The organism is Caulobacter sp. FV2ye17ST (assembly GCF_058680955.1).
Genome location: NZ_CM178727.1, coordinates 3022415 through 3136971, shown reverse-complemented (window position 1 = coordinate 3136971; position 114557 = coordinate 3022415). Strand labels below are relative to the sequence as shown.

Here is a 114557-nt window from a genome sequence, read left to right as displayed (position 1 = left end):
CCAACGAACTGGCTCAACAGGGGGTGTTGGGCGGATGGGGCGCCTTCGTCAGCCCAAGCCGTTGCTAGCGGTGAGCGCCCCATAGTGGCCTTCCGAGGGCCAGCGGACGTCTGGGACGCCATCGCTAGTGCCAAAGGCCCCGATTGGGCCATGAGCTACCTCGCGCCGTGCGCCTGGTCCTCCTCGTCTCGAGCCTTAATCCCTCGAACCAGTTTTGCCGCCGGCAAGCTCCGCGACGAACTTGGCGGTCTGCTGGGCCAATTGTCGGTAACGATCGTAGAATCCCCGACCACGATAGGAGCTGCTCATGTGCGCTGAAGACCGCGATGTCGTTCAGCGGCTGGCCTGGGCTGGGATCACCCTGAGCGCTTCCCTCGACGTCCCTGGCGGCAGCGAAACCGTCCCGCTCGATGTTGAGCAAGCGGTCGCCTATATGGCCGACCCCAAGGTCTTCTCCGCTCGCTATTTCGGGATCAGCGTGGATGACTATGAGATGTGGGTGGCCTCGGGAGGACTTGCGCATTGCGTAGCGCCCACAAAGGCTGGCGAGCGCTGCCGAAATCTTGTGAGGGGGGCAAAGCAACTGTCCGCCAGGCAGTGGGGAGAGCATCAAGCGGGACTTTGTGCGCTGCATGAGCGGGGACAATTTGTGCCGAACGTCCCTACTTTAAATACGAGAAAGTAATCGGTCGAAAATTCCGCCCAATCATAAAATTATTGATTTCTTTAGTTTCTATAGAGGCCTTTGCAGCCTTTGCAGCCTTTGCAGCCTTTGCAGCCTTTGCAGCCTTTGCAGCTCTATTGAAACGCTGCCAATGTGAGCTTAGTGGTCTAGGCGCTTGCTACGTTTGCGTCTGATGCCAGCGCCAGGCGCTGCCGAGAATGGCGTCGAGATCGCGCGACGGCGCCCAGCCCAGTTCGGCGCGGGCCTTGGCGTTGTCGCCGACCAGGATGGGCGCGTCGCCGGGGCGGCGGGCCGCCATCTGCACGGGCAGGGGCTTGCCGGTGGCGCGCTCGACGCCGGCGATCAGCTCCCTGACCGTCGTGCCGTGGCCGGTGCCGAGGTTGTAGCTGGTGCTCTGCGCCCCATCGAGCAGGCGGTTCAGGGCCGCGACATGAGCATCGGCCAGGTCCAGCACGTGGACATAGTCGCGCACGGCGGTGCCATCGCGGGTGTCATAGTCGTCGCCGAAGATCGTGAAGTGCGACCGCTGGCCCAGGGCCACCTGGATGGCCAGGGGAATGGCGTGGGTCTCGGGCTCGTGCCACTCGCCGATCCGGCCTTCGGGATCGGCGCCGGCGGCGTTGAAATAGCGCAGCACCGTGGAGCGGAAGCCGACATAGCGGCCATAGTCGGCTAGGGCCTGCTCGACCATCAGCTTGCTGCGGCCATAGGGATTGAGCGGGTTCTGCGGATGGGTCTCGTCCATCGGCAGCGTCACCGGATCGCCGAAGGTGGCGCAGGTCGAGGAGAAGACCATGGTCTCGACACCGGCCCGGCGGGCGGCCTCGATCAGGTTGATGGTTCCGGCCACGTTGTTGTCGAAGAAGGCGCCGGGATCCTTGACCGACTCGCCGACCTCGATACGGGCCGCGAAATGCAGGACGGCGACGGGCCTGTGGGCGGCGAATACCGCGTCGAGCCGGGCGGCGTCGCGAATGTCGCCGATTTCCAGCGGACCCCACTGGACGTGTTCGCGGTGGCCGTTGGACAGGTCGTCGAACACCACTGGGGTGAATCCCGCCGCCGCCAGGGTCAGGCAGGTGTGTGAGCCGACATAACCAGCGCCGCCGGCCACAATAACGTTGTTCACTTGTTAAAAGTTCCTATGGGAATAATCCGAGGCGTCAGCTTGGCTAGTTGCCAGAGTGCATCAGAATTATTTGAATTTAACTTGCTTTCAAGAGGCCTTGCTCTGTCGAGTAAATCTAACAACAATTTTCAATTGTTGTTTTGAGGGGTGTTTTCCCGAGTCGATACCATTGTTTTGTTCAAGAGGGTAATCGAATGTGAACGAAGGGTGAGCTTCGCTCTATTATGATTTCCTCGTCAGAAACTCTGCATCTTTTTGACGCCCACTCCTAAAAAAAGCATCATCTCGTTTCATAAATCTTGCTTCTATCTCTCATATTTGAGAGGCGTTCTAATGACGACATGATCGCCATCGAGATAGCAAGCGCATGTCAGTATTACTATTTGTGGGGATATCATGAGCGCACCAAACGCCGTCGTTGAGGTCAAGACCGCGAACGGAAAGCCCGTTCGCATCGGTAACGGCGAAAAGCTGTCGATCATCGCCGGCCCCTGCCAGATGGAAAGCCGCCAGCACGCGCTGGAGACCGCCCATGCCCTGCGCGAGATGGCTGACCGCCTGGGCGTCGGCCTGATCTACAAGACCTCCTACGACAAGGCCAACCGCACCTCGGCCAACGCCCAGCGCGGCATCGGCCTGCAGGACAGCCTGGCGATCTTCCAGGAGATCCGCGAGGTCACCGGCCTGCCGACCCTGACCGATGTCCACGAGATCAGCCACTGCGCCCCGGTCGCCGAGGCCGTCGACGTGATCCAGATCCCGGCTTTCCTGTGCCGCCAGACCGACCTTCTGGTCGCCGCCGCCAATACGGGTCGCGCCATCAACATCAAGAAGGGCCAGTTCCTGGCCCCGTGGGACATGAAGAACGTCATCGCCAAGGTGACGGGCGCCGGCAATCCCAACGTCATGGCCTGCGAGCGCGGCGTGTCGTTCGGCTACAACACCCTGGTCAGCGACATGCGCAGTCTGCCGATCATGAAGGAGATCGGCTGCCCGGTGGTCTTCGACGCCACCCACAGCGTGCAGCAACCGGGCGGCCTGGGCGGCTCCTCGGGCGGCCAGCGCGAGTTCGTGCCGGTGCTGGCCCGCGCCGCTGTCGCGATCGGCGTAGCCTGCGTGTTCATGGAAACTCACCCCGACCCCGACAACGCCCCGTCCGACGGTCCTAACATGGTGCCGATGAGCCAGTTCGAGGCCCTGATCGCCAACCTGCTGGAATATGACGCCCTGACCAAGGCTGGAGCGTAACCAGTCCATGCCTAGCGACACGTTGGTTGTAATTCCGGCTCGACTTGCCGCCAGCAGGCTCTCAGGCAAGCCGCTGGCGACTATCGGTGATGCGCCGATGATTGTTCATGCGTGGCGTCAAGCTGTAGCGGCGAACTTGGGGCCCGTTATAGTTGCTGCGGGCGATCAGGAAATTGTTGATGCTGTTGAGTCGTTCGGTGGGGCCGCGATTCTAACCGACCCTGCTTTGCCTTCGGGAACGGACAGGGTTTGGAGCGCGGTTCAAGCCTTTGATCCGAATGGTCGATTTTCGATGGTTGTTAACGTCCAGGGCGACATGCCCTTTGTTGATCCGGGCGTCGTCGGCATTTGCGGGAAGCTTCTTCTACGTCCTGACTGCGACATATCCACGGCGGCTGCTAGGGATGATAGCGCCGGTGCCGGGGAAAATGCCAATACAGTGAAGGTCATACTCTCCAGCGCGGATGAAGACGGTTCTTTTGAAGCGATCTATTTCACCCGCAGCAATATCTATGAAGGCACCCCCATACTCAAACATGTGGGAATATATGGATTTAAGCGCTCTATTTTGGAGCGTTTTTGTGAACTGGAGCCGAGTCCTCTTGAGAGGCGCGATTCGCTTGAGCAGCTGAGGGCAATTTCGGCAGGTATGCGTATCCGGGCAGCTGAGGTCGAGGGGGTGCCGATCTCGGTTGACACGGCTGAAGATCTTGAATTGGCGCGGCGTGAATATGATCGCCTGCAAACAGGGAATCGATAAGTTGGATTACGTAGTAGATAGCTTCAACAATCTTGAGGTTGGGCGTCGAGTGCTCACTTTGGAGTCCGATGCTCTTGCGGCCCAAGCTGGCTTTCTAGATGAGAACTTTTCGCGGGCCGTCAATCTTCTGCACTCCCTAAAGGGACGGATTGTCTGCAGTGGCATTGGCAAGTCTGGTCATGTTGCGCGGAAACTAGCCTCAACGTTTGCTTCGACCGGGGCTCCTGCGTTTTTCGTGCATCCAGCGGAGGCCAGTCATGGCGATCTTGGAATGATCGGCGGGGACGACGCTCTACTGCTTCTGTCTAAGTCAGGAGAGGCGAAGGAACTATCAGACCTACTCATTTATGCGAAGCGTTTTGGAATTCCGATTATCGCACTTACCGCTGCGCTGGAAAGCGCCTTGGGAAGCGCGGCCGACATCCCGATCCTGCTGGCGAATGTGCCTGAAGCGACAGCATGCGTGAGTGCGCCGACCACATCCACCAGTCTGCAAATCGCAATCGGTGACGCCCTCGCTGTGGCGCTGCTGGAAAGGAAGGGTTTCACTTCGACTCAATTTCGCAATTTCCATCCTGGTGGAAAGCTAGGCGCGATGTTGCTTACGGTCGGCGACATTATGCACCGCGGAGATCAGGTGCCACTTGTGGGACATGACTGCCCAATGGGAGATGCCCTGTTAGTTATGACGAGCAAAGCCTTCGGTATTTTGGGCGTAACCTCTGACGAAGGCGCTCTGTTGGGTGTGATCTCGGATGGAGATCTCAGGAGGCATATGGATGGCCTGCTGGACAAGACGGCCTCACAAGTGATGACGGCCGGTGGCCGTGTAGTAGAGCAATCTTGCATGGCGTCAGAGGCGCTACGCCTCATGACTGATGTCGGCCCGGCAGTGACGACACTCTTCATAACGAATGGCAATGTACCCATCGGCGTAATTCAGATGCATGACATTATACGGCGTGGCGTGGTGTAGTAATATTCACCGTCCGGTTCCGGGCTTCCATCCTCCCTTACACTTCCGCTCCCACTCCGGGAGTTTGTTGGTCTTTAGGGTTTTCTGCTCTTCGACAGAGAATATGTATAGTAGCCGTTGTGACGTGTCTTTGGAAGTGTAGTATTCTCCGCATGCTTTGACTATGCCTTCAGCATCGCTAATTTTTTCATTGAAAAAGGTAGATTCTTCTCCGAAATGTCTGTGAGCAAGCTCCACTAGTGCAATTTCCCCGTAATTTACGCCGACTTCTTCATTGGAAGTTTTTTGCGGCATTTCCGGATTGCTGCAGCCAATAATGAACGAGATAACGGGGAGGGTCGCTAACAGAGTTGTTTTCATAGGATCATGCCTTAGTACGGTTGTTTCAATAAATTGGTACAATTTTGAGCCAGTTAAACGTATCAAAACTGAATCTTCTATTGAGAAGGTTTTTGGGTCCAATGATTTTTCAAAATGAAGGGATTATTGAAGGGGAGTGCAAGCGGCACCAATTGTGGTTGATCGATTGTCGTGAATCCAAGTCTAAATCTTATCCACAGTTGGACTAGAATTGGGCATGGAAGTAAAGCTTAAACTTATTGTCATCCACTTGGCTGGGCGCGATTTAGATGCTGCGTATTCTTCTTGTAACAGAGCCTTCAGGTGGAGGCTCGGGCCGACACGTTCTGGATTTAGGGCGCGGCCTTAGTCGGGTTGGGCATGATGTAACTGTGGTCTGGTCACCGGTGCGGGCGGAGCCCCGATGGGTCGAGGCGTTGGTTGCAACAAATGAACTCAAGAATGTTCCAATCGCAATGCACCGGTCTATCGGCGGCCATGATTTCGAAAGCTGGCGCTCGCTTAGCCGGTTCGTTGAAGAAACGGGCCCCTATGACGTGTTGCATGGCCATAGTTCAAAGGCCGGCGCTCTCGTGCGGTTACTCCCCTGCCGCATTCCCGGCGCGCGGGTATACACACCTCATGCTTTTCGTACGATGGACCCAAATATATCCAAGTTGGCGAGCATCGCCTTTGGGGGCGTCGAGCGCCTGCTGAGCTTGCTTGGCAGTAACTTGATCACAGTCAGCAGCGCGGAATGGAGCCATGCCCGGACGTTGGGTATCGACATCCACAAGCTAACAACTGTGATCAATGGCGTCGATACCGTTGATGCGCCTCCACGCAACCATACTCGCAGCCAACTTGGATTGTCGCTCGATGAGGTCGCAGTGGGCTTCATCGGTAGATTTTCGGCGCAAAAGGATCCGATACGGTTTGTTCATGCAATTCTGGACGCTCGCCGAACCAACCCAAAAATCATTGGCGTGATGATCGGTGACGGCGAGCTCGGCGACGCGGTTCGGGCATTGGCCGCAGGCGACGGCTTTCGCTTCACAGGTTGGACAGATGCACGCCAGTTGATGCCTGCGTTGGACTTGTTGGCTATGACCAGTCGCTACGAAGCCATGCCTTACGTGTTGCTCGAGGCCCTTTCCGCGGGCCTGCCAATCATCACCACTGACGTCGGGGGGGCGGCAGAAGTGGTTGAGCCTGGACGCAATGGGGTTATCCTCCAGTGCGACGCATCATCGGCAGTTATCGGCGCGCAGATAGTAAGGATGTCTCTCGATGCAAAGGGTCTTGAGGCTGCAAGCGCGAGATCGCACGAACTCGCAACAAGGTTCACCGTGTCTGAAATGGTGAGAGGCACGAACGCGGTCTATGGCGACGGCGCTTCTTCCAAGTTCGGATGATCATGACGCGAGTGCGCGACAATCAGCTTGGCGCTGAATTCAGGCCACTAGGACGTATCTTAACCTTTGGCAGGCCAGAACGGTTATTGGCTGCGGTAGATCAGGATGTCATCGCCCAAGCTCGCCCACTAAGAATTTCGAACATATTCCGGTTGAAACCCGAAGACGTCATTTTGTCGCCGCTGCCCTGGTCGCCGCTCCTTGACTGGATTCAGTCGAGGCCCAGTGGAAAGAGGCCCTACATCGTGCGCGTTGCGGATGGGTTTATTACGCAGATAAACTCCCGCAAACGTATTAATCGGCATGATGGTGGTCTGTACGCCAACGTCAATGGCGATTGCTTTGTGATTTTGCAGAATGAGAAAGACATGACTTATGTCATGGCTAGAAATTATCCTTTTCATGCGGCCCGCAAAATCGATCTCGTTGAGCGGCAAATCGCTGTTTCAGATTTGCGTAGCGCATTATTTGTTTTCGGCAACGACCCGCGCCTTGATGTTCCGGAAGCTGCAATTATTGAGGCGCTTGAAGCCGCCATCCAATTCTGTTCCGCGCATGGGATTTCAATCTTGGGCGCTTCGGTGCCCGAGACGCGCTTTCGCAGGCAGCTTCAGCGCCGCTTCCCAAATGTCCAGTTCGTGCGTTTAGCGCGCGATATTGCCGCGGACACTCTCGGAGCTCTCATCATCACCTCGCCATCCACTGTTGCGCTCGACTACCTTCTTAGAGGCGAAGCAGTGTTGATGCTTTCGTGCTATCCTGACCCTGTCGCTCGATCGTACTTCGCAATGGCCCAATCGCTCGAAGAGGCCGGCCGGTCTGGGGCTCTGATGGTCTGGTCTCCGCGTCAATATGAGGAGCGTCGCGTCGACATGAACGCTCTAGCTGCTCTAATTCTTGCGTTTCCAAAGCGCCGCGTGCCAGCGAGGCTTGCTTTGCGCGCTCCGGGTTTTTCTGCAGTGAGGGATTTTGTGCTATTGTTGAGGCCGCACTGACGAAACGACATAAAATGCTGCTCCACATCGAAGCAAACTATCCGCAAGCTGCGGTTATCGCGAAAATTCGGAGGTGTGAGCGTTTCGCGCCCACAATCTACGCCGTTTAGGGGTGCATTAACTCGGCATCGTTACAGCTTAACGATTATAGTTCATGAGCGCGGATTTCTTATTTTTTACGGCCTCAATGTCCCGGTACGAATAGATGATAATAAGAAATACAAATAAAAAACTATATATATATCCGCTTGAATTGTATCTATTGCTTGGATCAGCGTATTTACTTTTTGGAATTCATTACGGTTTGACAAATCATAATTATGTCAGCCCAATTGCAATATATTCATTCATTGGAGTTTTCGTCTCTTGGCTATTCTTGAATGAGACAACGAAAATTCCATGCGAAATTAGAATGACGCAATCCCTGGAATTCTCGCTTTTGCTTGCTGCAACACTGGCTGTATTGTCAATATTTGCATTCTATGTCGTCGCTGGCCCTTCATATATATTTACTGATAAAATACATCGATACAACATCCAATCGCAGTATCAGTTCCTTAGAATTTCATTTTGGGCCGGGACATCTTTATATATCATTATGTTGATGGAAGCTGAGAGGCGCTTCTTGCGCTGGAAGTTGTCTCTTCTGCTATTCATTTGTGCAATTTGTATACTGGAGGGTGATCGGCAAATGCTGACCATGCTCGTGGTTGGCTTTATATTTTATGCATGGGCTCGCTGGAGAAGGCAAATTGTACCTTCTGGTATTGCCGGCTTCGCAGTGATCATCTTTGGATTTATCTTTATTGCATTCCTCTTCAAGCCGTTATTTTTCTTTGTTGCCTATGGACGCCTGTACGAAGGTGGATGGTTTCATATCGGAGAGTTGGTGAACTGGATGCGATGGGAATACTACGCAGTGACGAACGGCGTAGACCTTAGCTCGGTTCAGCGTAACGATTTATTCTATGCGTTGGAGTCTTTTTACTCTCCAATGTCGAGCACGAATTCTTCTAGTCGCATTTGGTTCGACGAGGTTCTCGGCAACAGGGCTGGCATAGGCATGACTTATGGCTATTCGGGCACCCTGTGGCTTAGTCGATGGTTTCATGGGCCGTTCATGATAGTGCCTTGGGTAGCTATGGCTCTACTGATCAATCGATTTAGCCACGCCAGAAGCAATTTCATCAAAATAATGCTCACGCTTCCATTGGTCTTCATTATGTTTCGATTGTTCCGATCTGAATGGGTTCTGGTTTTAAAGACGTACATATGGCTATTTCTATATCCGTCACTATTCTTGTATTTTGTAGCCTCGGTATTCAATGCATCTATGCCAGGGTTTAAGAGGGCGGCTGTTGTTAAGCGGACGGTGACGTACTCGTCTGGTGAAGACCGCGCCGGAATCTAACGTGCTGACTCATGATGTTGTATTCGGCCGGGACTGTCAGGAATTTTTGTCTGGGGCGGGCGTAGTGGGAACCAAGGCGAAGTCCCTTGGTCCGGCGCAGACAACGTTACTCTCCGTGACCTGCTCCTGAAAAACTGGACCGGTTTGAGCTAGAATTTTCTCGTTTTGCGGCAAGGGCCACGGAGCGAGGAGCGACCATGAAGAGGTCGAAGTTCAGTGAGGCGCAGGTGGCGTTCATCCTGCGTCAGGCCGACGAGGGCGCCACGGTTGGTGAGGTCTGCCGCAAGGCAGGGATTTCCGAGGCGACGTTCTACGTCTGGCGCAAGAAGTACGCTGGGCTGATGCCGTCGGAGATGAAACGGCTGCGTCAGCTTGAGGACGAGAACGCCCGCCTCAAGCGGATCGTGGCGGACCTGTCGCTCGACAAGGAGATGCTGCAGGACGTCATCAAGCGAAAGCTTTAGGACCTGCCCGGCGCCGCCAGCTCGTGGATTATCTGCGAGCGGCCTGGCAGGTCAGCATTCGGCGCGCCTGCGGGGCGCTCCAGGCGGAACGATCCAGCATCACTACAAGGGCAAGCGGACAGATCCTGTCGCCCTGAAGAAGCGGATCAAGGAGATTGCAGAGACGCGGGTGCGCTACGGCTACCGGCGGATCACGGTGCTGCTCAAACGCGAGGGATGGCCGGTCAATGGCAAGAAAATATATCGCCTCTACAAGGAGTTGGGCCTGCAGCTGCGCAACAAGATGCCCAAACGCAAGGTCAGAGCCAAGCTGCGCGAGGCCCGTCAGCCGGCCTCTCGGCCTAACGATGTCTGGGCCATGGACTTTCTGCACGATCAGCTGTTCGACGGGCGCAAGATCCGCATTCTGGCGGCTATCGACACCTTCAGCCCGTTCTCGCCGGTCCTGGATCCCCGCTTCGCCTACAAGGCTGCGGACGTTGTCGAGACACTCGATCGCGCCGGCAAGGTGGTGGGCTATCCCAAGACCATACGGGTCGACAATGGCCCGGAATTTGTCTCCCGCGACCTGGATCTCTGGGCCTATCAGCGCGGCGTCACCCTGGACTTCAGCCGTCCCGGCAAGCCGACGGACAACGCCTTCGCGGAGTCCTTCAACGGCAAGGTCCGGGCCGAATGCCTGAACACCGCCTGGTTCATGTCCCTCGACGACGCCCGCTCAAAATGCGAGGCTTGGCGTAGGGACTATAATGAGCATCGTCCCCACAGCGCGATCGGCGACAAGTGCCCGATCGAGTTGATGAACGGCGCCGGGCCATATGGCCCGCCCGGCGCCTGACCGGCGAGAAATCCCGGCCCGACCTGGTCCAAGGTTGGGGGCAAGGTCAACCCATGCCGAGACTCTGGTCCGCACTGGATGAAAGACCAGAGGCAGGTCAGCCGGGTCGCAGTTCGACGACGGTGGCAGGATCCTAGCTCGCGGCCGCAGCCGTGCCTGCGGCCTGATCAACGAAAATCGCCGAGGCAGGCAGCCTCATCCTGAGCGGCCAACGCTTCGCGCCGCCACTTATAGAGCAGGCTGAGATTGCCCCCGCCATCGCGTTAAGGATTTACGCGCTAAGGCGACGCCGCACAGAGCGCACTCGGCAGCGCTATTCCTGAGGTAGGCCCGATCAAGTTTGTTTTTCTGCTATTGGAAATACAAACACCAGAATGGTCGGGTCTATGCCAAGATTTGCCCGCGACCATAAGGCTACGATGACGTTCCATGCGATAATCGATACAGCGCTTGCAATCGCCGCGCCAATTAATCCCGAATACGCCGCGAAGGCGGCGACGAGTCCAAGTCCTATTATTTGAACTGAAGAGTAAATTAGAACAAATTGCCGTTCGTTGCCCGTCATGAGCAACAGGAATCCTGTCGGCCCGCATAATGCGTTTGCTAGTGTCCCGAGCGAAAGAATGATTAGAACATAGGCGTAGGGCGAAAATTCCGGGCGAAAGATCGAAAGGATCTGCCCCGATAGCGCCGCCATCGCGATTGCTCCAAGTGACACCGGAACAAATAGTATCAAATTGATCAGCTTGCAGATGCGTTGAATCTCTTTGGGATCGCTCTTCGCCCAGGCATGGGCGATCATCGGTCCTCCAATGATCTCTGCTGCTACAAGCGGCAAGGACAGAAGCGCTGCTGTCCTCTGCGCAGCGAACAGAACACCTGCGTCCGTCGGGCTGAGAAGGCCGCCAACCACGACGACGCCCAACTGCGGTACCAGCGCACCGGAAAGGGCGGCGGCCCAAAGCCAGCGTGCTTCGGCTAGTCGGGCAATCGGAGCTGGACGATGCTTATGAGCTTCTGAAAACCCCTCGCTAGGGGCGCGCCGTAGGCCAAGGAAGAACTGGGCGCCCACGAGGGCGAGAAGTATGGCAGCCGTAATTGCAAATGCGACCCCAGCACCAAGCGAATGGCCTCGCAGTACCGGGACGGCTATTCCTGCCAGCACGAGAAGCCGCCAAAGGACATCCCGGGGGAGAAGGGCAAGAAGCACTGAGCCCCATCCGCGGAGTACGTTGCTCTGGTACTCAGCGATGGCAAGTGGTGTAGCGAGCCCGAGCGCTGCAAGTGGCACCCAGGCGGCTGGGCCGGCCAATCCGGAGAGGGCTGCGCCTGCCGCCAGGGCAATGCAGGCCAAGCTGGCGGCCATCAAAAGGATAGCGATGTATCCGTCGCGCACTAGCGCGATCGCCTCGTCGGGTCGGTCGCTGTGCTCTAGTGCGGGGAGTTGGCGCAGCGCCAGTGTGTGGAACCCTCCGACGACTAGAAACGCCAGAAATGTCGCCAGTGTGAACAGGGTCGCGTAACGGCCATACTCAAGCGGTCCAAGCCATCGAGCCAAGAGCACGAACATAGCAAAGGTCACGCCCGCAGTCGTAACCTTGATGATTAGCGCAGGGCCTCCCTTGCCCGTCAATTTACGAAGGGTGGCATCGTTGGCAAGGCTATACGCTATTCGCGCGACAAAATTTCGCCCTCTATTCAACATGACTCACCCAGAAACGTCATAGCTACAGCATTTTGTTCAGTAAATTATTTAGAAAATACCAATCATCGCAAATAGAATTGCAACTTCGGCATTTTCTGTAAACAATTATATTCATTTCACGGTCTATACGGTAGGTGCAAAATTGATGAGTTGTTTTTTAGAAATTTATAGATCTGACATTTTCAATGCTTGTGCTGCCTTGAGCGCTTATCCAGCCGCTCATTTCAACGTGCGATGCGCCTATATGAAGCTGTGGTTGGTCGCTTCAGCCCATCGTTCTAGGCCCTTATGTAAAGCGGTTTGGGATAGGAGGCCCCGACGTTCGGCCCAAGTGGGGTAGACATTTGTAGAACGCAATAGCTTGTTAACCCGGTCGGGGTGGATGCCAAGGCCGAAGCCTTTGAATGTGGCCAGCGTCTTAGCTGCGCTCATTACCAGCCCTTGAGGTACATCATAGAGCTTGGCTTTAGGGAAATATTGATCGCGCAGATTGGTGACGATTGTCTCAAGTGTCGGGCACTCAGGATATGCTCCATTCAGGAGCTCATAGGAACTGTCAGTGTTGCCTGCAAGTAGTGCAAGGTCTAGCAAGTCCTCGACATATATGCAGGATTTTATGGTGTCGCGGCGTCCGGGGAAGACGAAGAAGCCCTTCTTCAGCAGGGCTGCCATGCGCGCGAAGTTGCCGCCTTCGCCGGCGCCGAACACGACGGCGGGCCGGACCACGGTAAGCTTGCGACCTTCTCCGTTAGCGCGCCATGTTTCGTGTATCTTCTCCGCCATCAGCTTTGACTTGCCATAGGCCGAAACGGGGGCGGGGAGACTCGCTTCGGTCTTGCGCTCTTCAGAGGGGCCATAGACCGAGATTGAGCTGGTGAAGGTGATGTGGTTGACGCCGTCGCGCTCCGCCAACTTAGTGACCTCCAGAGCACCGTTGACGTTGGTGTCATAATATTCGTGATCGGGATGGCCGGGCGTCGTGTGCACGGCGGCGAGGTTGAAGATGCGGTCGATCTTAGGAAGGTCTAGCGCGGCCATGTCCCGCACGTCGCCCTTGACATATTTGACGCCGCTGATCACGACGCGAGGGGGCTTCAGGTCAAGGCAGACAAGCTCGGCACCGGCGTCCGCGAGGCGTCTCGCCAGATGGGTTCCGATGAACCCTGATGCGCCCGTGATGAGAATTCGTTGCCCAACCAGCGCGGTCGCTGCCGAGGCCTGATCGGCCGTCGAAGTCTTTGTCATGCTATCCCCGTTTCGAAAGTCGCCCACCATCGCTCCACGGCAGGCAGATAGTGCTTTTAGCTATCGCTCGGCGAGCCCAAAGCCGAGGGTCTAGCAAGGTTTTTGCCTGGTGCCCGCGCCATTGACCTTTCCGGCCGAGAAGGGGCGCTCGGGAATAGTCCGATGTTATGCGGGTGCTAGGTTCTTTGCACAGCCACCTCAAGGTTCACATGGCCAATGACCCGATCGCAGGCGTGGCGCTTTCCGCTTTGCCTATTCCTCGTACAGCGATTCCTCGACAGGCTTATCGCAAGCGTACGCATCAATACCGCGCACGTTATGATGACAAGCTTCTCGGCTTAGTTTGAATATGGCCATCGCAATCGCCGGTTAACAAACAACCCCTCCGAGGCGGCAAAGGTTGTCGTAATGCTGCGTTGCATAGGTGGGTCACAGGTCGAGATCCCATCTAGGGCACAACAACGGGCGCCGCTGTACGCCACCGCTGATAGCGAAGATCTCAAACGCCCGACCAGTTCTTGTGCGAGGCCCTGACCAAGGACCCGTCAACCTTAAAGATCAACCGCGCGAGCTCATTCCTGGACATCTGCCGAGCCGGTCGAGGCGGCTCTGTGCCGCTTTAGCCGTCACCGACATCCAGCCCCCACCCCTCGAACGCCTTAAGATCCTGCGGTCGGTTCACACGCGACATCAGCTGATCGAGCAGGGGGCGCCAGCGCGGATCCGACTGTGCTGCATCGACCAGCAGGCTCCCCAGGATGACCTTGCGCCGGGTGTCCAGTTTCCGCTCGCGCCCGTCACGCCGATTGGTGGTGAGGACGGCTCGAGCCTTTTTCTGAGCGGCCACACGCTCATGCCTTTCCAGTTTTTCGGCTTCGGTCTTGGCCATCCGGGACTCCTGATCTGACGATGAGGCAGCAGCCTATCGAGCGCGGGGATAACTGTTCCTGAAGCTAGATCGTTAACGGGCAACACCAAAATCTATTTTGAGTGCGCGCTTATACGTTGCTGACGCAACGTGGCTCGTGAGGTAAGGTTCAGAGGTGGCCCTCTATCACTTCAGCGTCAAGATCATCAGCCGTTCCACCGGTCGCAGCGCCGTGGCGGCGGCCGCCTATCGCGCGGCGTCGGCCCTGTACGATCTGCGCCTCGGCCGAACCCATAACTTCAGCAACAAGACCGGCGTAGTGCATTCCGAAATCTTGGCTCCGACCAGATCGCCGGCGCGCTGGAGTGACCGCGAGGCCCTTTGGAATGAGGTCGAAAAGTGCGAGGCGCGTGACGACGCGCAGCTGTCGCGGGAGGTGGAGTTTGCTCTCCCGCGCGAGCTTGATCAGGCGCAGGGCGTGGCCCTGGCAAGAGCATTCGTGCAGCGCGAGTTCGTCGATCGGGGCATGGTCGCCGATCTGAACGTGCACTGGGACTTTGACGAGCTAGGTCGGGCCAAACCCCATGCCCATGTCATGCTGAGCCTGCGGGAAGCTGGGGTCGAGGGGTTTGGGCTGAAGGTCCGCGAATGGAACGCCCGGGGGCTGCTGGAGACCTGGCGCGAGAGCTGGGCCAACCACGTCAATGAGCGCCTGGCTGAGCTCGATATTGATGCGCGCGTCGATCACCGGAGCCTGGAGGCGCAGGGGCTGGATCTTGAGCCCCAGGATAAGATCGGCGCCGCGGGCGCGCGCCGGGAAGCGCGAGGGGAGGCGGCCGACCAAGCGCGCGACCATCGCGAAATTGCCCGGCGCAATGGCGAGCGGCTGATCGCCGATCCGGATCTGGCGCTGGAGGCGATCACCCAGCAGCAGAGCACCTTCACCGAGCGGGATCTGCAGCGGCTTGCCCATCGTCAAAGTGATGACCGCGCTCAGTTCGAGAAGGTGGTGCGGGCGGTGAAGGCCGCGCCCAACCTGATCGCGCTGGGCAAGGATGGGGCAGGGCGCGAACGCTACACCAGCCGCGCGATGGTGGAGATCGAGCGCCGCCTTGAGCAGGACGCGGCGGGTCTGGCCGAGCTCAAGCGCTACCGGGTCTCGGCTCTGGCGTCCCTCAAGGCGCGTGAAGTCGCAGGCGTGACGATGAGTCAGACCCAGGAGGCGGCGTTTGCCCATGTCCTCGGGCCTGAGGCTTTGGCCCTGGTGGTGGGTTATGCCGGAGCGGGCAAGAGCACCATGCTGGGCGCGGCGCGGCGGGCCTGGACCGAGCAGGGCTACCGGGTGCGGGGCGCGGCCCTGTCGGGTATGTCGGCCGAGGGGCTGCAGAGCGGTTCGGGCATTGCCTCGCGGACGATCGCCAGTCTCGAACATGCCTGGGCGCAGGGCCGCGAGCGGCTGGTGTCTGGCGATGTGCTGGTCATTGATGAGGCGGGTCTGATCGGCTCGCGCCAGATGCAGCGAGTGTTGGCCGAGGCCAGCAAGGCCGGGGCCAAGGTCGTGCTGGTGGGTGACGCCGAGCAGCTGCAGGCCATCGAGGCCGGGGCGGCGTTCCGGGCCCTAACCGAGCGCCATGGCGCGGCGGAGATCACCCAGATCCAGCGTCAGCGGGAGGTCTGGCAGCAGGAGGCGACCAAGGCGCTGGCGACAGGACGCACGGTGGAGGCGCTTGAGGCTTATGAGGCGGCCGGGATGGTGCAGGGGCATGCGACGCGCGAAGCGGCGGGCCAGTCTCTGGTGGAGGGTTGGGCCCGGGAGCGGCTAGAGCCGTCCGCGCCCAGTCAGATCATGTTGGCCCACACCCGAGCCGATGTGGCGTGGCTCAATGAGTTGGCGCGGGAGGTGCTGACCAAGGCGGGCGCTCTGGGCGCGGGCGAGACCGTGGTCACCGATCGTGGTCTGCGGACATTCGCCCAGGGCGACCGGGTGATGTTCCTGCGCAATGAGCGCTCGCTGGGAGTGAAGAACGGCTCTCTGGCGACCCTGGTCTCGATCGCCAGCGACAGGGTGCTCGTGCGTCTGGACGAAGGGGGGCGTCGTCTGGAGGTCGACCTGAAGGCCTACAACCATCTCGACCACGGCTATGCGGTGACCCTGCACAAGAGCCAGGGCATGACCGTTGATCGGGCGCACTTGCTGGCGACCGACGGCCTGGATCGTCATGCCGCCTATGTGGGGCTGAGCCGGCATCGCCAGGCGGTGACGATGCACTATGGCGCCGACGACTTCCGCAGCCGCGATGAGCTGGTGCGAACGCTGGGCCGCGATCGCTCCAAGGACACCACGCTGGACTATGCCGCGGCGTTCGCCGAGCGGCGCTGGCTGCCGGCCGAGCCGATCCGCATCGTCAAGGAGGTCGTCTCATCCATTTGGGAGCTCTGGCAACGCGCGGGGCAGTTGCGCGAAGCGATCGACCAGGGGCGGGTGGTTGACCAGCGCCCGCCGCTCCCCCAAGCGCCAGATCGAGCTGCCCGTACTGATGACGTCACCGACGAAGCGCGTCGTGAAGTCCAGGAAAGGCGCGCTGCGATCGGGGCCGAGCTGCAGCTGAAGAAGCGGACCGACGACTTTGTCGTCGAGTGGTCACGCCTCAGCAAAGAGCATGCGGTGCTCTCGGAGAAAATCGACGAGCGGCCGATGATGGCTGTCGAGGTGGTGATCAATAAATTGATCAAGGATCTGGAGAGCGATCCATCCTTGCTGGCTGCTTTGGCCGCGCGTCGCCCCGAGCTTGGCTTGCGTGAGGCCGGAGGGTCGCCACGCGTGCTGGGCATGGAGCTGAAGCGGGTAATCGAGAACCAGCGGGACAACGGCCTCAGCATGTGACCGAGGCGCCGCAGGGAAAGGAGAAGGTGAGGGAGGGGGAGAGCGCAATCGCGCTTTTGAAAGGACCCCCCGATGGAAGTTTTCCCTACACTCTGGCCCGCTCCCGACGCCGACTGGCGCCTGTCCGGTGAGCTGATCGCCATCATCCAGCAGACGGTCACCGAGCCCCTGCCGGGCGATATCTCGAAGCTGCAGCGCCACAACCTCGTCCAGAAGCGGGTGGCGCACCTGGGAACCCGTCTGGGCTACGACGCCAGGATCGAGGTTGGCGCGGGTTACATCGCTCGCAACGGCGAGGGCCTGTTCGACGTCGTCTGGAGCCACCCGCAGGACCAGCGCAGCATCGCCATGGAGATTGACAGTTCATGGCGGCAAAGGTCGCTGGTGAAGCTGGGCCGCGCCCCGGCGGGCCACAGGCGGCTCTGGATCTACTATGGTAGCCGGGCGATGCCGGAGGCTCCGTCAGAGCCTGGTCTGCGCAGGATCAACATCCTGCAGATCGCCCCTGAGCTGCTGGGGGTTCGGCATCAGAAGCGGCGTGTCAAAGTCGAAGCCTCGTACTGGCCGGGGTCTCTGTATCCCGCGCAGGCGGTTCAAAGGTCGCGGTCTGGCTGGGCGGCGGCCGCGCTGTGAGGGAGAAGCGAGAGATGACCGACAAGCATTCCGACCTAACAGCGACGGAGGGCCAGAGGGCCCCAGGCGATATGATCGACACCACCTTTGATCGCCTCAGCGCACAGCTTGAGGCCTCCTATGACCGTGTTGGCGCACAATTTGAACGCGCGATGCGGCGCTTGATCTGGAGCTCTGCGTTGCTAACAGCCTTGGGTATGCTGATCTTTGTACTGGTGAATGTGCCCTGAGCGCATGTAGCCATTCATATTATCACGCAGCGACAGCCGTGGACTCCATCCTTGCGCTCTAGGTGGGGCTGACACTCCGTCTGAATTCGCATCACCCGTTCAACCTCTGCGGATGAACAACGTCTTCCAGCGGACGCTTGACCTAGATGTTCATGCGTGAGACATCTCACGCATGAACATCTCCCGTCAGATGGCCGAAGCAGGCATCACATGGAAAATCCACTCGTTCAGCGCCGCTGAAGCTGAGGCGATCACCGGTGTGAGTCAGATTGTTCAGCGGGACTGGCGTCGCCGAAAGATCATCGGCGGCGAGGCGGTCAATGGAAGGGTGCGATACGCGCCGATCGAACTGGCGGCGATCATTCTATTGAAGGCATTTAGCGATGCCGGTCTTCCATTGTCGATGGATGCGAAAACATGGTTCTTCGCGGTCCAATCAATAGATGCTTTCGCAGCGGAAGGTGGCGGGGCGGTAATATCTAGAAATGTTAATAGTGTTATGGAGGATTATATATATTCTATTTTCCGCTTCGAGCAGAGGGCTAGTTTTATGATTTTCTATAGGCCTGGGTTTGATGGGGAAGAATGTTCCGTTTTATTCAATGATATGGATAAATTTGAAATGAATGACATATATTTGCATGGTGGATTTTCGACGTCATTTTCTATTATTGGTTTGGCTTCCCTCGGGATGCGAATAGCGAATTCTCGATACAAATTATATTCAGCATCTCAAAAGTTTTAGATTAATTATAGAATTTGATGAGCAAAATTGAAATGGAATGGTTGAAAATCTGATGGCCTCTGATCTTAGATTCATGACATTTTCCGAGGTTTGCATAGCTCTTCAGCTTAGCGAAAAGACAGTCATGAATTTGATTAGGTCAGGTCAATTGTCAGCGTTCAAAGCTGGCCATCAATGGCGCATTCGTTCTGATGATTTCGAAAAATTCGGGAGGTATGATTGTCCCTCTACAAACGCGGCGATGTCTGGCACTACAGCTTCACGCTCAAGGGTGAGCGCTATCGCGGCTCGACCCATTGCCGACTCAAAGGTGATGCGAAGCTCGTTGAAGGGCGCGTGCGACGGCAGGCTGAGCTGGGAGGTGCACAGAGCCAGGAAGAAGACTGGACTCTAGGCGCCGTCTCGGACCTGTTCTTTGCCGCGCGCGGCGCCGACAAGAAATCAGCTGATGACATCGCCGCGAGGCTAGCGACGACGGTGCGCCTTATCGGTCGCAAGACGCTTGTCAGCGAGATCGGGCCGAAGGTCATTCAGGCGGCCATTCAAGCTCGCAGGATGGAGACGTCCAGGCGCGGCGGGCCACTCTCTAATTCGACGGTCAATCGCGATCTGATCGATCAGACGCTTCGACCGATGCTGCGGTTCGCCGCCCACAATCTGGAAATCCCGATCCGGCCGATCGTATGGCGCGAACTGCGGCTTCCCGAACCCAAGGGAAGAACGCGTACGTTTACGACGCAGGAGCTGGCGTCGTGGCGTGCGAACCTGCCGGTCTGGCATCGCCCGGTCTTCGATTTCTTCGTGCGCTATGGCGTTCGCCTGGGCGAGGCATTCTTCCGATGCGACGCCGTCAATCTGGAACGGGGCGAGGTGGTTCTTCGCGCCCGCAAGGCCGGCGACGACCATGTGTTGCCGCTCTTGCCCGAGGATGTCTCCGACTTGGCAGCGAGGATCGGTCGGGCTCGTGCGGCCGACGTCGGCACGCCGTGGCTTCGCGAGATGAAGGACGGAAGCCTGCGACCGATCACCTACGGCGGCTTTGCCTGGGCCTCGCGCAAGGCGCTCGACAGGGCGGGCATTGCAGACGCCCGACCGGCTCATGACCTGCGCCACCACGCCGCCACGGAGATCACCCGACGCGGCGGTTTGAAGGCCGCGCAGGACCTTTTGGGGCACGCTACGATCGTCTCGACAATGCGCTACGCCCACCCCGATCGGGATGACCTACTTGCCGCTCTCGGTCACAAAATTGGCCACAGTTCCGAATTTTCGAGAAAAAAGATCAAGGAAAACAAATGACTATTGTTCTTCTCCAACGGATTTTAAGTCCGGCGCGTCTACCATTCCGCCATGTCCCCGGGTAGCGGGGCGGCCTGACGCGGCTGGGGTTTCCCCGTCGAGAGCGCAGGGCGCTGCTGTTGTTGAAAAAAACGGGCCCTGAAGGCGGTTCGGGTTGAGTGCGGGCGTGCTAGCCTTGCCTTGACCAGGATCAAAGCCTGCCAGTCGTCATTCCGAATAGTGGCTGACGCGTCCTCTACCCGGAGACTGCCGTGCGCCGCTTGTTGATCGTGAGTTTCCTCCTTATCGCTGGCTGCGCAGGCCCCGGTTCGCCCAAGCCAACGCCAGCCTCGGCCGCAGCGATCCCGGTCACGGCCGCGGACCCGGTGGCGCGCGGAAAGCAGCTGGTCGAGATGCGATGCGCGGCCTGTCACGCCGTTGGCCCTTCGGGCGAGAGCAGCCTTTCGCCGGCCCCGCCGTTTCGAACCCTCAGCCAGCGCTATCCGGTCGCCAATCTGCAGGAAGCCTTCGCCGAGGGGATTTCAACCGGTCATCCCAAGATGCCGCAGATCGTTCTGGAGGCCGGACAGGTGCAGGATCTGATCGCTTACCTAGAAAGCATCCAGACGCCGCGAGGCGGCCGCTGATCCACGCTCGACGCCCCGCGATCTCATGCTAGCGTCGCCGCTCTGAATCAGGGACGGGGACGGAACATGCGGGTTGGGATCAAGGGTCTGGCGTTTGTCGCGGCGTTGTGTGCGGCGGGCTCGGCCCAGGCGGCGCAGATCGAGGCGGTCAGCGCGGCGCGGCTGCTGGACGTGGCCTCGGGCAAGTATGTCGACAATCCGATGGTCATCGTCACCGACGGCCGCATCACGGCCGTCGGCAAAAAGGGCGAGGTCACGGTGCCCGCCGGCGCCAAGACGATCGATCTGCCCGGCGCGACGCTGCTGCCGGGCCTGATCGACATGCACGTCCACATCGACAGCCTGGCCGAGGTGGGCGGCTATAACAGCCTGCAATACAGCGACGCCTTCTGGAGCGTGGTCCAGACCGCCAACGCCAAGGCCACCATCGAGGCCGGGTTCACCACCATCCGCAATCTTGGGGCCGACCGCTTCAACGATGTCGGCCTGCGCGAGGCCATCGAGGCGGGCTATGTGCCTGGCCCGCGCATCGTCACCGCCGGCTATTCGATCGGCGCGACGGGCGGACACTGCGACTCCACCTACTTCCCGGCCTCGATGGCCCAGAAGGGGCCCTATGTGGCCGACGGTCCCGAGGAGGGCCGCAAGAAGGTGCGCGAGGTGCGCAAGTACGGGGCCCAGGTGATCAAGATCTGCGCGACCGGGGGGGTCTTCTCGCGCAACACCGAGCCGGGCCAGCAGCAGCTGTCCCTGGCCGAGATGACCGCGATCGTCGAAGAGGCCCACATGTGGGGCCTGAAGGTCGCCGCCCACGCTCACGGCGCGGCGGGCATCAAGGACGCCATCCGCGCGGGCGTCGACACCATCGAGCATGTCAGCCTGGTGGATGACGAGGGCATCAAGCTGGCCGTCCAGAAGGGCGCCTGGTTCTCGATGGACATCTACAACACCGACTACACCCAGGCCGAAGGCAAGAAGAACGGCGTGCTGGAAGACAACCTGCGCAAGGACCGCGAGATCGGCGACGTGCAGCGGGAGAACTTCCGCAAGGCGATCAAGGCTGGCGTGAAGATGGTGCTGGGCACCGACGCCGGCATCTATCCGCACGGGCAGAACGCCAAGCAGTTCGCCGTTATGGTGCGCTATGGCGCCACCCCGCTGCAGGCCATCCAGGCCGCGACGGTCAATGCCGCCCAGGCGCTGGGCCAGGAGAAGGACGTGGGCCAGGTGGCGGTGGGTCGCTATGGCGACATGATCGCCGTCAGCGGCGATCCTCTGGCCGATGTGACCACTCTGGAAAAGCCGGTCTTCGTGATGAAGGGCGGGGCGGTGGTGCGCCAGCCCTGAGACACCTCTGGGAAAACGGCGTCAGGATCGCTAGTTACGGGCCAACGCTCCGCCATGGAGCCGCCAGCCCGGGATGCCTGACGCCGTGATCGCCTTCGAGGCCGCTTCCAAGACCTATGCCCCCAAGGCAAATGCAAAGGGTGGCGGCCACGCCGCCCTGAGCGAGGTGTCCCTGTCGGTTCAGGCCGGCGAGGTGTTCGGCGTGATCGGGGCTTCGGGTGCCGGCAAGTCCACCCTGATCCGGCTGATCAACGGCCTGGAAAAGCCGACCGGCGGCCGCGTCGTGGTGGATGGCGACGATGTCGCCGCTCTGGGCGTCGAGGGCCTGCGCGCCCTGCGTCGCCGGGTGGGGATGATCTTTCAGCACTTCAACCTGCTGTCGTCCAAGTCCGTGGCCGACAATGTCGCCTTCCCGCTGAAGCTGGCCGGGCGTCCCGCCGCCGAGGTCAAGGCGCGCACCGCCGAGCTGCTGGCGCGGGTCGGCCTTTCCGATCACGCCGCCAAGTATCCGGCCCAGCTGTCGGGCGGCCAGAAGCAGCGGGTCGGCATCGCCCGGGCCCTGGCGACCGGCCCCAAGATCCTGCTGTGTGACGAGGCCACCAGCGCGCTGGATCCCGAGACCACCGAGCAGATCCTCGACCTGGTCTCCAACCTCAATCGCGAGCTGGGCCTGACCATCGTGCTGATCACCCACGAGATGGATGTGGTCCGCCGCGTCTGCGACCGTGTGGCGGTGCTGGAGGCCGGCCGTGTGGTCGAGACTGGCCCGGTCGAGGACGTCTTCCTGCATCCCGCCAGCGCCACGACCCGCCGCTTCGTGCGCGAGGCGGACGGCGAGCCCGCCGCCGACGCGGCTCTGACCGGTCGCGTGGTGCGTCTGACCTTCAAGGGCGAGGCTACCTACAAGCCGGTGCTGGGCGAAGTGGCCCGCGCCACGGGCGTCGACTATTCAATCCTGGGCGGCCGCATCCATCGCCTGCGCGAGACCCCCTATGGCCAGCTGACCCTGGCCCTGACCGGCGGCGACGTCGGCGCGGCGATCGCCCGGTTCCAGGCCGAGGGCGTGCGCGTGGATGAGCTTTCCGGGGAGACCGCGCGATGAGCGTCTCGAACATAGACTGGAACGAGATCGGCCAGGCGACCCTCGACACCCTGACCATGCTGGGCGGCTCGATGGTCCTGACCGTCATCCTGGGGCTGCCGCTGGGCGTAATCCTGTTCCTGACTGGCAAGGGCCAGATGCTGGAGAACCGCGTGGCCAACGGCCTGCTGTCGCTGATGGTCAATATCCTGCGCTCAGTGCCGTTCGTGATCCTGCTGATCGTGATGATCCCGCTGACCGTGGCCCTGGTCGGCACCTCGCTGGGCGTGCAGGGCGCGATCCCGCCGCTGGTGGCTGGCGCCGCGCCCTTCTTCGCGCGGCTGGTCGAGACGGCTCTGCGCGAGGTCGACAAGGGCGTGATCGAGGCCAGCTTCGCCATGGGCGCCCAGCGTCGGCAGGTGGTGCTGGGGGCTCTGCTGCCCGAGGCCATGCCGGGGATCATCGCCGCCGCGACGGTGACGGCCATCGCCCTGGTGTCCTACACCGCCATGGCCGGCGTGGTCGGGGCAGGGGGCTTGGGCGACCTGGCGATCCGCTTCGGCTATCAGCGTTTCCAGACCGATGTGATGGTGGTCACCGTGGTGCTGCTGCTGATCCTGGTTCAGGCGCTGCAGATGGTCGGCGACACGGTGGTGCGCCGGGTTTCACACCGCTAGAAGACGGCCATGACCGACAACGACATCCCCATCCTGTCCGAGCCGCCCCCAGAGCACTGGGACGAGGCCTTCGCGAAGGCCCTGATCGGCAAGACCCTGCTGGTCGGCCTGACCTTTCTCGACGACGAGGGCGAGGTCACCGAAAGACAGCAGTTCTTCGGCGTGGTCATCGAGGCCGACGACCATGATGGCATCCTGCTCGACCTGCTGGGCGAACACGACGGCGACACCTATGCCCTGCCGCCCCAGACATCCAATATCCTGGCCGCTGAACCGGGTGTGATGAGTCTTGAAGGCGATACGCCAGACTTCGTGGTCAACTGGGCGATCCACGGATCACCCGATGAGCCGGCCAACGACGAAGGCTAGGCCTGATCAAAGGGAAACGGCAGCCGGCCGGCCTTGAACAGGATCTCGGGGTTCTCGTCATAGTCGCCCAGCTCGACATCGGCCGAGGCGGCGAAGGCCACCACGCCCTCGCGCAGCGGCGCCAGGCGCTCGGCCTTGCGGCGGGCCTCGGCGGCGTCCTTGCAGCCGATCTGCTGCTCGGCTTTCAGCCCCTTGCCGCGCCCGGCGATGTAGGCTTGCACGATGTAGACGGTTTCCTTGGCCATCCCCCCTCAGGCGACCTGTTCGGGGCGTGGGTCAAGCGCGCTTAGGCGGAGACCCCTAAGCGGTGACCGGGCCGTCATAGGCCGCGCGCGCCTGGCGGATCGCCGGATGATGCGCCTCGGCCCAGCCGATCAGGGCCGCCAGTGGCTCCAGCAGGCTCTCGCCCATGTCCGACAAACGGTACTCGACGCTGGGCGGCTGGGTCGGGAACACCTGGCGGGTGATCAGGCCGTCGCGCTGCAGATCGCGCAGGGTCTGGGTCAGCATCCTCTGGCTGATATCGGGCACGGCGCGCCTGATCGCGTTGAAGCGTTGCGGACCGTCCGCCAGGACGATGATCAGAAGGGTGCTCCACTTGTCGCCCAGGTGGTCGATGACGTCGCGGATCGGGCAGGCGCCGGCCGGGATGGCCTGGCCTTGCCACTGCTTCAGGCGTTCGATCAGCTGTTGAGCGCTCATCAGGCGGTTCCCTTTTGCATACCTGGTCCCGCAAAACTGCCTCCTTCACGGGACTGAGGCGCTTTCATATGTAGTGCAGGTCTCATTTCGAGACCAGGATTTTCAAGATGAGCTTTTCCTCCCCCAAGCTTCTCGTGACCGGCGCCGGCGGCCAACTGGGCCGTCGCGTGGTCGAACTGCTGCTGCAGGCCGGCGCCGATGTGGTGGCCGCGTCGCGCGATCCGTCCAAGCTGGCCGATCTGGTCGAGCGGGGCGCCGAGGCGCGCCGGGCCGACTTTGATGACGCCGCCTCGCTGGCCTCGGCCTTCGCCGGCGTCGACCGACTGCTGCTGATCAGCACCGACGCGCTGGGTCAGCCGGGCCAGCGCATCGGCCAGCACCGCGCTGCCGTGGCCGCCGCCGTGGCGGCCGGCGTCAAGCACATCGTCTACACCTCGGCCCCGGCTCCGACCCCCAAGGCGGGCGGCGGCGTCATGGACGACCATTTCTGGACCGAGCAGGCGATCATCGCCTCGGGTCTCGACTGGACCCTGCTACGCCACAACCTCTATGCCGAGGTGATCCTGATGGGCGCGGCGCAGGCCGTGGCCAGCGGACAGCTGTTCACCGCCACGGGCGGCCTTGGTCGCTCCTACGTCACCCGCGAAGACTGCGCCCGCACCGACGCCGCGGCCCTGCTGCACGCGAAGGGGCGCCAGATCCTGGACGTGACCGGGCCTGAAGCCATCACTCAGGACCAGCTTGCCGCGCTCCTGTCCGAAGTCTCCGGGCGTCCCGTCGCCCATATCGGCCTTGCCGCCGAGCAACTGCGCGGTGGTTTGACCGGCGCGGGTCTGCCCGACTTTGTGGCCGACATGCTGATCGACTTCGATGTCGCCGCCGCTCAGGGCTATCATGCGGTGCTCACGCCGACCGTCGAGGCGCTGACCGGGCGCAAGCCTGGGACGGTGCGCGACTTCCTGCTGGCCAACAAGGCAGCGCTGGGCTGACGGGAGCGTCAGGTGGGGGAGGGGCAAGACTCTCCCACCCCGATCAGGAAATCTGATTTCATAAGGCGGTCGAAACGGGGCAAAACCCAACTCGATTTATCGTCTTGTGGAGCCGTTCATGGTCGCCCGTCGTGCTTTTGTCGCCCTCAGCCTCGCCGCTTCCGTGCTGAGCCTTGGGGCTCTCGCCGCCTGCGGCCAGAAGCCCGCCGCTTCCTCAAGCGCTTCCGACACCCTGACCGTCGCCGCCACGGCCATCCCGCACGCCGAGGTGCTCGAGTTCATCAAGCCCAAGCTCGCCGAGCAGGGCCTGAAGATCGACATCAAGGTCTTCAACGACTACGTCCAGCCCAACACCCAGGTGGCCGAGAAGCGGATCGACGTCAGCTATTTCGAGACGCTGCCGTACCTGGAGACCTTCAACAAGGACAAGGGCACCAACCTGATCGCCATCAAGGGCGTGCATATCGAGCCGATCGGCGCCTATTCGGCCAGGTACAAGTCGATCGCCGAGCTGCCGCAGGGCGCCACCGTGGCCATTCCCAATGACGCCAGCACCGAGGGCCGCGCTTTGCTGCTGCTGTCGCGCAACAACGTCATCACCCTCAAGGACCCGGCCAATCCCCTGTCGAGCCTGAAGGACATCGCCGCCAACCCCAAGGGCCTGAAATTCAAGGAACTGGAAGGCGCGACCCTGCCGCGCGTGCTCAACCAGGTGGATCTGGCGATCATCAACACCAACTACGCCCTCGACGCCAAGCTGAACCCGTCCAAGGACGCCCTGCTGATCGAGGACAGCAAAAGCCCCTATGTGAACTATCTGGTCGGCCGTCCCGACAACAAGGACGATCCCCGTGTGGCCAAGCTGGCGGCGGCGCTGACCACGCCGGAAGTCGCTGCGTTCATGGCCCAGAAGTATGCGGGCGCGGTGGTTCCGGCGTTCTAGGGCTCTAGGCGCAGCTGAAATTTCACCTTACCTATCAGAGATCAACCTCTGACGGAGTCACGCCGTGTCACCCCTTCCAGTCCAGGACGCCCGGTCGCGGATGCTGGTGCTCGACGTCTGTTCGTCGTCGGGCCTGGAGGACTGGTCGCCGGATCTGCAGAAGGCCAAGGTCTATGAGCGGATCCTGCTGGACCTGATCCTGGGCGAACTGGCCCCCGGCGCGCGGCTGGACGAGCAGTCGCTGGCGGCGCGGTACGAGGCGGGCCTGGCCGGGGTTCGCGACGCCCTGGGCCGTCTCGCCCTGGAAGGTCTGGTCATTCGCCGCGCCCGCTCGGGCACTCTGGTCGCGCCGCTGGATCTGGTGGAACTGCGCCAGGGCTACGAGGCCCGCGCCCTGATCGAACCGCACTGCGCGGGCTTGGCTGCCCGGCACGCCAGCAAGGCCGAGGCCCAGGCGATCTTCGACGCCTTCGAAGGCGGCGAAGAGGCAGCGCGCAACCGCGACTTGCCGTTGCTGGTGGCCATGGATCAGCGCTTCCATGCCGCTGTGGCCCGCGCCAGCCAGAACCTGTCCCTGGCCCGCATCCTGATTCCCCTGCAGCACAAGGCTGCCCGGTTCTGGGTGTTCTCGTTCAACGGCGCGACCGAGGACGAGCTGTTGGCCGACATCGAACAGCACCGCGACGTCGCCCGGGTGATCGCCAGCAGGGATGTCGAGGGCGCGCGGGCGGCGATGATGCGCGTGCTGAACGTCACGCCCGAGGCGGTGCAACGCCCGTCGGTCGAGGCCTGATCCGCCGCATTGATCCAGAACAAGCCTGGGGTCGAATAGTGAGACTTTAGCGCAACACTACCATCATAATATCAACTGAAATGTCAGAAGGCATTTTGACCAACGTTGCGTCAGTCACCAGATGGTGAGTGTCGCCGCCTGGTTCATCCTCCCGCCGGGCGAGGTTGGGGTTTTCTGTCATGTCGCTTCGACGCCTGCTGCTCTCGGTTTCCGCCTTCACGATGCTGGTCGCCACCGGGGCCTACGCGGAAACCCAGGTCGCCGACCAGGTCGACGCCGTTCTGGTCCTGGCCCGCGACAAGGCCGGCCTGCTGGAAAGGCAGCCGTCCGATACGGTGTTCGGCATCGACAAGCCCCTGATCGAGACGCCCCGCTCCGCCAGCCTTGTCAGCGACCTGACCCTGGAGCGCTTCGGCATCGAAACCCTGGACGGCGTCAGCGCCGTTTCACCCGGAACCCATACCGCCAGCTTCTATGGCGTGCCCGGCGCGCTCAACATCCGCGGCACACTGGCCGAGAACTATTTCCGCGGCTTCAAGCGGGTCGAGAACCGCGGCACCTATTCCACGCCGATCGGCGGCGCGGCGCGGATCGAGGTGCTGCGCGGTCCGCCCACCCCGGTCTATGGCGCCGGCAAGGTGGGCGGGCTGGTCAACTTCATCCCCAAGTCGGCGCGCGACGAGGGGCGTTTCCTGGCCGAGCCCGAGGGAGAGGTCACCGCCACTTTCGGCAGCTACAACAAGAAGCTCGTCACCGGCCAGTTCGGCGCGCCGGTCAACCTGGGCGCGGCGCAGGGCGGGGTCTATGTCTACGGTGAGGTCGAGGACAGCCACAGCTACTACCGGGGCATCTATCCGCGCCGGCAGCTGATCGAGCTGTCGGCCGATTTCGACCTGGGCAACGGCTGGACCACGGCCTTTGGCGGTATGGGCTTCCACTCGGACGGCGACGTGCAGACGCCCGGCTGGAACCGCCTGACCCAGGACCTGATCGACCATCGCACCTACATCACCGGCCGCGACACCAGCCTGGTCGACGCCGATGGCAATGGCCGTCTCACGCCCAACGAGGTCGGCTTCTATCCCTATGCCAGCGCGCTCTATATTCCGTACTACGGCTTCCCGAGCAGCGACCCGGCGCACACCCTGGACACCGGCGTCGGCGCGACCAAGCTGAGCCGCCGCACGGTCTATATCAGCCCGGCCGACTTCTCGAAGACCACCACCGGCACGCTCTATTTCGACCTCGCCAAGGACCTGGGCGGCGACAGGACCCTGAAGCTGCAGCTGTTCCACGATCGCCAGGACAATGAGCGCTTCGTCTCCTACGGCTACCCGTCGGCCATCGACGCCAAGGTCAGCGAAGCCCGCGTCACCCTGGCCCTGCCGACGACGGTTGGTTCGGTCAGCGCGCGCACCCTGGTCGGCGCCTCGCACCGTCGGTTCGAAGGGCGGCGTCGGGAGAGCTTTAACAGCGGTCTGATCGCGCTCGATCGCCGCGACATCGCCTTTGGCGCTACGGCGACGGACACCATCGACAGCCCGTTCACCGATGAGCCGGGCGGCGTCGGCCTGCGCTGGGAGAACGACAACCGGTCGGACTGGAACCAGTCGGGCCTGTTCTTCACCTCTGATATCGAGGCCGGGCGCTGGAACCTGATCGTCGGGGGTCGCTACGACCACTACGAGGTCGAGAGCCAGGACACCGGGTTCCTGAGCTACACGATCGCCGGCAGCCAGGCCGATGACCGCAACAAGGCCACCTGGAACGCCAGCCTGACCTACAAGGTCCCTTTCGGCCTGATGCCATACATCAGCTACGCCAAGGCCTCGGCCCTGGAGATGAGCCAGGCGGGCGACATCGCCCCCTCGCTGGTGGCAGACGGCTCCTGGCTATCGAACTCGGATCTGGCCGAGACCGGCGTGAAGTTCCAGCTGCTTGACGGGACGCTGGTCGGCTCGCTGGCCGCTTATCGCCAGAACCGCACCCAGCTGACCAACAGCTCGCCGCCGACCGTGCAGGGCACGCGCGCCAAGGGTGTCGAGCTCGAGGTTCGCTGGCTGGCCAGTGAGCAGCTCAGCTTCACCTTCACCGGCAATAGTCAGCGCACCACGATCAAGGGACCGGACGCCTCGTTCCAGTACATCCCGGCCTATACGGCGGGTGTGGCGGGCGCGAACGCCTATGGCGGCTCCTATGTGGTCTGGAGCTTCGCAGGTCTTCCAGGGCGTGGCGGCGACTATGCTTACACCCTGATCCCCAAGTCGGTGGTGAGCCTGTACGGCGCCTATACCAGCAAGGGGTATGACTGGGGCCAGGTCGGGGCGACCCTGGGGGTCAGCCATGTGAGTCGAACCGCGGGAACGGTGCAGAACGCCGTCCACTATCCGGCCTATTCGGTGGTCAACGGTTCGGCCTATGTGACGCGCGGGCCTTATACGGCCCAGCTCAATGTCGATAATCTGTTCGACACATTCTATTTCACCCCTGACGCCGACACCTATGCCAATCTGGGCGCGCTGCCCGGCAAGGGCCGCGAATGGCGCGTGACCCTCAAGCGGACGCTCTGATCTTGGCCCCAACGAACATCCGTCGCCTCTCGCTGCTGGCAGGCTTCAGCCTGCTTCTGTTCCTGATCACCGCCTCGACCTACGGGTCGCTGGGCGTGGTTCTGCCGGCGATGATCGGTGAGCTGGGCTGGAGTTTCGAAAAGGCGTTCCTGGGCTTTTCGGTGCTGGGCCTGTTCACGGGGGCCTCGTCCTGGTTGCCGGCGATCCTGATCCGCAGGATCGGCGTGCGCGGAACCCTGCTGCTGGGCTCGGCGGTGCTGGGCGCGGGCCTGCTGGGCTTTGCGGGGTCCGAGAGCATTGCCCGCTACTATGTCGGCGCGGCCCTGTGCGGCATCGGTTTCCAGATGGCGGCCCTGATCCCCGGCACGCATGTGCTGTCGGCGCTTTATCGCAAGCGCGCCCTGCCGTTCGGGATCTATTTCACCTTCGGCTCGCTGGGCGGCGTGGCTGGTCCGTGGATGGCCCTGGCGATCATGGGCGGCACTGACAATGACTGGCGGATCTACTGGCTGGTTCAGGCGGTGCTCGCCTGCGTGGTGGGCGCGGTCTGCGCGGCCATGGTCGGCGGCTCGAAGTGGCTGGCGGAGGCCGCGCATGACGTCGATGTCGAGGTCGAACAGGAAGCCCGCGAGGCGCCCGCCGACGCCCGGGTCTACCGGACCGCGCACGAATGGCCTGTGAAGGCGGCGCTGCGTACGCCGCAGTTCTACGTGCTGGTCGCGGCCTATTTCACGCACCTGCTGACCGGTGTCACGGTGGCCAGCGTGTCGGTCAGCCACATCGGCGAGATCGGGGTCGCCGCCGGCATGGCCGCGGCGGCGGCGGCGGCCATCGGCGCCAAGATGCTGAGCCTGGAATCGCTGATGCAGACCGTGGCCCGGCTGGGCGGCGGTTTCATCGGCGACCGGGTCGATCCCAAGTGGCTGCTGGTCGGCGCGCAGGCGATGCTGGTGGCCGGTTTGATGGCGCTGGCCTCGGCGACGACCTTGCCGCTGATGCTGCTCTATGCCGTCGGCACCGGTGTCGGCTTTGGCCTGACCGTGCTGGCCGTGACGGTGCTGCTGCTCAACTACTACGGCAGGCGCAGCAATCTGGAACTGTTTTCCCTGACCTGCCTTGTCGGCGCGGTCTCGGCGGCGGGACCGTTCATCGCCGGCGCCATGCGCGACCGGCTGGGCGGTTTCGCGCCGACGTTCCAGCTGTTCGCGGCCGTGATCGCCGTGGTCTTCGTGGCCGCGCTGTTCATGCGCCCGCCCGTTCCGCCGGCCGACATGGTCGACGTCGCGGACTGAACAGGCGAGGGATGAAGATCGGCGGTTTTCGCCCGCCGACCTCGTGCTACGAAAAGGCATGAGCGCGTCTTCTCCCCATCACAAGGATTTCGGCGTCTTCCTGCCGGTGGCCAATGGCGGCTGGATCGTCTCCGGGACGACGCCGCGCATCGACGGCCTGTATCCACAGAACCGGGCCGCCGCCGTGCTGGCCGACGAGATCGGCCTCGATTTCATCATGTCGATGGCCAAGTTTCGGGGCTTTGGCGGCGCGACCGACCACTGGGGCACGGTTCTGGAATCGGTGACCCTGATGGCGGGCCTGGCCGAAGCCACCAAGCGCGTGAAGATCTGGGCGACCCTGCATCCCATGCTGCAGAACCCCGCCGTGGCGGCCAAGATGATCGCCACCCTCGACCACATCAGCGGCGGCCGCGCGGGCCTCAATATCGTGGCCGGCGCCTATCGCGAGGAATTCGCCCAGATGAGCGCCTGGGACGAGGCGCTGGACCATGATGACCGCTATGCCCTGGCCGAGGAATGGACCCACGTGGTCAAGCGGCTGTGGAGCGAGGATCGGGTCGATCACCACGGGCGGTTCTTCGATCTGACCGACTGCCAGTCCGACCCCAAGCCGCTTTCGCGCCCCAGGCCCGACCTGATCTGCGCGGGGAGTTCGGCGCGGGGTTTCGCCTTCGCGGTGGCCGAGGCCGACGCCTGCTTCATTGGTGGGGCCACCACCGATGACCGCCGCGCCGCCAGCCGGCGGGCCAGGTCGATGGCGCAAGGCTTGGGCAAGTCGATCCGAACCTATGCGATGTGCACGGTGGTCCATGCGGAAACCGATGCGGCGGCGCAGACCCTGGCTCAGACCTATGCCGACGGGGTTGATCTGGACGCCGTGCGAACCATGTTGCGAAGCTGGGGCGCGCCCGCCGACAAGCTGGACGCGGCGGCCCGGCAGCAGGGGGCGTTCATGACCGAAACCGTGATCGGCTCCCCGGCGACCTGTGGCGACAGGATCGCGGCCTTCGTTGAAGACTGCGAGCTGGACGGCCTGATGCTGATCTTCCCCGACTATGTCGCGGGTCTGACCATGTTCGGCGCCGAGATCCTGCCGGGTCTGAGGCGGCGCTTCGCGTGACCCCCGTCCAGCTGAAGCCAGACTGGATTGCGGCGGGCCGGACAGCCCTGCTGATCGTCGACATGCAGGTCGACTTCGCGGCGCCGGAGGGCGTGATCGGCCGCATGGGCGTCGATCTTTCGACCGTGGGGCCGGCTCTGGCCTCCGCCGAACGGCTGGCCGAAGCGGCGAGAGCGGCGGCCGTTCCGGTGATCTTCGTGGGCCTGTCCACCACGCCCGCCACCGACTCGCCGATATGGCGCGAGCGCATGGCGCGACGGGGCGGTGATCCCGATGTCGAAAGCGACCTGTGCCGCGCCGGTCAGGCCGGCTCTGACTTCTATGGTCCCAAGCCCGTCGCGGGCGAACTGGTGATCGAGAAGACCCGCTACAGCGCCTTCGCCGGCACCGGCCTTGGCGACAGGCTGCGGGCGCGGGGAATAGACACCCTGATCCTGTGCGGGCTGACCACCGAGTGCTGCGTGGACTGCACGGCCAGAGACGCCTTTCATCAAGACTTCCACGTCTTCGTGCCCGCCGACGCCTGCGCCGCCTATGAGGCGGACGTGCATGAGGCGGCGCTCAAGGTCATGGGTCTGAACTTCGCCATCCTGACCGACGTCGAGGCTGTCGTCGGCGCATGGGGTAGGGGGCTGGGCCTCCGGCCATAGGGCGGGCGGTTGTTCCAGACACAGAAAAGCCGCCCCGGGTGACCGGGGCGGCTCCGTTCTGCGTCAAGGACGCGGGACGTTTTTCTTAGAACGCGGCCTTCAGGCTCACGGCGACGCGCGAGTCGTAGATGGCGCCGTAGCCATGCTCGTCGGTGTCGTGATAGCGCAGGTCGACGCCGAGGTTGCTGGTGATGGCGTAGGTCGCACCGATGTTCCAGGTGTTGTAGTCGCCAGCGAACTTGATGTCCTGGTGACCGATGGCGGCGCTCACCGAGATCTTCTCGGCAACCGGGATCGCACCGTTCAGCTCGTAATAGAACGCGCGGCCGGTATCACCCGGGAATTCCGGCGAGTAGAACGCCGACACGCCCAGGGTCGCGGGACCGAAGCTGCGCGAGGCGGCGGCCTTCAGTTCGACGTAGCTGAACGAACCGGGGATGCCCTTGTCCTTGGTGTAGCCGTAGTAGACGATGCCCAGGTCCAGGTTGGTGTCGCCCACGACAGGCTTCACGCCGGCATAGATGTCGATTTCAGCCGACGGGTCTTCGGCGCCGAAGTCGACGTTCGAGGCCCAAACGCCCGCATAGCCAATGCCATAGGTGGCGTCGACGCCGCCGAAGATTTGCGGATCTTCCTGGGTTTGGCTCACGCCGCGGAAGACGTAGTCGCTGGCGACGCCAACGTTGTAGGACAGCTTCAGCGAGTCTTGCGCCATGGCGGCGCCGCTGAGAGCAACGGTAGCTGCGGCCGAAGCCAGCGCGATCTTCATGATGTTCATTGTGGTCTATCCCCTTCTCTGTGTCGCCTCCCGGAGGCTGGCCCCGAGTTCGACGGCGCCTGCAAGCGCACTGTGTCGACGACCGATTAGTCGCTGACTGTCATGTAGTTGCAATCTGAGTGGGCAAAGCGCCAGCACGAACGGCGTTATTCGATTAAAGTTTGAACTGAGTGTGACGAATTTGCTTCAGAATGAACGACCAAAGCCACAGTGCAGGGTTAACGCTTGATTGACCTTTACCCGTGTCTTCCGCGCATCGCTGATCTCTAGCGCATAGACAGACTCGCGCCGCCCAGGTGCAGGCCGGCGTCCACCAGCAGCGTCTCACCCGTCACGTGGCGCGACGCGGGAGAGGCCAGGAAGACAGCCGCTCCGGCCACGTCCTCGGCCGTCGAAGCCACCTTCAGCGGGGTCGCGGCCGCTGCGCCCGCCCGCAGGCGATCCACCCTGTCGGCATCCATCGCCTTGCCAAACCAGGGCGTATCGATGAACCCGGGGCAGATGGCGTTGACGCGGATGTTGGGCGCCAGGGCCCTGGCCAGAGACAGGGTCATGGTGGTCATCGCGCCTTTCGAGGCGGCGTAGGGCACAGATGAGCCGTTGCCGACCACGCCCGCGATCGACGAGGTGTTGACCACGGCGCCCGGCTGCGGCGCCGCCTCCAGCAGGGAGCGGGCGGCGCGAACCATCTGGAAGGCGCCAACGACATTGACGCTGTAGAGCCGCAGGAAGTCCTCGGCGTCGACCGCGTCGAGATCGGCGTGGTTGGGCGCGAACTTGGTCATGCCGGCGTTATTGAACAGCGCATCGATTCGCCCGGTCGCGGCGGCGGCTTCGACGATCTTGCGGCAGTCGGCATCCTGGGAGACGTCGCCCTGGGCCAGAACCGCCCGAGCCCCTTCGGCCTGGATGAGGCGGGCGGTTTCCTCGGCGTCCTGGGCGTTGCTGGCGAAGTTGACGACGATCAGGCCGGCGCCGCGTCGGGCGGTTTCCACCGCGATGGCTCGGCCAAGGCCCGTCGAGGCGCCGGTGACCACAACCGTGAAGCCCTCGAAATCCCGTCCCATCATAGTGTTCCTCCCGCGTTCGAACATGTGTTTGGACTTTTGTAGCGGCGGGACACCCGCTTGTCTCGGGCGCTGGACGGGCCTAAATCCCGGCGATGACAGACCTCAACGTCACCCAGCTCGGCCAGATGGTCGATGCGCCCGCCAGCCCCGAAGCGGCCGTTCTCGAGCGCGTGCCCAATCCGCAGTCCGACGTGCTCTACCTGGCGCGGTTCGTGGCCCCGGAATTCACCTCGCTGTGCCCCGTCACCGGTCAGCCCGACTTCGCGCATCTGGTCATCGACTATGCGCCGGGTGACTGGCTGATCGAGAGCAAGTCGCTGAAGCTCTATCTGACCAGCTTCCGCAACCATGGCTCGTTCCACGAGGACTGCACGGTCAAGGTGGCCCGCAAGATCGTCGAGATCGCCCAGCCGCGCTGGCTGCGCATCGGTGGCTACTGGTATCCGCGCGGCGGCATTCCCATCGATGTGTTCTGGCAGACCGGCCCCGCGCCGGAAGGCCTGTGGGTTCCCGATCAGGGCGTTGCGCCCTATCGCGGTCGAGGCTGATCTTAGACTTTCGAGAGACGACGACGGTTCGCGCGGACCTTCTTGCGAAGATGGCTGAGCGAGCGGGCGGCCACTGCCGGGCCGGTCGTTCCCAGCTGACCCGTCATGGCCAGCATCGGCAGGGTCATGGCCGCCGTCATCTTCTCGCTGATCATGAGATCGATCTCGGTCTGGGCGGCCGCGCCGCCGGCCGCGATCTTCAGTGTGCGCAGGCCGATCACGGTTGAGGCTTCCAGGCCCATGGCCCATGCGTCCCAGGCCATGCCGGCCCAGGGATCCTTGCGTCGCGCCATCGTCGTCTCCGTCCTCGGTGTTTCAGCACAACGCGCGGGAAGGGCCTTTGGCGCTAGCCCGGCGTCCATTCGCTGGTGATCGCCGCCACATCCGGCCGAACCCGCTCCTGGGGCTGTTCGCTTGAGGTGCCCAGATACAGAAAGCCGGCGACCTGCTCGCCGTCCGCAACGCCCAGGATTTTCAGCGCGCGAGGATCGTAGGAATACCAGTCGGTGATCCAGTTGGCGCCCCAGCCCATGGCCGGTGCGGCCAGCAGCATCTGCATGCACACCGCCGAGGCGCTCTGGCGCTGCTCCCATTCCGGGATTTCACCGCGGATGTAGCGCGAGATCACCGCCACGCAGACCGGCGGCCGGGTCAGCTTGCGCAGCGCGGCATTGGCCTTCACCGGATTGGCCTGGTCTCCGGCCAGAGCGGTGATCTTCTCGGCGAAGATGTCCTTTGCGGCGCCGCGCAGGATCACGAACCGCCAGGGCGATAGCTTGCCATGGTCGGGCACGCGGGCCGCCAGCCGCAGCAGGTCAGCCAGTTCGGCGTCGTCAGGGCCAGGCGCGGTCAGGGTCATGGCCGAGGCCGACCGGCGTCGCGCCAGAAAAGCCAGCACCTCTGGCGAGGCCTCGATCGGCAGGATTTCGCCAAACGCCGGCGCGGGGGGAACGGAACCGGTCAAGACGATCTCCACGAAGCATTGTAGGAGCAGACACCTATGGCCGCGAACCGGCCGCCACAAGTCGCGAGCCTTCGATGTCCGACAAACCTTCGTGGTTGAAGCCGCACGGAAAGCCCTGGGGCGTCAGCAGCAGCAAGCTGGTCTATGACAATCCCTGGATCACCCTGACCGAATACCAGGCCATCGCCCCGACGGGCCGGCCGGCGCTCTATGGCAAGATCGGGTTCAAGAACCAGGCGATCGGCGTGGTGCCCCTGCACGAGGACGGCACCGTGACCCTGGTCGGCCAGAACCGCTTTTCGCTGGCCAATTACAGCTGGGAGCTGCCAGAGGGCGGCGCGCCACTGGACGAGGATCCTTTGGATGGCGCCAAGCGTGAACTGGCCGAGGAGGTTGGGCTGCAGGCCGCCGACTGGCGTCCGATCCTGAGGATGGAACTGTCCAACTCGGTCACCGACGAGATCTGCCACGGCTTTCTGGCCATGGAACTGACGCCCGCGCCGACCGCGCCGGACGAGACCGAAGACTTGGCCGTGGCGCGCGTGCCCTTCGCCGAGGCGCTGGACGCGGCGGTTGCCGGGCACATGCCGGACTCGTTGACGGTGGCGCTCCTGCTTCGGGTGCACCATATGGCGGTCAGGGGAGAGCTTCCGAGCGATCTGGCCCGTCTCGTGCTACAATAGGCGTGACCGGGCGAAGGCAGGGCCTTTCCCAACAGGACTAGTGCGTCTTCAAAAAGGATGCTCTAGTACCAGCAGGCAGAGGGAGAGCCCGGTGGCCAAGCATCTGGAAGTCGTTACCGACCAGTCGTCCGTCCCCGTCTGGGCGGCGCTGCGCAACCAGGCCGAACATGCCGCCAAGGCCGAGCCGGCTCTGGCCTCGCTGCTCAACGCCGTGATCCTCAGCCACGACAATCTGGCCGACGCCCTGACGTTCCAGCTGGCGCGCAAGCTGGGCGACCAGGAAATGCGGGCCATGACGGCGCGGGAATTCGCCGCCGAAGCCTTCAATTCCGACCCCGCCCTGGTCGCCGCCGCCGAGGCCGATCTGATGGCCGTGTTCGAGCGCGACCCTGCCTGCAAGGGCTACGTCCAGCCGTTCCTGTTCTTCAAGGGCTTCCTGGCCCTGCAGACCCACCGCGTATCGCACTGGCTGTGGAGCGAGGGCCGCGAGACCCTGGCCTTCTATCTGCAGAGCCGGGCCAGCGAGGTGTTCCAGGTCGACATCAATCCGGCCGCCCGCATCGGGCAGGGCGTGTTCATCGACCATGGCACCGGCATCGTCATTGGCGAGACCGCAGTGGTCGGCGACGACGTCTCGATGCTGCATGGCGTCACCCTGGGCGGCACCGGCGCCGAACGCGGCGACCGTCATCCGAAGATCGGTCGGGGCGTGCTGCTGGGCGCGGGCGCCAAGGTGCTCGGCAACATCACCGTCGGTGACTACGCCAAGGTGGCGTCCGGCTCCGTGGTGCTCAAGCCCGTGCCGCCGCACTGCACCGCGGCCGGCGTTCCGGCCCGCATCGTCAACTGCCCGACCTGCGACGAGCCGGCCCGGTCGATGGACCAGACCCTGTCCGAGGCCGTGTACGACTACGTGATCTGAGTGCGGTCCAGCATCCTGAAAGGCCTGATCCTCGCGGTCGCGCTGGCCGTCGGCGTCGCCGCGCCGGCCCTGGCGGAGAAGCCGCGCCAGTATGGCTATACGGTGGTCAACACCTATCCGCACGATACGGCCGCCTTCACCCAGGGCCTCTTCTGGCGCGACGGCTTTCTCTATGAGAGCACGGGCCTGCAGGGCCGCTCGTCGATCCGCAAGGTGACGCTCGAGACCGGCCTGCCCGAGCAGGAGCGTCTGGTCGATTCCCGCTATTTCGGGGAAGGCGTCATCGACTGGAAGGACCGGCTGATCGAGCTGACCTGGAAAAACCAGATCGGCCTGATCTACGACATCGCCACCTTCGAGCTGGTCGGCGAGTTCTCCTATCCCGGCGAGGGCTGGGCCCTGACCCGCGACGAAACGCGGATCATCATGAGCGACGGCACATCGGCGCTGCGGTTTCTCGACCCCGAGACGCTGACGGAAACCGGTCGCATCCAGGTCACTGACGACGGCAAGCCTGTGGATAACCTCAACGAGCTGGAGTGGGTGAAGGGCGAGGTGTTGGCCAATATCTGGCAGACTGACCGTATCGCCCGCATCGATCCCAAGACCGGCCATGTCACGGGCTGGATCGATCTGTCGGGACTATTGAGCGCCGCCGATCAGGCCGGCGGTCGGGTCGATGTGCTGAACGGCATTGCCTATGAAGCGGCGACCGATCGCCTGTTCGTGACCGGAAAGTTCTGGCCCAAGCTGTTCGAGATCAAGCTGACGCCGCAGCCCTGAGCCCTTGCGGTCGGCGAGAGGGTCGATCTGGCCGGCTGATGGCGGGCGGCGGCGCCATAGACCACGGCGCTCCAGATCACGACCAGAACCAGGACTTGCGCGGGGGTGATGCGGTCGGGAGCGGGCATGGACGCCTTATGACCCCGTTGAATCCGCCGCGATAACGACTTATCCGTCAGCCTTCTGTGAGGTTTCATCACATGGCTCGTCGCGCCCTGCCTTCGCTGAACGCCCTGCGCGCCTTCGAGGCCTTCGCGCGGCATGGCCGCATGACCCTTGCCGCCGACGAGCTGTGTGTCACCCACGGGGCGATCAGCCGGCAGATCCGGCAGCTTGAGGAACAGTTGGGCGTCGCCCTGACCGAAGGGCCGCGCTCGCGTCTGCGGATGACGCCCGAGGGCCTGAAGCTGGCCCAGGCCCTGTCGCCGGCCTTTGACCAGATCGAGGCGGCCGTGCCGCGTCCGCCGCAGGTGGGGCCGCGACCTCTGGTCGTCTCGTGCCTGCCGACCTTCGCGATGAAGTGGCTGATCCCGCGTCTGCCGCGCTTCCAGGCGGCGCACCCCGACATTCCTGTTCGGGTGATGGAATCCAACGGACCGTTCGATTTCCGCGCTGACGGGGTGGATCTGGCCATCCGCATGCGGGTCGATGGTGACACCCGCTCTTCCGACGGGGACGTCACGCCTTTCATGCCGCACTTCCATGGTCCGGTGATGTCGCCCGAGCTGGCGGCGGCGGGCGAGGCGACGCTTGAGCGCATCGGCCGCCTGCCGCGCCTGCATACCCGCACCTTCATGGAAAGCTGGAACGACTGGGCGCGCAAGCTGGCCGGAGGACCTGAGGGCCTCCCGGCGCCGATCAGCCATCAGGAGTTTGACCACTATTTCTACATGATCGAGGCCGCCGCCGCCGGGCTGGGCGTGGCGGTCGGCCCATGGGCCTTCGTGCAGCGCGATCTGGCCAGCGGCCGGCTGGTCGCGCCGCTCGGTTTCGTTACTGGTCAAGCCTCGGTCGTTGCGCTGACGCCCCTCGAGGGCGCCAGTCAGGGCGCGATCCGTTTCCGCGACTGGCTGGTCGAGGAGGGAAGAACGACGCCAATGCCGCCTGGTCTGGCCGAAGCGGCTTGCGACTCCGCCGCAGGGCGCTAGTTTCGGCCCGACACGCGCCACGGCGCCCAACAAAGAAAACAGGAGCCTCCCGTGGACGCTGCATCCATCGACAAGATCGAAAAGCACCTGAAGCGCACCTTCGGCAACCCGCACATCGCGGTGAAGGCCCGCCCGAAGCAGAAGGACTCCGCCGAGGTCGAAGTGGCCGGCGAGTTCATCGGCGTGGTCTTCCAGGACGAGGACGAGGACGGCTCGTTCATGTTCGAAATGGCGATCCTGGCCGAAGACCTGGACTAGAACACCTGACCGGGCGGTCGCTGATCAGGCGGCCGCCCGGCCTTTGTCGATCTCTGGAGCCCCGCGTGAGCGATCATGTTCTGGACCGGCCGGTCTGGTCAGCCTTCGGCGGCCGGCAGTCTGACGTGGCGATCCGCAGGGGTGGGGCCTTGCGCACGCATCCGGATTTCGGCCTGTTCGCCGGATCGGCAGACAACTCTTCCTCGGCGCTTGCGGATCTTGGCGCGCTTGTCGCTGACTATGGCGATGTGGGACTGATCGAGCCGTTCGACCCGCCGCCCGCGCCGGGAACACGGGTCGTCTCCCGGGCCGTCTGCCTGCAGATGACGGCCGAGACGGTTGCGCCGGCCTGGGATGCGGATTTCGAAATCCTGGATCTGGGCGACCCCGACGCGGCCGAGATGCTGGCGCTGGCCACGCTCACCAAGCCGGGGCCCTTCTTCAGTCGCACCCATCAGCTGGGATCCTTCGTCGGGGTGCGGGTCGATGGCAGGCTGGCCGCCATGGCCGGAGAGCGAATGCGCCCCGAGGGCCATACCGAAGCCAGCGGGGTCTGCGTGCATCCCGATCATCGGGGCAAGGGCTATGCGGCCCGGCTTTTGCGCGAAGTCACGGCCAGGATCCTGGCGCGCGGCGACAAGGCCTTTCTGCACAGCTATGCCGACAACGCCGCCGCCATCGGCCTTTACGAGTCGCTGGGCTATCGCGGCCGGCGCGAAGTGGTGTTCACGATCCTGACGGCGGATCAGTAGGCCAGGCGTCCCTTCATCTCACCGAACGGGATCATCACGTGTTCGGCGTAGGCGGGGCGTAAGCGAAGGCGGCCATACCAGTCCTCGACATGGGGCAGGCTGGGCCGGTCTATATCCAGTTCAAAATAGCGATAGAGATGCGTTCCGGCGGCGATGTCGGCGAGACCCATCCTGTCGCCGCCGAGGTAGGCCTGGTCGGCCAGTATGCTGTCGATCAGAAGAAAGTGGCGCGCGCAGGCGGCGACGGCGACCTCGACGGCCGCCATGTCACGTTGAGCTTCCGGCGTCCGGTACCAGCCCCAGAAGACGCCCGTCAGAAAGTCGCGTTGCAGCGTGGTCTGGGACCAGTCCATCCAGCCGTCGGTGCGCGCGCGTTCGGCGGGATCGCCGGGCCACCAGTCTGAGCCCCCGTGGCGGGCGGCAAGGTAGCGCAAGATGGCGTGCGACTCCCAAACCACCACGCCGTCGTCTTCAATGACGGGCACTCGTCCATGCGGGTTCATGGCCAGGAAGGCGGGATCATCAAGGCCGCCGAAGTCTCCGCCGGCCGGGACATGCTGATGGTCGAGGTCAAGCTCGCCCACCAGCCACATCACCTTCTGCACGTTGAACGACGAGCGCCGACCCCAGATGCGCATGCCGGGGTAGCCTCCTACGCCGTGGCCGTCTTCGCCGCCGCCTTGCGGGCCCAGCTGTACAGCGTGAACACCACGATCGCGGCGGCGATCAGCGCCAGGATCATGCCGGTGTGCTCGGGCGGTGCGAAGGGCACGGCCAGGGGCGTGGGCTTGTTTGTCCCAACGATCAGGCCCGCCAGGGCGACGTTGAACAGGCTTTCGCCGACGATGAAGCCGGAGGCCACCAGGATGCCCAGGCGCTTGGCGGGTTCGGCCGTGCGGTCCTTGCGGACGATACGCTCATAGAGCCAGCCGATCACCGCCCCGACCACCACCGGGGCGGTGACGGCGCTGGGCAGATAGATGGCCAGGCCCACGCCCAGCGGCGGCAGGCTGAGGCGCTGGTTGCTGAAGCGGCGCACCAGGATATCGACCAGCACCAGACCAAGCCCGATGGCCGCGCCGATGCCCAGCAGGTTCCAGGGCAGCACGCCCCCCATAACCCCCTTGGCCAGGGTCGAGATCAGGGTGGCCTGGGGCGCGCCGAGGTTCTCGGCTCCGGGCACGGTGCTGAGATTGGGCGCCCCGGTGAAGCCGTTCGAGCGGTTCAGGAGTTCCAGCATCACTGGGATGACGATGGAGCCGGCCAGCACGCCGATCACCAGAGCGACCTGCTGCTTCCACGGCGTGGCGTCGACCAGCTGACCGGTCTTCAGGTCCTGCAGGTTGTCGTTGGCGACCACGGCCACGGCCAGGACGATGGCGGTGACGAACAGGGCGAAGGCCACCAGGGCGGTGGTGATCTCCTGTCCGCCGGCCACCCGGCCGATGGCTCCGACCATCAGCGAGGCGCCCAGCACCGTCAGGATGGCTATGCCCGAGACCGGGCTGTTGGACGAGCCGATCAGGCCGGCCATGTAGCCGCAGACGGCGGCGGCCAGCAGGCCGGCGAAGACCAGATAGGCCACGGCGGCGGCGATCAGCGGCGCGGCGACGCTGGTCAGCGGTCCGCCGCTGAGGAAGTGCGCCATCAGCCAGCCGGCTGGGACCAGCACGATGGTGGCGACAATGCCGACGATGAGGATGGGGATGTCCTGCTCGACGCGCGGGATGACCGCGCCGTCGATGCGGCGGGCCTTGCCGGCCTCAAGAGCCGAGACCAGGCCCTGCCAGATCGGTACGATCAGCTTGCCCAGGGTCCAGATCGCGGCCGCGCCAATGACGCCGGCCCCCAGGAATCGGACCTTGGTGCTCCAGACCGTCAGGGCATGGTCGGCGGCGCTGGCGCCGGGCATCGGGAAGACATGGGTCATGATCGGCACCAGCACGGCCCAGGCGATGGCCAGGCCGGCGAACATGGCGATACCGACGGTGATGCCCATCAGGTGGCCCGCGCCCATCAGGGCCAGCGAGCTTGAGGCGCCCAGGCCGGTCGCGCCGGCTCCGGCCTTGAAGTAGCCCGCCACTTCACCCGCGAAGATCTTGGCGGCGGCCAGGGCGGCGAACAGGGCCGAGGCGATGGTGCCGGCGGCGACGGCGAACAGGCCGGCCTTGCCCTCGGCCTGGCCTTCGCGCGAGCCGGTGCCGACCTTCAGCACCTCGGCGGCGGCGACGCCCTCGGGATAGGGAAGGTTGGAATTGGTCACCAGGGCCCGGCGCAGGGGGATGGTGTACATCACGCCCAGTATGCCGCCGACCGCGCAGGCGCCGAAGGTAGTGAAGAACGGTACGTGCGCCCACCAGCCGATCATCAGCAGGCCGGGCAGGACGAAGATCACCGAAGCCAGGGTGCCCGCCGCCGAGGCGATGGTCTGGACGATGTTGTTTTCCTGGATGGTCGCGGTCTTGAAGGCCCGCAGCAGCGCCATCGAGATCACCGCCGCCGGGATCGAGGTCGCGAAGGTCAGGCCCACCTTGAGGCCCAGATAGACCTGGGCGGCCGTGAAGACCAGGGTGATGACGATCCCGAGCAGGACGCCCCTGAGCGTGAACTCCGAACGCGGAGCGGTGGCGGCGGCGTCTGCCATGAGGCGGTCCTGAAACAGTTAAGGCGGCCGGACCTTGCACGTCCGACCGCCCCAAACTCAAGCCTTCGATTGAGTTGCTGTTATAAAATTACAGGACGCTCAGCATCTCCGCGACCAGCGGGTGGCGAACGATGTCGCGGTCAGCCAGGCGGACCACGCCGATGTTCTCCAGCGCTTCGAACTTGGCGGCGACGTCGGCCAGACCGGAAATGCCAGGCAGCAGGTCTGACTGGTTGGGGTCGCCGGTGACGACCATCGTGGAGTTCCAGCCCAGGCGCGTCAGCAGCATCTTCAGCTGCATGTAGGTGCAGTTCTGGGCCTCGTCGATGACCACGAAGGCGTTGTTCAGGGTGCGACCCCGCATGAAGCCCACGGGTGCGATCTCGATGGCGCCCTCGGCCATCAGCGCGCGCATGCGCCGGGTCGAAAGGCGATCGGTGAGGGCGTCGTAGAGCGGGCGCAGATAGGGGGCCAGCTTGTCCTCCATATCACCGGGCAGATAGCCGATCGACTCCCCGGCCTCGACGGCGGGACGCGACAGGACGATACGGGCCACCGAGCCCGCCTCGAGCGCTTCGACGGCCTTGGCGATGGCGATGTAGGTCTTGCCGGTGCCTGCGGGCCCCAGCGCCATGACCAGGTTCTTCTTGTCGATGGATTCCATCAACTCGGCCTGGCCTGGCGATTTTGGTTTTATGGTCTTGAGGTAACTCTGATCTCGCTCCGGCCCTTTTGCGGCGCCGTCAGGCCCGAGGGGCGACCAGCTATTGCCACGCTCCCGAATATCGACCGGCAGGCGACGCACCTTGGCGTCGTCACCATAGTGGCCGGTTTCGGTAGCGCCTTCGCGCGCCATACGCTTCAGGGCTCGCTTGGTCATGAAAGCCTCCATTCAGGCATAAAAAAAAGGACGAGGCCGTGTGGCGTCGTCCTTGGCGGTAGGGAGGAGATGAACGAAGACGCGTGCGCAACGGGCGGCTCGGTGCTGGACCGAGAAGGCGGTGGTTCCGAGGAACGCCTGTACGCCAAAAGCGACACCCTGATCTCCGTCGTCGGGAGCCGGGGCCGAACATCGACCCCGGTGGGAATCGATGGGATTTCTCCCCTCGAATCGCCCGACTAGGATGATGCTAACGTGGTTTCTCAGATGTTAATCAAGCAACGATTTCAAGAAAACGGGGTGTACGGATGACTGTCTATTCCTTGGGCGCCGTCAGCCCGACCGTTCCCGCGAGCGGCGAATACTGGATCGCGCCGACCGCATCGGTCATGGGCAATGTCATTCTCAAGAAAAACGCCAGTATCTGGTGGGGCGCCATTGTTCGCGGTGACAACGATCCCATCGAGATCGGCGAAAACAGCAACGTCCAGGATGGTTCAGTACTTCATACCGACCATGGGGCGCCGCTCACCATAGGGGCCAATGTGACCATCGGTCACATGGTTATGTTGCATGGCTGCACCATCGGCGACGGCTCCCTGATCGGGATCGGGGCGATCGTGCTCAATGGCGCGAAGATTGGCCGCAACTGCCTGATCGGCGCCGGCGCCCTGATCACCGAGGGCAAGGAGATCCCGGACAATTCGATGGTGATGGGCGCGCCCGGCAAGGTGGTGCGCGAGATCGGCGAGCAACATGCCCTGATCCTGCAAGGCTCGGCCCTGCACTATGTCGAGAACTGGAAGCGCTACGGCCGCGATCTCGCGGTGATGTAGATCCCGGCTGCGGGAGCGCCGCTTCCTATCGGGGGGAAGCAGAAGCGGCGCTCCCGATCCCGCGCGGACTGATCACGCGCGGGGCTGGCGTTCGACGCTGGCGCTCAGATCGCCGGCGGCCGAAGCCGGGAGGCGAACCTGGTGGGGGAACCAGATCCGCATTCACCTAAAGCGTCAGCGTGAATTTGGTTGCATCTCGCCCCACGCTCGCCTTTAGCGGAAAAGCGCCTGGCGATCCGCGCCGGCGGTTGGTCAGGGCGGGCCTGACCCGGTTCGTTCCGTGGTCAGCTGAACCTGACGGCAGAATGCCTGTACGGAAGACCGGCAGGCGCAGCGGCTTGCGTCCCCGAGGCAAGCTGTTGCAAAGCTCTCAGGACCCGACACCGAACGCGCCTTCCGGGAGGGTCGCTTGAAATCCAAGAAGCCGACCATTGACGATGTGGCCCGCGTTTCGGGCGTGGCGCGCGTCACGGTTTCACGCGTCCTCAACGGCGGTCCCAATGTCCGCGACGAAGTGCGCGACAGGGTGATGCGGGCGGTCGAAAGCCTGGACTACAAGGTCAATCCCCAGGCGCGCAGCCTGGCGGGCGGCGCCAGCCGGCTGCTGGCCTTCGTGTTCGCGTCCGACCCCGAAAACGAGCCCAACTCCTACTACGAGTCCGCCCTGGAACTGGGCGCCCTGCGCGCGTGTCTGGCCCTGGGCTACCAGGTGCTGATCCAGAACGTGCCCCAGAATACCCCTGACCGTCAGAAGCGGGTGATGGACCTGATCACCACCCAGCGCTGCGAGGGCTTGATCCTTTCTCCGCCCTACAGCGATGACGTCGAGCTGATCGACGCGGCGCTGGCCCAGGGTTGTCGCGTCGTGGCGGTGTCGCCGGGCGGGATGGGGCGGGGCAGGGCCGACGGCGTCGGCATCGACGACGAGGCCGGTGGCTACGACATGGCCCGCGAGCTTTTGCGGTTGGGTCATCGCCGGTTCGGCTTTATCGCCGGCCTGGAGGGGCACCTCTCTGCGGATCAGCGGCTGGAAGGCTTCAAGCGCGCTCTGGCCGAGCAGGGGCTTGGCGATGAGGCCTATGTCACGGTCCGCGGCGACTTCACGTTCCGCTCAGGCACCCGTCTGGCGCCGGAACTGCTGGATCACGCTCTGAGGCCGACAGTCCTGGTCTGCGCCAATGACGACATGGCGGCCGGCGTGCTGTCGGCCGCTCACGCGAGAGGCTTGAGCATTCCGGGTGACCTGTCGATCACCGGCTTTGATGACGCGCCGGTCGCCGGCATCGTCTGGCCGCCGCTGACGACAGTGAATCAACCGGTGAAGGATCTGGGACAGCGCGCCGTGGAGCTTCTTGTCGCCCGCCTGACCGGGGCCAATCTGGCCTCCGAGCCTGTCTTCCATCTTCTCGACCACATGGTCGTTTCGCGACAGACCACAGCGCCGCTTTAGGGCCGCCGAGCATCCTTTCCGTTTCAAACTTGACAACGTTGTCGCCGGATTGCTTATTGGAAGCGCTTCCAATTGGCTCAAGTCGGGCGATTGGCGCGAAAACGACAAGAAGCGCCGCCAAACGGGCGCAGTTCAGGGGAGAGCCATGCGAAACCGCATCACGCGCCGGGCGCGTCCGTCGATCAGCCGATTCTACGCCACCGCTTCCGCCGCCGCGATCACCGTGGCTCTGGCGGCTTCGGGGGTGAATGCCCAGGAGGCCCCGACCAGTTCCGACACGGACACCGTCGAGGCCGTGGTCGTCACCGGCATCAAGGCCGGCATCCAGAACTCGATCAACATCAAGAAGAACGAGACCTCGATCGTCGAGGCGATCTCGGCCGAGGACATCGGCAAGCTGCCTGATGTGTCGATCGGCGAGTCGATCGCCCGCCTGCCGGGCCTGGCGGCCCAGCGCGTCAATGGCCGCGCCCAGGTGATCTCGATCCGGGGCCTGGCGCCCGACTTCACCACCACCCTGCTGAACGGCCGCCAGCAGGCCAGCTCCGGCGACAACCGCGCCGTCGAGTTCGACCAGTACCCGTCGGAACTGCTGTCCAGCGTCGTGATCTACAAGACGCCCGACGCGCAGGTCTCCGGCATGGGCCTTTCGGGCACCGCCGATCTGCGCACGGTGCGTCCGCTGGCCTATGGCCGTCGCGCCCTGGTCCTGAACCTGCGCGGCGAACAGACCGCCGGGAAGAAGCTGAACGACGACGTCGACAATCGCGGCGGCCGTTTCAGCGCCAGCTATATCAACCAGTTCGCCGACGACACGATCGGCGTGGCCCTGGGCTATGCCCATCTGGACTCGCCGTCGCAGGTCCGGCACTACAAGGCTTACGGCTATGAGGCTTTCGGCTTCGCCGTAACGCCCGACAGCGCCGACAGCGCCCTGATGCTGAACGGCCAGGAGATCTTCGTCACCTCGCGCCTGAACAAGCGCGACGCCGTCATCGGCATCTTCGAGTATCAGCCGAACGACCGCATCCACTCGACCCTCGACCTGTACTACTCGACCTTCAAACAGAACGAGACGACGCGCGGCGCGCAGTGGTTCTCGAACGGCTGGGCCGACAACGCCACCTTCACCAACGTCAAGACCAAGCAACTGGGCGGCTCGACCTTCGCCGAGAGCGGCACGCTCAACGGCGGCGTCCCGATCCTGCGCAACGACTTCAACAAGCGCCAGGACCAGCTGTTCTCGGCCGGCCTGAACAACGAGTTCCAGCTGAGTGAGCGCACCCGGCTGCTGGCGGATCTGTCCTATTCGTCCAACAAGCGCAAAGAACAGATCATGGAAACCTACGCCGGCTATGGCCGTGGCGTGGGCGGAGTGACCCCCGGCACCCCGGATGTCGGACGCACCTTCGACACCATCGGCTTCCAGGTCGCCGACAAGGGCTTCTCGCAATATGACGAGGGCCTGAACTATGCCGACGCCACCAAGGTCACCCTCGGCGACCGCGCCCCTTGGGGCGGCTGGGGTCATGATGGGGCGATCCGCTATCCGCACGTGAAGGAAGACGTGTCGGCCCTGGATCTGCGGCTCGAGCACGAGATGGACGGCTTCATCACGGGCGTCGATGTCGGCCTGAACTACACCAAGCGCGAAAAGACCAAGTCCGTCCTGGATAACGACCTGTTCCTCAAGAACGGCCGGCAGCAGGTCTATGTGGACGCCGGCGATCTGGTCGATCCCACCCAACTGGGTTTCGCCGGCTTTGGCGGCGTGCTCAGCGTCAAGATCGGCGACGTCTGGAAGAAGTACTACAACTCCGCGCCCATCCTCGACGCCAACTACTTCGACAAGAACTGGGCGATCACCGAAGAGGTCACGACCGCCTTCGCCAAGGCCAACTTCCAGGTCGGCGACCTGCGCGGCAACCTGGGTGTCCAGGTGGTCAAGCAGTCGCAGGAGTCGAGCGGCGTCGTGATCAACGGCCTTGAGCCAGGCCAACCGATCGTCCCGACCAAGATCAAGGCCGGAGCCGACTACACCGACGTCCTGCCCAGCCTGAACATGATCTACGACCTAGGCGGCGGGCACCGCATTCGCTTCGCGCTGTCCAAGACCATGGCCCGTCCGCGCATGGACGACCTGCGCGCCAACGTGACGCCGGGCTTCAACTCGCTGGTCTGCAGCGGCCAGCCCTGCGCGCCCGGCACGACCGTCAATCCCTGGTCGGCCAGCGGCGGCAATCCGAACCTCAAGCCCTGGATGGCCAAGGCCGCCGACCTTGCCTACGAGTGGTATGTCAGTCCGGCGACCTATGTGTCCGTGGCGGGCTTCTACAAGAAGCTCGACACCTACATCTATCAGCAGAGCGGCACGTTCGACTTCACGGGCATTCCGTTGCCGTCGACCGCCTCGGCGATCCCGCCGGGCATCGTCATCAGCAATATCGGCCAGATCACCCTGCCGGCCAACGGCAAGGGCGGCGAGGTCAAGGGGCTGGAGTTCAGCGGCGCGGTCGATCTGGGCGAGATCATTGATCCGCTCAAGGGCTTCGGCATGCAGGGCAGCCTGTCGCTGACGGAGTCGAACCTGAATCCGACCACCAGCACCGATCCCAAGCAGAAGGTGCGCATCCCGGGTCTGTCGGGCACGGTCTATAACGTCACCGGCTACTACGAGCGGGGCGGCTTCCAGGCCCGGATCAGCCAGCGCTACCGCTCCGCCTTCAAGGGCGAGGTGGTGCAGCTGTTCGCCACGCGGGGCTTCACCGAGATCCTGGCCGACAAGCAGGTCGACGCCCAGATCGGCTACACCTTCCAGAAGGGCCGGCTGGAGAACCTGGGCTTCCTGCTGCAGGTCAATAACCTGACGGACTCGCCGTATCGCACGCGTCTGGGCCTCGACGGCGGCGGCACGACCACCAGCGGCGGCGCTACCCTGCCCGAGACCTACGAAAAGTACGGTCGCCAGATCCTGTTCGGCGTCAACTATCGGTTCTAGTCCTGAGTTCGCGCGGACGGCTTTCGAGCTTGGTTCGCGCGTGGGCTGGAACCGGTGAAGGTCGGAGCCGACTCCCCGCGGCTCCGACCTTCAACCTCATGGGAGGCGGACGATGCAACCGCTGAAGAAGATCCTGATCGCTGGCGGCGGCTCGGCCGGCTGGATGACGGCCGCGCTCTGCGCCAAGCTCTTTCAGGGACTCTACGAGATCGTCCTGATCGAATCCAAGGAGATCGGAACGGTCGGCGTGGGGGAGGCGACGATCCCCGCCATCAAGAAGTTCAACGAGCTTCTGGGGCTGGATGAGGACGAGTTCCTGCGCGGTACGCAGGGCACGTTCAAGCTGGGCATCCAGTTCAGGGATTGGTGGCGCAAGGGCGAAAGCTATATCCATGGCTTCGGCGTCATCGGCCAGGATCTGGGATGGCTGCGTTGCCACCAGTATTGGCTGCGCATGCGGGAACTGGGCCGCGAGGGCGAGTTCTCGAACCTGTCGATCAATACGGCCGCCGCGCTGCAGGACCGGTTCATGCGCGCCCGCGCCGACATGGGCGGCTCGCCGATGGGCCATATCGCCCACGCTTTCCATTTCGACGCCGGTCTCTATGCCCGCTACCTCAGCGGCTTCGCCCAGGCGCGCGGCGTGCAGCGGCGCGAGGGCCGGATCGTCGATGTGACGCTGCGGCCCGAGGACGGCTTTGTTCAGTCGGTGACGATGAACGATGGTGAGGTCATCGCCGCCGACTTCTTCGTCGACTGTTCGGGCTTCCGGGGTCTGATCATCGAGCACGCCCTGAAGACCGGCTATGAGGAATGGAAGCACTGGCTGCCGTGCGACCGCGCGATCGCCGTGCCGTGCGATCGCTCCGAGGATTTCACGCCCTACACGCGCTCGACCGCCCGGGCGGCCGGCTGGCAATGGCGGATCCCGCTGCAGCACCGCACCGGCAACGGCCACGTCTATTCCAGCCAGTATCTCGACGATGACGAGGCCGAGCGCGTCCTGCTGGACAATCTCGACGGCGCCCAGCGCGCCGACCCGCTGCGCATCCGGTTCGTCACCGGCAAGCGTCGCAGGATCTGGAACAGGAACTGCGTCGCCATCGGTCTGGCCAGCGGCTTCCTGGAACCGCTGGAGTCAACCAGCCTGCATCTGATCCAGTCCGCGGTCATCCGCATGGTCCGGCTGCTGCCGGACGCTGGCTTTGATCAGGCCGGGATCGACGAGTTCAATCGCCAGAGCGACTTCGAATACGAGCGCATCCGCGACTTCATCATCCTGCATTACAAGGCCACACAGCGCGACGACACGCCGTTCTGGCGCTACTGCCGCGACATGGACGTCCCCGCCACGCTGCGGCGGAAGATGGACCTGTTCCTCGCCAATGGCCGGGTCTTTCGCGAGGACGATGAGCTCTTCACCGAGGAGAGCTGGATCCAGGTGTTCCTGGGCCAGGGCGTCATCCCGCGCGGCCATGACCCGCTGGTCGACGTCCATTCCGACGACGAGATCGCCCGCTACCTGGCCAATATCGAGACCGTCATCGGCAAGTGCGTGAACCTCATGCCCGGCCACGCCGAGTTCGTCGCCCGGACCTGCCCGGCGCCGCCGCTGGTCCAGCCCAAAGTCCTAGCCCTCTAGATCGCTTGTCCCGGAGCATCGCCATGACGACTGCAGCCCAGCCCCTGTCCGCCCTGCGGATCCTGTGCCGGACCACCGCCGCCGTGGCCTTGCTGGCCCTGACGCCGGTCGCCGGGGCCATGGCTCAGGTCATGCCAACCCAGGATAGCGCCCCGCTGGCGCCGCGCGCCAACGATCCGGCCTGGACCCGCGCCGACGCCCTGGTCAAGCAGATGACCCTGGACGAGAAGATCACATACCTTCACGGCTTGTTCCCGCCGATGACCAAGACGGTCGCGGCCGACATGATCCCTTCCGCCGGCTATGTGCCCGGCGTGCCGCGCCTGAACATTCCGACCCTACGTCAGAGCGACGCCAGCCTGGGCGTCGCCAACCAGGTCGAGCAGCGCAAGGGCGATGTGGCCACGGCCCTGCCGTCGGGCCTGGCGCTGGCGTCCACCTTCGAGCCGGACCTGGCCTATCAGGGCGGCGCCATGATCGGCGCCGAGGCCCGCGCCAAGACCTTCAACGTGCTGCTGGCCGGTGGCGTGAACCTGACCCGCGATCCGTGGGCCGGGCGCAATTTCGAATATCTGGGCGAAGATCCCCTGCTGGCCGGCGAGATGGCCGGTGAGCAGATCAGGGGCGTGCAGAGCAACAACATCGTCTCGACGATCAAGCACTTCGCCCTCAACGCCCAGGAGACCGGTCGCCATGTGATGGATGCCCAGATCGACGAGGCCGACCTGCGCGAGAGCGACCTGCTGGCCTTCCAGATCGCCATCGAGAAGAGCCATCCCGCCTCGGTGATGTGCGCCTACAACAAGGTCAATGGCGACTGGGCCTGCCAGAACGATCATCTGCTGAACAAGGTGCTCAAGCGCGACTGGAACTATCCCGGCTGGGTGATGTCGGACTGGGGCGCGGTGCACAGCACGACCAAGGCGGCGCTGGCCGGGCTCGACCAGCAGTCTGGCCAGGAGCTGGACACCCAGATCTTCTTCGGCGACGACCTGAAGGCCGCCGTGGCCAGGGGCGAGGTCAGTCAGGCCCGCGTCGACGACATGGTCCGCCGCATCCTGCACGGGGTGATCTCCTCGGGCCTGATGGACAATCCTATCCAGACCACGGCCCAGCCGATCGACTACGCCGTCAATGCGCAGGTCGCCCAGGCGGTGGCCGAGCGGGGCTCGGTGCTGCTGAAGAATGACGGCGATTTGCTGCCCCTGGCCAAAACAGCCAGGAAGATCGTGCTGATCGGCGCGCATGCCGATGTCGGTGTGATCTCGGGCGGCGGCTCGTCGCAGGTGCGGTCGGTGGGTGGCGCGCCGGTCGAGATCCCGCTGAACGGCGGGGAGGCGGCTTCGTTCGTCAGGGTGACCTGGCACGCCTCGTCGCCGCTGGAGGCGATCAGGGCCGCCGCGCCGAACGCCCAGGTGATCTATGTCGACGGCAAGGACCCCGCCGTCGCCGCGGCCGCCGCCAAGGACGCCGATGTCGCGATCGTCTTTGCCTGGCACTGGCAGACCGAGGCCCAGGACGCGCCCTCGATCGCCCTGCCGGAGAACCAGAACGCCCTGATCGAGGCCGTGGCAGCCGCTAACAAGAACGCCGTGGTGGTGCTCGAGACCGGCGGCCCCGTGCTGATGCCGTGGCTGGACCGCGTCGGCGCGGTGCTGCAGGCCTGGTATCCGGGCCAGCGCGGCGGCCAGGCCATCGCCCGCCTGCTGTTTGGCGAGGTCAATCCGTCGGGCCGACTGTCGATGACCTTCCCCAGGACCGCCGAGCAGGCGCCCCGCGCCAGCGCGCCGGGCTTCGCCGAACAGGCCGCCATCGACGACGCCCGCCGCGCCGGACAGACTGCTGGTCCGATCAAGGGCTTTCCGGTCAAATATGTCGAAGGCGCCGCCGTCGGCTATCGCTGGTACGCCCAGCAGAAGCTGCAGCCGCTCTATCCGTTCGGCTATGGCCTGTCCTACACCCGCTTCGACTACGCCAACCTCAAGGTCGAGGATGGCGACGGGCTGAAGGTCAGCTTCGATGTGACCAATACCGGCAAGGTCGCGGGCGCCGATACGCCCCAACTGTACGTGACGGCCGGCGCCCGTCGTCCGATGCTGCGCCTGGCCGGTTTCCGCAAGGTGGATCTGGCCCCGGGCGAGACCCGGCGCGTCACGCTGGAGGTCGAGCCTCGTATCCTCGCCGACTATGACGCCGCCAAGCCCGGCTGGAAGATCGCCGCCGGAACCTATCCGCTGTATGTCGGCCGCCATGCGGGGGACACGGTCTTGAGCGGCAAGGCCCAGCTGAAGTCCTGGTCGAGGAAGCCCTGATGCGTAGCGCCGCCATCGCCGGCCTGTTCTCGGCGCTCGCCCTGACGATCAGCGGCTGCGCCGGTCTGCCCACGGGCCAGGCCTCCCAGGCGCGCATGTGGGTGACGGCAGGCGACCGCTCCCAGCTGCTGGCCGAGCAGGCGCCCCTTGCCCGTTCGGACGAGAGCCAGATCACGGGCCTTCCGCTCGTCACCATCGACGCCGCTGAACGCCATCAGTCCATGGTCGGCTTCGGCGCGGCGATCACCGACGCCTCGGCCTGGCTGATCCAGACCAAGCTGACACCCGATCAGCGCGACCGGCTGATGGCGGAGCTGTTCGGCCGCGACGCGGGTGGCCTGGGCTTCAGCTTCACCCGTGTGACGATCGGGGCGTCCGACTTTTCGCTCGATCACTACAGTCTGGCCGACGCGCCCGGCGGCGCGCCGGATCCGGAGCTGAAGTCCTTTTCGATCGCGCGGCCCGCCCAGCATGTTTTCCCGACCGTGCGGCAGGCCCTGGCGATCAATCGCGATCTGAAGGTCATGGCCTCGCCCTGGAGCGCGCCGGCCTGGATGAAGACCACCAATTCGCTGGTGAAGGGGCAGCTGAAGCCCGAGGCCTATCCCGTCTATGCCGAATTCTTCGCCCGCTATGTGAAGGCCGCCGGCAAGGCGGGCGTGCCCACCGACTATCTCAGTATCCAGAATGAGCCGGATTTCGAGCCGGAGAACTATCCGGGCATGCGCTGGTCGGCGCTCGATCGCGCTCGCTTCTTCGGCGAGAACCTGGGCCCGGTCTTCCGGCGCGAGGGCATCGAAACCCGCGTCCTCGACTGGGACCACAACTGGGATCATCCCGAGCAGCCCCTGACCGTCCTGGCGGACGCCCGGGCCCGGGCCTTCGTTTCAGGCGTCGCCTGGCACTGCTACGGCGGTGACGTCTCGGCCCAGGCGCAGGTTGCTGCGGCCCATCCCGACAAGGACGTGTTCTTCACCGAATGCTCCGGCGGGCAGTGGTCGCCGAAGTTCGACGAGAGCTTCAGCTGGATGATGAGCAAGCTGATCATCGGCTCGACGCGGGGCGGCGCGCGCGGGGTGCTGATGTGGAACCTGGCGCTGGATGAAACCTATGGCCCGCACGCCGGCGGCTGCGGAGACTGTCGCGGCGTGGTGACCATCGACAGCCGCACCGGCGCTGTCGAGCGGAACCAGGAATACTACGCCTTCGGTCACGCCAGCCGCTTTGTGCAGCCCGGCGCGGTTCGCATCGGATCGCCCTCCAGGGTCGGCGATCTGGAGACCGTGGCGTTTCTCAACCGGGACGGCGGGCGCGTGCTGATCGTACTCAACAGCGGGCAGACTGCATCCGTCTTCGCCGTCGCTGATGATGAGCGCCGCTTCAGGGCGACGATCCCGGCGCAGTCCGCGGCGACGCTGGTCTGGTGACCCCGAAGGCCTGAGGAGGTCTCTCGGGCATTTGCCGTAGCGAGCGTTCGTCCGGCCCGTCTTTACGCCGCGCTTATGCGCCAGGCCTCTTCCCGCATGGCGAGCTTACGCGCCGCCGTGGTCTTCAAGCCGCCTATCCGAATGGAGGCGGCGAATGGCTGACCTGATTTTTCTGGCGCTGGGGGCGGGGCTGTTTGCGGCCTTCGCCGGCTTCGCCATGGCGTTGAGGCGCGTCTGACCATGCTGGTGAGCGTGCTGTGGGGAGCCGGGGCGATCGTCGTCGCGGCCTATATGGTCGCGGCCCTGCTGCGACCCGACAAGTTCTGACGGATCACATTTCATGAACTGGCAAGGATGGGCGGAAATCGCCCTGACGCTGGGCCTGGCGGTCGCGATCGCCTGGCCTCTGGGCGTCTACATGTCTCGGGTCTGGAACGGCGAACGCACCTGGCTGGATCCAGTGCTCAAGCCCGTTGAGTCCCTGTTCTATTCGGCTGGCGGCATTGACCCGAGGAAGAGCCAAACCTGGCACGCTTACGCCCTGGCTCTGCTGGCCTTCAACGCCGTGGGCTTTGCGATGGTCTATGCGGTGCTGCGCCTGCAGGGCGTGCTGCCGCTGAACCCGCAGGGCTTTGCCGGCGTTTCGCCGCACCTGGCCTTCAACACCGCCGCCAGTTTCGTGACCAATACCAACTGGCAGAGCTATGGCGGCGAGACCACGATGTCGACGCTCAGCCAGATGCTGGTGCTGACCGTGCAGAACTTCGTCTCGGCCGCTACCGGCGCCACCATCGCCGCCGCCCTGGCCCGCGCGTTCGTCGCCAATCGCGGCGAGGGCGTCGGGAATTTCTGGGCCGACCTGGTGCGCACCACGCTCTATGTGCTGCTGCCGCTGTGCATCGTGCTGTCGATCGTGCTGGTCGCCCTGGGCCTGCCCCAGACGCTGGCCGCCAGCGTCGATGCAACCACGCTGGAAGGCGCGCCGCAGAAGATCGCGCTATTCGCTACCGCCAGCCAGGAAGCCATCAAGCAACTGGGCATCAACGGCGGGGGCGTCTTCAACGTCAATTCCGCCCACCCGTTCGAGAACCCCACCCCGCTGACCAACCTGATCACGGCGGTGTCGATCAACGTGCTGGGCTGGGCCGCCTTCTTCGCCTTTGGCCGCAGCGTCATGGCCCGTAAGGACATCCGCGCCCTGGTGGTCTCGGCCCTGATCCTGCTCAGCGCGGGCGCGGCGGCGATCTACGCCATCGAGACCCAGCCGGCTCCAGCCCTGGTCGCGGCCCATGTCGACGCCTCGGTCAATATGGAAGGCAAGGAGGTTCGCTTCGGCGCGCCCTCGACGGCCGCCTGGGCGGCCATGACCACCGGCGCGTCAAATGGCTCGGTCAACGGGATGCATTCCAGCCTGATGCCGCTGGGCGGCGCGGTGGCGATGTTCCTGATGCAGCTGGGCGAGATCCTGCCGGGCGGTATCGGTTCGGGGATCGCCATCATGGTCGTCATGGCCCTGCTGGCGGTATTCGTCGCCGGCCTGATGGTGGGCCGTACGCCCGAATATCTGGGCAAGAAGGTCGAGGCGCGTGAGATCCAGCTGGCCATGCTGGCGGTGCTGGTGATCCCGCTGTCGATGCTGGGTTTCTCGGCCATCGCCGCTGTCCTGCCTGAGGCCCTGAAAGGATTGATGCACTCAGGGCCGCACGGCCTGTCGGAGATCCTCTACGGCTACACCTCGGCCACGGCCAATAACGGCTCGGCCTTTGGCGGGCTGACGGCCAATGCGCCGTGGTGGAACACCACCCTGGGGATTTCGATGATGCTGGGCCGTTTCGCCCCCATCGTCGCGGTGCTGGCCATTGCCGGCGCCCTGGCGGCCAAGCCCAAGCTGGCGCCTTCGGCGGGCACTCTGCCTACCCATGGCGGTCTGTTCATCGGCCTGCTGATCGGGGTGATCCTGATCCTGGGCGGCCTGCAATTCTTCCCTGCATTGGCGCTGGGTCCGATCGTCGAGCACTTCCAGGCGCTCGCCGCGGTCGCCAGCGTCCACTGACACAGCTGATCGCAAAGGCGATTTGACATGACCACCCTAGAACCCACCCTCGGGGATGGTCGCCGGAAGGCGAACACCCTGGCCGGCGGCCTGTCCTCCGCCGTGCTGCTGCGGGCGACCAAGGACGCCTTCGTCAAGCTGGACCCACGCCAGCTGACCAGCAATCCGGTGATCTTCACCACCTGGATCGTGGCCCTGCTGTCGACGGTCTCGGCCGTCGCGGCGGTGGTCAGCCATCAGCCGGCCGGCTTCGCGATCCAGATCGCCATCTGGCTGTGGGCCACGGTGCTGTTCGCCAACCTGGCCGAAAGCGTCGCCGAAGGGCGCGGCAAGGCGGCGGCTGACAGCCTGCGGGCCACCCGCGTCACCACCAAGGCCAAGCTGATCATCGACGAAAAGACCGGGACCATCGTTCCCACCCCCGCCCACAAGCTGGGCGTCGGCGAGATCATCCTGGTCGAGGCGGGCGATGTGATCCCCACCGATGGCGAGATCATCGAGGGTGTCGCCAGCGTCAACGAGGCCGCCATCACCGGCGAAAGCGCCCCGGTGATCCGCGAAAGCGGTGGCGACCGCTCGGCCGTCACCGGCGGCACCACGGTGGTCTCCGACTGGATCAAGGTGCGGGTCACGGCCGAGGCGGGCAACACCTTCCTCGACCGCATGATCGCCATGGTCGAGGGCGCGGACCGTCGCAAGACCCCCAACGAGATCGCCCTGGCCGTGCTGCTGGCGGGCCTGACCCTGATCTTCCTGATCGCGGTGGTCACCCTGCTGGGCCTGGGCAAGTTCTCGGGCGTGGCGATCGATCCTTTGGTGCTGGGCGCGCTGTTCATCACGCTGATCCCGACCACCATCGGCGGACTGCTTTCGGCCGTGGGCATCGCCGGCATGGACCGTCTGCTGAAGGTCAATGTGCTGGCCACCTCGGGCCGGGCGGTGGAAGCCGCTGGCGACGTCGACACCCTGCTGCTGGACAAGACCGGCACCATCACCTTCGGCAACCGCATGGCCACCGAAGTGATCGCCGCCCCCGGGGTCCGTCCGGAGGCCGCGCTGCGCGCCGCCGTTAGCGCCTCCCTGGCCGACGAGACCCCGGAAGGCCGGTCGATCGTCGAACTGGGTCGGCATCAGGGGATCGTCGTCGAGGTTCCGCCCGGTGCGACCTCGATCGCCTTCAGTGCCTCGACCCGCCAGTCGGGTCTGGATGCCGGATCGATGTCCTGGCGCAAGGGTGCGGTGGATGCCGTCTATCGCAGCCTGGCCCTCGACCCAAACATGATCCCGACCGAGGTCAACGCCGCCGTGGACCGTATCGCCCGCTCGGGCGGCACGCCCCTGGCGGTCAGCGAGAACGGCGTCCTGGTCGGCGTCATCCACCTCAAGGACGTGGTCAAGCCGGGCGTGAAGGAGCGCTTCGCGGACCTGCGCCGCATGGGCCTGCGCACGGTGATGATCACCGGCGACAACCCGGTGACAGCCGCCGCCATCGCCTCGGAAGCCGGGGTCGATGACTTCCTGGCCGAGGCCACGCCCGAGGACAAGTTGCGGCTGATCCGCGAGGAACAGGGCAGGGGACGTCTGGTCGCCATGTGCGGCGACGGCGCCAATGACGCTCCGGCGCTCGCTCAGGCCGATGTCGGGGTGGCCATGCAGACCGGAGCCCAGGCCGCCCGCGAGGCCGGCAACATGGTCGATCTCGACAGCGACCCGACCAAGGTCATCGAGATCGTCGAGGTCGGCAAACAGATGCTGATCACCCGCGGCGCCCTGACCACCTTCTCGATCGCCAACGACGTGGCCAAGTATTTCGCCATCATCCCGGCGATGTTCGTGGTCGCCCTGCCGGCCCTGGGCGCGATGAACATCATGCGTCTGCACAGCCCGGAAAGCGCGATCCTGTCGGCGGTGATCTTCAACGCCCTGGTCATCGTGGCCCTGATCCCCCTGGCCCTGCGCGGCGTGAAGTATCGCGCCGTCGGCGCCGGCAAGCTGCTGTCGCGCAACCTGCTGATCTACGGCCTGGGCGGCCTGGTCGCTCCGTTCGTCGGCATCAAGTTGATCGACATGATCGTATCCAGCCTCGGCTTGGCTTAAGCTGACATCTCCGGAGATTCACACCTCATGCTCTCCAATCTTCGTCCGGCTCTCGTCTCGATGGGCCTGTTCACCGCCCTGCTGGGCCTGGCCTATCCGCTGGCGGTGACCGGCGTCGCCCAGGCGGCGTTCCCCTACCAGGCTAATGGCAGCCTGGTGCGTGACGGCCAGGGCAAGGTCGTCGGCTCGGCCTTGCTCGGCCAGGCCTTCATCGCGCCCAAGTACCTGCATCCCCGCCCGTCAGCGGCCGGGACCGGCTATGACGCCTCGGCCTCCAGCGGCTCCAACATGGGGCCGATGAACGAGGCCCTGGCCCAGCGGGTCAAGGCCGACGCCGACGCCCTGCGGGCCGAACGCCCCGGCGCCGTCATCCCCGCCGACGCCGTGACCACCTCCGGCTCGGGCCTGGATCCCGACATCTCGCCGGCCTACGCCCATCTGCAGGCCGCCCGCATCGCCAGGGCGCGCGGCGTTGCGACAGGAGAGGTCGAGGCTGTGATCGACGCTCACGTTCAGGGGCGCCTGCTGGGCTTCATCGGCCAGCCGCGCGTCAATGTGCTGGCGGTCAACCGGGCGCTCGACGCCCGCACGCCGGGCTAGACGCTTGGCGGCCGACGAACCGAAAAGGCCCGATCCAGAGGCGCTCCTGGCCGCCGCCAACAAGGCGAGCCGGGGGCGCCTCAAGGTGTTTCTGGGCATGGCGCCGGGCGTGGGCAAGACCTACGAGATGCTGCGCGCCGCGCGGCGTCGCAAGGCCGAGGGCAAGGACGTCGTCGTCGGTCTGGTCGAGACCCACGGCCGCCGCGAGACCGAGAGCCTTCTGCGGGACATGGAGGTCATGCCCCGCAAACCCATCGATCACCGCGAGCGGGTGGTCATGGAGTTCGATCTCGACGCCGCCCTGGCCCGCAAACCCCAGCTTCTGCTGGTCGATGAGTACGCGCACTCCAACGCGCCCGGCTCACGCCATCCCAAGCGCTGGCAGGACGTAGAGGAACTGCTGGCCGCCGGCATCGATGTCTGGACCACCCTGAACGTTCAGCACCTGGAAAGCCTGGTCGATGTGGTGCTTCGCATCACCGGGGTGCGCCAGCGTGAGACCGTGCCCGACAGCGCCCTGTCGCGGGCCGACGACATCGAGGTCGTCGACATCACCCCCGATGAACTGCGCGAGCGGATGGCGGCGGGCAAGGTCTATGTGCCCGAGACCGCGCGGCTGGCGTCGGAGAACTTCTTCAAGGTCGAGAACCTTACGGCCCTGCGTGAACTGGCGCTGCGGCGGGCCGCCCAGACCGTGGACGACCAGCTGGTCGCCACCATGCGCGAAAAGGGCGTCGAGGGGCCGTGGGCGGCGGGCGAGCGGATTCTGGTCCTGGTCGGCGGCGACGCCATGGCCGGCGGACTGGTGCGGACCGGCCGGCGTCTGTCGGACATGATGATGGATGCACCCTGGACGGTCGCCCATGTCGACCGGCCAGACCGTGCCCCGCCGGGCGCGGCCGCCACCGCGCGGGCCAACGACGCCCTGAAGCTTGCCGAGCAGCTGGGCGGCTCCACCGTGGTGCTCAGCGGATCGGACATCGTGGCCACGGTGATGGCCTATGCCCGGCGCAACAACGTCACCCAGATCGTCATCGGCAAGTCGACTGACAGCCGCTGGCGCGAGATGCGGGGTCAGTCCCTGGCGGCGGCTTTGTTGCGCGAGGCGCGCGGCGCGGCGATCCATGTGGTGACCGAAGCGGCGCATGACGCCGTACCTGGTCCGCCCCGGTCGCGATCGCCGACCCCCTGGCTCAGCTATCTGACCGGCGTGGCTTTCGTGGCGGCGGCCACCCTCGTCGCTTGGGGCCTGGACGTGGCCTTTGATCGCGTCGACCTGGGGATGATCTTCCTGGCGGCGGTGCTGGCGGCCGGCGTGCTGCACGGTCTGCGCCCCGCCCTGGCGGCCGCGACCGTGGCCTTCCTCGTCTACAACTATCTGTTCCTCGAGCCGCGCTACAGCTTGCAGATCGGCTCGCCCACGGACTTCCTGACCCTGATCGTCTTCTGGGCCGTGGCCCTGGCGGCGGGCGGACTGGCGGGTCGTGTGCGGGATCAGGGGCGCGACGCCCAGCGGCGGGCCTCGGCGGTTTCAGCCCTGCTGGCCGCCAGCCGCACCTTCTCGGCGGCCGCCGGCCGCGACGCGGCGGCGCGGGCCATAGCCGAGCAGGCCGCCGCGGCAGCCGGAGCAAAGGCCGTGGTGCTGCTGCCGAACGATGGCGAGTTGCAACCCGCCGCCGGCGCGCCGACCCTGGAAGCCCTCGACGCCGCCCCGATGGCCGCCGCGCGCTGGGCCTGGGAAAAGGGCGAGCCGGCCGGTTTTGGCACCGGCACCCTGCCGCAGACCCGTTGGACCTTTTGGCCGCTGGACGGCGTGCGCTCGCGCGCCGGCGTGGCCGGGGTCGAGGCTGGCGTCATGGTGGCGGGCTCCGACACCGAGCGTCTGGTGCTGGCTCTGCTGGAGCAGGGGGCCGTGGCGCTGGAACGGGCCGAACTGGCGACCGAGGCCGTGGAAACCGAAACCCTGCGCCGCGCCGACCGCTTTCGCTCGGCCCTACTCAACTCGATCAGCCATGACCTGCGTACGCCGCTGTCGACCGTGCTGGGCGCCTCCAGCACCCTGATCGACTACGGCAAGACCCTTACCCCGGCCGTGCGCGACGACCTGATTCTGAGCATCCGCGAGGAGGCCGAGCGCCTGAACCGCTATGTCGGCAACCTGCTGGACATGACCCGGCTGGAAGGCGGAGCCCTCCGCCTGCGCACCGACTGGACCGATGTGCGCGACGTGCTGGGCGCGGCGGCCGATCGTGTCGCTCGCCGGCTGGGCGGTCGCGAGCTGACCCGCGACTATCCCGGCGAGCTGAGCCTGGTGCGCGTTGACGGCAGCCTGCTGGAGCAGGCGATCGTCAACATCCTCGAAAACGCCATTGCCTACAGCCCGTCTGGCGCCCGTATCGAAATGGCCGCCTATGAAGACCGCTCTAATGTGGTGATCAGCATCGAGGACGAGGGGCGCGGGATTCCCACCGCCGAGCTGGAGCGCGTATTCGAGAAGTTCCGCCGCATGGAGGAGCCGACCGATCGCAACCAGGGCGCCGGTCTTGGGTTGTCGATCGCCAAGGGCTTCATAGACGCCATGGGCGGCCGCATCGCCGCTGCCAGTCCCATCCACGACGGCAAGGGCACGCGCATCCTGATCAGCCTGCCCAAGGCCATCGCCACGCCCCATCACCTGTTGTGATGGCGCCTGCTATGATCGCGTCATGAGCATCTCGCGTCCCCGTATTCTGGTCATCGACGACGAGCCCCAGATTCACCGCTTCCTGGGGCCGGCGCTTGACGCCGCAGGCTACGAGCCCCTGCGCGCCGAGAGCGGTCAGGAAGGCCTGCGCGGCATGGCGACATGGTCTCCCGACGCGGTGGTGCTGGATCTCGGACTGCCCGACATGGACGGCAAGGACGTGCTGGTCCGGGCGCGCGACTTCTACGAAGGCCCTATCCTGATCCTGTCGGCCCGCGACCGCGAGGCCGAGAAGATCCAGGCCCTGGACAACGGCGCCAACGACTATCTGGAAAAGCCGTTTGGGGTGGGTGAGTTGCTGGCTCGCCTGCGCGCCGCCCTGCGCCAGCGGGCTTCAGCCAGGGCGCCGGTTGGACCCATCCGGGCGGGTGAGATCGAGATCGATCTCGACAGGCACCGTGTCACTCGGGCCGGCGAGGTCGTGAAGGTTTCGCCCAAGGAATACGAGCTGCTCGCCCGCCTGGCGCTCGGGCATGGCAAGCTGCTGACACACAAGGAGCTGCTGGTGGCCGTTTGGGGCCCAGCCCACGCGACTGACACCCAGTACCTTCGCGTCTTCGTCGGCCAGCTCCGACAGAAGCTTGAAGCCGATCCCGCGCATCCTAAGATCATCGAGACCGAGCCGGGCGTGGGCTATCGCTTCATCGCGGATTGAGCCGCGCGCTGAGCAGGCCGGCGGCCAGGGTCAGACGTTCGAGCCTGGTCCTGGCGCTCAGACGGCGTTGATGGGAATCTTCAGGTAGCGCACGCCATTGTCCTCCGGCTCGGGAAGGTGGCCGCCGCGCATGTTGACCTGCACCGAGGGGAGGATCAGCCGGGGCATGTCCAGGGTCCGATCCCGCGCCTCGCGCAGGGCCACGAACTCGGCCTGGCTGACGCCCTCGTGGACGTGGACATTGTCACGGCGCTGAGCGCCGATCGTGGTTTCCCAGGCAAAGCTGTCGCGGCCCGGGGCCCTGTAGTCGTGGCACAGGAAGACGCGGGTCTCGTCGGGAAGGGCCAGCAGGCGCTGAATTGAGGCAAACAGCGTCGCCGCATCGCCACCGGGAAAATCGCAGCGCGCGGTGCCGTAGTCGGGCATGAACAGGGTGTCGCCGACGAAGACGGCGTCGCCGATCACATAGGCCATGCAGGCGGGCGTGTGGCCGGGCACATGCAGGGCCTTGGCCTGCAGCCCGCCGATCGAAAATGTCTCCCCGTCCTGGAACAGATGATCGAACTGTCGGCCGTCGCGGGCGAAGTCGGGTCCCGCGTTGAACAGCTTTCCGAAGGTGTCCTGAACGCGAGTGATCTTCTCGCCGATCGCCAGACGGCCCCCCAAGGCGGCCTGCAGATAGGGCGCGGCGGACAGGTGGTCAGCGTGGGCATGGGTCTCCAGCTGCCAGACGACCTCCAGTCCCTCATCCCTGACATAGTCGATCAGGGCGTCGGCCGATCGCTCACTGGTCCGGCCCGAGGCGGCGTCATAGTCCAGGACGCTGTCGATGATGGCGCAGGCGGATGAGCTGGGGTCACGCACCACGTAGCTGACCGTGAAGGTCGCCTCGTCGAAGAAGGCTTTCACCTGTGGCCGGGAGGCGGGAGCAGCCAGCGCCTGTTCGATGATCGAGGTCGCCACGGTCACGGCGGCGTCAGGGGATGAGATCGGCTCGCGCATCACAAACTCTCAGGCTGCATATCGACAAGCTAGATATATGCGAATATATGAATATACAAGTCCCATCGGGTAGCTCGCATGTCCGTGTTCATGATCGTTTCGGCCTTGATGAGCGGCGCGCTCGTCGGCGCGCTGCTGGGTCTGTTCGGCGGTGGCGGGTCGGTGCTCGCCACGCCGCTCCTGCTGTATGTGGTCGGCGTCCACGACCCGCACGTCGCCATTGGCACCTCTGCTGCGGCGGTCGCGGTCAATGCTGGGCTCAATCTGGTGGGCCATGGCCGGGGAGGGCGGGTGAAATGGCCCTGCGCGACCGTGTTCGCCGGCGCCGGACTGATCGGCTCCTTCCTGGGGTCGAGCCTGGCCAAGGCGGTCGATGGACAGCGCCTGCTGCTGTGGTTCGCCTTCGCGATGGCGGCGATCGCGCTGTCGATGATGCGTCGCCCCAGGTCGCAGGGCGACCCTCTCGTTCACATTTCACCTGCCTTGATGCTGAAGCTGGCGCCTCTGGGCGTGCTCACCGGCCTGGCCGCAGGCTTCTTCGGGATCGGCGGCGGGTTTCTGATCGTGCCGGGATTGATGGCGGCGACCGGGATGACTCTGGCCAACGCCACGGCCTCGTCCTTGCTGTCGGTGTCGCTGTTTGGAGCGGCGACCTCGCTGAACTATGCCGCCTCGGGCCTGATCAACTGGCCCGTCGCGGGACTTTTCGTTCTGGGCGGCCTGGCGGGCGGCGCCGTGGGCGTCAGGGGTGCGGGGCTACTGGCGGCGCACGCGGTGCTGGCGCGCCGGCTGTTTGCAGGCCTGGTGTTGACCGTCGCGGTCTATGTCGCCTGGAAAGCCATGCAGGCTTGAGGTCTGGGCGCGAGCCTTGATTGGCGTTGTCAGCGCCCGGACGGATGGGTTTTGACTCACGACAGGGCCCTCGGCAGGCGCTCTCAAGGCGCCGGCCATGAACACTGGGTGTATCCTCGCACCTCAAAGCCGAGAGATCGCCCGACCGTGAGGACTTGGCGTTGTGGCGGTGGAGCGCTTGCGCCTAAGCCCGTCCAGGGAGATCTGACCGCCACCCCGCACATAGATCAGAAAAAGCGCGCCCAGGATGGCGAGACTTTCGAGCAGAGGCGCGGCGGAACCGGACGCGAGGCTTGTGGTTACAGCGACGGGTAGGGTGGTCACGCTCCAGATCACCACCACCAGCAGCGCCGAAAGTCGCGTCCACAGGCCCGCAGCGAGACTTCCGCCCAAAACAACCAGGCTCGCGCCGGTCAGTCCCGCGATCAGCCCGCCACCCTCGCCTCCCGAGGCCAAGTGTCCGACGCCCACGCCAATGACCGCCAGGCCGACCAACCCCCTGAAAACAGGATCGGCCGACAGCGCCATCCAGCGTGGACGGGGCAGGGCGTCATTGAGCACGGTCAGCATTTTGGGTCTCCCCTGGACTATGCGACCAGGCGGTGACGACGCTTGACGGTCAGGCTCGAGCCTCGCCGCGGTAGACGTCGCAAAGGGTTTCCAGCACGCGCATCGCGGCCGGATCGTCCAGTCGGTAGAAGATGGTCTGAGCCTCACGCCGGGTGGCCACCAAGCCCTCGGCCCGCATCTTGGCCAGATGCTGCGAGGTCGCCGACTGGGCCAGTCCGACGTGGATCGCCAGATCGCCGACCGAAGCCTCGCCGTCGATCAGACGGCAGAGGATCAACAGGCGTTGCTCGCTGGCCAGAAGCTTGAGAAGCCGCGCCGCCGAGTGGGCGCTGGCAGCCAGTTCCTGGATGTCGTCAGGGGGCGTGGTGAAGGCGAGTTTGCTCATTTGCCTAATGTAGAAGATACGCATAGAGGTTCAAGGGGCGTGGGACAGACCGCCCCACGCCGATTGTCGCGCCTGCCTAGGCGGGCGCGAGCAGGCTGCGCAGCATCCAGGCGGTCTTCTCGGAGACCTGCATGCGCTGAGTCAGCAGGTCGCAGGTGGGCTCGTCGCTGGCCGCCTCGGCGATCGGGAAGATCCCTCGGGCCGTGCGTGTTACCGTCTCGTGGCCCTTGACCAGATTGATGATCATCTCGCGCGACGGCGGAACGGCGTCCTCCTCGGCGATGCTGGAGAGCCTGGCGAAGGCCGCGTAGCTGCCGGGGGCGGGATGGCCCAGGGCGCGGATCCGCTCGGCGATGTCGTCGACCGCCAGTCCCAGCTCGGTGTACTGGGTCATGAACATCGTGTGCAGGGTTTGGAACATCGGGCCGGTGACGTTCCAGTGGTAGTTATGGGTCTTCAGGTAGAGGGTGTAGCTGTCGGCCAGCAGACGGGAGAGCCCGTCAGCGATGGCCTGACGTTCCGGCGATGCGATGCCGATATCGATGTCCAAGCTCGTCATGTCGACTCCTTGAGGACCTGCGGGCGGTCGTCATCCCGCAGCACAATGTAAATGGCGGGGATGACCAGCACGGTCAGCACCGTTGATGAGGCCAGGCCAAACAGCAGCGAGATCGCCAGGCCCTGGAAGATCGGGTCGAACAGGATCACCGCCGCGCCGATCATGGCCGCCAGGGCGGTCAGGACGATCGGTTTGAAGCGAATGGCCCCGGCCTCCAGCAGCACCTCGCGCAGCGGCCGGTCGCCGGTCTGGCTGTGGCGTATGAAGTCGACCAGCAGGATTGAGTTGCGCACGATGATCCCGGCCAGGGCGATGAAGCCGATCATCGAGGTGGCGCTGAACGGGGCCTTGAACAGGATATGCCCGATGACGATGCCGACCAGGGTCAGGGGAATGGGGGTCAGGATCACCAGCGGCAGGCGGAAGCTTTTGAACTGGGCGACGACCAGCACATAGATGCCCAGGATCGCCACCCCGAAGGCCGCCCCCATGTCGCGGAAGGTCACCCAGGTGATCTCCCACTCGCCGTCCCACAGCAGAGTCGGCTTGCTCTCGTCGGTCGGCTGGCCGTTCATGCGGATGTCGGGCTTGGGCAGGTCGCCCCAGTCGGCGGCCTTGATCGCCTTGTCGACGGCCATCATGCCGTAGATCGGGGCCTCATAGGCGCCGGCCAATTCGGCCATGATCATGTCGACGTCGCGGCCGTCGCGGCGGAAGATGTGGGTCGAGCCGGCTTCCTGGGTGGCTGTGACCACCTCACCCAACTCTACCAGCCGACCGCCCTGGCTCTGGGCCACGGGCAGGGCCGCCAGGCCTTCGTCCCAACTGCGCGCCGATTGCGGCAGGCGCACCGAGATCTCCAGCGGGTCGCGACCTTCGCCGCGATGGGCGTAGCCTACGACCTGCCCGCCGAAGGCCGCGCCGATGGAGTCCAGCACCTGCCGGTCGTCAACCTTCAAGGCTTCCAGGCGATCGCGGTCGGGAACCAGGCGCAGGCCGGGACGGGCCTGGCCGTAGCTGTCATCGATGTCGACGATATAGGGCACGGACTTGAAGGTGGCCTTGACCCGCTCGGCCACGGCGCGCCGGGTCTGGGCGTCGGGGCCATAGATCTCGGCCAGCAGGGTGGCCATCACCGGCGGACCGGGCGGGGCTTCGACCACCTTGATCGACGCGCCGGCCGGCAGGGCCACCTTGGCGAGCCGCTTGCGCAGATCCAGGGCGATGACGTGACTGGAGCGCTTGCGCTCACCCTTTTCGGCCAGCGACACCGACAGGTCGCCCTGGTCCGGGCGATTGCGCTGGTAGTAGTGGCGCACCAGGCCGTTGAAATTGAACGGCGAGGCGGTTCCGGCATAGGCGTCGATCGCCGCGACTTCGGGCAGGGTGCGGGTGATGACCGCCGCATCGGACAGCGCCCGGGCGGTGGCCTCCAGCGAGGTTCCCTCCGGCATGTCCAGCACCACCTGCAGCTCGGACTTGTTGTCGAACGGCAGCAGTTTCACGGTCACGGTCTTGGTGGCGAACATGGCGCCGGCCAGCAGGGTGGCCACACCCACACCGATCAGGAAGGTCCAGGCGCTTCTGCGGGTCGCGATCACCTGGCTGGCGACGCGGCGATAGAGCGCGCCCAGCTTGCCCTCGCTGTCATGGCCTCCGCCGTGGCCGTCCGAGGCTAGGGTCTTGCGGGCGAAGCGCACCATCAGCCAGGGCGCGATGACCACGGCGACGAAGAACGAAAACACCATGGCCGCCGAGGCGTTGACCGGGATCGGCGCCATGTAGGGACCCATCAGGCCAGAGACGAACAGCATTGGCAGCAGGGCCGAAACCACGGTCAGGGTGGCGACCACGGTGGGGTTGCCCACCTCGGCCACGGCGTCGACCGCCGCGTCGATCCGGGTCCGACCGTCGTTCATGGCCCAGTGGCGGGCGATGTTCTCGATCATGACGATGGCGTCGTCGACCAGGATGCCGATCGAGAAGATCAGGGCGAACAGACTGACCCGATTGATCGTGTAGCCCATCAGGTTGGAGGCGAAGAGAGTCAGCAGGATGGTTGTGGGGATGACCACGGCAGTGACCGCCGCCTCGCGCCAGCCGATCGCCAGGCCGATCAGGATGACGATCGACAGGGTGGCCAGACCCAGGTGGAACAGAAGCTCATTGGCCTTTTCGTTGGCTGTCGCGCCATAGTCGCGGGTCACCGCCACATCCAGGCTATCGGGGAGTAGGGAGCCCTTCAGGGCCTCGACGCGGGCCAGCACGGCCTGCGAGACGACCACGGCGTTGGCGCCCTTGCGCTTGGCGATGGCCAGGCTGACGGCGGGAGCCTGGCTCCAGGCGCCGTCGACGCGGGCATAGCGCCAGGCGCGGGCCTGATCTTCGCGCGGGCCCTGGATCACGTCGGCCACGTCGCGGACATAGACCGCCTGACCGTTGGCCGAGGGCAGGGCCAGAAGACCGATATCGACAGCGCTGGTCAGGCTGCGGCCGGCCGTGACGTCGATGGCCTGGCCGCCGCCGCGGATCTGACCGGCGGGAAAGGCGCGGGTGGCCTGACGCACGGTGTCCATCAGCGCGGCGAGCGACACGCCATGCTGGGCCAGGCGCGCGGGATCAGGGGCGATGCGGATTTCCTCGGGCCGTCCGCCGACGATGAAGGTCAGGCCGACATCGTTGACCTTGGCGACCTCGGTCCGCAACTTGCCGGCCAGTTCGTACAGGGCTTGATCATTCCACTGCCCAGCGGCGCCGGGCTTGGGCGACAGAGTCAGGACGAGGCTCGGCACGTCGTTGATGCCGCGCGTCTGGATCAGCGGCTCGGCGATGCCGGCCGGGATGCGATCATAGTTGGCGCGGACCTTCTCGTGGATGCGCACGGCCGCCGCGTCGGGATCGACCCCGACCTTGAAGCGGGCGGTGACCATTACCTGGTTGTCGTCGGCGAAGGTGTAGACGTGCTCGACCTCGGCAACGCTCTTGACGATGGTTTCAAGCGGCTTGCCGACCAGCTCGATGGCGTCGGGCGCGCGTAGACCCGGCGCGGCGACCATGATGTCGACCATGGGCACGCTGATCTGAGGTTCCTCCTCGCGGGGGATTGAGATCAGCGCCAAGAGGCCCACGGCGATGGCCGCCAGCAGGATCAGTGGCGTAAGTGGTGACTTGATCGACGCCTTTGTCAGGCGACCCGAAAGGCCCAGGTTCATCGGGCGGCCTCCGCCGGGGTCAGGATGTCGCCCAGGCGCAGGCCTGACAGGACCTCGACCGTGTCCGCCGTGGCGCTCGCGCGGGTCTGGATCGGGGATTCCGAGATCGCGCCATCGGCTCCGACCAACCGTGCGTAGTCGACGCCAAACCGGGTTGCGACATAGCGCTTGGGAATGACGATCGCCTGACGCTCGCCAATCTTGACGGCGGCGCGCACGCGCTGGCCGATCAGATCGTCGGGGAGGTTGGGAGCGGTGACGTCGGCGGTGACCTGGCCACCGGTGATCGACGGATAGATCTGGCTGATGGTCCCGCGCGCGGCCGCGCCACGCAGGTCCTTGGCGGCCAGATCGACAAAATCTCCGACCTTGAGGGCGCGCGCCTGGCCTTCCGGCAGTTCAATGCGCACGACCAGCGGGCCGGCTGTGATCCTGGCGACCGACTGGCCGGGCATCACCACCGAGCCCACGGGGACGTCGGCCACCAGGACCCGGCCGGTGGCCGGGGACAGGATCGCGCCCTGGGCGCCCAGCTCCGCGCTGGCGCCACGCTGGGCGCGGGCCGCTGACAGATTGGCGTTTGCGGCCTTGGCCTGGGCCTCGACCTGATCCAGGCGCGCCTGGGCGTAGACGCCATGCGAGAAGAGATCGCGGGTGCGGGCCAGATCCGCCTGAGCGCGGGCCGCCTCGGCGGCGGCGGCGGCGACCTGGGCGTCGAACGCGCCGGTCTGCAGGGTCAGCCGATCATCCCTGATCCGGCCGATGGCCTGGCCCTGCCGCACGAGGTCGCCTTCCTTGACGCTCAAAGCCACCAGGGTTCCGGAAATCCTCGCCCGGGCCTCGGCCATGTCGCGCGTGGTCAGGGTGGCGGGAACCGGCTTCAGGTCGTCCACGACCTGGGCGCGGATCGTCAGACGGTCCGTCGCCGGAGCCATCCTGATCGCCGGCGCCGCGGCCTCCTTGGATTCACCGCAGGCGCTGAGCAGCAAGGCGGCTCCCAAGGCGCTGATCAGATATGGCCGTGCCGTCATGGCGTCCCCTCCAGGGCTTTTGGTCTTGTGCTTGTCGACTAGCGGACGGTCGGCAGGCCGGCGGCCTTCCAGGCCATGATCCCGCCGGTCAGGTGGGTATCCAGCGCGTGGCCGGCCTTCTGGCAGTGGCCCACGGCGGTTGCCGAGCGCTTGCCCGAACCGCAGCTGAACACCACCGACTTGTCGCCGGCGTCCGGGAGGGCCTTGGGGTCGAAACTGGAGAGCGGAACATTGACCGCGCCGGGAATGCGCTCGGCGGCGAACTCGGCCGGCTCGCGCACGTCGACCAGCAGGATCTCCTGGGCGTCGAGCGCGGTCTTCACCTGATGGGCGGTGAGGTCTTTGGTCCTGGGCGATCCGAACATCGTTACGTCTCCTTGATGGGGCTGGGGTAGGGGGCGGTTCCGGGAACCGCGCAGAACAGACGCGACAGGGTCTCGACCAGGGCGCGGGCCTGACCGCTGCGAAGGCCGTAGTAGATGGTCTGGCCGTCACGCCGGGCGGCCACCACGCCGTCGCGGCGCAACAGGCCCAGATGCTGCGAGGCCAGGGTCTCGCGAACGCCCAGGCTTTGGGCCAGCGCGCCCACCGACTGCTCGCTGTCGATCAGCGCGCAGACGATCATCAGCCGATGCGGATTGGCCAGCGCCTTGAGCAGGGCGCAGGCGTCGTCCGCGGAAGCCTTGAGGGCGGCAGGATCAAAATTCATAGTTGCGTATATGCGACTTTACGAATATCTAGTCAAGCCATCGACAGGGTGACGCTATCCCGAACGCTCGGGCTCAAACGTGATCCTGATCAAAGTGAGCCGGGCGGAACGAGCCCAGTCTCGGCTCCGAACCACGGCGTGAGAGGAAACGGGATCATGGCCAAGCCGCGCATCGTCATTCTGGGCGCCGGACTGGGCGGCGCCATCGCCGCCTTCGAGATCAAGCAAGCCGTGGGCGACAAGGCCGTGGTCGAGGTGGTCTCTCAAGGCGACACCTTCCACTTCGTGCCGTCAAACCCGTGGGTCGCCGTCCACTGGCGCAAGCGCGAGGCCATCGAGGTCAAGCTGCCGCCCGTGTTCGAGAAGAAGGGCATCGCCTTTCGGGGCATCGGCGCAGCCAAGGTCATGCCCGAGCGCAATCAGCTTGAACTGACGGACGGCGTTCTGCTCGACTACGACTATCTGGTGATCGCCACCGGGCCAGAACTGGCCTTTGACGAGATTCCGGGGCTTGGCCCACACGGGGGCTTCACCGAGTCCGTCTGCCACGTCGATCACGCCGAGACCGCGGCCGCCGCGTTCGATCGTTTCGTCGCCAATCCCGGTCCTATCGTTGTTGGGGCTGTACAGGGCGCCTCCTGCTTTGGTCCGGCCTACGAATTCGCGATGATCCTCGACACCGAACTGAAACGTCGCAAGATCCGCGACAAGGTGTCGATGACCTTCGTCACCTCCGAGCCCTATATCGGCCATCTGGGCCTGGACGGGGTGGGTGACACCAAGGGGTTGCTGGAAAGCGAGATGCGCCAGCGGCACATCAAGTGGATCACCAACGCCAAGGTCGCGTCGGTCGAAGCCGGGGTGATGCATGTCGAGGAGATCGCCGACGACGGCGCCGTCAAATCGACCCACGATCTGCCCTTTGCCTACTCGATGATGCTGCCGGCCTTTCGGGGCGTGGCCGCCGTGCGCGGCGTGGAGGGGCTGACCAATCCCCGGGGCTTCATCCTGGTCGACAAACATCAGCGCAATCCGACCTATCCGAACGTCATGGCCCTGGGTGTGTGCGTCGCCATCGCCCCGACCGGCAAGACGCCGGTGCCGGTGGGCGTGCCCAAGACCGGCTTCATGATCGAGAGCATGGTCACGGCCATCGCGCACAATCTCAAGGAGATCGTGGACGGCAAGCCCGCCCAGCACGAGGCGACCTGGAACGCCATCTGCCTGGCTGATTTCGGCGACGGCGGGGTTGTCTTCATCGCCCAGCCGCAGATCCCGCCGCGCAACGTTAACTGGTCGGCCAGCGGCAAGTGGGTTCACCTCGCCAAGGTCGGGTTCGAGAAATACTTCCTGGCCAAGGTCAAACGTGGCGAGAGCGAGCCCTTCTACGAGAAGCTCGCCCTGGACGTCATGGGCATCCACAAGATCAAGCCCTGAGGGCGGAAGGCATAGTGATGCGGCAGCTTGTTTGTCCGGCCTGCGGCGCGACCAATCGCGCGCCGGAAGACAGGAACGCCCTGACAGCCAAGTGCGGCCGCTGTGGCGAGCGCCTGTTCTCCGGCGTTCCGAGCGAGGTGAGCGGCGCGCAACTGGCCGCCCACGCCGGCAAGACCCGCGGCGTCGCTGTTCTCGTCGATGTCTGGGCGCCGTGGTGCGGGCCCTGCCGATCCATGGCTCCCCAGTTCGCCGCTTCGGCCGTACGGCTCGAACCGGACGTCAGGCTGTTGAAACTCAATTCCGAAGCCGAACCGCAGGCCGCCGGCGCGCTGGGCGTCTCGGGCATTCCAGCCCTGCTGCTCTATCGGGACGGCGCCGTCATCGCCCGTTCCGCCGGACTGATGAGCGCGGCTCAAATCGTTGCCTGGACGCATCAGGCCCTGGCCCAGGCAAGCGCCTGAGCCGCTCAAGGAGATTGATCATGACTGTCGATCGTATGGTTCTGGCCTTTGCCGGCTTTATCGTCCTGCTGGGCATTGGCTTGGCCCACTTCGTCCATCCCTGGTGGATCGGCCTGTCGATCTTCGCAGGGCTCAACATGATCCAGGCGGCCTTTACGGGTTTTTGTCCGGCCGCGATGATCTTCAAGAAACTCGGCGTCAAGCCGGGCGTCGCGTTCCGGTGAGCGCCCTGCGCGCCGTCCTCGCCCTGACCTTGCTGGCCAGCGTCGCCGCGCCCCTTGGCGCGTCGGCCATGAGCCTGCCAGAGGCCATCGCCCTGGCGCGGCGCGCCAATCCAGGCCTGGCCCAGGTCCAGGCTCAGTCCGATGCGGCGTCGGCGCGCCTGGCCCAGGCTCGCGCCGGTCGCCTGCCTAGCCTGACCGTATCGGGCGAGAGCGGTAGCGGAACGACCGACCTCGGCGGCTTCTTCGGTTTTGGCCAGAGCGATGTTTCACCCCGCGCGGCATCTGTTCAGCTGCGTCAGCCCCTGTTCGCCGGCGGAGGCGTCAGCGCCGCCATTGCCCAGGCTGATGAGGGCCGGGCGGCGGCGTTGGCGCAGGTCGGCGGCGCGGGGGCCATGTTGAGCGCCGAGGTCGCGGCGGCTTATGTCGGCGTGTTGACCGCCCATGACATGGTGGCCTTGAGCCGGACCCAGGTCGCCCAGATGGAGACCATCACCGGCCAGGCGCAGTTGCGCTTCAAGGGCGGTGAAATCCCCCGGACCGATCTTGAACAGGCCCGGGCCCGCCAGGCTGAAGCTCGCGCCGGCCTGGCGCGCGCCGAAGGTCGGCTGGCCAGAAGCCGAGCCCGTTTCGTCTCTGTCGTTGGCGCGGAGCCTGACGGGCTGGAGCCCGTCGTCGCTCCGCCCGCGACGCCAGCGTCGCTCGATGAGGCTATCGCCCAGGCGAGCCAGTCCAGCCCCATGCTGCTGGCCGCCCAGGCGGCCGAACGCGCGGCGCAGGCCGGCGTTCGCTTCGCCCGCGCCGAACGCCTGCCGAGCCTGGCCCTCACGGCGACGGCCAGCACGGCGCGCGACCAGTTCTTTCCCGGCTACAGTGCAGACAACCTGACGGTCGGCGTCCAGGGACGCTGGACGCTGTTTTCCGGCGGAGCGGTTAGCGGACGCATCGACGAGGCCAGCGCGGCGCTTCGGGGCGCGCAGGCGCGCCTGGATGCGGCGCGGAGGCAGGTTCGCGAAGCGGTCATCGGCGCCTGGGGTGATGTCGCCACCGCGCGCGCGGTGATGCTTGCGGCGACCGACCAGTCCGGCGCTGCAAACAGTGCGCTGGACAGTGTGCGCAACGAGGTCCGGGTTGGCCAGAAGCCCGTCCTGGACCTTCTCGACGCCGAACGCGAGGCCCTGGCCGCGACGAGCGCCCTGGTCACCGCGCGCGGTGACATGACGGTCTCGGCCTACAGTCTCAATGCGCTGCTGCAGGGCCAGTGAGCTGGCGAGGCCGGCGCTCACCTGAGACCGGCAGATCGCTGACACGGAGGCCTTGACCCTCGCGGGGAGACTCCTACGACTTGTCGAGCTCGGGGGAAGCACAAGCCATGACATCCTTCTATGATCGCCACATCCTGCCTCGTGTTATCGGCTGCGCCTGTGGGGCGGGGGCCATCGCAAAGCAGCGCGCCCGGGTCGTGCCACAGGCGGAGGGACGGGTTCTGGAGCTGGGGATCGGCGGCGGGCTGAACCTGGCCTTCTATGATCCGTCGCGGGTGACCAGCGTCACCGGCGTTGATCCGTCGGAGGGCTTGCGCGCCCGGGCGCTGGCGGCGCCGCGCCCGGAAGGTCTCAAGGTCGAGATCCTGGCGGGGGAGGCCGAGCAGATGGGCTTCAACAGCCACAGTTTCGATACCGTCGTCTGCACCTTCACCCTCTGCTCGGTTCACACACCCACCGCGGTCCTGGCCGAGGCGCGCCGGGTTCTGAAGCCGGGCGGCCGGTTCCTCTTCTGCGAGCATGGTCTGTCGCCCGACCCCCGGGTCGCGCTCTGGCAGAAACGCATCGAGCCCTTCTGGACGCCGCTGGCGGGCGGATGCCGCCTGACCCGCCCCGTGGGCGCGGCGATCACCGCCGCGGGGTTCGTGATCAGGGAGACCAAGGCGTTCTACATGCCCAAGGCGCCCCGACCCCTGGGCTGGTGCGAGCTTGGCGTCGCGCTCTCCGCCTGAGGCGTAGTCCCATTCATCAACGGGCGGCTCGCCTGTACCGACATTCACGGCTGTCGGCGCAGGTTTGAGCTATCCGGCTAGGTCGCTGATTTTCCGACAGCGGGAAAATCGCACAATTTGGCGATACAGGTTAGCGCTGTCCCCTGAAGCCAGTTTCCAACTTAAGTCTGTCCCCGACCGCCAGGGATGCCCGTGGACCTCGGACCTCTGACATCGCGGAGCCAAGGCTATCCGTCGTTGCTTTGCCCTCCATGGCCCAGATGCCGGGCCCGATCCGGCCGTGACTTGCCACGTCGGCGTATATCGTCTGGGCGACGGCAGTTGGGTGGATGTCGCGCCGCTCGTGAACCAGGGCCTCCGGTGGCGCCGGCTCGACGGGTCGCGACCGCACGGATGACTCACGACGCCGAAGGGCGCTGGGTCAGCACCCTGGGATCGACCAACCGTATTGAAGGGCCGCGGCCGCAACTGGGAGCCTGCGGCGAGGGGCGGATCCGCTTCGAGGGGCAGTTTGGCGACCGCGCCACGCTGGATACGCGAGACGCGATTTTCATCGGCCAGGCCGGAGCCCGTCTCAATGGCCGACTGATCTTGCCGCCCGGCGACGGTCGACTTCTCGCGCGGGCGGGAGCGGCAGCCGCCGCTTCAGGGTCTGTGCGCTAACTGTTGGAGGTCGCCCGGCGCCGGCGGCTGAAGGTCCGGAATCGGGAGTGGCCTGAATGTCAGCAAATGGCGCAATGGAGAATCGCCTTTTCCGAGAGCGCCGGTCGATGGCGATCAGCTCGACGGGTTGTGTCCAGCGGGGCGCTGGACCACGCGGGGCGCGGGCTCTTGCCATCTCCCGCTCCGCCGCGCCAATAGGAGGCGGCCGGAGTTTTGAGGCGACAATGACCCAGACACGACTGAAGGGCGCCGAACGACGCGAGCGTTTTCTGGACGCAGCCGCGCAGATCGTGATCGAGCAGGGCGTCGCCGCGGTCACGATGGACGGCGTGGCGCATCTGACAGGCGTCACGAAAGCGCTGGGCTATCGCTATTTCACGGACCGCGACGATCTGCTGACGGCGCTGTTCGATCGAGAGACCCAGATCTATGTCGAGCGCCTGGCCACTGAGGTCGGGCCGCAGTCGAGCTTCGAGGATTGGGTGCGCGGCGCCTTGAAATACTGGTGCCGCCGCGCCGACGAGCGGGGCGAACTCTTCATGCGCCTGGTCAGGGATCATGGACCCCTGGCGGAGCGGGCCCGGAGCAACCGAAAGGCGGACGCCGAGGGCTGGGCGCTTGGGCTGCAAAAAGCGTTTGGTCTTCCTCCGCGCCAGGCCAAGCAATATGCCTGGTTCATGGTGGCGGGGACGGCGGGGGCCCTGGACGCGCGAGACGGCGACGACGACGCCATGATCGACGCGATCACCCTGGCGGTCATCGCCGGCGCCAAGGCCCTGGCCAAGCAATATGGCGAACCTCGCCCTGCCAAGAAGGCCTAGCGCATCCACGCGACGGCCTGGCCGCACCGCCGCACTGCCCAGTGAGTGGCCTTGCGAACAACTGTTCGAAAGGCATTGCCACGGGCATTAAGTGACGATATCGTTACTTAAGCGTTCCGGGCCCGGATGCTGATCCCATAGAAGCGGTGAGCCGATCCGGCTCGCCTCTGGCTATCGACGACCGCCCTCACGGCGGGTGACGAAGGCCTGCGCCCTAGCAGACACAAAAAGAAGCCGCCCAGCGGCTCAAGGAGGAACGCGCCATGCCTATCCAATCGCGCCCGTCGCGAGCCCGCAAGACCGAACTGTTCATGGGGGCGTCCCTCGGCGTCGCCGCGATTTTGGCCGCCAACAGCGCCTTGGCCGAGGACGCCGCTACGCCCGTCGTCAATCCGACCATCACCGTCGACGAGATCATGGTCACCGCCCAGAAGCGGGCCGAGAACGTGCAAGACGTTCCCCTCGCCATCACCGCCGTGCGCGGCGAGACGCTGGCGGCCATGAACATCACCCAACCCCAGCAGCTGTCGCTGATCGACCCCAGTGTGCGCTTCAAGCAGAGCCTGAGCAGCAGCGCCTCGGGTCTTACCGTCCGCGGCGTCGGCACAAGCAGCTTCTCGGCCGGGATCGAGCAGAGCATCTCCACCGTGGTCGACGGCGTGGTGCTGGCCGACCCGGCCAGCCTCGCCACCCTGGCCGATGTGGAGCGGGTCGAGATCCTGCGCGGTCCGCAGGGCATGCTGTTTGGCAAGAACGCCTCGGCGGGCCTGGTGCACTTCATCACCAACCGGCCCAAGCTGAACGAGAACAGCGGCCAGCTGCATCTCCAGTATGGCGATCGCGGCGAGCAGATCCTGCAGGCGGTCGGCAATGTGGCCGTGGGCGATACGCTGGCCCTGCGCCTGGTGGCCACCCACAACGAGCGCGACGGCCTGATCCGCAATGTCGCCAAGGACAACGCCTTCACCGATCCCCAGGACGTCAGCACCCTGACCCTGAAGCTTCTGTGGCGGCCCAGCGACGACCTGACCGTCTATTTCTCGGCGGATCGCACCGACAACGACGCCTTCTGCTGCTCGTCGACCTGGCGAAAGGTGACGCCGGGCTATGCGCCGGCCGTCACCAATGCTCGGTACGGCATCGTCGCCGGTCCCAAGAACCTGCAGGTCGCCGCCAACGGTCCGTCCGAGGGCAAGTCGACCGCCCAGGGCGGGACGCTGCAGGTCGACTACGATCTGGGCGACCTGACCCTGACCTCAATCAGCGCCTATCGCTCGGTCAAGCGCCAGGCCTTCTATGACGGCGACCTGACGCCGGTCAGCTATGTCGACATCAATGGCGGCGCCGGCAAGACCGACTGGCTCAGCCAGGAACTGCGTCTGACCTCGCCGATCGGCGAGCGGTTCGACTATGTCGCCGGCCTCTATCTCTATCACTCCAAGGCCTCGTCGCTGATCCGCCAGCGCGGTCAGCTCAGCTGGATCGTGCCGGCGTCAAACGGGGCAGTGGTTCCGATCATCCCCGGCGCACCGCTGGGCACGATCTTCGAGACCTCGACCGTCAACGACATCAACTCGACCAGCGTGGCGGGCTTTGGCCAGGTCGGCCTGCACATCACGTCCAAGCTGGACCTGATCGCCGGGGCGCGCGTCACGCGTGACGAGATCACCCTGGACTATCGTCGCGCCCCGACGCCGGGCGCTGTCTACATCCCGGGGTCGGTGACGCTGAGCCTGCATCAGGCCGTCAACAACACCAACCTCTCCTGGCGGATCGGTCCCCGCTACAATTTCAGCGACGACATCATGGCCTATGCGACGGTGTCGCGCGGCTACAAGGGTCCTGGCTTCAGCGGCCTGAGCGCGGCCACCGCCGTGGCCGACCAGCGCGTGCAGCCGGAGATCCCGACCAGCTACGAAGCCGGCATGAAGGCGGCGTTCTTGGATCGCCGCCTGATCCTCAACGCCAACGTCTACAGCACCACGATCAAGAACTTTCAGGCCCAGGTCTCCGACCTGACCAGCGCCACCTATTCCTCGCGGATAACCAACGCCGGCGAGATCAAGACGCGCGGCGTGGAAGCCAATCTGATGGCCCGGCCGGCCACCGGTCTCAGCATCACGGCCGGCGTCGCCTACACCCACGCCCGCTATGCCGACTTCAACGGCGTGCAGTGCTATTTCGGCCAGCCCAAGATCGCCCAAGGCGGTCCCTGCAGCGCGCCGCCCGCCAACCCAACCTCGCTGGACGGCTTCTTCAACGCCAAGGGCCTGAGCATCGCGGGCGTGCCTGACTGGGTCTATGGCCTCAGCGCCGTCTACGAGCGCCCCCTGACGGCGGACCTGCGCGGCTTCTTCCAGGCCAACTGGAACTGGCAGAGCGACGTCAACTACGCCATCAGCGGCGATCCGGGGACCATCCAGAAGGCCTACGGCCTGTTGGGTGGACGCGTGGGGGTCTCGGCGCCGGATAAGGCCTGGAGCCTGGCGCTCTATGCCAGCAACCTGCTCGACAAACGCTACGCCGCCCAGATCACGCCATCGCCGGTCACCGGGCTCAATCCCGGCGGCTACGTCCAGTATTTCAGCCCGGATTCGGTGCGGCGGGTCGGGGTCAGCCTCGACGTCGCCTTCTAGGTCTTGCTCGCGCGGCGCCCTTGCAATCGGCGCCCTGGGGGCGAGGCGGTTCGCGCCAGCGAGCGGCGCGGACAGCCCCCGTCTCGTCCCATTTTTCGTCAAACGAGCCACTCTTCAAGGAAAGCCACATGAAAAAGCTTATGGGACGCCGCGCGTCACTGGGCGCCCTGGCCGGCCTGGCCGCCGCGCCGCTCGTGGCGTCGAAGGCCAGCGCCAAGCCCGCCGCGCCGATGCCGCCGGTGACGATCTACCATCTGGAGGGGCGCCGGTCGGAACGGCTCGTCTGGCTGATGGAGGAGCTTGGTCTCCCCTACGACCTGAAGTTCAAGCGCGGCGACCTGGCCGGTTCCATGGCGCTGATCCGCGAGTTCAGCCCCGTGGTGCCCATGGCGCCGACGGTGAAGTATGGCGATCAGGTGCTGGTGGAGTCTGGCGCGATCATCGAACTGATCCTGAACCGGCACGCGCCCGGCAAGCTCCAGCCCGCCCTCGATAGCCGGGACTATCCCGACTACCTGATGTGGATGCACTTCGCCGAGGGCAGCCTGGCGGCGCGCCTGTTCTCTGACTATCGGGCATGGATGGCGCAACCACCCAAGCAACGCTCGCGCCTCGTCGATTCCGAGGCCGTCGTCCAGTTCGCCGAAGACTTCCTGGGCAAGCATCCCTGGTTCGGCGGTCCCGCGTTCTCCGGGGCGGACATCATGATGATGTTCCCGCTCAACGCGGCCACGGGCCTAAACTTGGTCGAGGTCTCGCAATTCCCCAACGTCGCGGCGTGGAAGGCCAAGATCGAGGCCCGACCCGCCTACCAGCGCATGCTCGCCAAGGCGCGTCCCGACGGCATGATCGGGGGCTTGCCGCGCTTGCCGCAACACGCGCCTTCTGGACCGCGCGAAACGCCTGCGCCGCGCAACTAGACAGGCATTTTATTCCAAGCTCAGCTCGCAGGGCGGCACTTCCTTTTTGAATTGTCGGAAGGCGCCATGGATTGCTTGTTGGGGCGTCCTCGCGTCCGCTCTGCGGGACTAGGCCCGTTCCTGCCGAGCTAGCACGGGCGTCCATGACGAATGTCCGCGTTTGGGCAGGCGAGGGTCCGGCTGTCGCGAAGGTCAGGGGAGGGGTGAACACTGCCATCAGCGCCGGCGTCTGAATGTCTGGAGTCTGGAGCGACACCAAGGTCAGCTGTTGGCGCAGAGAGGTGCGGCGGGCTCACCCCGGACGCTTGGACGGCTTTTGCAGAATGTAGCCCCCGTTCTTGAACGAACCGGGCTATGTGGTCGCCCCACCTGCGAGAGTCTCCCATGCCCGCCTTCACCATCGTCACCACCAGCGCGACCCGCGGCAGCGATGCGGTGGAGGTGAGCACACTGAGCGACGATTTCACAAACGACAGCGAAGCCCTGGGCTATTCGCGCCGCATGGCCGAAGAAATGGTGGGCATGGCTCACCAGCTGGCCCTGGATTTCGATTTTAGCACCGTGGGCCTCTATGACGGCGACCTGATCGACGAGGACATCGATCCGTCCCACGCCGCTTTCCTTGGCGCCTGGGTCATGGACGAAGAGGGTGTGTCCTTCGTCGGAGCCGATGAACTGCGCGAGGGCGAAACCGCCCCCGCAGCCACCTGACGTCGGGCGGCTGGGGTAGCGGCCAGACCGAAAGCCGGCGTCAGCGCCAGGACTAGGGCGCCGATCAGAGGGCGCCGATGGCCAGTCCTGCGGCGGTTGTCGCCCGTCGATACGTTGAGCTTCGGCGGCGCTTATTTGCGGCCCGCTGATGGCGCTCGTTGCGGCCACCGGCTAGGCTTCGCGGATGGTTCAGGTCAGCGGCCCTTCGTGGTGGCTCAGAGCTGAGCGCGCTGCGCGCTCGCTGAAGGCGACAAGCCGGGGCGCCGCCAAGGCGCGGCGCTCAGTCTATGTGATCTTGCTCCACGATGCTCGTAAGCCCGACCCATGGGGCGTCTATGTCGGCCAGACTTCGCGCGATCCCGACCTGCGCTTTGATCAGCACAAGAACGGCTACAAGGCCAGCAGCGCGGCCAAACGGTTTGGTGTGCGACTGGTCCCCGACCTGACCGAGCACCTCAATCCCATGCTTCAGTGGGAGTCTTTGGAACTCGAGGCAGCCCTCGCCGACGCGTTTAGAGCCGCCGGTGTGCCCTGGGTGGAAGGTGGTCACTAAACCCTTGAGGGGGAGACGTGAACGTCCACTTTCTGGAGCCACCCCAATCTCAGCTTTTGGCGCCTCTCTGCCCCCAGGGCGCCTGCCAGGGGCGCCCTGGGGGAGGGGACAATGCCAACTTGTTTTTGGGCCACTTCTAAGTTGCGCCGACATTCACGGCCCGTCTTGCATCGGGTGAAAAGCCGCGTCACTCTCTGCCTTAACAATGATAACATTCAGGGAGGGCGTCGGGGTCATGGCCAGCGAACGCTTCGATTACATCGTCATCGGCGCCGGTTCGGCGGGCTGCGTTCTGGCCGCGCGACTGACGGAAGATCCCAACATCAAGGTGCTGCTGCTGGAAGCCGGCGGCAAGAACACCTCGATCCTGGTCAAGATGCCGGCAGGCGTCGGCGAACTGATCAAGGCCAAGGGTGATCAGAACTGGGGTTTCTGGACCGAGGAAGAGCCGCACCTCAATAACCGCAAGCTGTGGTGGCCACGCGGCAAGGGTCTGGGCGGCTCCTCGGCGATCAACGGCATGGTCTATATCCGCGGCCATGCGCGCGACTATGACCAGTGGCGGCAGATGGGCCTGTCGGGCTGGTCGTATTCGGAGGTGCTGCCGTATTTCAAGCGCTCGGAGACCCACCATGCCGGCGGCGACGCCTATCACGGCGGCCAGGGCCCGCTGCACGTGTCCAGGGGCGAGTCGCCCAGCCCCTTCTATCCGGCCCTGATCGAGGCGGGACGCCAGGCGGGCTACAAGACCACCCGTGACTTCAACGGCTATCAGCAGGAGGGCTTTGGGCCCTACGACCTGACCATCCGCGACGGCAAGCGCTGGAGCGCGGCGGCGGCCTATCTGACGGCGGCCCTGTCGCGGTCGAACCTGACCTGCGTGACCGAAGCCCGCACGACCAAGATCCTGATCGAGAAGGGACGCGCCATCGGCGTCGACTACGTCGTCGGCAAGGGCGGCGAGAAGCGGACGGCCCACGCCGATGCCGAGGTGCTGCTGAGCGCCGGCGCGGTGCAGTCGCCGCAAATCCTGCAGCTGTCGGGCATTGGCGCGCCGGATCTGCTGAAATCGCACGGCGTGGCGGTGGTCCAGGAGTCCAAGGGCGTCGGCGCCAACCTGCAGGATCACCTGGACGTCTGCCTGTCGTGGACGACCAAGAACCTGACGACCGCCTATTCTGCCAACAAGGGCCTCAGGAAGCTGGGCACCGGCCTGTCCTACATGCTGATGGGCAAGGGGATGGGGCGGCAGCAGTTCCTGGAGAGCGGCGCCTTCCTGAAGTCGCGGCCTGATCTGGACCGGCCTGACCTGCAGATCCACGGCGTGCTGGCCATCATGCAGGATCACGGCAAGACCCTGATCGAGAAGGACGGCTTCACCCTGCACGTCTGCCAGCTGCGCCCGGAGAGCCGGGGCAAGGTCGGCCTGCGGTCAGCCGATCCGTTCGACGATCCCACGATCCTGGGCAATTACCTTGCCGCCGACGAGGACCGTCGCGCGCTGCGCGAAGGCGTCCGCATGGCGCGCGAGGTCGCGGCCCAGGCGGCGCTGGACCCCTATCGCGATGCCGAATACGCGCCGGGCGCCGATGTGCGGGCCGACGCTGATCTGGACGCCTGGATCCGGGCCAAGTCCGAAACCATCTATCACCCGGTCGGCACCTGCCGCATGGGCGCGGCGGGTGACGCCATGGCGGTGGTCGACGATCAGCTGCGCGTGCAGGGGATCGCTGGCCTGCGGGTTGTCGATGCGTCGGTCATGCCGACCCTGGTGGGCGGCAACACCAATGCTCCGACCATCATGGTGGCTGAGCGGGCGGCGGACATGATCATGGGCAAGGCGGCCCTGGCCCCGATGGACGCGCCGGTGTTCGAGGACGGGCGAGCGGTGGCGGCGTGATCGTCTAGCCATGCAGCGTCGCCCCCTCGGCCGTTCCGGCCTCTCGACCGCCCCGCTGGTCTTTGGCGGGAATGTCTTTGGCTGGACGGCGGATGAGGCGACCTCGCATCGCCTGCTCGACGCCTTCGTCGGCGGCGGCTTCAACGCCGTCGACACGGCCGACGTCTATTCGGCCTGGGTTCCCGGGCACGAAGGGGGCGAGTCCGAGAGTGTGATCGGTCGATGGCTGAAGGCGCGGGGCAGGCGCGACGACGTGCTGATCCTGACCAAGGTGGCCATGTGGCCCAAGCAGCCTGGCCTGTCGGCCGCCAATATCGAGGCGGCGGCCGAGGGTTCGCTGCGGCGGTTGCAGACGGACTATATCGACCTCTATCAGTCGCATCAGGACGACGCGGCGACCCCGGTCGAGGAGACACTGGAGGCCTATGGCCGTCTGGTGAAGGCGGGCAAGGTGCGGGCCATCGGGGCGTCCAATGTCTCGCCGGCCAGGCTGACCGAGAGTCTGGCGGCCTCGGCAGCTAACGGCCTACCGCGCTACGAGACGATCCAGCCGAAGTTCAATCTTTATGACAGGGACCAGGTCGAGGGCGAACTGGCCGCCCTGGCCGCCGCGGAAGGCTTGGGCGTCATCCCGTTCTACGGTCTGGCCGCGGGCTTCCTGACGGGCAAGTACCGCGCTGAAGCCGACCTTGAAGGACGCGCGCGACGTCATACGATCAAGCGCGACTACATGAACGACAAGGGCGTTCGGGTGCTGGCGGCGCTGGACAAGGCCGTCGCGGCGACCGGAGCCACTCACGCCCAGATCGCCCTGGCCTGGATCATGGCCCATCCGGCCATCACCGCGCCCATCGCCAGCGCTACCAGCGTCGCCCAACTGGACGAGCTGATGGGCGGGGCCCGTCTCGTTCTGCCCGCCGGGGTCATCGCCGATCTCGACGCGGCCGGGCGGAGCTAGTCGCCGTGCGCGCGGCGCTGATCGAGAGCAGCCTGGAGCTGGCGGCCCAGCGCTGCGACGATCTCACGCCCCTGGTCTATGAGCGGCTCTTTCGCCAGCAGCCGGACATGGAGCCGCTGTTCTGCATGGATGCCAATGGCCAGGTGCGCGGCGAGATGCTGTCGCAAGTGATCCGGGCCATCCTGGATTTCGTGGGCGAGCGGCTGTACGCGGCCACCCTGATCCAGTCCGAAGCGATGAACCACGCCGGCTATGACGTGCCGCCCCGGGTGTTCGGAACCTTCTTTGGCGTGCTGGCGGACACCCTGCGCGAGGTGCTGGGCGCGGACTGGACGGCCGATATCGACACGGCGTGGCGCGAACTGCTGGTCGAGCTGGACTACTACGTCACCCATACCAACCAGTTCGAGACCGCAAAGGCCGCGAGGGGCTAGGCGATCCGGCGTCCATCCAGGGTGGCCAGGCGCAACCGCGCGCCTTCCTGATTGGCGAGGCCCAGGGGCTGGATCTTGCGAACGCCCAGTTCGTAGGCCGGACGCCCTTCCAGGCGCGCCGTCATGGCGATGGGCTGATAGATTCCCAGGAAGCGGTCGGTTTCGCCGCTCACGCCGCGCAGGGGCGCGAACAGCACCTCCATGCCGACCGACGGAACCCCCTGAGCCCGAATGTCGGCCGTCACCACCACCGGCTGGCAGCGGCGACGGGCGATCTCCAGCGAGGACTTCAGCTCCAGCCGGTGCGACAGGGCCCACAGGCTCAAAAGATCCTCGCCACGCAGATCGCGGGCGTGCAGGTCGGCCAGGAAGCCGCCGGCCAGGCGGAAGGGCATGCGCCCCAGCTTCTCGCGCCCGGCGATGAAGACCTGAGGCAAAAGGTCGGTGAAATCGCCCGGATTGATGTCTGCGCGCGACGGCGCGGGCGCGTCGCCTTTGCGGTCGCGCCAATAGTCTATCAACCGTTGTGTGCTTGGATGGAACATCGTCGTCCCCTCGGCGGGTCCTTCAACGGCCGTTTTGTGCCGCATGGGGCTTGCTAGGAGATCCGTGCCAGAGCCCCGACCGTCCCGTTTTGGCGCAAGCCGACTGGGAAGCGGGTGACGGCCCGATTCTTGCTGGCCAAACGGCCGGACGACGTCGTGTGAAGGGGACCGCCATGAAGGCGCCGAAACGATCGATGCGCGGGCTGGCTTGGGGTCTTGGCGCCCTGCTGGGAAGCCTGATGCTGGGCGGCGCGGCCTATGCGCAGTGCAACAGCGGTTGCACGCCCACGCCGCCGGTCTGCTGCAAGCCTCCGCCGGCGCCCCCCAAGCCTCCCAAGCCGCCCAGCACCCCGTGCTGCACGCCGGGTCACAACGTCAATATTCCGGGTGTGAACATCAATGTCGGCGCGACGGTGATCGTCAACGCCAACGCCAGCGCCTCGGCGGGAGCCGTAGCGGGCGCGGGCGCCGGAGCCGGAGCCGGAGCCGGAGCGGGCGCTGGCGCTGGCGCGACCACCAACGTCTATTACGGTGGCGGCGGTCACGGCGGCTATTACTCGGGCCCGATGTCGACCGGCTACATTCAGGGCCTCAATGTCGAGGGCGGCGAACTGCGTCGCCGCGCATCCTATGAGGCCACCCGCACCAAGCTGCGCCGCGTGGTCATCCGCGCTGTCTGCCTGGACGATCGCGACGTGCCGCACCCGGCCTCTCAGGTCACCCCCGACCGCGATATCGATGATCGCTATGATGGCGAACTCTATCGCTGCATCGCCGGCTCGCGCATGCAGTATGTGATCGGCGACTACGAGAGCAGCATCGACATCAGCACCAATGGCCGCGGCGCCCAGACCTATATCTGCGCCAAGAACGAGGCCCTCTATCACGCCCCGGGCGCCGGTCAGGCCGGCCAGGCGGGTACCTTGACCTGCCGTCCGCAGCGTCCCGCCCGCGACTGCAACGAGCGCTCGCTGCTGCGCCGCTTTGGCGCTGGCGTGAAGATCCTGACCATCCTGACCAGCGAGACCTACACGGCCTATCGCGAGGAGCAGGTTCGCGAGACCAGCGCGTCTTCGATGAGCTTCAGCCTCGATGGCGGCGTCGGCGGCGTGGTCTACTAGACCCTCGCCATCGCTGAACGTTCAGGCCCTCCCGCCAGCCGGCGGGAGGGCCTTTTTATGTCTACTTGGCTTCCGGCTTGACCAGCACGGTCCAGGACCTGTCCTCGCCCAGGAAGGTGCGGGCGGCCTTCTGGACGTCGGCGGCCTTGACCCGTTCCAGCCCGGCGATCACCGAGCGGGTGGCGTCCAGGATGCGCGGATCGGTCTGGGCACCCGACAGGTTGCCCAGCCAGTACTCGTTGGTGACGCGCGACTTTTCGATCTGGTCGATGCGCGGCTTCTTGGCGCGCTCCAGTTCGTCATCGGTGACGGGCTTGTCGCGCAGGTCGGCGGCGATCTGGCGAATGGTGGCGGCGACGCCGTCCAGCTTGTCCGGCGGCACCTCAACACTGACCGACAGATAGCCCCAGTCGTTGAAGATCACGCTGTGGGTGGCCCCGGCCGATGGCGAATAGGTGGCCCCCTGCTTTTCGCGCAGTTCGTCGGTCAGCCGCAGCTGCATCACCTGGGCCAGGACCGAGGTGTCGCGCGAGCGCTGCAGGTCAGAGAACAGGTCGTCGGTCCTCCAGCTCATGAACAGCTGGGCCTGGTCGGCGCGGCCCTTGTGGGTCAGCACCACCGGCGTCGTTGACGGGGCGGGGAAGGGAACCTGACGCGCGGCGACGGGATCGGCCAGACCCGGGCGGGTGGGCAGGGCCCCGAAGGTCTCGGCCACGGCGGCGATCGCCTTGTCGACAGTGATGTCGCCGACCATCACGACCTCGATCGCGCCCTTGCTGAGCGGATCGGTGACAGCTGCCTTCAGGCCGTCGAGCGAGGCGGCGGCGATGTCCGCGCGGGACGGAAAGGTCCAGCGCCTGTCGCCGTTATGCAGCAGCCCGCTGAGGTCGCGTCCCATGACGCCGCCGGTGGTGGTTTCCAGCTGGTCGTGGATGGTGCCGTAATAGGTCTTGATCCGCGAGAAGGCTTCTGGCCGCCAGCCCGGCTCCATCGCGAAGCCGGCCAGCACCTGCAGTTCCGTGCCGACATCCTCGGGCCGGGTGCGGCCGCTGAGGGTGAAGGCGTTGTCCTCGACGCCCAGGCTGGCGTTCCAGATCTTGCCGTTCAGCACCCGCTCCATGTCCTGGGCGCTGATCTGCTTGAGCCCACCCTCGATGAAGGCGGAGCTGGACCATAGCGGGCTCTGGGCGTCGGACGGCAGATCGAGAAGGCCGTTGCCGATGCGCGCCTTGATCAGCACCTGATCGTCGCGGAACTTGGTCGGCTTGACTGTCAGTCGCACGCCGTTCTCGAACCGCACGAAGACGGTGTCGAGGTCGGTGACGTCCTTCTGCTCGGCGACCTTGCCGATCGGCCCGAAGCTGGCATAGGGCCAGGCTGTGACGCCGGGCGCGGCGGGGGGCAGCACGGCGACCTTGCGGGCGTCTGCATAGGCGGCGAGCACCGTCTTCTCGGCGCCCTCGATATTGGTCGGGCTGGGGATCAGGATCAGCGGGCCCTGGCCGGCGAAGGCTGCTTTCAGCGCGGCGCTGACGCGCTCCGCCGTCAGGCCTTTTACGATCTGGTCGAAGGCGGTCAGATTCTGGCTGGGGCTGGTGACGGTCTCGCCGTCGCCCAGGGTTCCGACGATCCCGCCGGCCAGGGCCGTGGTGCGCTGGGTGGCCTCGCCGGAGACCGCCGCGACCAGGGATGAGCGCATGCTGGCGATCTCGCGGTCCAGCTCGTCCTGGCGCACGCCATATTGCACGACGCGTCGCTGTTCCTGGTCCAGGGCCGACAGCGCCTCGCGCCAGCGACCCGGCTGCGCTGTGGCGCCCAGGGTGGTCATGCGCACCGCGCCATATTGATCACCGGTAAAGGCGCCGCCCGCGATGAAGGGCGGATCGGCCGCGCGGCTCAGGGCTTGCATCCGACGGTTCAACACCGCGAAGCCCAGGTTCCGGAGCGTATCCGCCACGTCGGTGGCGCGGGTTTCGATCAGGCCGTCGGGCGTCGCCGCCCAGGACAGCTGCACCGACAGCGGCGCGCCGGGCTCGACGACGACGCGCGCGGTCTCACCCCGCCTTGCCACCTTGCCGACATCAGGATCGGCGCCGGCAGGTCCCTTGGCCGTCCAGTCGCCGAAGCGGGCTTTTATCTTGGCCTCCATGGCGTCGAGGTCGAAGTCGCCGACCGCCACCAGCACCGCCCGCTCGGGTCGGTAGTAGGCCTCATAGTAGTCTCGGATGCGTTGGGCGGGCGCTGTCTTGAGAACCTCGGTCTTGCCGATGGGGATGCGCTTGGGCGGCAGCTGGCCTTCCATCTGGAAGCCCATCGACTTGATGGCCACGCGATAGCCGGGGCTGTCGCGAGTGCGCTCTTCCGAGAGCACCACGCCGCGTTCGCGATCGACGGCCTCGGGCGCGATGGTCAGCTCGCCGGCCGCCTCGCGCAGCAGCATCAGTGAGGTGTCGACCGTCGCGTCATCGGTCTTGGGCAGATCGAGCTGGTAGATGGTCTCGTCCAGACCGGTGGAGGCGTTGGTGTCGGCCCCGAAGGCCAGGCCGTGGCGCTCCAGGATCTTGATCATCTCACCTTCGGGTACGTTCTTGCTGCCGTTGAAGGCCATGTGCTCGAGGAAGTGGGCCAGGCCCTGCTGGTCGTCGGCCTCCATCATCGAGCCAGTGTCGAACCACAGGCGCAGGGCGGCCTGCTGGGGCGGGGTGGCGTTCTTCATCAGGGCGTAGCGCATGCCGCTGGGCAGGACGCCGAACCGCACGCGCGGGTCGGGCGCGACGTCCGACACCTCGTGCGCCCACTGGCCGGGCTTGAGCGACGCCAGGGTCGGGCCGGCGGGCTGGGCCGGCGCGAGGATAGCCTCCCTGCCAGGCAGGGACGGCATGGAAAGCTTGGGCAGAGCCGAGCAGGCGGCGAGGGACAGGCCGACAGCGGCCAGGAGTGTCAGGCGCGAAGCGCGAATCATAGACAGCCTAGGGTTTGGTGAGCTTTTTCGAAGCCGCACCTTGGGCGTCCGTGAAGGCGCAAGCAAGGCGGCGACGGCCCCGCGAAAGCCGCGATCAGGCGGCGGCGACGTCGCCAGTCTGGCGGCGCAGGCGCCAGAAGCGGATGGTCCGCAGCGCCGAGTCCCGGGGCAGGTCGCCGTAGAGCTCGCCATAGGCCTTGGCCTTGCCCATCACGTCGTCGGACGGATCCAGGATCAGCAGGGCGAAGGTCAGGAACAGGGCGCGGTCGAAATCGGCCGCCTTGCAGACCACGGCCAGGCCATCCAGCTCACGACGCTCGAGGATCTTGCGGGCGGTGTGGAAGTCGATGTCGGCCATCTCCGCCAGGGCGACGAGGAACAGGGTTGTCTTCTTGGCGCGCAGCATACCCGCCAGGGCCTGGGGCGAGACGCCGCCCTTGGCCTTGATGGCGTGGAACTCGTGTTCGGCCTGGGCGTGGTCGGCGGGCAGGGCGCCGTCCTGGGCGGCCACGCGCTTGCGACCGGCATTGAGCGCGGCTTCCAGCGTGGCCGGATCCATGTCGGCGTTCTTCTCCATGATCCGGTCGCGAAGCTTGGCCTCGACCATGAAGTACATTTCGTTGAGCAGATCGACCGGCAGGCTGTGACGGTCCACCACGGCCTCGTGCAGGGCCGGGTTTGAGGCAGCGCGATCGACGACGGCCTCGTGGGCGGCGCGCGACAGCACGGCGCCTTCGTTGCGCAGCAGGACGCCAAGCGTGTCGTCATCCCCGCGCTGGACGATGGCGTCCGATACGGCGCTGGGAACGCTGGCGCGCTGCGAGATGGCGCGCAGATGATCCTGGCCGCGGGTGCGGGCCACTTCCAGCAGGTCTTCTTCCGAGAGGCTGGAGGAGCCGCGCAGGATCGGCTGGGCGACGGCGATGCTGTCCAGGGCCAGAGCCTTGCTGAGGCCGCGCGGAGGGGTCGGCGCATGGCTCAAGCGCTCGGCCAGCTCGACCTTGACGGCCTCTTCCATCTCACCGGCCAGCTGGCTCATGACGTCGTCAAACAGGCCCATCTGCACCGGGTCGTGGCCTTCGCCGGCGAAGAACAGGTCGGTGACGCCCCGTAGCAGTTCGCGGCGTTTTGCGCTCGACGGCTCGTCTGCCAGGGCGATCAGGTCGTGAAGCTTGGACTGCATCAGAGCGACCGGTCCTTGCTGTCGCGATCGCCGTCTTCGTCACCGCGTGCGCCGGCCGCCAGCCACTCGGCCGAACCGTGACGGGGCTCGTCGTCCTTAAGGCGGGGCGCTTCTTCTGACGGTGCGATGAACACCATGCCGTTCGGCTGCAGCGGGGGCAGGGCGTCAGGCTGCAGTCCATACTGGCGGCCTACGGAATAGGTCCGGGCCAGGGTCTGGGCCGCAGGCGCATAGGCCGCCATCGCCGTAGGTGCGGTTTGAGTCTGAGCCGCCGGGATCGGTTGGCGGATGATCTGTGTTGGCGGTTCGATGTCTTGGCGCTCGGCCTGCACGCCGGGCGCTTTGGCCAGCGGTCGCGCGCCGAGGTTCCGCCAGGGTTCCGACATCGGCGGTTGGGCTTGTGATACGGGCGCGGGCGTCGCAGATTGCGAGCGCATGCCCAGATTACGCCAGGGTTCCGACATGGGCGTCTGTGCTTGGGGCGCGACGTAGGGCTGACGCCAGGGTTCGGATACGGGCCGAGAGCTCTGCGAGCGGGGCGCGGCGGGTTCCTGCTTGCCGGCCCAGCCCAGGATCGGCCCGCCATAGCCCGAAGCGGCGGTCAGGGCGCCGGTCTGACGGCTTGGTCGCGGACCATAGCGGCTCTCGCGCGTGTCCTCGGCGCGCGCGGCGGACGCGGCGCAAGCAAGGACGGCGATGAGGACGATGGTACGCATGGGGCGGCCTGACGGAAAACTCCGAGCCTCCAGCCTTAGCCTGCCCCGCTTAATCCGGACCTAACGCCCGCGCCAAACGGCGAGCAATCGACGTTCGGCCAGCTCCATCAGGGCGTGAAGCGCCACACCCAGCAGGGCCAGGGTCAAGAGGGCGGCGAACACGCGCGCGGTCTGCAGACGGTTGTAGGATTCCAGAATTCGCCAGGCCAGGCCCTGGGCTCCGCCCGAACCGGCCACGAACTCGGCCACCACGGCTCCGATCACGGCCAGGCCGGAGGCGACCTTGTGGCCCTCCAGAAGCGCGGGGACGGCCGAGGGCAGGCGCAGGCGCCAGAGCCGCTGGGCCGACGTCGCGCCATAGAGATCGAAAAGGCGGGCCAGGTCGGGATCCACGGCCTTGAGACCAGTCAGGGCGCCCGAGAAGATCGGGAAGAAGGCGACCACGGCGGCCAGGCCGATCACGGCGCGTTCGGGATGGTCGATCCCCGCCCAGATGGTCACCAGCGGAGCGATGGCGACCAGTGGCGTCACTTGCAGCGTGACCGCGATGGGGCGGATCGCGTCTTCCAGCAGGGGACTCAAGCTGACTGTCAGGGCCAGGGCGCAGGCCAGCAGGCTGGCGATGACCAGCGCCACGAGAGCCGTCGACAGCGTACCCCAGGCCGAAGCCAGCAGCAGCGGCCAGCCTTCGATCAGGGCTGTCCAGATCGCGCTCGGCGGCGGCAGTAGATAGGGCGGAACCGACAGGCGCTGGCAGACGATCTCCCAGGCCGCCAGCAGCAGGCCGATCAGCAGGAGCGGCGACAGGAAGGCCGACAAGGTCCTCATGCGGCGCGAACCCCGGCCTCGGCCAGCAGGCCCGACACCCGCTCGGCGGCGTCGCGGAAGGCCTGGCTGGTGCGAAAGGCGGGGGGACGGATCATGGGGCCGTCGATGACGACTTCTCCCGCGATGCGGCCGGGGCCGGGGGTCATGACCACGACACGGCCGGCCATGTAGACCGCCTCCTCGACATTGTGGGTGACGAAGATCATGGCCGGCGACAGTTCCGCGGCCAGAGCCAGAACATCGTCGGCCAGGGCGCGGCGGGTGATTTCGTCCAGCGCCGCGAAGGGCTCATCCAGCAGCAGCAGGCGGGGGCGGGTGACCAGGGCGCGGGCCAGCGAAACCCGCATGGCCATGCCGCCCGACAACTGGGCGGGGCGCGCGGCAAGCGCCTGGCCCAGGCCGACCTTGGCCAGGGCCTCGGCGGCAGCCGTCATGGCGTCGGCGCGACGCTCGCCGGCCAGTTCCAGAGGGAGGGCGACATTGGCCTGGGCGCTGAGCCACGGCGCGAGCGTGGGGGCCTGGAAGACCACCGCCGTTTCGCCCTTGCCGGCGGCGCGGGTCAAGGTTCCGCGGGTGGGTTGCTCAAGGCCCGCCAGCAGGCGCAGGGCCGTGGACTTGCCGCAGCCGGACGGTCCCACCAGGGCGACGATCTCGCCGGCGCGCAGATCCAGATCGACCGGCCCCAGGGCGCGACCGCGCCGGGGATAGTCGACCTCGACGGCCGATAGGGCGGCGATGGTCAGAGTCATTGGTCCTTGGGCAGGAACTGCAGCGTGTAGGCGCTCTTGTAGTTCATATCCCTGGGATAGACGCCCTGATCCGAAGCGACCTTGAAGAACTCCGCCCAGCGGGCGTCGGTCATCTGGCCAATGCCGTCCTTCGGGACGATGACGTAGGACCGCATCTTCTCACGGGCTTGGTCTAGGACGTCCTGGGTCATCTCCGGATTGTCCTTGAGGATGGCCGCATCGCCCGGCTTGGCGTCGCCATAGAGGTAGGATTTCCAGCCCGCGGCCGTGGCCTCGACGAAGGCCTGCGCGGCCGTCGGGTTCCTGGCGATGAAGCTGTCGGGCATGAGCACCATCGAGGCGTAGGCGGGATAGCCGCTGTCAGCCAGCAGGAAGACCGCCGGTTTGATTCCACCTTCCTTCTCGATGAGATAGGGCTCGCTGGTGGCATAGCCCTGCTGGACGATGCGCTTGTCGGCCAGGAAGGGCGCGGCGCTGTAATTGTACTTGCGCACCTGATCGTCGGTGAAGCCGTACTTGGCTTTCAGCCACACCCAGAAGGCGGTGATCGAGGCGTCCGACAGCAGGATCGGACGCCCCTTCATGTCGGCGATGGAATTGACGCCCTGGCCGGGGTGGGCGATCAGGACCTGCGGGTCCTTGTCCATGAAGGCGGCCACGGCCTTCACCGGCGCCTTTTCCTTGGCCAGGTTCATCACGATAAAGCTGTTGGAGCCGACCCCGGCGTCGACCGCGCCCGTGGCCAGCAGTTGGGGCACATTCACGCCGGGACCGCCCTGAATCAGGGTCACGTCCAGACCGCGTTTGGCGTATTCGCCGGTGGCCAGGGCCTGATAGTAGCCGCCAAGTTCGGCCTGGGCGCGCCAGTCGGTGGCAAGCTTCATGGCGGTGCGACCAGGAGCGTCGGCGGGTTCCTGCCCGGCGGGCGAACAGGCGGCCACCACAGCGCACAGGGCGAGCAAGGCCAGTTTGCGGAAACCCATGAATCCCTCCCGGACGAAGTCGCGAGAGGTTAGGCGGCAAGGCCGCATCTTCCAAGAGCGAACGCGGTTCGCCTAGTCGATGCCGCTGGGCGCGGTCCGCCAGCGCTCGACCTTGGCGTAGAGCACCTCGCGCTGAATCGGCTTGGCGATGTGATCGACCATTCCGGCCGCGTAACAGCGCTCGACCTGCTGGGGCAGGGCGTCGGCGCTCATGGCGATGATCGGCACCCGGCTGGCGGGCGAGTTCAGGGCGCGGATGGCGCGGGTGGCGGCCAGACCATCCATCAGCGGCATGTGGATATCCATCAGGATCATGTCGTACTCGCCGGTCGCGGCGGCCTCGACGGCCTGTTGGCCGTTCTCGGCGATATCAACCTTGCAACCCGCCAGGGTCAGAAGGGCGACGCCGATTTCACGGTTCATCGGATGGTCGTCGACCAGCAGGATATGGGCGGCGCCTGGCGAGATGGGCGTCCGCGGCTCGGAAACGGCCAGGGGCTCGGCGACCGGCGCGGTGATCTCGATCCAGAAGCACGAGCCCCGACCCGGCACGCTGTCGACGCCGATCTTGCCGCCCATGAGCTCGATCAGGGCCCGGCTGATCGCCAGGCCCAGGCCCGCGCCGCCATAGGTCCGGCTCGCCGAGCTGTCGATCTGCGAGAAGCGCTGGAACAGCAGGGCCTGCTTCTCGATCGAGATGCCGGCGCCGGTGTCGGTGATCTCGAAGCGCAGTCGATCCTCATGATTGCCAGGCTCGACGATCAGGCTGGCGTCGATCCGTCCCGTGTCGGTGAACTTCACCGCGTTGTTGAGCAGATTGAGCAGAACCTGGCGCAGGCGGGCGTCGTCCAGTTCGTGCAGGGCGTCGATCGGATCAATGATCTCGATGTCCAGTTTCAGACCCTTGGCGCGCGCCTCGGGGGCCATGATCGCAACCGTGTCGCGAAGCAGGGTCGCTGCCGAGGTCGGCTGCGGCAGTAGCTCCACCTGGCCGGCCTCGACTCGTGAGAAGTCGAGGATGTCGTTGACCACGGTCAACAGCGCGCCCCCGGCGGAGTCGATCAGGTTCACCTGCCTGCGCGCGTCCGGCGGCAGGTCGTTACGGGCGGCCAGAAGTTGGGCGAAGCCCAGCACGCTGTTCAGCGGCGTGCGGATCTCATGGCTCATGGTGGCCAGGAACTCGGTCTTGGCCTCGGTCGCGGCCAGGGCCCGGGCCCTGGCCGCGCGGGTCAGCTGTTCGCGGCGAACCAGCAGGCGCTTGAGGCGCTCCTGCTGCGCCAATGCCAGGCCGGTCGCCAGATTTGTGCCGAACAGAAGACTGATGAAGACCTGGGCGACCCGGGTCGGATTGGCGGTCTCCCATCGCATGCCCATGGCCAGATCGCCGGTGGAAGTCACCAGAGGAATGGCGATACAGGCCACCACCAGAGAGCTCTCAGCGGCCCCCCGCGCGCCCAGTCGAAAAGCGGCCAGCATGGCCAGGGGAAAGATCAGGAACGGCGCCGGAACCCCGTCGGGATGAAAGCAGATCGCGGTCATCGCGGCGATCGACGCATACAGCGCCAGCCGCTCGGTAATGGAGCGATGGAAGGTGCGCCGATGCTCGGCGTCCAGCAAAACCAGGACCGCTGGGAGCACGACGGCCAGCCCCAGGCCGCTTCGCGCGAACCAGGCCCACAACAGGGTCAGAAGAGGTGTTCCAGAGGTGATCGAGAGCGGGGGCGCGCAGATCAGCGCGGCGGCCGCGGCGATGGGCGCGCCCATCGCGACCAGAAGGGCCAGCTGGCGCATCGTCCGCAGGCGCAGCACGCCGCCAGAGAACCTGCGGGCCACGGCCCAGACCGCATAGGCTTCCAGCACGTCAACGCTGGTGTAGAGCAAGGCCTTACCGAAACTATCTCCGACAAGCAGGTCGATGATCAGGTGAAAGACGACCATCACGCTGGTCAGGGCGATGCGGCGCGGCGGATTGAGCGCCATGAGACCGACGGCCAGCAGTCCGTTTGCGGGCCAGAAGGAGGCCACGCCCAGTTCTGTCCGGGTCAGGAAGTCGCTGAAGGCCAGGCTGGCGACGACGGCCACAGCCAAGCTCAGCAGCAGGGTGTTCTGCCGCCGCTGTTCTTGTTGTGCCAGCTGATGCCGCATGCTCGTCTCGTCCCCCCGGATCAATACGCTCGCGACTGCTCAAGGTTGCCGCGCAATTTGGCCGCTGTGGCGCTTTGTCGCAGATGACGCGCGCTTTTAACTGATGGCCAACTTGGGTCCGCCGCACTTGTACTTGGCGGACGCACGACAATGCATAAGACAGCCGGCGCATCAAGCACAGGCGGCGCGCGAAGGGCGCAGGGCCGGGCGGCGCCCTGTTCTTGACTAGCGCTTGCTGGTGGGCGGCGTCGGCGTGATCACGCGGCTGGCGGGCTGATCGCCAGCGCTAGCTGGAGAGCGCCTCGCGCTTCTCTTCAAGAGCCAGCCACTCCTCTTCCGCCTGCGCCAGATCGGCGCGGGCCTTGTCGAGGGTCTTCATGACCTTGTCGAAGCCGGCAGGATCGCGCGCATAGAAGTTCGGATCCGCCAGTCTGGCTTCCAGATCGCCGATGATCTTGGGGCTGGCCGCGACCAAGGCTTCGCACTCCTCAAGTCGACGCTGGTCCTTGTAGGACAGCTTGACGGTCTTCTTGGGCGGGGCGCTCACCGCCGGAGCGGCCTTGGCGGCTCCCGTGGCGAAGTCGCCGCCGCCGGCGCCGCGCGCGCCCTTGAAGAAGTCGGGGCTCTGGTCGATCAGGTCGGTCCAGCCGCCGGGAGTCTCGATCACCTGGCCATGGCCGTTCATGGCGATGGTTGAGGTGGCCAGCCGGTCGATGAAGTCGCGATCGTGGCTGACCAGGATCAGCGTACCCTCGAAGTCGGCCAGCAGGTCCTCCAGCAGGTCCAGCGTGTCCATGTCCAGGTCGTTGGTGGGCTCATCGAGCACCATCAGGTTGGTGGGCGTGGCCAGGGCGCGGGCCAGCAGCAGGCGGTTGCGTTCCCCGCCCGACAGGCTGGTAACCGGTTGGCGCAGTTGGGCCTCGGTGAACAGGAAGTCCTTGGCGTAGCCTGCGACATGCTTGGGCAGGCCGCGCACCAGGATGGAGTCGCCGCCGCCGGGGGTCAGGAAGTCCCAGACGGTGATCTTGTCCGACAGGGCCATGCGGGCCTGGTCGACATAGGAAATCTCGAGATTGGTCCCCAGGGTGACCGTGCCGGAATCGACCGCCAGCTCGCCCAGCAGCAGCTTGACCAGCGTCGTCTTGCCCGCGCCGTTGGGGCCGACCAGGGCCACGCGGTCGCCGCGCAGGATGCGGGTCGAGAAGTCTTCGACGATCACCCGGTCGCCGAACTTCTTGGTGACGTTCTTGGCCTCGGCGACCTTCTTGCCCGAGGTCCCAGCCGCTTCGACAGCCATATAGATGCTGCCGCGCATGTCGCTCTGGCGATCCTTCTTCTCGGCGCGAAGGTCCATCAGGGCGCGGCGCCGGCCTTCATTGCGGGCCCGGCGACCCTGGACGCCGCGCGCCAGCCAGGCGTTCTCGCGTTCCAGCGCCTTGTTCAGACGACGGGCCTCGTCAGCGTCGGCGGCCATCACCGCCTCGCTCCAGGTCTCGAACTCAAGGAAGCCCTTGTCCAGGCGGCGCACCTTGCGGTGCTCCAGCCAGAAGGTGCGCTGGGTGACGCGGTTGAGGAAGGCCCGGTCGTGGCTGACGATCAGGGCGGCGCACTTGGAGCCGGCCAGTTCCTCTTCCAGCGTCTGGATGGCGAAGATGTCCAGGTGGTTCGTCGGCTCGTCCAGCAGCAGCACATCGGGCTGCTCGGCGAAGGCGCGGGCCAGAGCCGCGCGACGCTTTTCGCCGCCCGAAAGGCCTTCGGTGCCCTTTTCGGGGTCCAGGCCAAAGTCGGCCAGCGTAGCCTGGGCTTCGTAGTCCTGGGCGCCGCCGGCGGTGCAATAGTCCAGCAGGGTCGCGCCGGTGATTTCCGGTTCCTGACTGACGAAGACAATGCGCGCGCCGGGCTGCACGATGCGCTCGCCGCTGTCGGGTTCGGCGCCCTGAGCGGCCAGGATCTTCAGCAGGGTGCTCTTGCCCGCGCCGTTGCGGCCAACCAGACAGGCGCGAATGCGTGGCTCCAGCGCCAGGTCGACGCCGTCGAACAGGGGCTTGGCGCCATCGGCTAGCCGGACATCCTTGAGGGCGAGAATGGGCGCGCGGGCAGGGGAAGCCATAAGGTGCTCGTACTTGGGGGGAGGCGTCAGAGTGTCGCGGAGGATGCGGCGTATAACAGGGATGGCCGGGAAAAAACGCCAAAATCCTGCCTTATCCGGCTCGCCATCCTAGCAGAGGCGCTGCCTGGCGTTGGGCGCGACATATTCGCCCGTTAATGGGCCGCCAAACGCGATCTTGTTATGGTCATCCTGTCCAGGGAGATGAATGCCCGCCTTGTCGTCGAAGATCGACATACCCACGGCTTCCGGCCGTCTGGCCTTCGCTGTGGACGGCTTTGACCATCTGCGTCAGCCGGTCTGGGTGTTTGACGACAGGCGCAAGCGCAAGGTCTACGCCAACAAGGCCGCGCTCGAACTGTGGGGAGCGGCGGCCCTTGATGAGCTTCAGGCCCGCGATTTCGCCGACCAGTCACCCGCCGTGCGCATCCGCATGGACGCCATCAGCGAACGCATCGCCCGGGGCGAGACCGTTCACGACCGCTGGACTTTCTATCCCCATGGCGCTCCCGTCGCGGTCAGGACCGCCATTTCGCGGGTTCCCCTGCTCGACGGCGGCTGGGGTATGCTGTTTGAGGCTGCGCCGGCCGAGGTGGAGGCGCAGGAACATCGGGCCATCGAGGCTCTGCGACACACGACCGTGCTTGTAGCCCTGTATGACGCGATGGGCGCGCGACTGTTCGCCAATCCCGCCGCCATGGCCGCCTATCCCGCCGACAACGCCTCCTTTGTGGATTCCTTTGTGGACCGTGAGGCGGGCGAGCAGGTGTGGCGAACGGCCCTCACTGGGCGGCCGGCCTTCGGGTCTTTCCTTTTGGCCACCTCCGCGGGCGCCCGCTGGCACAGCGTAGACGCCCGGTGGGCGCGCGATCCCGTCAGCGGTGACGGCTGCGTGCTGGTCAACGAAACCGATATCACCGACGAGATCGAGGCTCGCTCGGCCCTGGGCGAGGCTCGCGAGCGCGCCGAGGCCGCCGTGCGGACGCGGCAGGAATTCCTGGCCAATATGAGCCACGAGCTTCGCACGCCCCTGACCAGCGTGATCGGCTTCGCCGGCCTGCTGGCTGACAGTGCTCTGGACGAAGGACAGCGCGGCCAACTGGCGCGGATTCAGGACGCCGGCTCGGCCCTGATGGCGACGCTGAATGATGTGCTGGACCTCTCCAAGCTCGAAGCCGGCGGGGTCGATCTTCAGCCCCGCCCATTCGCTTTGAGATCCATGCTGTCACAGGCCCTTGGCATCGTCGAAGCCCAGGCCTCGTCCAAGGGGCTGGTTCTGGATTTGACGGTTGACGAGAGCTGTCCGGCCTGGGTCGAGGGGGACCCGGAGCGGTTGCGACAGGTGCTGGTCAATCTGTTGGGCAACGCTGTCAAATTTACCGATCGGGGCCGGGTCGGCCTGGCCGTGACCCGACGGGCTCACCCCGATCCCGCTGTCGCGCGTCTGGAACTCTCCGTCTCGGACACAGGTGTCGGGGTGCCCCAGGCCATGCTGGCCACGGTCTTCGACCGGTTCGCCCAGGCCGGACCGGAGGTGGCCCGCCGCTTTGGCGGCACAGGGCTGGGGCTGACGATCACCCGGCAACTGGTCGAAATGATGGACGGCCAGATCGGCGTCGACAGCACGATGGGGCAAGGCTCGCGCTTCTGGTGCGTGGTCGACCTGCCGGTTGCCAGCAGGATCAAGACTCCCGGACCGGTCGCCTCGCCGCGCATGTCAGGAGGCCTTCGGCTGCTGGTGGCCGACGACAACGACGCCAACCGCGAACTGATCGGCGCCATCCTGCGATCGGCCGGCCATGAGGTCGAGGTTGCCCGCGACGGCGCGGAGGCGCTGGAGGCGGTTCGGTCGGGCGACTACGATCTGGTGCTGATGGACGTGCGCATGCCGGTCATGGACGGCCTCACGGCCACCCGCAGCATTCGGGCCCTGCAAGGCGATGTCGCGGGAATCCCGATCATTGCCCTGACCGCCAATGTCCTGGCCGATCAGGTGGCCTTCTACCGCGATCAGGGCATGGACGACCATGTCGGCAAGCCGATCAATCCGCGCGATCTGCTGATCAAGATCGCCCAATGGGGCGGGGTCGGGTCCCGGCGAGACCCCGTAACCGCTTGACGCCTCAGTTGCCGGGCGAACTCACGTAGAAGCTGGCGTTGTTGCCGGTGGCTGTGGTGACGCCGCTGACCGAGCGTGCCGACCCGACAGTCGTGGTCGTGCGGGCGCCGACCTCGGCGCTGTTGACCTGATTGTTCTTGATCGTCATCTGGCCGCTGCACTGCGAACAGGCATAGCCAGTGACCGCATTGCCCATGGCCGTGGACGAGACCACGGCGTCATAGCCATCATTGCCCTCGAAGCTGGCTATAACCTCGACGCCGCCGCCTTCGTTGGTCTGGCTGTTGTCGAGCACGACCTCGGGGCCATAGTTGCCGACCAGGGCGGAATTGCCGACGCCATGCGCGCCGACCTGCGCGGCGCTGAACTGGTAGGACGTCGCCTCGGCCTGGGCGCGGACATAGGCGGTGTTGTACTGGCTTGAGGCCACGTCCAGCAGCGGACCTTCATTGGTCGCCGACAGATTGTTGCCGCTGGCTGAGGCCGCCGTGCTGGTCAGGTAGCTGGAGCCATAGGCTGTGAACTTGCTGGCCTGGGTGATGCCGGCATTGGACTGCTCGGTGATCACCCGCGCCGCCGACTGCTCGGTCCCCGACAGGGTGATGTTGTTGCCCGTCGCCGTGCCGGCGACAGAGGCCGTTCCGGTGATCGCGCCGGCGATGGCGCCGCCATCGGCCAGGACATTGGCCGTATTGCCCTGGCTGACCCGCATGCCCATGGCGCCATTGATCAGGGTCAGGCCCTGGCTGTTGCCTTGGGCCAGGGTGCTCATCGACATGTCGTTCAGCTCGGCCGTGTGAGCCTCAAGCTGGCTGCGCGCCGTAACCGGTCCGGTGTTCAGCTGGGTGGCGCGGCCCGTCAGCGTCCCGTTGTCGGCCGCGGCCGTGCCGGCGTTGCCGACCGCCGTGGTCGTGAAGTTGCTGTTGGCACCGCCGTTGGTCCCGACATTGACAACGCCGTGCGCAAGGACCGCGCCGGAGTTTTCCTGGTTCGAGGTCATCGAGGCGTCTGTGTTCTGCACCGAGATCAGGGCGCTGTTGGCCGGCGCGATGGTGCTGGCGCTGAAGCCGTCCGTGACGGTCTCGACGTTCAGGGTCTGCTCGGCGAACACGTCACCCAGATTGATCTGGTTGTTCAGAACCGTGCTGGGCGCGGTCTGGCTAGTAGCGACCCCGCTTAGCATCGCGCATATCGGGATCGCTGCGAGCGTTCCAGCGAGACGGGTCTTCGCGGGTCTGCGCATTGTTGGTTCCCAGATTGTTGTAGGCTGGCACGAAGGCGCCCGTCTGCCCGACGGTGGAGTCGCCCATCGGGTCGTAGCGCATGCAGCCCTGCGGGCCGGGCATGCCGTAGAGATTGGCGCTGAACTCGACGACCGAGCGCTCGATCAGGGCGCGGACCGCCAGCTGGATCGGCTCCAGCGCGCCCCTGCCGCCCGAGATGTCGAACAGGTTGCCATTGAGGAAGTCGAAGACCCCCAGGCTGATCTCGCGGCCCACGACCTGCTTCTGGTAGGCGACGACGTCGACCACCTCCAGCGTGCGGGTGTTCACCAGGCGCAGGTCCAGCGCGATGTTCATCACGAACACCCGACGCTTGAAGTTGCCCTTCAGGCCGTCGGTGTCCTTGTCGCCGGCATAGGCGTCGACGCCGGCTGAACGGATATTGTAGTTCAGCTCGGTGATGCCGCCGACCACATAGAAGTCCGAGCCCGGCACCTGGCCGGCCAGGATGCGGCGATAGTCCACCGGCACGTCCGCGCCCGGATTGGGGCGGTCGCTGATCAGCTTGTTGTTGGCGTATTTCAGCTCGAACTCCGACACCGAGGTGTCGAAGCGCTCGACCATCGGCATGCCGGCCTTGGCGAAGGCGGTCATGGCCAGCAGGGAGGCGCCCTGCGTCACCTTGCGGCCCGAGCCGTCGGACTCTTCCTTGCCGGTATAGTCGGCGATGCGGCCGATCGCGACGCGCGGCGCGGCGATGCGGTTCTGCTTGGCGTACTGGTTCAGGCAGACCAGGGCCGCCGAATAGTCGGTCGGGTTGGCGGTGACCGGCGCCTTGCCGATCGGCTTGGCGTAGTTCCCCTCCATCGACACCTTGGGCATGCTTGTGCCGCACGCCGTCAGGGCGGTGCAGGCCAGGGCGGCCACGATGAAGGAGAGACGCTTACTTCCCATCGGATCCGCCCTTGACCGACGATCCCGCCGAGATGTTGCCGGTGTTGGTCTGGGTCGAATTAATGATCACCGTATTGTTGTTGCCCTGGGTGATGACCGTCAGATTGTTGCCGATCGCCGTCGAGCTGCTGTAGCCGCGACCGCCGACACCCGAATAGGCGTCGAGCGAACCCGAGGAATTGCTGGACGAATAGACGCTCTGGTCGGCGCCGGTCAGCATCACGCCATCGACCACGACGCGGTTGCCGTTGGCGTCGCGGGTCGAATATTCGACCATGCGGCTTTCCTGGCCGGCGATGCGGCCATAGCCGGCGTTGTAGGCGGCAGAGTTGCTGGACATCGTCTGGGCGCCGGCCGCGCCGAGCGCGCCAAGGCCCACGACGGCGGCGGTGAAGCCCGCGCCGAAGCCGATGCTGTTCTTGATCTGCCAGGCCATGAGAGCCTCCGCGACTGCCGACGCGAAGGTGCAAGCAACCCTCGTGCCAAATTCGTACAGTCTCCGGTCTAGCGCCAAGGTCTCGCAAAATGGTTAAGCGGGGGATGGTGCGACCCTGAATCGCGTGCGCCGAGCGAGTCGAGTGCCTAGGTAAGAGTGTGATGAACCCCGACCGCCCTGACCACCGTCCCGAACCGATCTTCAACGCGCCCTGGCCTGCGGTGCTGGCGGCTCTCAGCATCGTGCTCCCGAACCTGATGCTGGGCGGCGCAAACGACGAGACCGTCTATCGCCTGGCCCTGGAGCCGGTGCGGATCTGGCGCGGCGATGTGGCGGGGCTGGTGACGTCGCTCTTTGTCCATGGCGGCTGGATCCACGCCCTGATGAATGCCGCCTTCGCCCTGGCTTTCGGCGCGCCTGTCGCCCGGCTGCTGGGCCTGGGTGTGAGGGGAGGGAGCGTCTTCGTCGTCTTCTATATAGTGTGTGGCGTACTGGCCGGCTTCGGCTATGCGGCCATCCACCCGGAATCGACCGGTCTGGTCGTCGGCGCTTCGGGCGCGGTGGCCGGCTTGATGGGCGCCGCCGCCCGATTGATGGATCGACCAGGGCGGCTGAGCAGCCCGTTCGCCCCGCGCGCCCTGTCCCTGGCCATTAGCTGGCTGATCATCAATCTGGTGATGGCGGCGTTCGGCGGATTTCCCGGCCTGACCGGGGCCGTGGCCTGGGAGGCGCATCTGTTCGGCTTCGCCGCCGGGGCGCTGCTGATTTCGCCGGCCGCATGGCTGAGCCCAAATTCAGACAGCCATTGATCCCCGAACCGCTTTGCGAGACCCTCGTTATTATAAGAACGAACAAGGGAGATGCGCAGTGCTGGTTTCTCAGATCCTGAAGGACAAGGGCGATCTGGTGTTTACGGCCTCGCCACAGGAGACGGTGGGCGCCGCGGCGGCCCTGCTTCATACCCGAAGGGTGGGGGCGATGGTCGTGGTCGACGCCGACGAGGCGATCGTCGGCATCCTGTCGGAACGCGACATCGTGCGGGTGATCGCCAAGGAAGGCGCGGGCGCGCTGAACAAGCCGATCGCCGCCTGCATGAGCGCCGAGGTGATCTTCGCCCAACCCGAAGAGTCGATCGACATCCTGCTGGAGCGCATGACCGACCGCCGAATCCGTCATCTGCCGGTGGTGCGCGACGGACGTCTGGCCGGGATCATCTCCATCGGCGACCTGGTGAAATACAAGATCAATGAAGCCCAGGCCGAGGCCGAAGGGCTCAAGGCCTATATAGCGGCAGGCTAACCCCCGAGCAGCTCTGCGCCTTCGCCGGCGACGGCGTCGGCCAGGCTGTAGCCTTCAAGAACCTGGGCCGTGGCGTCGCGGGCCTTGAGCAGCGCCTCGCGCAGGGCGCAGGTGGCCAGGTCGCGGCAGTCCTCGCAGCGGCGGAAAGCCGTGCGGCTGACGCAGGGGGCCAGGGCTAGGGGGCCGTCGACCAGGCGGATGATCTCGGCGAAGCTGATCCCGGCCGCCGGCCGCCCCAAAAGATAGCCGCCGAACTTGCCCCGGCGGCTGACCACGAGGCCTTCCCGCGCGAGCGTAAGAAGGATGGCCTCCAGAAACTTGCGCGGCGCGTCGGCCCGGACCGAAAGCTCGCCGGCCGTGACCTGCCCGTCTTCGCGGGCCAGTTCGATCATCGCGCGTAGTGCGTAGCGGGCCTTCTGGGACAACATGGACGCTCGTACTCCTCTAATCCCGACTTCTGGGGGAGGAGAAGGCGACGCGCAAGCATCCGTGCACAGGTCAATGGTCCGCCTGGGGACATTTCCCCGATTCAACGCTTGCGAGTCCGGGGTGGGGTCTCTAGAAGCCGCCCCTCGCCTCGGGGCCACCGCCCGTCGGACGAAACCACGGCTTTCGGGCCTTGCTTTTCGAAAGACAGGTCGCTAGGTTCCACGGCCTCAATCGACTCGGTCACGGAAACGACAAGCGCTCCTTTCGGCGCGCTTTCAGCTCCGTCTTTTGTCTTCTGATACGGCCTAGCCGGACTGGAGCAGAAGTTTAGAACGGTCGTTGACAGGGAGTTCTGGGTTCGTTAGAAGCCGCCCTCCTTGAGAAATGCGGAAGATGTTCGCAAGAACTTCTGAGTATTTCGAAAGTCTAGTTGGTTGTTGTTTCGAAGATTTCTTCAAAATAATAGCTTGACTGGATTGGCCCGCTTCTCTAGAAGCTGCCAACTCTTCCGGACCTGCCTTCGGGTTGGTCAAGTTGAGAAAGTCGGATGGTTTTGAAAAAAACGATTTGACATGGAATTCGAGGTTGGATAGATAGCCGCCTCCGCCGACAACGGGCGTTAAACGGATGGTGCTGCTGAGAGGCGGTTCTGGGAGCTTCGGCTCTGGGTCTTTGACATTGTTGATTTGGAAAGAGAAACGCAGGCGGCGGCGCTCTGGCGATGGACTGAAAAGGTTCATCTCGAACGCTGACAAATGCGGTCTCTTGAAGACACCATGAATATCATGGACTGAAGGTTTCGATCTTCAATCCATCGATGTGATTGGGAACTCGTCAAGATACTATGCAAACCAGAACCAATTCCTCGGTTTTCCCCTTGGAATTGAAGTCTGTGTTAGCGGTCAACTCAACCTGAGAGTTTGATCCTGGCTCAGAGCGAACGCTGGCGGCAGGCCTAACACATGCAAGTCGAACGGATCCTTCGGGATTAGTGGCGGACGGGTGAGTAACACGTGGGAACGTGCCTTTTGGTTCGGAACAACTCAGGGAAACTTGAGCTAATACCGGATAAGCCTTTCGAGGGAAAGATTTATCGCCATTAGAGCGGCCCGCGTAGGATTAGCTAGTTGGTGGGGTAAAGGCCCACCAAGGCTACGATCCTTAGCTGGTCTGAGAGGATGATCAGCCACATTGGGACTGAGACACGGCCCAAACTCCTACGGGAGGCAGCAGTGGGGAATCTTGCGCAATGGGCGAAAGCCTGACGCAGCCATGCCGCGTGAATGATGAAGGTCTTAGGATTGTAAAATTCTTTCACCGAGGACGATAATGACGGTACTCGGAGAAGAAGCCCCGGCTAACTTCGTGCCAGCAGCCGCGGTAATACGAAGGGGGCTAGCGTTGCTCGGAATTACTGGGCGTAAAGGGAGCGTAGGCGGATAGTTTAGTCAGAGGTGAAAGCCCAGGGCTCAACCTTGGAATTGCCTTTGATACTGGCTATCTTGAGTACGGAAGAGGTATGTGGAACTCCGAGTGTAGAGGTGAAATTCGTAGATATTCGGAAGAACACCAGTGGCGAAGGCGACATACTGGTCCGTTACTGACGCTGAGGCTCGAAAGCGTGGGGAGCAAACAGGATTAGATACCCTGGTAGTCCACGCTGTAAACGATGAGTGCTAGTTGTCGGCATGCATGCATGTCGGTGACGCAGCTAACGCATTAAGCACTCCGCCTGGGGAGTACGGTCGCAAGATTAAAACTCAAAGGAATTGACGGGGGCCCGCACAAGCGGTGGAGCATGTGGTTTAATTCGAAGCAACGCGCAGAACCTTACCACCTTTTGACATGCCCGGACCGCCACAGAGATGTGGTTTTCCCTTCGGGGACTGGGACACAGGTGCTGCATGGCTGTCGTCAGCTCGTGTCGTGAGATGTTGGGTTAAGTCCCGCAACGAGCGCAACCCTCGCTATTAGTTGCCATCAGGTTTGGCTGGGCACTCTAATAGGACCGCCGGTGGTAAGCCGGAGGAAGGTGGGGATGACGTCAAGTCCTCATGGCCCTTACAAGGTGGGCTACACACGTGCTACAATGGCGACTACAGAGGGCTGCAATCCCGCGAGGGGGAGCCAATCCCTAAAAGTCGTCTCAGTTCGGATTGCACTCTGCAACTCGAGTGCATGAAGTTGGAATCGCTAGTAATCGCGGATCAGCATGCCGCGGTGAATACGTTCCCGGGCCTTGTACACACCGCCCGTCACACCATGGGAGTTGGCTCTACCCGAAGGCGCTGCGCTAACCGCAAGGGGGCAGGCGACCACGGTAGGGTCAGCGACTGGGGTGAAGTCGTAACAAGGTAGCCGTAGGGGAACCTGCGGCTGGATCACCTCCTTTCTAAGGACTGTCTCTCCAAGCTTCGGCTTATTGAGACGTCTATAATATACAGATGAGCGGATCGCCGCCGTCTTCGTTTCTCTTTCCACTCCTTGATAACCGATCAGGTTATCGAGGCGATCGCGAGCCCAGGAACGGGTTCCGTTCACTTTGGCCCAGCGCCATTGAGAATGGGATTTGGTCTATGCGGCCTATGGGCCCGTAGCTCAGTTGGTTAGAGCGCACGCTTGATAAGCGTGAGGTCACAAGTTCAAATCTTGTCGGGCCTACCACTCTCCACCCTGAACCGCGGAACGTACCGACCAGGCTCTCCTGGGCTTAAGCAGCTTACACAGTGTGTAAGGGGCCATAGCTCAGTTGGTAGAGCGCCTGCTTTGCAAGCAGGATGTCGTCGGTTCGAATCCGTCTGGCTCCACCATTCCTTCATTCGGAAGGTTTGGTAACGCGATCGAGGATTGATCAAGTTTGCAGCTGCGACTGTTGCCTCAATGAGGCATGCGCGGTCTGCGATAATGACATCGTGAAGGTAGGGTTCTCCCGCCGCCTGTATCTCCCCTTGGGGATGCAGCTGGTTTTAGGGCGGACTTTGAAGAAGACATCAAATGTCTGACTGAATACAAAGCGCATGCGAGCCGTCCCTAGACGGTAAGCGCATGGGTTTTGCTGAGAACGATCAAGCGCATAAGGGCTTCTGACGGATGCCTTGGCATTGAGAGGCGATGAAGGACGTGGCACGCTGCGATAAGAGCCGGGGAGGCGCGAGCACCCTTTGATCCGGCTATCTCCGAATGGGGAAACCCACCTTTATGGTCACCCAACTTAGTCTTGCCTTCGGGCAAGGCCAGGATTGGATGGTCAGAAGAGGTATAATGGGCTGAATACATAGGCTCCATTAAGCAAACCCAGGGAACTGAAACATCTCAGTACCTGGAGGAAAGGACATCAACCGAGACTCCCGTAGTAGTGGCGAGCGAACCGGGACCAGGCCAGTGCTGTCGTGACATAAAGCTGAACGACTTGGAAAAGTCGGCCATAGTGGGTGAGAGCCCCGTAAGCGTCAAATAGCGACAGACTCGAGTAGGGCGGGACACGTGAAATCCTGTCTGAACATGGGGGGACCACCCTCCAAGCCTAAGTACTCCTCAATGACCGATAGTGAACAAGTACCGTGAGGGAAAGGTGAAAAGCACCCCGACAAGGGGAGTGAAACAGATCCTGAAATCGGAAGCCTACAAGCAGTCGGAGCCACCGCGCGTGGTGACGGCGTACCTTTTGTATAATGGGTCAGCGACTTCATGTGCCGTGCAAGCTTAAGCCGTTAGGTGTAGGCGCAGCGAAAGCGAGTCTGAATAGGGCGAATAAGTACGTCGCATGACGACCCGAAACCAGGTGATCTATCCATGAGCAGGTTGAAGGTAAGGTAACACTTACTGGAGGACCGAACCGGTGAATGTTGAAAAATTCTCGGATGACTTGTGGATAGGGGTGAAAGGCCAATCAAACCTGGACATAGCTGGTTCTCCGCGAAAACTATTTAGGTAGTGCCTCGGACGTATTCCTTGGGGGGTAGAGCACTGAATGGATGCGGGGGGAGCGATCTCTACCAATTCTAATCAAACTCCGAATACCCAAGAGAACTATCCGGGAGACACACGGCGGGTGCTAACGTCCGTCGTGAAAAGGGAAACAACCCTAACCATCATCTAAGGCCCCCAAGTTCTGGCTAAGTGGGAAACGATGTGGGTTTGCTTTGACAACCAGGATGTTGGCTTAGAAGCAGCCATCATTTAAAGAAAGCGTAACAGCTCACTGGTCAAGCGAACCTGCGCGGAAAATGTAACGGGGCTCAAGCCAGACGCCGAAGGTATGGGTGTGCAGTTTACTGCACGCGGTAGCGGAGCGTTCCGTAAGCCGTTGAAGGTGAGGCGTGAGCCTTGCTGGAGGTATCGGAAGTGAGAATGCTGACATGAGTAGCGATAAAGAGTGTGAGAGACACTCTCGCCGAAAGCCCAAGGGTTCCTGCGTAAAGCTAATCTGCGCAGGGTTAGTCGGCCCCTAAGGCGAGGCCGAAAGGCGTAGTCGATGGGAATCAGGTGAATATTCCTGAACCAGTTGGAAGTGACGGATCTGGTAAATTGTCTGGGCTTATTGGATTGTTCTGGGCAGTGAACAGGTCCCTGGAAATAACTCCAACGGAGACCGTACCCGAAACCGACACAGGTGGGCAGGTAGAGTATACCAAGGCGCTTGAGAGAACCATGCTGAAGGAACTCGGCAAATTGCACGCGTAACTTCGGGATAAGCGTGACTCTGCTTTGGGCAACCAGAGTAGAGTGGCACAGGCCAGGGGGTAGCGACTGTTTATCAAAAACACAGGGCTCTGCGAAGCCGTAAGGCGACGTATAGGGTCTGACGCCTGCCCGGTGCCTGAAGGTTAAAGGGAGTTGTGCAAGCAGCGAACTGAAGCCCAGGTAAACGGCGGCCGTAACTATAACGGTCCTAAGGTAGCGAAATTCCTTGTCGGGTAAGTTCCGACCTGCACGAATGGCGTAACGACTTCCCCACTGTCTCCAGCATGGGCTCAGCGAAATTGAATTCCCCGTGAAGATGCGGGGTTCCCGCGGTCAGACGGAAAGACCCTATGAACCTTTACTGCAGCTTCGCCTTGGCGTTAGCAACAACATGTGTAGGATAGGTGGGAGGCTATGAAACTTGGGCGCCAGTTCGAGTGGAGCCATCCTTGAAATACCACCCTTATTGTTGTTGACGTCTAACCGCGGCCCGTTATCCGGGTCCGGGACATGGCGTGGCGGGCAGTTTGACTGGGGCGGTCGCCTCCCAAAGTGTAACGGAGGCGCGCGATGGTGGGCTCAGACCGGTCGGAAATCGGTCGTCGAGTGCAATGGCATAAGCCCGCCTGACTGCGAGACTGACAAGTCGAGCAGAGACGAAAGTCGGCCATAGTGATCCGGTGGTCCTGCGTGGAAGGGCCATCGCTCAACGAATAAAAGGTACTCTAGGGATAACAGGCTGATTTTGCCCAAGAGTCCATATCGACGGCAAAGTTTGGCACCTCGATGTCGGCTCATCACATCCTGGGGCTGGAGCAGGTCCCAAGGGTTCGGCTGTTCGCCGATTAAAGTGGTACGTGAGCTGGGTTCAGAACGTCGTGAGACAGTTTGGTCCCTATCTGCCGTGGGTGTACGAGACTTGAGAGGATCTGTCCCTAGTACGAGAGGACCGGGATGGACACACCTCTGGTGGACCTGTCATGGCGCCAGCTGTGCAGCAGGGTAGCTAAGTGTGGACTAGATAACCGCTGAAAGCATCTAAGCGGGAAACTAACCTCAAAACAAGGTCTCGCTGAGAGCCGTGGAAGACCACCACGTTGATAGGCCAGGTGTGGAAGCGCTGTGAGGCGTGTAGCTTACTGGTACTAATAGCTCGATAGGCTTGATCGTTCTTCAGCCAAACCTATGCAAATGCTCTTTGTAGCATCAGACATACGATGTCTTCTTCGACTTGATATAACCGGTGCTTCTCGGAGCATCGCACGCATCCTTTTTGCTGACCTGGTGGCTATGCCGGGGGTTCCCCACCCGATCCCATTCCGAACTCGGTCGTTAAGTCCCCCTGGGCCAATGGTACTTCGTCTCAAGGCGCGGGAGAGTAGGTCGCCGCCAGGTCCGCTAAAAGGATGCCAATACCAAGTCGCTTCAAAGTCCCCCTACCAACACGATCACCAACTACCCACTTCGCCGCGGGGTGGAGCAGCCCGGTAGCTCGTCAGGCTCATAACCTGAAGGTCACAGGTTCAAATCCTGTCCCCGCACCCAAAGCTCTGTTGAGTGGCTTGCTTATCAGGCCGAACGGCTCATCATCGGGTCGTGAAATAGCCTCCGCCGCCGGTTCAAGATCGTTCCGGAAGCGAAATTTTCTGCACTTCGCACATCGTTCTTCGAGAATCTCCGTTCAAAGCCCATGGCGCGATCCTTTGATTTGCGTCATGAGATGCTATGGAAGGCGCGGGTCGGCAACTGGCCCACGGAATAGGTTTTTGAGGATAAGATGGCGAACGGTGTCGTTAAGTGGTTCAACCCGGCCAAGGGCTTTGGCTTCATCCAGCCCGAAAACGGCGGCGAGGACGTGTTCGTCCACATCGCTGCGGTTGAACGGTCGGGCCTTTCGGGCCTGAACGAAGGCGACCTGGTCGCCTATGAACTCGAAGAAGATCGTCGCTCGGGCAAGACCTCGGCCGGCAATCTGCGCGTGACCGGTCAGGGCGCGGCTCCGGCGGCTCCCCGTCGTCCCGCGGCTCGCGGCTTCGACGCTCCGCGCGGCGGCGGCTATGACGCTCCCCGCGGCGGCGGTTACGGCGGCGGCGGTGGCGGCGAAGCCGGCACCGGCGTCGTGAAGTGGTTCAACACCACCAAGGGCTTCGGCTTCATCCAGCCCGACAACGGCGGCGGCGATGTGTTCGTGCACATCTCGGCTGTTGAACGCGCCGGTCTGCGCGGCCTGAACGAAGGCCAGCAAGTCGGTTACGAACTGGAGCAGGACCGCCGCTCGGGCAAGACCTCGGCCGGCAACCTGCGTATCCTCTAAGGATCCTGAGGCCCGGACGAACGCGCGCGGCGCGGTTGTCCGGCTTTCGGACCTGACGATCAGGCCCCGCGAGAGGCCGCTTTCACCCCCTGGGGTGACGGCGGTTTTCTCGTGGGGCTTTTCCGCGTCCGGCTTTTAGCCTCTGGACGCGCGCTCGGCGGCGGCCTGGTTGACCGCCAGGGCGGTCATGTTGGCGATGCCGCGGGCCGTCACGCTGGGTGTCAGCACGTGCAGCGGCCGGCTCATGCCCAGCAGCACGGGCCCGACCAGCAGGCCTTCGGTGGCGGCGCTGAGCAGGGTCAGGGCGATATTGGCGGCGTCCAGGGTGGGCATGACCAGCAGATTGGCCGAGCCCTTCAAGGCGCTGTCATGCACCAGCCGATCCCGCAAGGCCTGGGAGAGGGCGGCGTCAGCATGCATTTCGCCGTCGACCTCGAGCTCGGGCGCCTTCTCGCGCACGATGGCCAAGGCGTCGCGCATCTTGCGGGCCGTGGGCGAGTTGCTGGCGCCGAAGCTGGAATGCGATAGCAGGGCCGCCTTGGGCGTGAGGCCGAAGCGGCGCACGGACTCAGCGGCCAGCAAGGTCATCTCGGCCACCTGTTCGGCGGTCGGGTCGACGTTCACGTGGGTATCGCAGAAGAACAGCGTGCCATTATCGAGGATCAGAGCCGAGAGGGCGTAGATCCGGTCGACGTCCTCACGTTTGGGAATGATCGGCAGCACGTAAGTCATGTGCTGCCACCAGTCGCCGGACCCGCCCACCAGGGCCGCGTCCACATGGCCGGCCTGCAGCAGCATCGAGGCCGATACCGTACGGCGGTTGGTGACCCTGCGCTCGGCGGCCAGGGGCGGCACGCCGCGACGGCTGACCAAGCCTTGATAACGCTCGACCAGCGGTGCGAATAGTGCCGTGTCGGCGGCGGGGTCGAGGATCTCGACGCGGTCGTCGAAGTCCAGACGCAGGCCCATTTCGGAGGCCTTGGCGATGATCGCCTCGCGGCGGCCGATTAGCACGGGTTTGGCCAAGCCCTCGTCGAGCACGGTCTGGACGGCGCGCAGAACGCGCTCGTCGTCGCCCTCGGCATAGGCCACACGCATGCCGCCGGCGGCGGCCTTGGTCGCCTTGCGGGCCCGCTCGAACACCGGCCGCATCAGCTGGCCCGAGCGATAGACGAAGAGCTCCAGCTCCTGGCGATAGGCGTCGAAGTCGGCGATCGGGCGGGTAGCGACGCCGGAGTCCATGGCCGCGCGGGCCACGGCCGGCGCGATCTGCAGGATCAGGCGCGGATCGAAAGGCTTGGGAATGATGTACTGGGCGCCGAACATCGGCGCGACCCCGCCATAGGCCGAGGCCACCACTTCGGAAGCTTCGGCCCGGGCCAGTTCGGCGATGGCCTCGACGGCCGCCACCTTCATGGCCTCGTTGATTTCCGAGGCTCCGACGTCGAGCGCGCCCCGGAAGATGAAGGGGAAGCACAGGACGTTGTTGACCTGATTGGGATAGTCGCTGCGGCCCGTCGCCATGATGGCGTCAGGGCGGGCGGCGGTCACCAGCTCGGGCAGGATCTCCGGCTCGGGATTGGCCATGGCCAGGATCAGCGGGTTGGGCGCCAGCAACGGCAACCACTCGGCCTTGAACACGCGGGGCGCCGACAGGCCCAGGAAGATGTCGGCGCCCGCCAGCACTTCCGACAGGGTGCGCGCGTCGGTGTTGCGGGCGTAGCGGGACATGTTGTCGAGCATGTCGTCATCGCGGCCTGCGTAAACGACGCCCTTGATGTCGGTCAGGGTCACGTTATCGACCGGCAGGCCCATCGAAACCAAGAGGTCGACACAGGCCAGGGCGGCGGCGCCGGCGCCCGAGGTCACCAGCTTGACGTCCTTCAATTGCTTGCCCTGGACAAGCAGGGCGTTGCGCACGGCGGCTGCGCACACGATGGCGGTGCCGTGCTGGTCGTCGTGGAAGACCGGGATCTTCATCCGCTCGCGCAGCTTGCGCTCGATGATGAAACACTCGGGGGCCTTGATGTCTTCGAGATTGATGCCGCCGAAGGTCGGTTCCAACGCCGCGACCACCTCGATGAAGCGGTCAGGATCCTCGGCGTCGACCTCAATATCGAACACGTCGATACCGGCGAACTTCTTGAAGAGGACCGCCTTGCCTTCCATCACCGGCTTGCTGGCCAGCGGGCCGATATTGCCCAGGCCCAGGACCGCTGTGCCGTTGGAGATCACGGCCACCAGATTGCCGCGCGCGGTGTAGTCGCGGGCCTTGTCGGGATCGGCGGCGATGGCTTCACAGGGGGCGGCGACGCCGGGGGAGTAGGCCAGACCGAGGTCGCGCTGGGTGGCCATGCGCTTGGTGGCTTCGATCGCCAGTTTTCCGGGCCGCGGCAGACGGTGATAGTCCAGAGCGGCTTTGCGGAAATCCTCGTCCATCGTGTCCTCTTGAGCGT

At 64.8% G+C, this 114557-nt stretch carries 99 protein-coding genes, 3 tRNA genes, 3 rRNA genes and 4 pseudogenes (1 of these 109 cut by a window edge); 72 read left to right on the top strand and 37 right to left on the bottom strand.

Annotated features, from left to right (window positions below):
* Together ACW17V_RS15005 and ACW17V_RS15000 are read left to right on the top strand one after the other, a co-directional pair.
* Positions 1 to 318 carry the end of a helix-turn-helix domain-containing protein gene (locus ACW17V_RS15005; protein ID WP_419320575.1) on the top strand. It extends 675 nt beyond the left edge of the window, so 318 of the gene's 993 nt are visible here — the last part of the coding sequence; its start codon lies off the left edge, out of view; its stop codon occupies positions 316 to 318.
* Positions 308 to 685, top strand: coding sequence for a hypothetical protein (locus tag ACW17V_RS15000; RefSeq protein WP_419320577.1), 378 nt, complete (start codon positions 308 to 310; stop codon positions 683 to 685). The genes ACW17V_RS15005 and ACW17V_RS15000 overlap by 11 nt, the downstream gene beginning before the upstream one ends.
* Positions 686 to 842: 157 nt before the next feature.
* On the opposite strand, the gene galE is transcribed toward ACW17V_RS15000, so the two are convergent.
* Positions 843 to 1814: a UDP-glucose 4-epimerase GalE gene (galE, locus tag ACW17V_RS14995; RefSeq protein WP_419320579.1), complete on the bottom strand. Its 972-nt coding sequence runs from the start codon at positions 1812 to 1814 to the stop codon at positions 843 to 845.
* A gap of 396 nt (positions 1815 to 2210) precedes the next feature.
* On the opposite strand from galE, the gene kdsA reads away from it, so the two are divergent.
* From kdsA to ACW17V_RS14980, 3 genes are read left to right on the top strand one after another with little or no spacing between them, the layout of a single operon-like run.
* The gene (gene kdsA, locus ACW17V_RS14990) at positions 2211 to 3062 is read left to right on the top strand and encodes a 3-deoxy-8-phosphooctulonate synthase (protein WP_419320580.1); all 852 of its coding nucleotides are present in this window, start codon (positions 2211 to 2213) and stop codon (positions 3060 to 3062) included.
* Positions 3063 to 3069: 7 nt separating this feature from the next.
* On the top strand, positions 3070 to 3822 hold the full coding sequence (locus ACW17V_RS14985; RefSeq protein WP_419320581.1) for a 3-deoxy-manno-octulosonate cytidylyltransferase: 753 nt from the start codon (positions 3070 to 3072) through the stop codon (positions 3820 to 3822).
* Positions 3794 to 4798 carry a KpsF/GutQ family sugar-phosphate isomerase gene (locus ACW17V_RS14980; protein WP_492108810.1) on the top strand — a complete coding sequence of 335 codons (1005 nt, stop codon included), beginning with the start codon at positions 3794 to 3796 and terminating at the stop codon, positions 4796 to 4798. Before ACW17V_RS14985 ends, ACW17V_RS14980 begins: the two co-directional genes overlap by 29 nt.
* A gap of 6 nt (positions 4799 to 4804) precedes the next feature.
* Here the strand turns inward: ACW17V_RS14980 and ACW17V_RS14975 are convergent, their stop codons facing one another.
* Positions 4805 to 5158 carry a hypothetical protein gene (locus ACW17V_RS14975; RefSeq protein ID WP_492105858.1) on the bottom strand — a complete coding sequence of 118 codons (354 nt, stop codon included), beginning with the start codon at positions 5156 to 5158 and terminating at the stop codon, positions 4805 to 4807.
* 269 nt (positions 5159 to 5427) lie between these two features.
* Here ACW17V_RS14975 and ACW17V_RS14970 point away from each other — a divergent pair, with 269 nt between their 5' ends.
* The 4 genes and pseudogenes from ACW17V_RS14970 to ACW17V_RS14955 all read left to right on the top strand — a co-directional run bounded on the left by ACW17V_RS14970 (position 5428) and on the right by ACW17V_RS14955 (position 10260).
* Positions 5428 to 6552: a glycosyltransferase family 4 protein gene (locus ACW17V_RS14970; RefSeq protein ID WP_419320583.1), complete on the top strand. Its 1125-nt coding sequence runs from the start codon at positions 5428 to 5430 to the stop codon at positions 6550 to 6552.
* A gap of 11 nt (positions 6553 to 6563) precedes the next feature.
* Positions 6564 to 7547 carry a hypothetical protein gene (locus ACW17V_RS14965; RefSeq protein WP_492105857.1) on the top strand — a complete coding sequence of 328 codons (984 nt, stop codon included), beginning with the start codon at positions 6564 to 6566 and terminating at the stop codon, positions 7545 to 7547.
* A gap of 412 nt (positions 7548 to 7959) precedes the next feature.
* Entirely contained in the window at positions 7960 to 8958 is a 999-nt protein-coding gene (locus ACW17V_RS14960) for a hypothetical protein (protein ID WP_492105856.1), read from the top strand.
* A 197-nt stretch (positions 8959 to 9155) separates the two neighbouring features.
* Positions 9156 to 10260: pseudogene (locus ACW17V_RS14955) on the top strand (IS3 family transposase).
* 334 nt (positions 10261 to 10594) lie between these two features.
* Here ACW17V_RS14955 and ACW17V_RS14950 read toward each other — a convergent pair.
* From ACW17V_RS14950 to ACW17V_RS14940, 3 genes are all read right to left on the bottom strand, one after another.
* Positions 10595 to 11842 carry a lipopolysaccharide biosynthesis protein gene (locus tag ACW17V_RS14950; protein ID WP_492105855.1) on the bottom strand — a complete coding sequence of 416 codons (1248 nt, stop codon included), beginning with the start codon at positions 11840 to 11842 and terminating at the stop codon, positions 10595 to 10597.
* 363 nt (positions 11843 to 12205) lie between these two features.
* A complete protein-coding gene (locus ACW17V_RS14945) occupies positions 12206 to 13210 on the bottom strand; it encodes an NAD-dependent epimerase/dehydratase family protein (RefSeq protein ID WP_419320589.1) in 1005 nt (334 codons plus the stop codon).
* 619 nt (positions 13211 to 13829) lie between these two features.
* A complete protein-coding gene (locus ACW17V_RS14940) occupies positions 13830 to 14099 on the bottom strand; it encodes a mobilization protein (RefSeq protein WP_419320590.1) in 270 nt (89 codons plus the stop codon).
* A gap of 154 nt (positions 14100 to 14253) precedes the next feature.
* Here ACW17V_RS14940 and traA point away from each other — a divergent pair, with 154 nt between their 5' ends.
* The 11 genes and pseudogenes from traA to ACW17V_RS14885 all read left to right on the top strand — a co-directional run bounded on the left by traA (position 14254) and on the right by ACW17V_RS14885 (position 23969).
* A complete protein-coding gene (gene traA / locus ACW17V_RS14935; RefSeq protein ID WP_419320591.1) occupies positions 14254 to 16962 on the top strand; it encodes a Ti-type conjugative transfer relaxase TraA in 2709 nt (902 codons plus the stop codon).
* A 72-nt stretch (positions 16963 to 17034) separates the two neighbouring features.
* Complete coding sequence (locus ACW17V_RS14930) at positions 17035 to 17595, top strand: hypothetical protein (protein ID WP_419320592.1); 561 nt, start codon at positions 17035 to 17037, stop codon at positions 17593 to 17595.
* A 14-nt stretch (positions 17596 to 17609) separates the two neighbouring features.
* The gene (locus ACW17V_RS14925; protein ID WP_419320593.1) at positions 17610 to 17825 is read left to right on the top strand and encodes a hypothetical protein; all 216 of its coding nucleotides are present in this window, start codon (positions 17610 to 17612) and stop codon (positions 17823 to 17825) included.
* Positions 17826 to 17997: 172 nt separating this feature from the next.
* On the top strand, positions 17998 to 18570 hold the full coding sequence (locus ACW17V_RS14920; RefSeq protein WP_492105854.1) for a hypothetical protein: 573 nt from the start codon (positions 17998 to 18000) through the stop codon (positions 18568 to 18570).
* Between the two features lie 37 nt (positions 18571 to 18607).
* Positions 18608 to 18718, top strand: a pseudogene (locus tag ACW17V_RS14915) (hypothetical protein); the annotation flags it as partial.
* 71 nt (positions 18719 to 18789) lie between these two features.
* Positions 18790 to 19869: a tyrosine-type recombinase/integrase gene (locus ACW17V_RS14910; protein WP_419320595.1), complete on the top strand. Its 1080-nt coding sequence runs from the start codon at positions 18790 to 18792 to the stop codon at positions 19867 to 19869.
* 251 nt (positions 19870 to 20120) lie between these two features.
* The gene (locus ACW17V_RS14905; protein WP_492105853.1) at positions 20121 to 20495 is read left to right on the top strand and encodes a c-type cytochrome; all 375 of its coding nucleotides are present in this window, start codon (positions 20121 to 20123) and stop codon (positions 20493 to 20495) included.
* Positions 20496 to 20561: 66 nt separating this feature from the next.
* Positions 20562 to 21842 carry a Xaa-Pro dipeptidase gene (locus tag ACW17V_RS14900; RefSeq protein WP_492105852.1) on the top strand — a complete coding sequence of 427 codons (1281 nt, stop codon included), beginning with the start codon at positions 20562 to 20564 and terminating at the stop codon, positions 21840 to 21842.
* A 73-nt stretch (positions 21843 to 21915) separates the two neighbouring features.
* Positions 21916 to 22944, top strand: a complete 1029-nt coding sequence (locus ACW17V_RS14895; protein WP_492105851.1) for a methionine ABC transporter ATP-binding protein — start codon at positions 21916 to 21918, stop codon at positions 22942 to 22944.
* Positions 22941 to 23600 carry a methionine ABC transporter permease gene (locus ACW17V_RS14890; RefSeq protein ID WP_492105850.1) on the top strand — a complete coding sequence of 220 codons (660 nt, stop codon included), beginning with the start codon at positions 22941 to 22943 and terminating at the stop codon, positions 23598 to 23600. The genes ACW17V_RS14895 and ACW17V_RS14890 overlap by 4 nt, the downstream gene beginning before the upstream one ends.
* 9 nt (positions 23601 to 23609) lie before the next feature.
* Complete coding sequence (locus ACW17V_RS14885) at positions 23610 to 23969, top strand: hypothetical protein (protein WP_492105849.1); 360 nt, start codon at positions 23610 to 23612, stop codon at positions 23967 to 23969.
* Here the strand turns inward: ACW17V_RS14885 and ACW17V_RS14880 are convergent.
* Positions 23966 to 24214 carry a hypothetical protein gene (locus tag ACW17V_RS14880; protein ID WP_419255813.1) on the bottom strand — a complete coding sequence of 83 codons (249 nt, stop codon included), beginning with the start codon at positions 24212 to 24214 and terminating at the stop codon, positions 23966 to 23968. The genes ACW17V_RS14885 and ACW17V_RS14880 overlap by 4 nt on opposite strands.
* A 55-nt stretch (positions 24215 to 24269) precedes the next feature.
* The gene (locus ACW17V_RS14875; protein ID WP_492105848.1) at positions 24270 to 24671 is read right to left on the bottom strand and encodes a winged helix-turn-helix transcriptional regulator; all 402 of its coding nucleotides are present in this window, start codon (positions 24669 to 24671) and stop codon (positions 24270 to 24272) included.
* Between the two features lie 107 nt (positions 24672 to 24778).
* Here ACW17V_RS14875 and ACW17V_RS14870 point away from each other — a divergent pair, with 107 nt between their 5' ends.
* The 7 genes from ACW17V_RS14870 (at position 24779) to ACW17V_RS14840 (ending at position 33031) form a co-directional block, all read left to right on the top strand.
* Positions 24779 to 25660: an SDR family oxidoreductase gene (locus tag ACW17V_RS14870; protein WP_492105847.1), complete on the top strand. Its 882-nt coding sequence runs from the start codon at positions 24779 to 24781 to the stop codon at positions 25658 to 25660.
* Between the two features lie 118 nt (positions 25661 to 25778).
* Positions 25779 to 26603 carry a MetQ/NlpA family ABC transporter substrate-binding protein gene (locus tag ACW17V_RS14865; RefSeq protein WP_492105846.1) on the top strand — a complete coding sequence of 275 codons (825 nt, stop codon included), beginning with the start codon at positions 25779 to 25781 and terminating at the stop codon, positions 26601 to 26603.
* Positions 26604 to 26703: 100 nt separating this feature from the next.
* Entirely contained in the window at positions 26704 to 27396 is a 693-nt protein-coding gene (locus tag ACW17V_RS14860; RefSeq protein ID WP_492108809.1) for a GntR family transcriptional regulator, read from the top strand.
* 179 nt (positions 27397 to 27575) lie between these two features.
* On the top strand, positions 27576 to 29966 hold the full coding sequence (locus ACW17V_RS14855; protein WP_492105845.1) for a TonB-dependent siderophore receptor: 2391 nt from the start codon (positions 27576 to 27578) through the stop codon (positions 29964 to 29966).
* The gene (locus tag ACW17V_RS14850; RefSeq protein ID WP_492105844.1) at positions 29936 to 31258 is read left to right on the top strand and encodes an MFS transporter; all 1323 of its coding nucleotides are present in this window, start codon (positions 29936 to 29938) and stop codon (positions 31256 to 31258) included. Before ACW17V_RS14855 ends, ACW17V_RS14850 begins: the two co-directional genes overlap by 31 nt.
* Positions 31259 to 31316: 58 nt before the next feature.
* Positions 31317 to 32381, top strand: coding sequence for an LLM class flavin-dependent oxidoreductase (locus ACW17V_RS14845; RefSeq protein ID WP_492105843.1), 1065 nt, complete (start codon positions 31317 to 31319; stop codon positions 32379 to 32381).
* A 62-nt stretch (positions 32382 to 32443) separates the two neighbouring features.
* Positions 32444 to 33031 (top strand): cysteine hydrolase family protein, encoded by a 588-nt coding sequence (locus ACW17V_RS14840; protein WP_492108808.1) that lies wholly within the window; start codon positions 32444 to 32446, stop codon positions 33029 to 33031.
* A gap of 85 nt (positions 33032 to 33116) precedes the next feature.
* Here the strand turns inward: ACW17V_RS14840 and ACW17V_RS14835 are convergent, their stop codons facing one another.
* Positions 33117 to 33809, bottom strand: a complete 693-nt coding sequence (locus ACW17V_RS14835) for a TorF family putative porin (RefSeq protein ID WP_492105842.1) — start codon at positions 33807 to 33809, stop codon at positions 33117 to 33119.
* A 266-nt stretch (positions 33810 to 34075) separates the two neighbouring features.
* On the bottom strand, positions 34076 to 34903 hold the full coding sequence (locus ACW17V_RS14830; protein WP_492105841.1) for an SDR family NAD(P)-dependent oxidoreductase: 828 nt from the start codon (positions 34901 to 34903) through the stop codon (positions 34076 to 34078).
* A 68-nt stretch (positions 34904 to 34971) separates the two neighbouring features.
* Here ACW17V_RS14830 and queF point away from each other — a divergent pair, with 68 nt between their 5' ends.
* Complete coding sequence (queF, locus tag ACW17V_RS14825; RefSeq protein ID WP_492105840.1) at positions 34972 to 35427, top strand: preQ(1) synthase; 456 nt, start codon at positions 34972 to 34974, stop codon at positions 35425 to 35427.
* Positions 35428 to 35429: 2 nt separating this feature from the next.
* Here queF and ACW17V_RS14820 read toward each other — a convergent pair whose 3' ends face one another.
* A complete protein-coding gene (locus ACW17V_RS14820; protein WP_492105839.1) occupies positions 35430 to 35720 on the bottom strand; it encodes a hypothetical protein in 291 nt (96 codons plus the stop codon).
* A 53-nt stretch (positions 35721 to 35773) separates the two neighbouring features.
* Positions 35774 to 36391: a nitroreductase family protein gene (locus tag ACW17V_RS14815; RefSeq protein WP_492105838.1), complete on the bottom strand. Its 618-nt coding sequence runs from the start codon at positions 36389 to 36391 to the stop codon at positions 35774 to 35776.
* Positions 36392 to 36395: 4 nt separating this feature from the next.
* On the opposite strand from ACW17V_RS14815, the pseudogene ACW17V_RS14810 reads away from it, so the two are divergent.
* The 6 genes and pseudogenes from ACW17V_RS14810 (at position 36396) to ACW17V_RS14785 (ending at position 40937) form a co-directional block, all read left to right on the top strand.
* A pseudogene (locus ACW17V_RS14810) lies at positions 36396 to 37074 on the top strand (NUDIX domain-containing protein).
* A 91-nt stretch (positions 37075 to 37165) separates the two neighbouring features.
* Positions 37166 to 37996 (top strand): serine O-acetyltransferase, encoded by an 831-nt coding sequence (gene cysE, locus ACW17V_RS14805; RefSeq protein WP_492105837.1) that lies wholly within the window; start codon positions 37166 to 37168, stop codon positions 37994 to 37996.
* Positions 37997 to 38779, top strand: coding sequence for a glutaminyl-peptide cyclotransferase (locus tag ACW17V_RS14800; RefSeq protein ID WP_492105836.1), 783 nt, complete (start codon positions 37997 to 37999; stop codon positions 38777 to 38779).
* A gap of 200 nt (positions 38780 to 38979) precedes the next feature.
* Positions 38980 to 39927 (top strand): LysR substrate-binding domain-containing protein, encoded by a 948-nt coding sequence (locus ACW17V_RS14795; protein WP_492105835.1) that lies wholly within the window; start codon positions 38980 to 38982, stop codon positions 39925 to 39927.
* A 51-nt stretch (positions 39928 to 39978) separates the two neighbouring features.
* Entirely contained in the window at positions 39979 to 40185 is a 207-nt protein-coding gene (locus tag ACW17V_RS14790; RefSeq protein WP_035044878.1) for a DUF3126 family protein, read from the top strand.
* Between the two features lie 65 nt (positions 40186 to 40250).
* Entirely contained in the window at positions 40251 to 40937 is a 687-nt protein-coding gene (locus ACW17V_RS14785; RefSeq protein WP_492105834.1) for a GNAT family N-acetyltransferase, read from the top strand.
* Here the strand turns inward: ACW17V_RS14785 and ACW17V_RS14780 are convergent.
* The 3 genes from ACW17V_RS14780 to ACW17V_RS14770 form a co-directional block, all read right to left on the bottom strand.
* On the bottom strand, positions 40931 to 41575 hold the full coding sequence (locus ACW17V_RS14780) for a glutathione S-transferase family protein (RefSeq protein WP_492105833.1): 645 nt from the start codon (positions 41573 to 41575) through the stop codon (positions 40931 to 40933). The genes ACW17V_RS14785 and ACW17V_RS14780 overlap by 7 nt on opposite strands.
* 14 nt (positions 41576 to 41589) lie before the next feature.
* Positions 41590 to 43581, bottom strand: a complete 1992-nt coding sequence (locus ACW17V_RS14775) for an OPT family oligopeptide transporter (RefSeq protein ID WP_492105832.1) — start codon at positions 43579 to 43581, stop codon at positions 41590 to 41592.
* A gap of 88 nt (positions 43582 to 43669) precedes the next feature.
* Complete coding sequence (locus tag ACW17V_RS14770) at positions 43670 to 44473, bottom strand: PhoH family protein (protein WP_492105831.1); 804 nt, start codon at positions 44471 to 44473, stop codon at positions 43670 to 43672.
* Positions 44474 to 44769: 296 nt separating this feature from the next.
* Here ACW17V_RS14770 and ACW17V_RS14765 point away from each other — a divergent pair, with 296 nt between their 5' ends.
* The 11 genes from ACW17V_RS14765 to ACW17V_RS14715 all read left to right on the top strand — a co-directional run bounded on the left by ACW17V_RS14765 (position 44770) and on the right by ACW17V_RS14715 (position 63274).
* A complete protein-coding gene (locus ACW17V_RS14765; RefSeq protein WP_492105830.1) occupies positions 44770 to 45297 on the top strand; it encodes a gamma carbonic anhydrase family protein in 528 nt (175 codons plus the stop codon).
* Between the two features lie 409 nt (positions 45298 to 45706).
* A complete protein-coding gene (locus tag ACW17V_RS14760; protein ID WP_492105829.1) occupies positions 45707 to 46747 on the top strand; it encodes a LacI family DNA-binding transcriptional regulator in 1041 nt (346 codons plus the stop codon).
* Positions 46748 to 46892: 145 nt separating this feature from the next.
* Complete coding sequence (locus ACW17V_RS14755; RefSeq protein WP_492105828.1) at positions 46893 to 49745, top strand: TonB-dependent receptor; 2853 nt, start codon at positions 46893 to 46895, stop codon at positions 49743 to 49745.
* A 112-nt stretch (positions 49746 to 49857) separates the two neighbouring features.
* Positions 49858 to 51387, top strand: a complete 1530-nt coding sequence (locus ACW17V_RS14750; protein ID WP_492105827.1) for a tryptophan halogenase family protein — start codon at positions 49858 to 49860, stop codon at positions 51385 to 51387.
* Between the two features lie 23 nt (positions 51388 to 51410).
* Positions 51411 to 53699 carry a beta-glucosidase gene (locus ACW17V_RS14745; RefSeq protein WP_492105826.1) on the top strand — a complete coding sequence of 763 codons (2289 nt, stop codon included), beginning with the start codon at positions 51411 to 51413 and terminating at the stop codon, positions 53697 to 53699.
* Positions 53700 to 53794: 95 nt separating this feature from the next.
* Entirely contained in the window at positions 53795 to 55126 is a 1332-nt protein-coding gene (locus ACW17V_RS14740) for a glycoside hydrolase family 30 protein (protein ID WP_492108807.1), read from the top strand.
* A gap of 340 nt (positions 55127 to 55466) precedes the next feature.
* Positions 55467 to 57179 (top strand): potassium-transporting ATPase subunit KdpA, encoded by a 1713-nt coding sequence (gene kdpA / locus ACW17V_RS14735; RefSeq protein ID WP_492105825.1) that lies wholly within the window; start codon positions 55467 to 55469, stop codon positions 57177 to 57179.
* A 27-nt stretch (positions 57180 to 57206) separates the two neighbouring features.
* The gene (gene kdpB / locus ACW17V_RS14730) at positions 57207 to 59276 is read left to right on the top strand and encodes a potassium-transporting ATPase subunit KdpB (RefSeq protein ID WP_492105824.1); all 2070 of its coding nucleotides are present in this window, start codon (positions 57207 to 57209) and stop codon (positions 59274 to 59276) included.
* Between the two features lie 27 nt (positions 59277 to 59303).
* The gene (kdpC, locus tag ACW17V_RS14725) at positions 59304 to 59876 is read left to right on the top strand and encodes a potassium-transporting ATPase subunit KdpC (RefSeq protein WP_492105823.1); all 573 of its coding nucleotides are present in this window, start codon (positions 59304 to 59306) and stop codon (positions 59874 to 59876) included.
* Positions 59877 to 59880: 4 nt separating this feature from the next.
* The gene (locus ACW17V_RS14720) at positions 59881 to 62559 is read left to right on the top strand and encodes a DUF4118 domain-containing protein (protein WP_492105822.1); all 2679 of its coding nucleotides are present in this window, start codon (positions 59881 to 59883) and stop codon (positions 62557 to 62559) included.
* A 22-nt stretch (positions 62560 to 62581) separates the two neighbouring features.
* Positions 62582 to 63274 carry a response regulator gene (locus ACW17V_RS14715; protein WP_492105821.1) on the top strand — a complete coding sequence of 231 codons (693 nt, stop codon included), beginning with the start codon at positions 62582 to 62584 and terminating at the stop codon, positions 63272 to 63274.
* A 57-nt stretch (positions 63275 to 63331) separates the two neighbouring features.
* Here the strand turns inward: ACW17V_RS14715 and ACW17V_RS14710 are convergent, their stop codons facing one another.
* The gene (locus tag ACW17V_RS14710) at positions 63332 to 64276 is read right to left on the bottom strand and encodes an MBL fold metallo-hydrolase (protein WP_492105820.1); all 945 of its coding nucleotides are present in this window, start codon (positions 64274 to 64276) and stop codon (positions 63332 to 63334) included.
* A gap of 78 nt (positions 64277 to 64354) precedes the next feature.
* On the opposite strand from ACW17V_RS14710, the gene ACW17V_RS14705 reads away from it, so the two are divergent.
* Positions 64355 to 65128, top strand: a complete 774-nt coding sequence (locus tag ACW17V_RS14705) for a sulfite exporter TauE/SafE family protein (protein ID WP_492105819.1) — start codon at positions 64355 to 64357, stop codon at positions 65126 to 65128.
* Positions 65129 to 65251: 123 nt separating this feature from the next.
* Here the strand turns inward: ACW17V_RS14705 and ACW17V_RS14700 are convergent, their stop codons facing one another.
* From ACW17V_RS14700 to ACW17V_RS14670, 7 genes are all read right to left on the bottom strand, one after another.
* Positions 65252 to 65698 (bottom strand): DoxX family protein, encoded by a 447-nt coding sequence (locus ACW17V_RS14700; RefSeq protein ID WP_492105818.1) that lies wholly within the window; start codon positions 65696 to 65698, stop codon positions 65252 to 65254.
* Between the two features lie 49 nt (positions 65699 to 65747).
* Positions 65748 to 66083, bottom strand: coding sequence for an ArsR/SmtB family transcription factor (locus ACW17V_RS14695; protein ID WP_492105817.1), 336 nt, complete (start codon positions 66081 to 66083; stop codon positions 65748 to 65750).
* A 76-nt stretch (positions 66084 to 66159) separates the two neighbouring features.
* Entirely contained in the window at positions 66160 to 66642 is a 483-nt protein-coding gene (locus tag ACW17V_RS14690) for a Dps family protein (protein WP_201721546.1), read from the bottom strand.
* Positions 66639 to 69854, bottom strand: coding sequence for an efflux RND transporter permease subunit (locus ACW17V_RS14685; protein WP_492105816.1), 3216 nt, complete (start codon positions 69852 to 69854; stop codon positions 66639 to 66641). The genes ACW17V_RS14690 and ACW17V_RS14685 overlap by 4 nt, the downstream gene beginning before the upstream one ends.
* Positions 69851 to 70885: an efflux RND transporter periplasmic adaptor subunit gene (locus ACW17V_RS14680; protein WP_492105815.1), complete on the bottom strand. Its 1035-nt coding sequence runs from the start codon at positions 70883 to 70885 to the stop codon at positions 69851 to 69853. Before ACW17V_RS14680 ends, ACW17V_RS14685 begins: the two co-directional genes overlap by 4 nt.
* Before the next feature lie 38 nt (positions 70886 to 70923).
* Positions 70924 to 71250 carry a rhodanese-like domain-containing protein gene (locus ACW17V_RS14675; protein WP_492105814.1) on the bottom strand — a complete coding sequence of 109 codons (327 nt, stop codon included), beginning with the start codon at positions 71248 to 71250 and terminating at the stop codon, positions 70924 to 70926.
* A gap of 2 nt (positions 71251 to 71252) precedes the next feature.
* Positions 71253 to 71594 (bottom strand): ArsR/SmtB family transcription factor, encoded by a 342-nt coding sequence (locus ACW17V_RS14670; RefSeq protein WP_492105813.1) that lies wholly within the window; start codon positions 71592 to 71594, stop codon positions 71253 to 71255.
* A gap of 156 nt (positions 71595 to 71750) precedes the next feature.
* On the opposite strand from ACW17V_RS14670, the gene ACW17V_RS14665 reads away from it, so the two are divergent.
* The 14 genes from ACW17V_RS14665 to ACW17V_RS14600 all read left to right on the top strand — a co-directional run bounded on the left by ACW17V_RS14665 (position 71751) and on the right by ACW17V_RS14600 (position 85305).
* Positions 71751 to 73031, top strand: a complete 1281-nt coding sequence (locus tag ACW17V_RS14665; protein ID WP_492105812.1) for an NAD(P)/FAD-dependent oxidoreductase — start codon at positions 71751 to 71753, stop codon at positions 73029 to 73031.
* A gap of 17 nt (positions 73032 to 73048) precedes the next feature.
* A complete protein-coding gene (locus ACW17V_RS14660) occupies positions 73049 to 73492 on the top strand; it encodes a thioredoxin domain-containing protein (RefSeq protein ID WP_492105811.1) in 444 nt (147 codons plus the stop codon).
* A 20-nt stretch (positions 73493 to 73512) separates the two neighbouring features.
* A complete protein-coding gene (locus tag ACW17V_RS14655) occupies positions 73513 to 73716 on the top strand; it encodes a YgaP family membrane protein (protein ID WP_492105810.1) in 204 nt (67 codons plus the stop codon).
* Positions 73713 to 74978, top strand: a complete 1266-nt coding sequence (locus ACW17V_RS14650) for a TolC family outer membrane protein (protein ID WP_492105809.1) — start codon at positions 73713 to 73715, stop codon at positions 74976 to 74978. The genes ACW17V_RS14655 and ACW17V_RS14650 overlap by 4 nt, the downstream gene beginning before the upstream one ends.
* A 107-nt stretch (positions 74979 to 75085) precedes the next feature.
* Positions 75086 to 75709, top strand: coding sequence for a class I SAM-dependent methyltransferase (locus tag ACW17V_RS14645; protein ID WP_492105808.1), 624 nt, complete (start codon positions 75086 to 75088; stop codon positions 75707 to 75709).
* 393 nt (positions 75710 to 76102) lie between these two features.
* Positions 76103 to 76372: a hypothetical protein gene (locus tag ACW17V_RS14640; RefSeq protein WP_492105807.1), complete on the top strand. Its 270-nt coding sequence runs from the start codon at positions 76103 to 76105 to the stop codon at positions 76370 to 76372.
* 224 nt (positions 76373 to 76596) lie between these two features.
* Positions 76597 to 77193 carry a TetR/AcrR family transcriptional regulator gene (locus ACW17V_RS14635; protein WP_492105806.1) on the top strand — a complete coding sequence of 199 codons (597 nt, stop codon included), beginning with the start codon at positions 76597 to 76599 and terminating at the stop codon, positions 77191 to 77193.
* 263 nt (positions 77194 to 77456) lie between these two features.
* On the top strand, positions 77457 to 79829 hold the full coding sequence (locus ACW17V_RS14630) for a TonB-dependent receptor (protein WP_492105805.1): 2373 nt from the start codon (positions 77457 to 77459) through the stop codon (positions 79827 to 79829).
* A gap of 128 nt (positions 79830 to 79957) precedes the next feature.
* Positions 79958 to 80749: a glutathione S-transferase family protein gene (locus ACW17V_RS14625; protein WP_492105804.1), complete on the top strand. Its 792-nt coding sequence runs from the start codon at positions 79958 to 79960 to the stop codon at positions 80747 to 80749.
* A 384-nt stretch (positions 80750 to 81133) separates the two neighbouring features.
* Entirely contained in the window at positions 81134 to 81460 is a 327-nt protein-coding gene (locus ACW17V_RS14620; RefSeq protein WP_492105803.1) for a hypothetical protein, read from the top strand.
* A 184-nt stretch (positions 81461 to 81644) separates the two neighbouring features.
* Entirely contained in the window at positions 81645 to 82013 is a 369-nt protein-coding gene (locus tag ACW17V_RS14615; protein ID WP_492105802.1) for a GIY-YIG nuclease family protein, read from the top strand.
* A 235-nt stretch (positions 82014 to 82248) separates the two neighbouring features.
* Positions 82249 to 83913: a choline dehydrogenase gene (locus tag ACW17V_RS14610; protein ID WP_492105801.1), complete on the top strand. Its 1665-nt coding sequence runs from the start codon at positions 82249 to 82251 to the stop codon at positions 83911 to 83913.
* A 10-nt stretch (positions 83914 to 83923) separates the two neighbouring features.
* Complete coding sequence (locus ACW17V_RS14605; protein ID WP_492105800.1) at positions 83924 to 84871, top strand: aldo/keto reductase; 948 nt, start codon at positions 83924 to 83926, stop codon at positions 84869 to 84871.
* Positions 84872 to 84876: 5 nt separating this feature from the next.
* Positions 84877 to 85305, top strand: a complete 429-nt coding sequence (locus ACW17V_RS14600; protein WP_492105799.1) for a globin domain-containing protein — start codon at positions 84877 to 84879, stop codon at positions 85303 to 85305.
* Here ACW17V_RS14600 and ACW17V_RS14595 read toward each other — a convergent pair.
* Complete coding sequence (locus ACW17V_RS14595; RefSeq protein ID WP_492105798.1) at positions 85302 to 85850, bottom strand: PAS domain-containing protein; 549 nt, start codon at positions 85848 to 85850, stop codon at positions 85302 to 85304. The genes ACW17V_RS14600 and ACW17V_RS14595 overlap by 4 nt on opposite strands.
* A 173-nt stretch (positions 85851 to 86023) precedes the next feature.
* Between ACW17V_RS14595 and ACW17V_RS14590 the strand changes: the two genes are divergently transcribed.
* Positions 86024 to 86971 carry a hypothetical protein gene (locus tag ACW17V_RS14590; RefSeq protein WP_492105797.1) on the top strand — a complete coding sequence of 316 codons (948 nt, stop codon included), beginning with the start codon at positions 86024 to 86026 and terminating at the stop codon, positions 86969 to 86971.
* 61 nt (positions 86972 to 87032) lie between these two features.
* Here the strand turns inward: ACW17V_RS14590 and ACW17V_RS14585 are convergent, their stop codons facing one another.
* From ACW17V_RS14585 to ACW17V_RS14550, 8 genes are all read right to left on the bottom strand, one after another.
* Positions 87033 to 89933: a M16 family metallopeptidase gene (locus tag ACW17V_RS14585; RefSeq protein WP_492105796.1), complete on the bottom strand. Its 2901-nt coding sequence runs from the start codon at positions 89931 to 89933 to the stop codon at positions 87033 to 87035.
* A 94-nt stretch (positions 89934 to 90027) separates the two neighbouring features.
* Positions 90028 to 91116 (bottom strand): DUF2336 domain-containing protein, encoded by a 1089-nt coding sequence (locus tag ACW17V_RS14580; RefSeq protein ID WP_492105795.1) that lies wholly within the window; start codon positions 91114 to 91116, stop codon positions 90028 to 90030.
* Positions 91116 to 91832: a hypothetical protein gene (locus tag ACW17V_RS14575; protein WP_492105794.1), complete on the bottom strand. Its 717-nt coding sequence runs from the start codon at positions 91830 to 91832 to the stop codon at positions 91116 to 91118. The genes ACW17V_RS14580 and ACW17V_RS14575 overlap by 1 nt, the downstream gene beginning before the upstream one ends.
* A gap of 60 nt (positions 91833 to 91892) precedes the next feature.
* Positions 91893 to 92651: an ABC transporter permease gene (locus tag ACW17V_RS14570; RefSeq protein ID WP_492108806.1), complete on the bottom strand. Its 759-nt coding sequence runs from the start codon at positions 92649 to 92651 to the stop codon at positions 91893 to 91895.
* 5 nt (positions 92652 to 92656) lie between these two features.
* Positions 92657 to 93409 (bottom strand): ABC transporter ATP-binding protein, encoded by a 753-nt coding sequence (locus ACW17V_RS14565; protein WP_492105793.1) that lies wholly within the window; start codon positions 93407 to 93409, stop codon positions 92657 to 92659.
* On the bottom strand, positions 93406 to 94392 hold the full coding sequence (locus tag ACW17V_RS14560) for an ABC transporter substrate-binding protein (protein WP_492105792.1): 987 nt from the start codon (positions 94390 to 94392) through the stop codon (positions 93406 to 93408). Before ACW17V_RS14560 ends, ACW17V_RS14565 begins: the two co-directional genes overlap by 4 nt.
* Before the next feature lie 72 nt (positions 94393 to 94464).
* Positions 94465 to 96537 (bottom strand): hybrid sensor histidine kinase/response regulator, encoded by a 2073-nt coding sequence (locus tag ACW17V_RS14555; RefSeq protein ID WP_492105791.1) that lies wholly within the window; start codon positions 96535 to 96537, stop codon positions 94465 to 94467.
* A gap of 286 nt (positions 96538 to 96823) precedes the next feature.
* A complete protein-coding gene (locus ACW17V_RS14550) occupies positions 96824 to 98647 on the bottom strand; it encodes an ABC-F family ATP-binding cassette domain-containing protein (protein ID WP_492105790.1) in 1824 nt (607 codons plus the stop codon).
* A 205-nt stretch (positions 98648 to 98852) separates the two neighbouring features.
* On the opposite strand from ACW17V_RS14550, the gene ACW17V_RS14545 reads away from it, so the two are divergent.
* On the top strand, positions 98853 to 100763 hold the full coding sequence (locus ACW17V_RS14545) for a response regulator (RefSeq protein ID WP_492105789.1): 1911 nt from the start codon (positions 98853 to 98855) through the stop codon (positions 100761 to 100763).
* Positions 100764 to 100767: 4 nt separating this feature from the next.
* Here ACW17V_RS14545 and hfaD read toward each other — a convergent pair whose 3' ends face one another.
* The 3 genes from hfaD to hfaA are packed head-to-tail and all read right to left on the bottom strand — an operon-like array spanning position 100768 to position 103376.
* Positions 100768 to 101946, bottom strand: coding sequence for a holdfast anchor protein HfaD (hfaD, locus tag ACW17V_RS14540; protein ID WP_492105788.1), 1179 nt, complete (start codon positions 101944 to 101946; stop codon positions 100768 to 100770).
* Positions 101924 to 102940, bottom strand: coding sequence for a holdfast anchoring protein HfaB (gene hfaB / locus ACW17V_RS14535; protein ID WP_492105787.1), 1017 nt, complete (start codon positions 102938 to 102940; stop codon positions 101924 to 101926). Before hfaB ends, hfaD begins: the two co-directional genes overlap by 23 nt.
* On the bottom strand, positions 102930 to 103376 hold the full coding sequence (hfaA, locus tag ACW17V_RS14530) for a holdfast anchoring protein HfaA (RefSeq protein ID WP_492105786.1): 447 nt from the start codon (positions 103374 to 103376) through the stop codon (positions 102930 to 102932). The genes hfaB and hfaA overlap by 11 nt, the downstream gene beginning before the upstream one ends.
* A 161-nt stretch (positions 103377 to 103537) precedes the next feature.
* Here hfaA and ACW17V_RS14525 point away from each other — a divergent pair, with 161 nt between their 5' ends.
* Positions 103538 to 104185, top strand: coding sequence for a rhomboid family intramembrane serine protease (locus ACW17V_RS14525; protein WP_492105785.1), 648 nt, complete (start codon positions 103538 to 103540; stop codon positions 104183 to 104185).
* A 58-nt stretch (positions 104186 to 104243) separates the two neighbouring features.
* Positions 104244 to 104675: a CBS domain-containing protein gene (locus ACW17V_RS14520; RefSeq protein ID WP_492105784.1), complete on the top strand. Its 432-nt coding sequence runs from the start codon at positions 104244 to 104246 to the stop codon at positions 104673 to 104675.
* Here the strand turns inward: ACW17V_RS14520 and ACW17V_RS14515 are convergent.
* The gene (locus tag ACW17V_RS14515) at positions 104672 to 105103 is read right to left on the bottom strand and encodes an RrF2 family transcriptional regulator (protein WP_492105783.1); all 432 of its coding nucleotides are present in this window, start codon (positions 105101 to 105103) and stop codon (positions 104672 to 104674) included. The genes ACW17V_RS14520 and ACW17V_RS14515 overlap by 4 nt on opposite strands.
* 306 nt (positions 105104 to 105409) lie before the next feature.
* Complete coding sequence (locus ACW17V_RS14510) at positions 105410 to 105859, bottom strand: hypothetical protein (protein ID WP_492105782.1); 450 nt, start codon at positions 105857 to 105859, stop codon at positions 105410 to 105412.
* Positions 105860 to 106012: 153 nt separating this feature from the next.
* Here ACW17V_RS14510 and ACW17V_RS14505 point away from each other — a divergent pair.
* The 8 genes and pseudogenes from ACW17V_RS14505 to ACW17V_RS14470 all read left to right on the top strand — a co-directional run bounded on the left by ACW17V_RS14505 (position 106013) and on the right by ACW17V_RS14470 (position 112101).
* A 16S ribosomal RNA gene (locus ACW17V_RS14505) occupies positions 106013 to 107496 on the top strand.
* Positions 107497 to 107691: 195 nt separating this feature from the next.
* Positions 107692 to 107768 (top strand) — tRNA-Ile (locus ACW17V_RS14500).
* A gap of 70 nt (positions 107769 to 107838) precedes the next feature.
* A tRNA-Ala gene (locus ACW17V_RS14495) sits at positions 107839 to 107914 on the top strand.
* A 253-nt stretch (positions 107915 to 108167) separates the two neighbouring features.
* A 23S ribosomal RNA gene (locus tag ACW17V_RS14490) occupies positions 108168 to 110957 on the top strand.
* Between the two features lie 110 nt (positions 110958 to 111067).
* Positions 111068 to 111182, top strand: a 5S ribosomal RNA gene (rrf, locus tag ACW17V_RS14485).
* Together the 16S, 23S and 5S rRNA genes with 3 tRNA genes alongside form the textbook arrangement of a ribosomal RNA operon.
* Before the next feature lie 73 nt (positions 111183 to 111255).
* A tRNA-Met gene (locus tag ACW17V_RS14480) sits at positions 111256 to 111332 on the top strand.
* Positions 111333 to 111564: 232 nt separating this feature from the next.
* Positions 111565 to 111768 (top strand): annotated as a pseudogene (locus ACW17V_RS14475) (cold-shock protein); the annotation flags it as partial.
* Positions 111769 to 111906: 138 nt separating this feature from the next.
* Positions 111907 to 112101, top strand: a complete 195-nt coding sequence (locus ACW17V_RS14470) for a cold-shock protein (protein WP_035017693.1) — start codon at positions 111907 to 111909, stop codon at positions 112099 to 112101.
* Between the two features lie 135 nt (positions 112102 to 112236).
* On the opposite strand, the gene ACW17V_RS14465 is transcribed toward ACW17V_RS14470, so the two are convergent.
* On the bottom strand, positions 112237 to 114540 hold the full coding sequence (locus ACW17V_RS14465) for an NADP-dependent malic enzyme (RefSeq protein ID WP_492108805.1): 2304 nt from the start codon (positions 114538 to 114540) through the stop codon (positions 112237 to 112239).
* Between the last annotated feature and the right edge of the window lie 17 nt (positions 114541 to 114557).

Bases quoted from the DNA above. Each gene is read 5' to 3' on its own strand.
- ACW17V_RS14975 (WP_492105858.1), bottom strand. From the start codon at position 5,158: ATGAAAACAACTCTGTTAGCGACCCTCCCCGTTATCTCGTTCATTATT.
- ACW17V_RS14705 (WP_492105819.1), top strand. From the start codon at position 64,355: ATGTCCGTGTTCATGATCGTTTCGGCCTTGATGAGCGGCGCGCTCGTC.
- ACW17V_RS14855 (WP_492105845.1), top strand. From the start codon at position 27,576: ATGTCGCTTCGACGCCTGCTGCTCTCGGTTTCCGCCTTCACGATGCTG.
- ACW17V_RS14945 (WP_419320589.1), bottom strand. From the start codon at position 13,210: ATGACAAAGACTTCGACGGCCGATCAGGCCTCGGCAGCGACCGCGCTG.
- ACW17V_RS14830 (WP_492105841.1), bottom strand. From the start codon at position 34,903: ATGTTCGAACGCGGGAGGAACACTATGATGGGACGGGATTTCGAGGGC.
- kdpA (WP_492105825.1), top strand. From the start codon at position 55,467: ATGAACTGGCAAGGATGGGCGGAAATCGCCCTGACGCTGGGCCTGGCG.
- ACW17V_RS14665 (WP_492105812.1), top strand. From the start codon at position 71,751: ATGGCCAAGCCGCGCATCGTCATTCTGGGCGCCGGACTGGGCGGCGCC.
- ACW17V_RS14930 (WP_419320592.1), top strand. From the start codon at position 17,035: ATGGAAGTTTTCCCTACACTCTGGCCCGCTCCCGACGCCGACTGGCGC.
- ACW17V_RS14840 (WP_492108808.1), top strand. From the start codon at position 32,444: ATGCAGGTCGACTTCGCGGCGCCGGAGGGCGTGATCGGCCGCATGGGC.
- ACW17V_RS14575 (WP_492105794.1), bottom strand. From the start codon at position 91,832: ATGCGTACCATCGTCCTCATCGCCGTCCTTGCTTGCGCCGCGTCCGCC.
- queF (WP_492105840.1), top strand. From the start codon at position 34,972: ATGACAGACCTCAACGTCACCCAGCTCGGCCAGATGGTCGATGCGCCC.
- ACW17V_RS14780 (WP_492105833.1), bottom strand. From the start codon at position 41,575: ATGCGCATCTGGGGTCGGCGCTCGTCGTTCAACGTGCAGAAGGTGATG.
- kdsA (WP_419320580.1), top strand. From the start codon at position 2,211: ATGAGCGCACCAAACGCCGTCGTTGAGGTCAAGACCGCGAACGGAAAG.
- ACW17V_RS14605 (WP_492105800.1), top strand. From the start codon at position 83,924: ATGCAGCGTCGCCCCCTCGGCCGTTCCGGCCTCTCGACCGCCCCGCTG.
- ACW17V_RS14645 (WP_492105808.1), top strand. From the start codon at position 75,086: ATGACATCCTTCTATGATCGCCACATCCTGCCTCGTGTTATCGGCTGC.
- kdpC (WP_492105823.1), top strand. From the start codon at position 59,304: ATGCTCTCCAATCTTCGTCCGGCTCTCGTCTCGATGGGCCTGTTCACC.
- ACW17V_RS14880 (WP_419255813.1), bottom strand. From the start codon at position 24,214: ATGGCCAAGGAAACCGTCTACATCGTGCAAGCCTACATCGCCGGGCGC.
- ACW17V_RS14565 (WP_492105793.1), bottom strand. From the start codon at position 93,409: ATGACTCTGACCATCGCCGCCCTATCGGCCGTCGAGGTCGACTATCCC.
- kdpB (WP_492105824.1), top strand. From the start codon at position 57,207: ATGACCACCCTAGAACCCACCCTCGGGGATGGTCGCCGGAAGGCGAAC.
- ACW17V_RS14615 (WP_492105802.1), top strand. From the start codon at position 81,645: ATGGTTCAGGTCAGCGGCCCTTCGTGGTGGCTCAGAGCTGAGCGCGCT.
- ACW17V_RS14890 (WP_492105850.1), top strand. From the start codon at position 22,941: ATGAGCGTCTCGAACATAGACTGGAACGAGATCGGCCAGGCGACCCTC.
- ACW17V_RS14595 (WP_492105798.1), bottom strand. From the start codon at position 85,850: ATGTTCCATCCAAGCACACAACGGTTGATAGACTATTGGCGCGACCGC.
- ACW17V_RS14690 (WP_201721546.1), bottom strand. From the start codon at position 66,642: ATGACGAGCTTGGACATCGATATCGGCATCGCATCGCCGGAACGTCAG.
- ACW17V_RS14845 (WP_492105843.1), top strand. From the start codon at position 31,317: ATGAGCGCGTCTTCTCCCCATCACAAGGATTTCGGCGTCTTCCTGCCG.
- ACW17V_RS14820 (WP_492105839.1), bottom strand. From the start codon at position 35,720: ATGGCGCGACGCAAGGATCCCTGGGCCGGCATGGCCTGGGACGCATGG.
- ACW17V_RS14750 (WP_492105827.1), top strand. From the start codon at position 49,858: ATGCAACCGCTGAAGAAGATCCTGATCGCTGGCGGCGGCTCGGCCGGC.
- ACW17V_RS14960 (WP_492105856.1), top strand. From the start codon at position 7,960: ATGACGCAATCCCTGGAATTCTCGCTTTTGCTTGCTGCAACACTGGCT.
- ACW17V_RS14700 (WP_492105818.1), bottom strand. From the start codon at position 65,698: ATGCTGACCGTGCTCAATGACGCCCTGCCCCGTCCACGCTGGATGGCG.
- ACW17V_RS14895 (WP_492105851.1), top strand. From the start codon at position 21,916: ATGCCTGACGCCGTGATCGCCTTCGAGGCCGCTTCCAAGACCTATGCC.
- ACW17V_RS14925 (WP_419320593.1), top strand. From the start codon at position 17,610: ATGACCGACAAGCATTCCGACCTAACAGCGACGGAGGGCCAGAGGGCC.
- ACW17V_RS14920 (WP_492105854.1), top strand. From the start codon at position 17,998: ATGAACATCTCCCGTCAGATGGCCGAAGCAGGCATCACATGGAAAATC.
- ACW17V_RS14585 (WP_492105796.1), bottom strand. From the start codon at position 89,933: ATGATTCGCGCTTCGCGCCTGACACTCCTGGCCGCTGTCGGCCTGTCC.
- ACW17V_RS14860 (WP_492108809.1), top strand. From the start codon at position 26,704: ATGCTGGTGCTCGACGTCTGTTCGTCGTCGGGCCTGGAGGACTGGTCG.
- ACW17V_RS14940 (WP_419320590.1), bottom strand. From the start codon at position 14,099: ATGGCCAAGACCGAAGCCGAAAAACTGGAAAGGCATGAGCGTGTGGCC.
- ACW17V_RS14465 (WP_492108805.1), bottom strand. From the start codon at position 114,540: ATGGACGAGGATTTCCGCAAAGCCGCTCTGGACTATCACCGTCTGCCG.
- ACW17V_RS14850 (WP_492105844.1), top strand. From the start codon at position 29,936: ATGGCGCGTGACCCTCAAGCGGACGCTCTGATCTTGGCCCCAACGAAC.
- ACW17V_RS14655 (WP_492105810.1), top strand. From the start codon at position 73,513: ATGACTGTCGATCGTATGGTTCTGGCCTTTGCCGGCTTTATCGTCCTG.
- ACW17V_RS14870 (WP_492105847.1), top strand. From the start codon at position 24,779: ATGAGCTTTTCCTCCCCCAAGCTTCTCGTGACCGGCGCCGGCGGCCAA.
- ACW17V_RS14625 (WP_492105804.1), top strand. From the start codon at position 79,958: ATGAAAAAGCTTATGGGACGCCGCGCGTCACTGGGCGCCCTGGCCGGC.
- ACW17V_RS14885 (WP_492105849.1), top strand. From the start codon at position 23,610: ATGACCGACAACGACATCCCCATCCTGTCCGAGCCGCCCCCAGAGCAC.
- ACW17V_RS14580 (WP_492105795.1), bottom strand. From the start codon at position 91,116: ATGCAGTCCAAGCTTCACGACCTGATCGCCCTGGCAGACGAGCCGTCG.
- ACW17V_RS14770 (WP_492105831.1), bottom strand. From the start codon at position 44,473: ATGGAGGCTTTCATGACCAAGCGAGCCCTGAAGCGTATGGCGCGCGAA.
- ACW17V_RS14680 (WP_492105815.1), bottom strand. From the start codon at position 70,885: ATGACGGCACGGCCATATCTGATCAGCGCCTTGGGAGCCGCCTTGCTG.
- ACW17V_RS14835 (WP_492105842.1), bottom strand. From the start codon at position 33,809: ATGAACATCATGAAGATCGCGCTGGCTTCGGCCGCAGCTACCGTTGCT.
- hfaA (WP_492105786.1), bottom strand. From the start codon at position 103,376: ATGGCCTGGCAGATCAAGAACAGCATCGGCTTCGGCGCGGGCTTCACC.
- ACW17V_RS14710 (WP_492105820.1), bottom strand. From the start codon at position 64,276: ATGCGCGAGCCGATCTCATCCCCTGACGCCGCCGTGACCGTGGCGACC.
- ACW17V_RS14545 (WP_492105789.1), top strand. From the start codon at position 98,853: ATGCCCGCCTTGTCGTCGAAGATCGACATACCCACGGCTTCCGGCCGT.
- ACW17V_RS14560 (WP_492105792.1), bottom strand. From the start codon at position 94,392: ATGGGTTTCCGCAAACTGGCCTTGCTCGCCCTGTGCGCTGTGGTGGCC.
- ACW17V_RS14630 (WP_492105805.1), top strand. From the start codon at position 77,457: ATGCCTATCCAATCGCGCCCGTCGCGAGCCCGCAAGACCGAACTGTTC.
- ACW17V_RS14685 (WP_492105816.1), bottom strand. From the start codon at position 69,854: ATGAACCTGGGCCTTTCGGGTCGCCTGACAAAGGCGTCGATCAAGTCA.
- ACW17V_RS14695 (WP_492105817.1), bottom strand. From the start codon at position 66,083: ATGAGCAAACTCGCCTTCACCACGCCCCCTGACGACATCCAGGAACTG.
- ACW17V_RS14555 (WP_492105791.1), bottom strand. From the start codon at position 96,537: ATGCGGCATCAGCTGGCACAACAAGAACAGCGGCGGCAGAACACCCTG.
- ACW17V_RS14715 (WP_492105821.1), top strand. From the start codon at position 62,582: ATGAGCATCTCGCGTCCCCGTATTCTGGTCATCGACGACGAGCCCCAG.
- ACW17V_RS14875 (WP_492105848.1), bottom strand. From the start codon at position 24,671: ATGAGCGCTCAACAGCTGATCGAACGCCTGAAGCAGTGGCAAGGCCAG.
- ACW17V_RS14590 (WP_492105797.1), top strand. From the start codon at position 86,024: ATGAAGGCGCCGAAACGATCGATGCGCGGGCTGGCTTGGGGTCTTGGC.
- ACW17V_RS14765 (WP_492105830.1), top strand. From the start codon at position 44,770: ATGACTGTCTATTCCTTGGGCGCCGTCAGCCCGACCGTTCCCGCGAGC.
- hfaD (WP_492105788.1), bottom strand. From the start codon at position 101,946: ATGCTAAGCGGGGTCGCTACTAGCCAGACCGCGCCCAGCACGGTTCTG.
- ACW17V_RS14610 (WP_492105801.1), top strand. From the start codon at position 82,249: ATGGCCAGCGAACGCTTCGATTACATCGTCATCGGCGCCGGTTCGGCG.
- ACW17V_RS14740 (WP_492108807.1), top strand. From the start codon at position 53,795: ATGTGGGTGACGGCAGGCGACCGCTCCCAGCTGCTGGCCGAGCAGGCG.
- ACW17V_RS14985 (WP_419320581.1), top strand. From the start codon at position 3,070: ATGCCTAGCGACACGTTGGTTGTAATTCCGGCTCGACTTGCCGCCAGC.
- ACW17V_RS14640 (WP_492105807.1), top strand. From the start codon at position 76,103: ATGACTCACGACGCCGAAGGGCGCTGGGTCAGCACCCTGGGATCGACC.
- ACW17V_RS14660 (WP_492105811.1), top strand. From the start codon at position 73,049: ATGCGGCAGCTTGTTTGTCCGGCCTGCGGCGCGACCAATCGCGCGCCG.
- ACW17V_RS14865 (WP_492105846.1), top strand. From the start codon at position 25,779: ATGGTCGCCCGTCGTGCTTTTGTCGCCCTCAGCCTCGCCGCTTCCGTG.
- ACW17V_RS14970 (WP_419320583.1), top strand. From the start codon at position 5,428: ATGCTGCGTATTCTTCTTGTAACAGAGCCTTCAGGTGGAGGCTCGGGC.
- ACW17V_RS14755 (WP_492105828.1), top strand. From the start codon at position 46,893: ATGCGAAACCGCATCACGCGCCGGGCGCGTCCGTCGATCAGCCGATTC.
- ACW17V_RS14635 (WP_492105806.1), top strand. From the start codon at position 76,597: ATGACCCAGACACGACTGAAGGGCGCCGAACGACGCGAGCGTTTTCTG.
- ACW17V_RS14900 (WP_492105852.1), top strand. From the start codon at position 20,562: ATGCGGGTTGGGATCAAGGGTCTGGCGTTTGTCGCGGCGTTGTGTGCG.
- ACW17V_RS14775 (WP_492105832.1), bottom strand. From the start codon at position 43,581: ATGGCAGACGCCGCCGCCACCGCTCCGCGTTCGGAGTTCACGCTCAGG.
- ACW17V_RS14525 (WP_492105785.1), top strand. From the start codon at position 103,538: ATGAACCCCGACCGCCCTGACCACCGTCCCGAACCGATCTTCAACGCG.
- ACW17V_RS14795 (WP_492105835.1), top strand. From the start codon at position 38,980: ATGGCTCGTCGCGCCCTGCCTTCGCTGAACGCCCTGCGCGCCTTCGAG.
- ACW17V_RS14620 (WP_492105803.1), top strand. From the start codon at position 81,134: ATGCCCGCCTTCACCATCGTCACCACCAGCGCGACCCGCGGCAGCGAT.
- ACW17V_RS14550 (WP_492105790.1), bottom strand. From the start codon at position 98,647: ATGGCTTCCCCTGCCCGCGCGCCCATTCTCGCCCTCAAGGATGTCCGG.
- ACW17V_RS14515 (WP_492105783.1), bottom strand. From the start codon at position 105,103: ATGTTGTCCCAGAAGGCCCGCTACGCACTACGCGCGATGATCGAACTG.
- ACW17V_RS15000 (WP_419320577.1), top strand. From the start codon at position 308: ATGTGCGCTGAAGACCGCGATGTCGTTCAGCGGCTGGCCTGGGCTGGG.
- ACW17V_RS14745 (WP_492105826.1), top strand. From the start codon at position 51,411: ATGACGACTGCAGCCCAGCCCCTGTCCGCCCTGCGGATCCTGTGCCGG.
- ACW17V_RS14980 (WP_492108810.1), top strand. From the start codon at position 3,794: ATGATCGCCTGCAAACAGGGAATCGATAAGTTGGATTACGTAGTAGAT.
- hfaB (WP_492105787.1), bottom strand. From the start codon at position 102,940: ATGGGAAGTAAGCGTCTCTCCTTCATCGTGGCCGCCCTGGCCTGCACC.
- ACW17V_RS14675 (WP_492105814.1), bottom strand. From the start codon at position 71,250: ATGTTCGGATCGCCCAGGACCAAAGACCTCACCGCCCATCAGGTGAAG.
- ACW17V_RS14670 (WP_492105813.1), bottom strand. From the start codon at position 71,594: ATGAATTTTGATCCTGCCGCCCTCAAGGCTTCCGCGGACGACGCCTGC.